This window comes from Acidithiobacillus ferridurans (assembly GCF_003966655.1).
Taxonomy (GTDB): domain Bacteria; phylum Pseudomonadota; class Gammaproteobacteria; order Acidithiobacillales; family Acidithiobacillaceae; genus Acidithiobacillus; species Acidithiobacillus ferridurans.
Genome location: NZ_AP018795.1, coordinates 1295245 through 1407815 on the forward strand (window position 1 = coordinate 1295245; position 112571 = coordinate 1407815).

At 57.7% G+C, this 112571-nt stretch carries 119 protein-coding genes and 3 pseudogenes (2 of these 122 only partly in view); 61 read left to right on the top strand and 61 right to left on the bottom strand.

From position 1 onward, the window contains the following. From AFERRID_RS06700 to AFERRID_RS06725, 6 genes are all read right to left on the bottom strand, one after another. Positions 1-885 carry the 5' portion of a flippase gene (locus AFERRID_RS06700; protein ID WP_126604649.1) on the bottom strand. The gene continues 618 nt to the left of window position 1, outside the view, so 885 of the gene's 1503 nt are visible here — the first part of the coding sequence; it begins with the start codon at positions 883-885; its stop codon lies beyond the left edge, outside the window. 111 nt (positions 886-996) lie between these two features. Next, the gene (locus AFERRID_RS06705; RefSeq protein WP_126604650.1) at positions 997-1254 is read right to left on the bottom strand and encodes a hypothetical protein; all 258 of its coding nucleotides are present in this window, start codon (positions 1252-1254) and stop codon (positions 997-999) included. Then, positions 1251-1568 carry a nucleotidyltransferase family protein gene (locus tag AFERRID_RS06710; protein WP_232027871.1) on the bottom strand — a complete coding sequence of 106 codons (318 nt, stop codon included), beginning with the start codon at positions 1566-1568 and terminating at the stop codon, positions 1251-1253. The genes AFERRID_RS06705 and AFERRID_RS06710 overlap by 4 nt, the downstream gene beginning before the upstream one ends. After that, a complete protein-coding gene (locus AFERRID_RS06715; protein WP_126604651.1) occupies positions 1556-2116 on the bottom strand; it encodes a Uma2 family endonuclease in 561 nt (186 codons plus the stop codon). Before AFERRID_RS06715 ends, AFERRID_RS06710 begins: the two co-directional genes overlap by 13 nt. After that, positions 2113-2472, bottom strand: coding sequence for a MarR family EPS-associated transcriptional regulator (locus tag AFERRID_RS06720; protein ID WP_126604652.1), 360 nt, complete (start codon positions 2470-2472; stop codon positions 2113-2115). The genes AFERRID_RS06715 and AFERRID_RS06720 overlap by 4 nt, the downstream gene beginning before the upstream one ends. Before the next feature lie 87 nt (positions 2473-2559). Further along, positions 2560-3384 (bottom strand): Wzz/FepE/Etk N-terminal domain-containing protein, encoded by an 825-nt coding sequence (locus tag AFERRID_RS06725; protein WP_126604653.1) that lies wholly within the window; start codon positions 3382-3384, stop codon positions 2560-2562. A 171-nt stretch (positions 3385-3555) separates the two neighbouring features. Here AFERRID_RS06725 and AFERRID_RS06730 point away from each other — a divergent pair, with 171 nt between their 5' ends. Continuing rightward, on the top strand, positions 3556-5022 hold the full coding sequence (locus AFERRID_RS06730) for a sugar transferase (protein ID WP_126604654.1): 1467 nt from the start codon (positions 3556-3558) through the stop codon (positions 5020-5022). A 70-nt stretch (positions 5023-5092) separates the two neighbouring features. Here the strand turns inward: AFERRID_RS06730 and AFERRID_RS06735 are convergent, their stop codons facing one another. After that, the gene (locus tag AFERRID_RS06735; protein ID WP_126604655.1) at positions 5093-5347 is read right to left on the bottom strand and encodes a Txe/YoeB family addiction module toxin; all 255 of its coding nucleotides are present in this window, start codon (positions 5345-5347) and stop codon (positions 5093-5095) included. Further along, a complete protein-coding gene (locus AFERRID_RS06740; RefSeq protein WP_126604656.1) occupies positions 5344-5595 on the bottom strand; it encodes a type II toxin-antitoxin system Phd/YefM family antitoxin in 252 nt (83 codons plus the stop codon). Before AFERRID_RS06740 ends, AFERRID_RS06735 begins: the two co-directional genes overlap by 4 nt. A 238-nt stretch (positions 5596-5833) precedes the next feature. On the opposite strand from AFERRID_RS06740, the gene AFERRID_RS06745 reads away from it, so the two are divergent. From AFERRID_RS06745 to queC, 7 genes are all read left to right on the top strand, one after another. Continuing rightward, positions 5834-6088 (top strand): FitA-like ribbon-helix-helix domain-containing protein, encoded by a 255-nt coding sequence (locus tag AFERRID_RS06745; RefSeq protein WP_113526150.1) that lies wholly within the window; start codon positions 5834-5836, stop codon positions 6086-6088. Next, the gene (locus AFERRID_RS06750; RefSeq protein ID WP_126604657.1) at positions 6085-6507 is read left to right on the top strand and encodes a type II toxin-antitoxin system VapC family toxin; all 423 of its coding nucleotides are present in this window, start codon (positions 6085-6087) and stop codon (positions 6505-6507) included. The genes AFERRID_RS06745 and AFERRID_RS06750 overlap by 4 nt, the downstream gene beginning before the upstream one ends. Positions 6508-6690: 183 nt before the next feature. Then, on the top strand, positions 6691-6900 hold the full coding sequence (locus AFERRID_RS15555) for a hypothetical protein (RefSeq protein ID WP_232027873.1): 210 nt from the start codon (positions 6691-6693) through the stop codon (positions 6898-6900). A 20-nt stretch (positions 6901-6920) separates the two neighbouring features. Then, a complete protein-coding gene (gene pal / locus AFERRID_RS15560) occupies positions 6921-7268 on the top strand; it encodes a peptidoglycan-associated lipoprotein Pal (RefSeq protein WP_232027875.1) in 348 nt (115 codons plus the stop codon). Positions 7269-7288: 20 nt separating this feature from the next. Next, positions 7289-8107 (top strand): tol-pal system protein YbgF, encoded by an 819-nt coding sequence (ybgF, locus tag AFERRID_RS06760; RefSeq protein ID WP_113526373.1) that lies wholly within the window; start codon positions 7289-7291, stop codon positions 8105-8107. Continuing rightward, a complete protein-coding gene (gene queE, locus AFERRID_RS06765; RefSeq protein ID WP_126604658.1) occupies positions 8107-8751 on the top strand; it encodes a 7-carboxy-7-deazaguanine synthase QueE in 645 nt (214 codons plus the stop codon). Before ybgF ends, queE begins: the two co-directional genes overlap by 1 nt. A 2-nt stretch (positions 8752-8753) precedes the next feature. Continuing rightward, complete coding sequence (gene queC, locus AFERRID_RS06770; RefSeq protein WP_113526146.1) at positions 8754-9443, top strand: 7-cyano-7-deazaguanine synthase QueC; 690 nt, start codon at positions 8754-8756, stop codon at positions 9441-9443. Positions 9444-9484: 41 nt separating this feature from the next. On the opposite strand, the pseudogene tolB reads toward queC, so the two are convergent. From tolB to AFERRID_RS06835, 13 genes and pseudogenes are all read right to left on the bottom strand, one after another. Continuing rightward, a pseudogene (gene tolB / locus AFERRID_RS06775) lies at positions 9485-10770 on the bottom strand (Tol-Pal system beta propeller repeat protein TolB). Continuing rightward, positions 10745-11713: a cell envelope integrity protein TolA gene (tolA, locus tag AFERRID_RS06780; RefSeq protein ID WP_126604659.1), complete on the bottom strand. Its 969-nt coding sequence runs from the start codon at positions 11711-11713 to the stop codon at positions 10745-10747. Before tolA ends, tolB begins: the two are co-directional and overlap by 26 nt. Beyond that, positions 11710-12120, bottom strand: coding sequence for a protein TolR (tolR, locus tag AFERRID_RS06785; RefSeq protein ID WP_113526143.1), 411 nt, complete (start codon positions 12118-12120; stop codon positions 11710-11712). Before tolR ends, tolA begins: the two co-directional genes overlap by 4 nt. Next, a complete protein-coding gene (gene tolQ / locus AFERRID_RS06790; RefSeq protein ID WP_113526142.1) occupies positions 12117-12818 on the bottom strand; it encodes a protein TolQ in 702 nt (233 codons plus the stop codon). Before tolQ ends, tolR begins: the two co-directional genes overlap by 4 nt. A gap of 6 nt (positions 12819-12824) precedes the next feature. Further along, a complete protein-coding gene (gene ybgC, locus AFERRID_RS06795; RefSeq protein WP_113526141.1) occupies positions 12825-13247 on the bottom strand; it encodes a tol-pal system-associated acyl-CoA thioesterase in 423 nt (140 codons plus the stop codon). Next, positions 13237-14262 carry a Holliday junction branch migration DNA helicase RuvB gene (gene ruvB / locus AFERRID_RS06800; RefSeq protein ID WP_172959347.1) on the bottom strand — a complete coding sequence of 342 codons (1026 nt, stop codon included), beginning with the start codon at positions 14260-14262 and terminating at the stop codon, positions 13237-13239. Before ruvB ends, ybgC begins: the two co-directional genes overlap by 11 nt. Before the next feature lie 39 nt (positions 14263-14301). Next, positions 14302-14883 (bottom strand): Holliday junction branch migration protein RuvA, encoded by a 582-nt coding sequence (gene ruvA, locus AFERRID_RS06805; RefSeq protein WP_126604660.1) that lies wholly within the window; start codon positions 14881-14883, stop codon positions 14302-14304. A 27-nt stretch (positions 14884-14910) separates the two neighbouring features. Beyond that, positions 14911-15411, bottom strand: a complete 501-nt coding sequence (gene ruvC / locus AFERRID_RS06810) for a crossover junction endodeoxyribonuclease RuvC (RefSeq protein WP_113526138.1) — start codon at positions 15409-15411, stop codon at positions 14911-14913. 82 nt (positions 15412-15493) lie between these two features. Then, the gene (locus tag AFERRID_RS06815; RefSeq protein WP_113526137.1) at positions 15494-16246 is read right to left on the bottom strand and encodes a YebC/PmpR family DNA-binding transcriptional regulator; all 753 of its coding nucleotides are present in this window, start codon (positions 16244-16246) and stop codon (positions 15494-15496) included. 79 nt (positions 16247-16325) lie between these two features. Continuing rightward, on the bottom strand, positions 16326-16937 hold the full coding sequence (locus AFERRID_RS06820; RefSeq protein ID WP_126604661.1) for a lysophospholipid acyltransferase family protein: 612 nt from the start codon (positions 16935-16937) through the stop codon (positions 16326-16328). A gap of 8 nt (positions 16938-16945) precedes the next feature. Beyond that, positions 16946-18043 (bottom strand): quinolinate synthase NadA, encoded by a 1098-nt coding sequence (gene nadA, locus AFERRID_RS06825; RefSeq protein ID WP_126604662.1) that lies wholly within the window; start codon positions 18041-18043, stop codon positions 16946-16948. 86 nt (positions 18044-18129) lie between these two features. After that, positions 18130-19920, bottom strand: a complete 1791-nt coding sequence (gene aspS, locus AFERRID_RS06830; RefSeq protein ID WP_126604663.1) for an aspartate--tRNA ligase — start codon at positions 19918-19920, stop codon at positions 18130-18132. Between the two features lie 83 nt (positions 19921-20003). After that, entirely contained in the window at positions 20004-20264 is a 261-nt protein-coding gene (locus AFERRID_RS06835) for an FmdB family zinc ribbon protein (RefSeq protein WP_113526133.1), read from the bottom strand. A gap of 111 nt (positions 20265-20375) precedes the next feature. Here AFERRID_RS06835 and AFERRID_RS06840 point away from each other — a divergent pair, with 111 nt between their 5' ends. The 8 genes from AFERRID_RS06840 to AFERRID_RS06875 all read left to right on the top strand — a co-directional run bounded on the left by AFERRID_RS06840 (position 20376) and on the right by AFERRID_RS06875 (position 27193). Continuing rightward, the gene (locus AFERRID_RS06840) at positions 20376-21032 is read left to right on the top strand and encodes a MarC family protein (protein ID WP_113526372.1); all 657 of its coding nucleotides are present in this window, start codon (positions 20376-20378) and stop codon (positions 21030-21032) included. A 193-nt stretch (positions 21033-21225) separates the two neighbouring features. Continuing rightward, on the top strand, positions 21226-22284 hold the full coding sequence (locus AFERRID_RS06845; RefSeq protein ID WP_126604664.1) for a YeeE/YedE thiosulfate transporter family protein: 1059 nt from the start codon (positions 21226-21228) through the stop codon (positions 22282-22284). 3 nt (positions 22285-22287) lie between these two features. Further along, positions 22288-23067 (top strand): hypothetical protein, encoded by a 780-nt coding sequence (locus AFERRID_RS06850; RefSeq protein ID WP_226833003.1) that lies wholly within the window; start codon positions 22288-22290, stop codon positions 23065-23067. A 46-nt stretch (positions 23068-23113) separates the two neighbouring features. Then, positions 23114-23584: a hypothetical protein gene (locus tag AFERRID_RS06855; protein WP_126604665.1), complete on the top strand. Its 471-nt coding sequence runs from the start codon at positions 23114-23116 to the stop codon at positions 23582-23584. A 34-nt stretch (positions 23585-23618) separates the two neighbouring features. Further along, on the top strand, positions 23619-24431 hold the full coding sequence (gene tetH, locus AFERRID_RS06860) for a thiosulfate dehydrogenase (RefSeq protein ID WP_126604666.1): 813 nt from the start codon (positions 23619-23621) through the stop codon (positions 24429-24431). A gap of 21 nt (positions 24432-24452) precedes the next feature. Beyond that, on the top strand, positions 24453-25466 hold the full coding sequence (locus AFERRID_RS06865) for a substrate-binding domain-containing protein (protein WP_126604667.1): 1014 nt from the start codon (positions 24453-24455) through the stop codon (positions 25464-25466). A 52-nt stretch (positions 25467-25518) separates the two neighbouring features. Then, positions 25519-26601 carry a TQO small subunit DoxD gene (locus tag AFERRID_RS06870; RefSeq protein WP_126604668.1) on the top strand — a complete coding sequence of 361 codons (1083 nt, stop codon included), beginning with the start codon at positions 25519-25521 and terminating at the stop codon, positions 26599-26601. A gap of 73 nt (positions 26602-26674) precedes the next feature. After that, a complete protein-coding gene (locus tag AFERRID_RS06875; protein WP_126604669.1) occupies positions 26675-27193 on the top strand; it encodes a TlpA disulfide reductase family protein in 519 nt (172 codons plus the stop codon). A 30-nt stretch (positions 27194-27223) separates the two neighbouring features. On the opposite strand, the gene AFERRID_RS06880 is transcribed toward AFERRID_RS06875, so the two are convergent. The 6 genes from AFERRID_RS06880 to AFERRID_RS06905 form a co-directional block, all read right to left on the bottom strand. Next, positions 27224-27622, bottom strand: a complete 399-nt coding sequence (locus AFERRID_RS06880) for a rhodanese-like domain-containing protein (RefSeq protein WP_113526126.1) — start codon at positions 27620-27622, stop codon at positions 27224-27226. A gap of 60 nt (positions 27623-27682) precedes the next feature. Further along, positions 27683-28330: a rhodanese-like domain-containing protein gene (locus AFERRID_RS06885; RefSeq protein WP_113526125.1), complete on the bottom strand. Its 648-nt coding sequence runs from the start codon at positions 28328-28330 to the stop codon at positions 27683-27685. Positions 28331-28429: 99 nt separating this feature from the next. Then, positions 28430-29512 carry a TQO small subunit DoxD gene (locus AFERRID_RS06890; protein ID WP_126604670.1) on the bottom strand — a complete coding sequence of 361 codons (1083 nt, stop codon included), beginning with the start codon at positions 29510-29512 and terminating at the stop codon, positions 28430-28432. 52 nt (positions 29513-29564) lie between these two features. Continuing rightward, positions 29565-30578: a substrate-binding domain-containing protein gene (locus AFERRID_RS06895; protein WP_126604671.1), complete on the bottom strand. Its 1014-nt coding sequence runs from the start codon at positions 30576-30578 to the stop codon at positions 29565-29567. 24 nt (positions 30579-30602) lie between these two features. Then, positions 30603-31415: a thiosulfate dehydrogenase gene (gene tetH, locus AFERRID_RS06900; RefSeq protein WP_113526122.1), complete on the bottom strand. Its 813-nt coding sequence runs from the start codon at positions 31413-31415 to the stop codon at positions 30603-30605. A gap of 39 nt (positions 31416-31454) precedes the next feature. Further along, the gene (locus AFERRID_RS06905) at positions 31455-32648 is read right to left on the bottom strand and encodes a TDT family transporter (RefSeq protein WP_113526121.1); all 1194 of its coding nucleotides are present in this window, start codon (positions 32646-32648) and stop codon (positions 31455-31457) included. A gap of 527 nt (positions 32649-33175) precedes the next feature. Between AFERRID_RS06905 and AFERRID_RS06910 the strand changes: the two genes are divergently transcribed. From AFERRID_RS06910 to mnmE, 10 genes are all read left to right on the top strand, one after another. Continuing rightward, positions 33176-34735 carry an MFS transporter gene (locus tag AFERRID_RS06910; RefSeq protein WP_232027883.1) on the top strand — a complete coding sequence of 520 codons (1560 nt, stop codon included), beginning with the start codon at positions 33176-33178 and terminating at the stop codon, positions 34733-34735. Continuing rightward, complete coding sequence (locus AFERRID_RS06915; RefSeq protein ID WP_226828924.1) at positions 34725-36170, top strand: efflux transporter outer membrane subunit; 1446 nt, start codon at positions 34725-34727, stop codon at positions 36168-36170. The genes AFERRID_RS06910 and AFERRID_RS06915 overlap by 11 nt, the downstream gene beginning before the upstream one ends. Next, positions 36145-37257, top strand: coding sequence for an HlyD family secretion protein (locus AFERRID_RS06920; protein WP_126604674.1), 1113 nt, complete (start codon positions 36145-36147; stop codon positions 37255-37257). Before AFERRID_RS06915 ends, AFERRID_RS06920 begins: the two co-directional genes overlap by 26 nt. 61 nt (positions 37258-37318) lie before the next feature. Further along, positions 37319-38221, top strand: coding sequence for a LysR family transcriptional regulator (locus AFERRID_RS06925; protein WP_113526117.1), 903 nt, complete (start codon positions 37319-37321; stop codon positions 38219-38221). A gap of 97 nt (positions 38222-38318) precedes the next feature. Then, positions 38319-39986, top strand: coding sequence for an energy-dependent translational throttle protein EttA (gene ettA, locus AFERRID_RS06930; RefSeq protein ID WP_113526116.1), 1668 nt, complete (start codon positions 38319-38321; stop codon positions 39984-39986). A gap of 70 nt (positions 39987-40056) precedes the next feature. Continuing rightward, entirely contained in the window at positions 40057-40191 is a 135-nt protein-coding gene (gene rpmH / locus AFERRID_RS06935) for a 50S ribosomal protein L34 (protein ID WP_009560916.1), read from the top strand. Further along, complete coding sequence (gene rnpA, locus AFERRID_RS06940; protein ID WP_232027885.1) at positions 40160-40546, top strand: ribonuclease P protein component; 387 nt, start codon at positions 40160-40162, stop codon at positions 40544-40546. The genes rpmH and rnpA overlap by 32 nt, the downstream gene beginning before the upstream one ends. Beyond that, on the top strand, positions 40543-40758 hold the full coding sequence (yidD, locus tag AFERRID_RS06945; protein ID WP_113526114.1) for a membrane protein insertion efficiency factor YidD: 216 nt from the start codon (positions 40543-40545) through the stop codon (positions 40756-40758). Before rnpA ends, yidD begins: the two co-directional genes overlap by 4 nt. Positions 40759-40774: 16 nt before the next feature. Beyond that, positions 40775-42361 (top strand): membrane protein insertase YidC, encoded by a 1587-nt coding sequence (gene yidC / locus AFERRID_RS06950; RefSeq protein ID WP_126604675.1) that lies wholly within the window; start codon positions 40775-40777, stop codon positions 42359-42361. A gap of 37 nt (positions 42362-42398) precedes the next feature. Then, positions 42399-43754 carry a tRNA uridine-5-carboxymethylaminomethyl(34) synthesis GTPase MnmE gene (mnmE, locus tag AFERRID_RS06955; RefSeq protein ID WP_126604676.1) on the top strand — a complete coding sequence of 452 codons (1356 nt, stop codon included), beginning with the start codon at positions 42399-42401 and terminating at the stop codon, positions 43752-43754. Between the two features lie 48 nt (positions 43755-43802). Here the strand turns inward: mnmE and AFERRID_RS06960 are convergent, their stop codons facing one another. From AFERRID_RS06960 to AFERRID_RS06975, 4 genes are all read right to left on the bottom strand, one after another. Next, entirely contained in the window at positions 43803-45161 is a 1359-nt protein-coding gene (locus AFERRID_RS06960; protein ID WP_113526111.1) for a porin family protein, read from the bottom strand. 117 nt (positions 45162-45278) lie between these two features. Next, positions 45279-46868 (bottom strand): outer membrane protein assembly factor BamB family protein, encoded by a 1590-nt coding sequence (locus AFERRID_RS06965; protein WP_226832962.1) that lies wholly within the window; start codon positions 46866-46868, stop codon positions 45279-45281. Between the two features lie 412 nt (positions 46869-47280). Continuing rightward, positions 47281-48648, bottom strand: a complete 1368-nt coding sequence (locus AFERRID_RS06970; RefSeq protein WP_126604677.1) for a sigma-54-dependent transcriptional regulator — start codon at positions 48646-48648, stop codon at positions 47281-47283. A 41-nt stretch (positions 48649-48689) separates the two neighbouring features. Further along, on the bottom strand, positions 48690-50126 hold the full coding sequence (locus AFERRID_RS06975; RefSeq protein WP_226858230.1) for a sensor histidine kinase: 1437 nt from the start codon (positions 50124-50126) through the stop codon (positions 48690-48692). 523 nt (positions 50127-50649) lie between these two features. Between AFERRID_RS06975 and AFERRID_RS06980 the strand changes: the two genes are divergently transcribed. From AFERRID_RS06980 to AFERRID_RS07015, 8 genes are all read left to right on the top strand, one after another. Then, a complete protein-coding gene (locus tag AFERRID_RS06980; protein WP_126604678.1) occupies positions 50650-51432 on the top strand; it encodes a c-type cytochrome in 783 nt (260 codons plus the stop codon). Beyond that, positions 51425-52213 (top strand): YciK family oxidoreductase, encoded by a 789-nt coding sequence (locus tag AFERRID_RS06985; protein ID WP_126604679.1) that lies wholly within the window; start codon positions 51425-51427, stop codon positions 52211-52213. Before AFERRID_RS06980 ends, AFERRID_RS06985 begins: the two co-directional genes overlap by 8 nt. A 101-nt stretch (positions 52214-52314) precedes the next feature. Further along, positions 52315-52935, top strand: coding sequence for a ubiquinol-cytochrome c reductase iron-sulfur subunit (gene petA / locus AFERRID_RS06990; RefSeq protein WP_113526107.1), 621 nt, complete (start codon positions 52315-52317; stop codon positions 52933-52935). A gap of 27 nt (positions 52936-52962) precedes the next feature. Continuing rightward, a complete protein-coding gene (locus tag AFERRID_RS06995; protein WP_126604680.1) occupies positions 52963-54171 on the top strand; it encodes a cytochrome b in 1209 nt (402 codons plus the stop codon). Next, entirely contained in the window at positions 54168-54896 is a 729-nt protein-coding gene (locus AFERRID_RS07000; protein WP_126604681.1) for a cytochrome c1, read from the top strand. Before AFERRID_RS06995 ends, AFERRID_RS07000 begins: the two co-directional genes overlap by 4 nt. Before the next feature lie 562 nt (positions 54897-55458). Then, entirely contained in the window at positions 55459-57303 is a 1845-nt protein-coding gene (locus AFERRID_RS07005; protein WP_126604682.1) for a cytochrome c biogenesis protein ResB, read from the top strand. Further along, positions 57296-58483: a c-type cytochrome biogenesis protein CcsB gene (ccsB, locus tag AFERRID_RS07010; RefSeq protein ID WP_126605685.1), complete on the top strand. Its 1188-nt coding sequence runs from the start codon at positions 57296-57298 to the stop codon at positions 58481-58483. Before AFERRID_RS07005 ends, ccsB begins: the two co-directional genes overlap by 8 nt. 146 nt (positions 58484-58629) lie before the next feature. Continuing rightward, the gene (locus AFERRID_RS07015; protein ID WP_226828974.1) at positions 58630-59028 is read left to right on the top strand and encodes a hypothetical protein; all 399 of its coding nucleotides are present in this window, start codon (positions 58630-58632) and stop codon (positions 59026-59028) included. 461 nt (positions 59029-59489) lie between these two features. Here AFERRID_RS07015 and AFERRID_RS07020 read toward each other — a convergent pair whose 3' ends face one another. Further along, positions 59490-60005 (bottom strand): phosphate-starvation-inducible PsiE family protein, encoded by a 516-nt coding sequence (locus AFERRID_RS07020; RefSeq protein ID WP_225981881.1) that lies wholly within the window; start codon positions 60003-60005, stop codon positions 59490-59492. A gap of 543 nt (positions 60006-60548) precedes the next feature. On the opposite strand from AFERRID_RS07020, the gene AFERRID_RS07025 reads away from it, so the two are divergent. From AFERRID_RS07025 to AFERRID_RS07090, 14 genes are all read left to right on the top strand, one after another. After that, on the top strand, positions 60549-60935 hold the full coding sequence (locus AFERRID_RS07025) for a DsrE/DsrF/DrsH-like family protein (protein WP_126604683.1): 387 nt from the start codon (positions 60549-60551) through the stop codon (positions 60933-60935). A gap of 13 nt (positions 60936-60948) precedes the next feature. Next, positions 60949-61179 carry a sulfurtransferase TusA family protein gene (locus AFERRID_RS07030; RefSeq protein ID WP_113526101.1) on the top strand — a complete coding sequence of 77 codons (231 nt, stop codon included), beginning with the start codon at positions 60949-60951 and terminating at the stop codon, positions 61177-61179. A 42-nt stretch (positions 61180-61221) separates the two neighbouring features. After that, positions 61222-62361, top strand: coding sequence for an NAD(P)/FAD-dependent oxidoreductase (locus AFERRID_RS07035; RefSeq protein WP_126604684.1), 1140 nt, complete (start codon positions 61222-61224; stop codon positions 62359-62361). Between the two features lie 12 nt (positions 62362-62373). Then, positions 62374-63000: a hypothetical protein gene (locus tag AFERRID_RS07040; RefSeq protein ID WP_126604685.1), complete on the top strand. Its 627-nt coding sequence runs from the start codon at positions 62374-62376 to the stop codon at positions 62998-63000. A 140-nt stretch (positions 63001-63140) separates the two neighbouring features. Further along, a complete protein-coding gene (locus AFERRID_RS07045) occupies positions 63141-63404 on the top strand; it encodes a hypothetical protein (RefSeq protein ID WP_226822282.1) in 264 nt (87 codons plus the stop codon). 294 nt (positions 63405-63698) lie between these two features. Further along, complete coding sequence (locus AFERRID_RS07050; RefSeq protein ID WP_126604687.1) at positions 63699-64013, top strand: DUF2818 family protein; 315 nt, start codon at positions 63699-63701, stop codon at positions 64011-64013. A 351-nt stretch (positions 64014-64364) separates the two neighbouring features. Next, on the top strand, positions 64365-66131 hold the full coding sequence (locus tag AFERRID_RS07055) for a diflavin oxidoreductase (RefSeq protein ID WP_126604688.1): 1767 nt from the start codon (positions 64365-64367) through the stop codon (positions 66129-66131). Beyond that, a complete protein-coding gene (gene cysI, locus AFERRID_RS07060; RefSeq protein ID WP_113526438.1) occupies positions 66121-67812 on the top strand; it encodes an assimilatory sulfite reductase (NADPH) hemoprotein subunit in 1692 nt (563 codons plus the stop codon). Before AFERRID_RS07055 ends, cysI begins: the two co-directional genes overlap by 11 nt. A gap of 7 nt (positions 67813-67819) precedes the next feature. Further along, on the top strand, positions 67820-68557 hold the full coding sequence (locus AFERRID_RS07065) for a phosphoadenylyl-sulfate reductase (protein ID WP_126604689.1): 738 nt from the start codon (positions 67820-67822) through the stop codon (positions 68555-68557). Next, positions 68554-69492 carry a sulfate adenylyltransferase subunit CysD gene (cysD, locus tag AFERRID_RS07070; protein ID WP_197722486.1) on the top strand — a complete coding sequence of 313 codons (939 nt, stop codon included), beginning with the start codon at positions 68554-68556 and terminating at the stop codon, positions 69490-69492. The genes AFERRID_RS07065 and cysD overlap by 4 nt, the downstream gene beginning before the upstream one ends. Continuing rightward, entirely contained in the window at positions 69492-70844 is a 1353-nt protein-coding gene (locus AFERRID_RS07075) for a sulfate adenylyltransferase subunit 1 (RefSeq protein ID WP_126604690.1), read from the top strand. Before cysD ends, AFERRID_RS07075 begins: the two co-directional genes overlap by 1 nt. Before the next feature lie 105 nt (positions 70845-70949). Continuing rightward, positions 70950-71771, top strand: a complete 822-nt coding sequence (gene cobA, locus AFERRID_RS07080) for a uroporphyrinogen-III C-methyltransferase (protein ID WP_113526434.1) — start codon at positions 70950-70952, stop codon at positions 71769-71771. 2 nt (positions 71772-71773) lie between these two features. Then, entirely contained in the window at positions 71774-72034 is a 261-nt protein-coding gene (locus AFERRID_RS07085; protein ID WP_226833162.1) for a sirohydrochlorin chelatase, read from the top strand. A 115-nt stretch (positions 72035-72149) separates the two neighbouring features. Then, positions 72150-72656 carry an OsmC family protein gene (locus AFERRID_RS07090; RefSeq protein WP_113526432.1) on the top strand — a complete coding sequence of 169 codons (507 nt, stop codon included), beginning with the start codon at positions 72150-72152 and terminating at the stop codon, positions 72654-72656. An 18-nt stretch (positions 72657-72674) separates the two neighbouring features. On the opposite strand, the gene AFERRID_RS07095 is transcribed toward AFERRID_RS07090, so the two are convergent. Together AFERRID_RS07095 and tatA are read right to left on the bottom strand one after the other, a co-directional pair. Next, a complete protein-coding gene (locus AFERRID_RS07095) occupies positions 72675-74102 on the bottom strand; it encodes a chloride channel protein (RefSeq protein WP_126604691.1) in 1428 nt (475 codons plus the stop codon). Between the two features lie 362 nt (positions 74103-74464). Next, positions 74465-74716, bottom strand: coding sequence for a twin-arginine translocase TatA/TatE family subunit (gene tatA, locus AFERRID_RS07100; protein ID WP_113526430.1), 252 nt, complete (start codon positions 74714-74716; stop codon positions 74465-74467). Between the two features lie 434 nt (positions 74717-75150). On the opposite strand from tatA, the gene AFERRID_RS07105 reads away from it, so the two are divergent. Continuing rightward, positions 75151-75378 (top strand): hypothetical protein, encoded by a 228-nt coding sequence (locus AFERRID_RS07105; protein ID WP_113526429.1) that lies wholly within the window; start codon positions 75151-75153, stop codon positions 75376-75378. 90 nt (positions 75379-75468) lie between these two features. Here the strand turns inward: AFERRID_RS07105 and AFERRID_RS07110 are convergent, their stop codons facing one another. Beyond that, positions 75469-76278 (bottom strand): hypothetical protein, encoded by an 810-nt coding sequence (locus AFERRID_RS07110; RefSeq protein ID WP_126604692.1) that lies wholly within the window; start codon positions 76276-76278, stop codon positions 75469-75471. 873 nt (positions 76279-77151) lie between these two features. Between AFERRID_RS07110 and AFERRID_RS07115 the strand changes: the two genes are divergently transcribed. Then, positions 77152-77556, top strand: coding sequence for a PepSY domain-containing protein (locus AFERRID_RS07115; RefSeq protein ID WP_126604693.1), 405 nt, complete (start codon positions 77152-77154; stop codon positions 77554-77556). 614 nt (positions 77557-78170) lie between these two features. Here AFERRID_RS07115 and AFERRID_RS16200 read toward each other — a convergent pair. Further along, positions 78171-78295 (bottom strand): annotated as a pseudogene (locus AFERRID_RS16200) (transposase); the annotation flags it as partial. Between the two features lie 114 nt (positions 78296-78409). Beyond that, positions 78410-78742, bottom strand: a complete 333-nt coding sequence (traD, locus tag AFERRID_RS07120) for a conjugal transfer protein TraD (protein WP_126604694.1) — start codon at positions 78740-78742, stop codon at positions 78410-78412. A 594-nt stretch (positions 78743-79336) separates the two neighbouring features. Between traD and AFERRID_RS07125 the strand changes: the two genes are divergently transcribed. Both AFERRID_RS07125 and AFERRID_RS07130 read left to right on the top strand, forming a co-directional pair. Beyond that, complete coding sequence (locus tag AFERRID_RS07125) at positions 79337-80611, top strand: ATP-binding protein (protein WP_232027894.1); 1275 nt, start codon at positions 79337-79339, stop codon at positions 80609-80611. A gap of 14 nt (positions 80612-80625) precedes the next feature. Beyond that, a complete protein-coding gene (locus AFERRID_RS07130) occupies positions 80626-81186 on the top strand; it encodes a response regulator transcription factor (protein ID WP_225981878.1) in 561 nt (186 codons plus the stop codon). Positions 81187-81244: 58 nt separating this feature from the next. Here AFERRID_RS07130 and AFERRID_RS07135 read toward each other — a convergent pair whose 3' ends face one another. From AFERRID_RS07135 to def, 21 genes are all read right to left on the bottom strand, one after another. Next, positions 81245-81886, bottom strand: coding sequence for a prolyl hydroxylase family protein (locus AFERRID_RS07135; protein ID WP_126604696.1), 642 nt, complete (start codon positions 81884-81886; stop codon positions 81245-81247). 215 nt (positions 81887-82101) lie between these two features. After that, entirely contained in the window at positions 82102-82629 is a 528-nt protein-coding gene (locus tag AFERRID_RS07140; RefSeq protein WP_126604697.1) for a hypothetical protein, read from the bottom strand. Positions 82630-82688: 59 nt separating this feature from the next. Further along, on the bottom strand, positions 82689-83186 hold the full coding sequence (locus tag AFERRID_RS07145) for an Rrf2 family transcriptional regulator (protein ID WP_226829343.1): 498 nt from the start codon (positions 83184-83186) through the stop codon (positions 82689-82691). A 14-nt stretch (positions 83187-83200) separates the two neighbouring features. Continuing rightward, a complete protein-coding gene (locus AFERRID_RS07150; protein ID WP_126605688.1) occupies positions 83201-84394 on the bottom strand; it encodes an MFS transporter in 1194 nt (397 codons plus the stop codon). Positions 84395-84413: 19 nt separating this feature from the next. Beyond that, positions 84414-85358, bottom strand: a complete 945-nt coding sequence (locus tag AFERRID_RS07155; protein WP_113526421.1) for a heme o synthase — start codon at positions 85356-85358, stop codon at positions 84414-84416. Positions 85359-85372: 14 nt separating this feature from the next. Continuing rightward, positions 85373-86326, bottom strand: coding sequence for a cytochrome C oxidase assembly protein (locus AFERRID_RS07160; RefSeq protein ID WP_172959348.1), 954 nt, complete (start codon positions 86324-86326; stop codon positions 85373-85375). A gap of 293 nt (positions 86327-86619) precedes the next feature. Further along, positions 86620-87183, bottom strand: coding sequence for a rusticyanin (locus tag AFERRID_RS07165; RefSeq protein ID WP_126604698.1), 564 nt, complete (start codon positions 87181-87183; stop codon positions 86620-86622). A gap of 129 nt (positions 87184-87312) precedes the next feature. Beyond that, positions 87313-87453 carry a hypothetical protein gene (locus tag AFERRID_RS15160; protein ID WP_172959349.1) on the bottom strand — a complete coding sequence of 47 codons (141 nt, stop codon included), beginning with the start codon at positions 87451-87453 and terminating at the stop codon, positions 87313-87315. A 334-nt stretch (positions 87454-87787) separates the two neighbouring features. Then, positions 87788-88342, bottom strand: coding sequence for a cytochrome C oxidase subunit III (locus AFERRID_RS07175; RefSeq protein WP_113526418.1), 555 nt, complete (start codon positions 88340-88342; stop codon positions 87788-87790). A gap of 18 nt (positions 88343-88360) precedes the next feature. Further along, complete coding sequence (locus AFERRID_RS07180) at positions 88361-90244, bottom strand: cytochrome c oxidase subunit I (RefSeq protein ID WP_113526417.1); 1884 nt, start codon at positions 90242-90244, stop codon at positions 88361-88363. Between the two features lie 56 nt (positions 90245-90300). Further along, a complete protein-coding gene (locus AFERRID_RS07185) occupies positions 90301-91065 on the bottom strand; it encodes a cytochrome c oxidase subunit II (RefSeq protein WP_113526416.1) in 765 nt (254 codons plus the stop codon). 14 nt (positions 91066-91079) lie between these two features. Continuing rightward, on the bottom strand, positions 91080-91631 hold the full coding sequence (locus AFERRID_RS07190; protein WP_113526415.1) for a cupredoxin domain-containing protein: 552 nt from the start codon (positions 91629-91631) through the stop codon (positions 91080-91082). Between the two features lie 110 nt (positions 91632-91741). Next, a complete protein-coding gene (locus tag AFERRID_RS07195; RefSeq protein ID WP_126604699.1) occupies positions 91742-92434 on the bottom strand; it encodes a c-type cytochrome in 693 nt (230 codons plus the stop codon). An 11-nt stretch (positions 92435-92445) separates the two neighbouring features. Continuing rightward, on the bottom strand, positions 92446-93912 hold the full coding sequence (locus AFERRID_RS07200) for a cytochrome C (RefSeq protein ID WP_113526413.1): 1467 nt from the start codon (positions 93910-93912) through the stop codon (positions 92446-92448). Positions 93913-94875: 963 nt separating this feature from the next. After that, on the bottom strand, positions 94876-95304 hold the full coding sequence (locus tag AFERRID_RS07205; protein WP_126604700.1) for a hypothetical protein: 429 nt from the start codon (positions 95302-95304) through the stop codon (positions 94876-94878). A 267-nt stretch (positions 95305-95571) separates the two neighbouring features. Continuing rightward, positions 95572-96978, bottom strand: coding sequence for a sigma-54-dependent transcriptional regulator (locus AFERRID_RS07210; RefSeq protein WP_126604701.1), 1407 nt, complete (start codon positions 96976-96978; stop codon positions 95572-95574). A gap of 21 nt (positions 96979-96999) precedes the next feature. Beyond that, positions 97000-99210, bottom strand: a complete 2211-nt coding sequence (locus AFERRID_RS07215; RefSeq protein WP_126604702.1) for a sensor histidine kinase — start codon at positions 99208-99210, stop codon at positions 97000-97002. Next, on the bottom strand, positions 99183-99782 hold the full coding sequence (locus AFERRID_RS07220) for a DUF4390 domain-containing protein (protein WP_126604703.1): 600 nt from the start codon (positions 99780-99782) through the stop codon (positions 99183-99185). The genes AFERRID_RS07215 and AFERRID_RS07220 overlap by 28 nt, the downstream gene beginning before the upstream one ends. Further along, a complete protein-coding gene (rsmB, locus tag AFERRID_RS07225; protein WP_126604704.1) occupies positions 99773-101077 on the bottom strand; it encodes a 16S rRNA (cytosine(967)-C(5))-methyltransferase RsmB in 1305 nt (434 codons plus the stop codon). The genes AFERRID_RS07220 and rsmB overlap by 10 nt, the downstream gene beginning before the upstream one ends. After that, a complete protein-coding gene (gene fmt, locus AFERRID_RS07230; RefSeq protein WP_126604705.1) occupies positions 101074-102015 on the bottom strand; it encodes a methionyl-tRNA formyltransferase in 942 nt (313 codons plus the stop codon). The genes rsmB and fmt overlap by 4 nt, the downstream gene beginning before the upstream one ends. Next, the gene (def, locus tag AFERRID_RS07235) at positions 102012-102512 is read right to left on the bottom strand and encodes a peptide deformylase (protein ID WP_126604706.1); all 501 of its coding nucleotides are present in this window, start codon (positions 102510-102512) and stop codon (positions 102012-102014) included. Before def ends, fmt begins: the two co-directional genes overlap by 4 nt. A gap of 82 nt (positions 102513-102594) precedes the next feature. Between def and AFERRID_RS07240 the strand changes: the two genes are divergently transcribed. From AFERRID_RS07240 to minE, 9 genes and pseudogenes are all read left to right on the top strand, one after another. After that, entirely contained in the window at positions 102595-103644 is a 1050-nt protein-coding gene (locus AFERRID_RS07240; protein ID WP_126604707.1) for a LysM peptidoglycan-binding domain-containing protein, read from the top strand. Beyond that, positions 103641-104738: a DNA-processing protein DprA gene (gene dprA, locus AFERRID_RS07245; RefSeq protein ID WP_126604708.1), complete on the top strand. Its 1098-nt coding sequence runs from the start codon at positions 103641-103643 to the stop codon at positions 104736-104738. Before AFERRID_RS07240 ends, dprA begins: the two co-directional genes overlap by 4 nt. Before the next feature lie 9 nt (positions 104739-104747). Further along, positions 104748-105185 carry a DUF494 domain-containing protein gene (locus AFERRID_RS07250; protein ID WP_113527365.1) on the top strand — a complete coding sequence of 146 codons (438 nt, stop codon included), beginning with the start codon at positions 104748-104750 and terminating at the stop codon, positions 105183-105185. Positions 105186-105188: 3 nt separating this feature from the next. Further along, a pseudogene (gene topA, locus AFERRID_RS15570) lies at positions 105189-106807 on the top strand (type I DNA topoisomerase); the annotation flags it as partial. A 3-nt stretch (positions 106808-106810) separates the two neighbouring features. Then, a complete protein-coding gene (locus tag AFERRID_RS15575) occupies positions 106811-107743 on the top strand; it encodes a DNA topoisomerase family protein (RefSeq protein WP_232027946.1) in 933 nt (310 codons plus the stop codon). Further along, entirely contained in the window at positions 107740-108066 is a 327-nt protein-coding gene (gene fdxA / locus AFERRID_RS07260; protein ID WP_113527363.1) for a ferredoxin FdxA, read from the top strand. Before AFERRID_RS15575 ends, fdxA begins: the two co-directional genes overlap by 4 nt. Positions 108067-108096: 30 nt before the next feature. Beyond that, a complete protein-coding gene (gene minC, locus AFERRID_RS07265) occupies positions 108097-108828 on the top strand; it encodes a septum site-determining protein MinC (RefSeq protein ID WP_113527362.1) in 732 nt (243 codons plus the stop codon). Between the two features lie 18 nt (positions 108829-108846). Next, complete coding sequence (minD, locus tag AFERRID_RS07270; protein WP_126604709.1) at positions 108847-109656, top strand: septum site-determining protein MinD; 810 nt, start codon at positions 108847-108849, stop codon at positions 109654-109656. A 1-nt stretch (position 109657) separates the two neighbouring features. Further along, a complete protein-coding gene (minE, locus tag AFERRID_RS07275; protein ID WP_113527360.1) occupies positions 109658-109909 on the top strand; it encodes a cell division topological specificity factor MinE in 252 nt (83 codons plus the stop codon). Positions 109910-110042: 133 nt separating this feature from the next. On the opposite strand, the gene AFERRID_RS07280 is transcribed toward minE, so the two are convergent. The 3 genes in view from AFERRID_RS07280 to mshL are tightly spaced (each overlapping or abutting the next) and all read right to left on the bottom strand, a layout consistent with a single transcriptional unit that may run on beyond the window. Further along, entirely contained in the window at positions 110043-111020 is a 978-nt protein-coding gene (locus AFERRID_RS07280) for a tetratricopeptide repeat protein (RefSeq protein WP_172959350.1), read from the bottom strand. Next, entirely contained in the window at positions 111017-111841 is an 825-nt protein-coding gene (locus AFERRID_RS07285; protein WP_126604711.1) for an ExeA family protein, read from the bottom strand. The genes AFERRID_RS07280 and AFERRID_RS07285 overlap by 4 nt, the downstream gene beginning before the upstream one ends. Further along, positions 111841-112571 carry the 3' portion of a pilus (MSHA type) biogenesis protein MshL gene (gene mshL, locus AFERRID_RS07290; RefSeq protein WP_319025267.1) on the bottom strand. 544 nt of this gene lie beyond the right edge of the window, so only the last 731 of its 1275 coding nucleotides appear in the window; its start codon lies beyond the right edge, outside the window; the stop codon is at positions 111841-111843. The genes AFERRID_RS07285 and mshL overlap by 1 nt, the downstream gene beginning before the upstream one ends.

Consider the following 112571-nt stretch of genomic DNA (forward strand, 5'->3'; position numbering starts at 1 on the left):
TTCAGCAACTGCTACCATCGCAAATTTTGGAAACAAAGCGTTCTGCAGGCTATTCGGCAAAATGGAGAGACGCATAACCAAATTGTAAGGCACGGTATAAGTAGCGACTGCCACCATGCCTATCTGTGCACCGATAAAAAATCTATCAAATACCGTTAGTAATGGACTAATCAAACCAGTGACCGTGATCCATCCGCCATACCGAAGCAAGGACTTCACTTGATCGATTGCCAAAAATGGACGTGAAGACAAAGGTACAAGGCGATATACCATTGCAAAAAGCAAAAAAGCGCTTAAAAGCCGCCCAATGATGGCGGCTGCTATCAAATAAGGTAGCGTAATCCATCCCGCATAGGCTACGACTAACGGGAAAAGCTGATAGAGCACCGTACCAAAAATTTGTGCTCCATTAAGTGCGAGAAAGGCTTGTCGCCCTTCCAGGGCGCCTGCGAGCAGCGAGATAATAATGGCTAGGGGCAACGCGAGCGCCAACCACGGCATGGCGTTTTCCGCTTCAATTCGCAGAGAACCGGAAATGTGGAAAACATGAGCAAACAGCCAATCCCCAAGCAGATAGAGAATAGCTCCACCAATAAGGCCGGTAACGGCACTGATCGCTAGTCCGGTCCAAAAAATGCCCTGGCGCTTTTCGGCCGTAGCGTCGTGGAGGGCGGCGATCCGGTTCGCGACCGCCCGCCCGAATCCAAGATCGAATACCCCAAAGTAGCCAAGCAGCAGCCAGACTATGGCAAGGACGCCGTAGCGGGCTTCACCAATGAGGTGAAGATAGATCGGTACCGTGATTAACAGCAGGGCGGCAGGTACGGCAGCGCCCGCCAGATTGATAAGGGTGGAGCGGGCGATACGGGGGTGAGGGGCTGTCATGTCAGGGACTTTGCCGGCCCATGTCCATATGGGCTTCTGTTTTCCGGACCGAAGACCTCCGCCGCACTCTGGCGGATTTGGGCGATTTGTTCGAGGCTGGGGCGCATAGGTTCAGCCCGGTAGCACTTGCACATGGGCGGCAAATCCATCCAGAAGGGTCAATACCCGTTCAGCGGCAGCCATGGCCAGACGCCACTGCGCGTGGCGTTCCGCTGGCGTTTCCGGGTAGTCATGGGCAAATGCGTTGCGGATACGACGAAGTTCCGACCACTCCGCCGCAGAGGGTAGCCAGCCCAGATGTTCCAAGCGATTGAGACGATCCACGACAGACATGGCGGCGATATCCTCTTGTTCTGGCGTCTGTTTCATAGGGCAAGCCCGGTTTCGTGGGCGACGCGCACAATCGGGCGAGCATCGCCAGGCTGTTCGATGACAAGGTCGATCTTTCGCTCGCCAAGGCGGGATTCGAGTAGGCCGAGCATGCGTATTTTGCGCCGCAATGCAGCGTCGGCCGACAGCGCGCGCGTCTGAACGAGCAGATCGATGTCGCCGCCCCGCTTGCGGTCATCCACCCGCGAACCGAAGAGCCAGACGCGGGCTTCCGGGCCAAAGCTTTCCGCCGCACTCTGGCGGATCTGGGCGATTTGCTCGGAGCTGAGGCGCATGGGGTTCAATCCACCCACAGCCCGGAGAGATCCAGGGTGATGGCGGCGAAGGGGTCGATGGCGGCCTGGTCCGTACCGCCCCAGGTACCGAGGAGCAGCCAGCGGCCATCCTGGTTGGCATAGGCTTCCAGGGTGCGAGCGTCGGGATCGATGAGCCAGCAGTGGGCGACATCGGCGGCGGCGTAGCGGGGCAGTTTGAGGACACGGTCAGTGCGGGCGGTAGCCGGGGAGAGCACTTCGCAGACCCAGTCGGGGGCCATCTCGAACCACGCGGTTTTGGGCAGTGCGGGCATCCGCTCCCGGCGCCAGCCGGCGAGGTCCGGGACGAGGATGTCCTCGCTCAGGTGCAGTTCGGGTTCGTCGAGTATCCACCAACCGCCGGGGCCACCGCCTTCCCCCTGATCGAAAGGTGTCCCCACTTTGTTACCGAGCACCGAACTGGCCCGTGCATGAGCTGGTGCGGGCCGGGGATGGGTGTGCAGTTCGCCGGCAATGATCTCGCCCACGACGTTGTCGGGCAGGCCGAAGAGGTCTTCGTAGCGCGCGAGGCGCTCGGCGGTGGTCATGCCGCCCCCCTCCCGGCATCGAGGCCGGATGCGCTGAGGCCGTCCACTTCCCGGCGCAGGGCGGCGATCTCCGCCTGGAGGGCGTCGTATTCGGCCATTTTCCGGTGCAGGAAGCGGACGGTGACCCGGGCCTTTTCCTGGACCCCTTCCTGCGTCAGCAGGTAGGCGTAGACGCCCTTGTTCGGGTTGCTACGAAAATTTCCCATCTTGACCAAGCCCTTGTCTACAAGAGCCTTGAGACAATAATTGGTCTTGCCCAGACTGATACCCATGGCCGCAGCCAGCTCGCGCTGGGTGCTTTCGGGGTGCTCGGTGAGGAGCTTGAGTAAATGGTAGCGTGTGGCGTCGTCGAGCATGGTCTTGTTCAGGCGGTGAACTTGCGGGTAGGTTAGGGGTTAGGGATGGGGGTGTCAAGGCGTACGGCCTGGGCAGTTGCGGGGCCGTTATGCCGGCTCTTTGCGGAAGGCGTTTTGCAGGAGCGCCAGAAACACGCCCAACATCAGACCGCCCAGTCCCGCCAGCACCAGAATCAGCCCGCGTTTGGGCGCGACGGGGATGGGGTCATAACGGGGGGACAGGGTCTGTATTGTGGGACTGGTGTTATTGGGCGCCAGTGCGTTTTCCATCTTGGCGATGGCTGCCTGTATGTTGGTAAGCGCGTCGCTGCGCCGAGACTGCTCCAGCAACAGCAAAGCCGATGTCGAATCGACCTGCCCTTTGCCACTTTTGGTATCCAGGGAGGTGCGCATGCCCTGATACAGCGCCTGCAACTGTGTCAACTGCGCCTGGCGGGTCCCCACGATTTGCTGATAGCGTTGTTGATCCTCCGCCAGCAATCGCTGGATGACCCCCTGCAGATACTGCTGCGCCTCTTGTGGCGAGCGCCCCTGGGCCTCCAGGGTCAGAATGGAGCCGTCGGCCTTGTCCGGCGTCACGGCGTACAGCTTGGGCATCTGCTTTTTTGCCTGCACGGTATTGACCGGGGTGTATTGGTTCATCAGTCGGTTGGCCAACTGCAGGCCGTTGTCCACTGGCTGCCCGGCGACCTTGCCGATCTGCACCACGGCCTTGCTCTCATAGATCGTGCGCGCCAGACTCACATAGACGGCCGCCAGCCCCAAACAGACCACCATGCTGAGAAATACCAGCCATTTGCGTTTAGCGATGATCTCCCACAAGTCTTGCAGGCTGATCTCGTCCTCGGAAATGGGGGTCGCGGCATTTGCGCGCTGGGGCTGTCCGGCTCCGGTGTTGTCTTCTAACGGCATGCGGTGTCCTCTGACAAATCAATGCAGGTGCTGAGTATAGCAGCTACAGATCCCGCCTTGTACCGGCTTGGCCCTCTGCGGCTTGACGCGCAGGCGCTTTCCCACGTCTAATTGCGGCGTCATGATGCGGGGCGACGGGGTAGCGTATGAGCGGTTCTGATCGGTGATGTCATGAAATCGGCGGCAACGGGCCGTGTCCGTTTTCGTAGGCCGCAATGGGTGCCTTATGCGCTGGTGCTGGGCGATGTGCTGGCGCTTTTAACCGCCTTTTATCTTGGCCGCCTTTCCCATGCCTTCTATTACCACCTGAGTCCCGGTTGGGTGCTGCTCTACTGGTGGGGGAGCCTTGCGCAAGTCAATATGCTCCTGTTCCTGTTGCTGATGGCCTTGGGCATTACCACCTTCGCCGTCAAGGGGCATTATGCCCGACGCAAGGCTTTTTGGGACGAGGCCGGCGAAGTGCTGGGCGTGTTCACGCTCTTGCTGGCGCTAAATGCCACCATTGCCTTTTCGGGCAAATGGCCCCTGTCACGACTATGGCTTTTTTCCACCTGGGTGCTGGCGCTGGCGCTGCTGCCCCTGACCCGATGGCTGGCACACCATATCTTGCAGCGCCTGGGTGCGTGGGTGCGGCCGGTGGTGGTCATCGGCTGCGGGCGGAACGCCGCCGAGGCCATCCGCGCCCTGGACAGCGAGCCCATGCTGGGCTATGCCGTGCAACGGGTCCTGACGCCGGGGGGGTGCGATCCGACCTCCGGCGAACTCCCCACCCAGGCACCCATGGAGGCGCTGGGAGACGATCCGTTGGCTACCCTAGTCCGTCTGGGCAAACCCCATGTCGTGCTGGCCCTGGACATGGAACAGTGGGACGCGCAGGAAAAACTGGTGCGCTCCCTGGGGCTCAGCTACCCCAACCTTACGGTGGTGCCGCCCTTGCGCGGTCTGCCGCTGTTTGGCATGGAGGCCATGCACTTTTTTGGCCACGAGGTGCTGATGCTGCGGGTGCGGGACAACCTGGCCCGGCCCGGTCCGCGCATCGTCAAGCGCCTTTTTGACCTGCTGGCCGCTTCGTTGCTCGTCGTGCTCTTGTCGCCGCTGCTTTTTTATATCGCCTGGCGCATCCGCAGGGAGGACGGCGGGCCGGTGTTTTTTATCCAGGAGCGTGTGGGCAGAGGGGGCGGCACCTTTGCTTGCCTGAAATTCCGCAGCATGGTGTTGGATGCGGAGGACCGCCTGAAACAATACCTGCAGAATCACCCCGACCTGGCCGCCGAGTACGAAAGAAATTTCAAGCTGCGCAACGATCCCCGGGTGACCCGGATCGGGAAGTTTCTGCGGCGTGGCAGCCTGGATGAGCTGCCCCAGTTGTTCAACGTGTTGCGTGGCGACATGAGTCTGGTGGGCCCACGCCCTTTACTGGCGCGGGAGCTGGACCGTTACGGCGACAATATCTGCCTGTATCATATGGTTTATCCGGGCATCACCGGGTTGTGGCAGGTCAGCGGACGTTCCGAGACCACCTTTGACGAACGCGCCTACCTCGACGCCTGGTATATCAAGAACTGGACGCTCTGGTACGACATCGTCATCCTGCTCCTGACGGTGAAGGTGGTTTTCCGGCGGGAGGGGGCTTACTGATTGTAGGGCACTTCGAATAACAAAAACTTCACGACTTGAGAATAGAATATTCCTTAAGAGGCTGCGCCACTCAGTAGTGGAAACGCAATTGGGCTATTTGGAGTTGGTCCTCCTCAACCCGGTACACCATGCGGTGCTCATCCGTGATCCGGCGTGACCAAAATCCTGAGAGGGCGTGTTTCAGCGGCTCGGGCTTGCCCATGCCGCCAAATGGTTCTCGCTGGATTTCGCGAATCAGCTTGTTGATCCGCTCCACCATCTTCCTGTCCTGCTTCTGCCAATACAGATAGTCTTCCCATGCTTCGTCTGCGAAAACCAGTTTCACTTAGCCAGTTTCCGCTCAACGCCCTTGCCAGCGTTCAGTTGGGCGGCCGCTGCAAGTAGGCGCTTCGCGTTCGCGGGCGTGCGCAGAAGATAGGCGGTCTCTTCCAGCGCCTTGTAGTCTTCGAGTGAGAGCATCACCACGGACTGCTGTCCGTTGCGGGTGATAATCAGCGCTTCGTGGTCGTTGCAAACTCTGTCCATCGCGCTCGCCAAGTTTGCGCGAACCGTTGTGTAGGTAATCGCATCCATCCTGGAGCTCCTTGCATGTACGCTTTAATGTACATGTTCGCTGGCCGCTTGTCCAGTACTGGCAGTCATTGCAGTGGGCTTCTGCAGGCCGGTCATGGTGTACCAGTCGTTTCCAGGATCATCTTTGCTGACCATGACCGTTGCTGTAAACAAAGATGTTGGTTTGACGGACGATTGCGAAGTGATAGCATTCTTATTATGATGCTATCATTGATAGCATAAAGCGCGGGAGGCCAATATGGCGACAGTTACCGTCAGAAATCTGCCGGACGAGGTGCATCGCGCGCTGCGTGTACGCGCAGCAACGCACGGCCGCAGCACCGAGGCCGAAATCCGCGACATCCTCGAATCGACCGTTCGCCCGCCAAAGCGGCTTCGCCTGGGCACGGCCCTGGCCGAGCTGGGCCGCCGCGCCGGGCTGACCGATGACGACATCGCAACCTTCGAGCAGGTGCGCGACAAGACCCCGGCCGAGCCCGTGAGGTTTGAATGATCGTCTTGGATACCAACGTCGTTTCCGAGGCGATGAAAGCGGAACCGAATTCCGCCGTGCGGGTATGGCTGGATGATCAGGCGGCCGAAACCCTCTACCTGTCCAGCATCACGCTTGCCGAACTGCTGTTCGGCATCGGTGCCCTGCCTTCCGGCCGACGCAAAGATGCGCTGACCCAAACGCTGGATGGCCTATTGGAGCTGTTCGGGGATCGCGTGCTGGCCTTCGACACCGACGCAGCCCGGCACTACGTCGAGCTGGCCGTTAACGCCCGTGCCGCCAGCAAGGGTTTCCCCACACCAGACGGCCACATCGCCGCCATTGCGAACGCGCGCGGCTTCACGGTGGCCACGCGCGACGTTGCGCCGTTCCTGGCGGCCGGCCTCAACGTCATCAACCCGTGGGAGGCCATGCGGTGACGGCACAGGAGCGTTACCGTGCGCACGTTTGTGCACATTCTTGATAGGACATTTAGCGTTTATGGTCAAAGTGGTCTGCGGCGGGAGGGGGCTTATTGAGAGCGCCGCGCCACGTCGCCGCATTGCTATTGTCTCTGGCTACGGGCTACAATTCCTCCAAATTTTTCGCCGGGGGTTAAAGATATGCGTTCTGATTTTCTGAAGGTGGTGGTTGCCGCGGCTGGAGCGTTGGTGCTGGCGGGCTGTGCGCACAATGTGGGGAGTGGGGCGCCCACGACGGCTGGCGCGGTGGCTCCCGCCAACTCGGCGGCCACGGCCGGTCTTGCCGGTGAGGGAATCAATGGCCAGAACCTCAATGCCAACGGACCGATCGGGGTGGCAGCAGCGGCCTGAGTGCCGCTGAACTGGCCGCTTTGCCCCAGAACTTGCGGGTACATTTCGCATTCAACAGCGGTGCCATGGATGCACAGGCGCAACAGATCGCCACCCAGAACGCGCAGTTCATGGTGGCCCATCCCCATGTCCAAGTGCGCCTGGAGGGGAATACCGATGATCGCGGTACCCAGGAGTACAACCTGGCCCTCGGTGAACAGCGCGCCGAGACGGTGAAGCAGTTCCTGCAGTCCCAGGGCGTCAGCGCCGCACGGATCAGTACCGTGAGTTTCGGCAAGGACAATCCCTTGTGTACCACCAACGACTCCGCTTGCTGGGCCAGAAACCGCCGCGTGGACTTCGTTTATAGCGGTGGCTATAACGGCTGAACACCAAGGAGCGTATGCTGATGAAACGCTGGCATCTTTTCCCCGTCCTTTCCTTGCTATGCCTGAGCCCCTTCGCACAGGCCGAGTCAACCGGCGAGAAAGTGCTGCAGTTGCAACAGCAGATGGCGGTCATGCAGGGCGAACTGAGCAGTCTGGTGGCGGTTCAACAGGCCAACAAGGGTAGCCAGAGCGCGCTGGCCGACCTGCTCGGGCGCACCCAGCATCTGGAACAGGAAGTGCGCGACCTGCGCGGCGAACTCGATACCAAAACCCACGCCCTGCAAACCCAACAGCAGTCTACGGCCGCTCAGGTACAGGCTCTGACCGCCCAGCTTACGGGGGGCACGGCGGCAACCGCCAGCACCAGCAGCGTGCTGGGCGGCAATGTCGCCATCATCAGTCCGGCCGCGGCCGTCGCCTCCGCAGCGAGCAATACCTCCGCGCCTGCGGTTCAGGGTCTGGGACAAGCGGATTATCAACGGGCGTTCGATCTGCTGCGGCAGGGCAAGTACGGATCGGCCGTCACCGGATTACAGGGTTTCATTCAGAAATACCCGCAGAGCAGTCTGGTGCCCGACGCCTACTACTGGCTTGGGCAGGCGCAGTACGTGCTGGGCCAGAACGATGCTGCCCTGAAGAGCCTCCATACCGTGGAGGCGCAGTTCTCCCAGAGCAGTAAGGCGCCGGAGGCCATGCTGCGGATGGCGGAAATCTATCAGGCCGTCGGCCAGTCCGGCAAAGCCCGCACCGTTCTCAGCAAAATCATCAGCCAGTATCCGAGCACACCGTCGGCACAGAAGGCCGAGGCGCAGTTACAGGCGTTGCCCGCCGGAAAGTGATGGAGGGACGGCTCCGCGTCACAGAAATCTTCCACAGCCTGCAAGGGGAAACCCGCAGCGTCGGACGTCCGGCGACCTTTGTGCGTCTCACGGGCTGCCCTTTGCGTTGCCGTTACTGCGATACCGCCTATGCGTTTCATGGCGGAGAATGGCGGCGGATCCCCGAAATTCTGGAACAGGTGCGGGCAGGCGGAAACCGGCTGGTGGTGGTGACGGGTGGCGAACCATTGGCACAGGCCGATGTGTTGCCGCTGCTGACGCAGCTTTGCGATGCGGGCCATGAAGTCTTTCTGGAAACCAGCGGCGCCCTTTCGCTGGCGGGGGTGGATACCCGGGTGGTGAAGGTGCTCGACCTCAAAAGCCCGGATTCCGGAGAATGCGAACGCAATCTCTGGGAAAACCTGCCCTTACTCAACCCGCAGGACCAGATTAAATTTGTGCTGTGCAGCCGTGCCGATTACGACTGGGCCAAAGAGGTGCTCGCGCGGGAAGCATTGGCCGAACGCTGCGAAATACTCTTTTCTCCCAGCCATGGCACGCTCGCCCTGCGCGATCTCGCCGAATGGATACTCGCCGATCATTTGCCGGTGCGTCTGCAGATTCAGTTGCACAAACTGATCTGGGGCGACCTGCCCGGACACTGACCATGCCGATGCCCGCCACACCCGCCATTGTACTGCTTTCCGGCGGACTGGATTCCGCCACCGTGCTGGCGCTCATGCGCCGGGATGGCTTTGCCGTCCACGCCCTCTCTTTTGATTACGGGCAGCGGCATAAGGAAGAATTACGCTATGCGGCGCTGCTGGCACAGTCCATGGGGGCGGCCAGCCACCGGGTGCTGCGTATCGATCTGGCGGCTTTTGGCGGCTCGGCGCTGACCGACCCGCAACTCAGCGTCCCCGAGAGCGGCCTGGCGCCGGGCATCCCCATCACCTATGTGCCCGCGCGCAATACCGTCTTTTTGTCGCTGGCCCTGGCGTTGGCGGAGGTGCTGGGCGCCAGGGACATCTTCCTGGGGGTGAACAGCCAGGATTACAGCGGTTATCCCGACTGCCGGCCAGAATTTGTGCACGCTTTTGAGGCCCTGGCGCAGGTGGCCACCCGCCTCGGCGATGAAGCCCGCGGGCCGCGTATCCATGCGCCGCTGCAGTTTCTCAACAAGAGTGAGATCATTCGTCTCGGCAGCCGTTTGGGTGTGGATTACGGAATGACCCGCTCCTGCTATCAGTTGGATGCCGAAGGCCGGTCCTGTGGCCGCTGTGACAGTTGCCGCCTGCGCCGGGAAGGGTTCCGTCAGGCCGGTATCGCAGACCCCACACCTTATCAGAGTTCCTGAGCGCGGCTCCAGCCGGAACCGCGCTCCATCACCGGCTCCGTTTAATGGGACCAGGCCGGTTGGCTGTCCCCTCCCGCGTTGCTGTGCAGTATGGCCATGGTTTTGCCGTCCAGGCTGACCTCGGCCAGCACCTTGCGCCCGCCGCGCTGGGTGCCGTAGAGGATCATCTGGCCATTGCCGGCGAAGCTCGGATGGTCGCAATTACCCTGGGCATCCAGCACGCGTACGCCGCTGCCATCCGGCTTCATCACCGCGAGGGCATAGACGCCGTCGGTGCGGTGAATGAAGGCAATCGCGTTGCCCGCGGGCGAATAGACCGGGCTGGCATTGTAGCTGCCGTCGTAGCTCAGACGATGCGCCGCGCCGCCGCTCGCACTCATCGCGTAGATTTGCGGGCCACCGGCGCGATCGGAGACGAATATGATCTGACTGCCGTCCGGCGACCAGGTGGGAGAGGTGTTGATGGCGTCATCATGGGTCAATTGCCGGCGCTGCCCGGTCTGCAGGTTCGCCACGTAAAGCTCGGTGTGACCACCGGAGGAGCGGGCGTAGGCCAGTTCCGTCCCGTTGGGCGAGAAGGCTGGAGCGCTGACGATCTCGCCACCGGGGGCGATGGTCTGGCGCTGTCCGGTAGCCAGATCCTGGACATAGATCACGGCGCGGGCGTTGGCGTAGGTGACATAGGCCAGACGCCGGTTATCCGGCGACCAGACGGGGGAGAATACCGGCATGAGGCCGCGCACGATGGGATGCGGATTCCAGCCGTCGGATTCCGCCACCAGCAGTTCGTAGGTTTGACCCGTTTGCCGGACATAGGCGATCCGACTGGCGAAAGGGCCGGGTTTGCCGGTGAACGCCTGGTAGATGACATCCGCGACGTGATGCGCGGTCATGTGCAACTCGGCGGCCGAACAGGTGAAACGGTGGGCGGTGAGTTCTTGCCCGGTGCTGACATTGTAGACGTAGACGTTGACCACGTAGCCGCCGTTCTGCGGCTCTACGGAACCCACGGCCAGGCCGGTGGCCCCTACCGCTGTCCAGTCTGCGGCCTTCACGCCGCCGGGAGCGCGGGGTCGGCGGGATAGCCCGCAGGATCGATGACCCGGAACAACCCACTGTGGCGCAGGTCATTACGGACCACCTCGGCAACGGATGGCTGTCCGGCGATGCCGGGACCAAAGGAAGGAATGGCGATAGGCAGTGCCGAGGCCACATTCTTGGTGATTTCCACCGTGAGCGCCGCCTGGGCGGGAAGAACGAAGGCCCATGCCAGCAGAAAAATGGCCAGGGTCCAGATGCGTTTAGCCATGATTGAGATCCTCCGCATTCATTTTAAGGTTTATTGGCTGGTTAAAGGTACTGTAAGCCAGCCCAATGGGTGGTACGAATGGCGCTGCCGCTTCCACTGCTGCGATTACAGACCGGTCAAAGCCAGGATTACCGCTGGAACGCACTACGACCGGGGTACCTAAGAGTTGCCCCTGAGGTCCGAGATGGATTTGTAATACGCAGGACAAGGCGGGAGAAAAATTAGTGCTCCACTTCTCTGATACCTGCGTTTTGATCGTGTTGATCAACATCCCGAGCATACGCTGATTCTCCGCCGCCTGCTGGGCGCGGGCCGCTGCCATGTTGGCCTCGGCCCGCAGCTTGGCCCCGGCCTCCATCTGCTGCTGCAGTGCCTTGGCCCGCGCGGCTTCCGCAGCCTTGGCCTGCTGCCGGGCGAGTTGCCGCTTCAGCTCCGCCGCGCGCTGTGCAGCGGCCGCTTTTTGCGCCGCCTGTTTCTCGGCGGCGGCCTTTTCGGCGGCGGCTTTCTGCGTAGCGGCTTTCTGCGTAGCGGCTTTTTGTGCAGCCGCCTTTTCCGCGGCGGCTTTTTCGGCCGCCCGCTGCGCGGCCAGTTTCTCAGCCTGCTTTTCGGCTGCATGTTTTTCTGCGGTGATCTGCGCGGCCTTCTGCTCTGCGGCCTTTTGTTGTGCCGCTTTTTCCGCGGCAATCTGCGCGGCGCTGGGCTGCGGCGGAGCGGCCGGCTTGGGTTTCGGCACCGGCGCCGGTTTTGGTACCGGGGCGGGAGCCGGCTGCGGTACCGGCGCGGGTTTGGGCACGGGCTGAGGTGCCGGCGCCGCCGGCATGCCGCTGCTCAGTTGCGCCTGCATGGGGGTACCCCCGGCCTCGGGCACATTGATGTGATAGCTCCAGAACAGAGCCAGCAGTATCGCGCCGTTGAGCACAATAGCGAGCACCAGCGGCCAGGCTGACTTGCGTTTTTTCAATGTCCCTCCGGACGGGTCAGCAGACCGACGTGGGAAATGCCCGCCTCCTGCAAACGCGCCATGACCGCCATGACCTTGCCGTAATCCACATGGGCGTCACCGCCCACCAGCACCTGCACCTGATCGTGGCTGGCGGCGGCGATATGCCCCACCGCGGTCGCGAGGTCGTCCAGGGCGACCGCGCTGTGGTGCCCCTTGTACTGCACCAGGATGGCGCCCTGCCGCGTCACCGAAATCAGCACCGGCGGGATTTTGTCTGATACCGGCTTGGTCACGCCCTTGGGCAGATTGACGTTGACGCCCTGGGTCAGCAATGGCGCCGAGAGCATGAAAATCACCAGCAGCACGAGAGACACGTCGATGTAGGGGACGACGTTCATCTCCGCCATGAGACGCCGTCGCTTCATGGTTTCGTCTCGGGCACCTGCCGGTGCAGGATGTTGGTGAACTCGTCCATGAAGACTTCGTACTGCGCGTCAAGCTTGTCCAGTTGGTGGATATAGCGGTTATAGGCTGCGGTCGCCGGGATGGCGGCGAACAAACCCGCCGCGGTGGCGATGAGGGCTTCGGCGACGGGAGGCGCCACCGTCGCCAGGGTGGCTTGTCCCGCCATGCCGATGTTCATGAAGGCGGTCATGATGCCCCAGACGGTGCCGAAAAGACCAATAAAAGGGCTTACGGAGGATACGGAGGCAAGAAAGGCAAGATTGTTTTCCAGGCGCCCGACCTCGCGCATCTGCGCCACCCGCATGGCGCGCCGCGCTGCATCGAGGGCATCGCTGGGACGAATCTTGTTGCGCTGACGCTGGAATTCTTCATAACCGGCGCAGAAGATGCTGCCGGCCCCGGTTTCCAGATTGGCGTTACCGGAAACGTGCTGGTAAATCTGACTCATCTCACCACCGCTCCAGAAGCGCTTCTCGAATCGCTCCAGGGCACGCTGGGCGGCGGCAAAGATGGCCCATTTCTGGAAGATGATGGTCCACGAGATGACGGACGCGATCATCAGTATGGCGAGGATGCCCTGGACGACCCAACTGGCGTTCATGACCAGATGGCCCAGGGAGAGGGACTGCGCGGTGTTGACGATGCTATGCGGATCCATAAATTCTCACGGCTGAACAAAAAGCGGGATGGCCTGCAACAAGGCTGCAGGGATGACGTGGGGACGAAAACCGGCGGCATCCAGGCAGACCACTTCCACCTCTCCGCTACAGAGCGTTCTGTCCCCCACCGAAACGATTTGCTGAAAGCCCATGCGCACGGGGCTCTTGCTCACGATCCGGGTTTCCACGAGGAGCAGGTCGTTGAAGCGGGCCGGTGCACGGAAATCCAGCCGGGCGCGGCGCACCACGAAAATGATCCCGGCATCCTGCTCCAACACATCCAGTTCATAACCCCGTTCGCGCAGCATCTCGGTACGTGCGCGCTCCATGAAACGTAAATAGTTGGCATGATACACCACCCCGCCATGATCCGTATCTTCATAATAAACGCGAATGTGGAAGGTACTGACGGGGTCGTTAGCCAGCATCGAAAATCCCCTTGGGCTCCTTGGGGGCCGTCAGGCCCAGGGCCAGATAGCTGAGTTCAGTGGCGCAGCGCCCGCGCGGCGTGCGGATCAGATAACCGCGCTGGATCAGGAAGGGCTCCAGCACATCTTCGATGGTGCCGCGCTCCTCGCCGATGGCGGCCGCCAGACTCTCCACCCCCACCGGTCCGCCGGCGAAACGGGAGATGACGGCCTGGAGCAACTTGCGGTCCTGGCCATCGAAGCCATGCTGGTCCACCTCCATGAGGGTCAGGGCCGCCTGTGCCGTCGCCATGTCAATTTCGCCGTTACCCCGTACCTGAGCGTAGTCCCGTACCCGACGCAGCAGGCGGTTGGCGATGCGCGGCGTGCCGCGCGCGCGCCGGGCGATTTCCTGCGCGCCTTCCAGGGCCTGGGGGGTGCCGAGAATCCGGGCGGAGCGAGTGACGATCTGGGTCAGCTCGGCGTCGCTGTAGAATTCCAGGTGAAAACTGATGCCGAAGCGGTCGCGCAGCGGCGAGGTCAACAGGCCGGCGCGGGTGGTAGCGCCGATCAGGGTGAAGGGTGGCAGGCTGATTTTGATGGAGCGTGCCGCCGGCCCTTCGCCGATGAGGATGTCCAGCTCGTAGTCCTCCAGCGCGGGGTAGAGGATTTCTTCCACCACCGGGCTGAGACGGTGAATCTCGTCGACGAAAAGTACGTCGTGGGGTTGCAGGTTGGTGAGGATGGCGGCCAGGTCGCCGGGCTTGTCGAGCACCGGGCCGGAGGTGACTTTGAGGCCCGCGCCCATCTCCTGGGCGATGATATGCGCCAGGGTGGTTTTGCCGAGTCCGGGCGGCCCGAAGAGCAGCACATGATCCAGCGCCTCACTGCGCCCCCTGGCGGCATCGATATACAGGCCCAGAGACTCCCGCAGCTTGGCCTGCCCGAGGTACTCCGCCAGCCGGCGCGGCCGCAGGGCATGGTCTACTGCATCATTGTGGTCTTCCTGGGGGTTGAGAGGGCCTCTATCCATCATCCTGCTCTGACCGTCCGTGCAGCGGCGGGTTCCAAAAAATCAGTGACGTGACAAATTCTGCAGCGACTGACGGATGAGGTCTTCCAGACTCAGTCCGTCCGCCAGACCGGCTATCGCCTGGCTCGCCTGCGCAGGCTTATAACCTAAAGTCAGCAGCGCTGCAATGGCTTCCTGACGGGGATCACCGGCACCGCTCCGCCCCACCGGCCCCGGCGCGATGCCGCCCATCTTGTCGCGCAGTTCCACCACCAGCCGTTCGGCGGTCTTCGGGCCGATACCGGGGATGGCGGTGAGCTGCGCCGTGTTGCCTTCGGCCACGGCATGGCTGAGCCGCTCGGCGGGCAAACCGGACAAACAGGCCAGCGCCACCTTGCCGCCGATGCCGTTCACCCGGATCAGTAGCCGAAATATGTCGCGTTCCGCCACGGTCATGAAACCATAGAGCAGATGCGCGTCTTCGCGGATCGTGAGGTGGGTGTGGACGGTCAGCGCCGCGCCTTCGGCGGGCATCTGGTAAAAACCGGACAGGGGCATCTCCAGTTCATAGCCGACTCCCTGCACATCGAGCCAGAGCCAGGGTGGACGCCGCTGCAGGATGGTGCCGGTAAGGGAGGTGATCATGACGGAGGGCCTCGGGTCGTAACGGGTTCAGCGGCTGACCGCAGGCTGCCAGCGCTGCCGGGTGCGGTCATGGTGGGCATGACAAATGGCACAGGCCAGCGCATCCGCCGCGTCCGCCTGCGGGTTTTCGCTGAGTTTGAGGAGCCAGCGGACCATGCTCTGCACCTGCTCCTTGGCTGCGTGGCCACCGCCGACGGCGGCTTTTTTGATCTGCAGCGCCGTGTATTCCTCTACGGGCAACCCGGCTTCCAGCAAGGCGACCAGAGCGGCGCCGCGCGCCTGCCCCAGCTTGAGGGCGGAATCCGCGTTGCGCGCCATGAACACCTGTTCGATGGCCGCTTCCTCGGGGTGATACGTGCCGATGATCTGTTTCAGTTCACGATAGATGGCGCCGATGCGCTCCAGAAACGGTTGTCCGGACACATTCAGGCAGCCGTGGGCCACATGCCGGAGCTCGCCGGCCGCGTCGGACTCGATAATGCCGTAGCCGGTGCGCAAAGAACCCGGGTCGATACCGATGATCCGCACCGCAGCCTGGGGCCGGAAGGCGGGCGTTGCGCCTCCGTTCAGCACCACGGCCGCCGCGCTCGCCGGGAATTCCGCCGCAGGTTCAGGATGTCGCTTCCAGGCGGGCCATTTCTTCGTCACTGATGTCGTAGTTGGCATAGACGTTCTGCACGTCGTCGTTTTCTTCGAGAAAATCGATGAGCCGCAGCAGTTTCTCCGCCTCCTCACCGCTGACCTCGATCGTATTCTCCGGGACCATCGTCATTTCACTTTCTTCCGGCTTGAGCCCCGCCGCTTCCAGGGCCAGAACCACGCTGTGAAGATCCGATGGGGCCGTGTAAACGGCGATCCGCTCGCCTTCGTTGACCACATCTTCCGCACCCGCTTCCAGGGCCGCTTCGAGAATCCGGTCCTCATCGGCATCCGCCGGAAAAACAATCAGACCAAGCTTTTTGAACTGATAGGCCACCGAGCCCGCGGTACCCATATTGCCGCCGCGCTTGGAAAATATGTGGCGCACTTCGGCGACGGTACGCACCTTGTTGTCGGTCATGGTCTCGATCAGGATCGCGACACCGCCGGGACCATAGCCCTCATAGGTGACTTCTTCATAGTCCACGCCTTCCAGTTCGCCGGTGCCGCGCTTGATCGCCCGCTCGATGGTGTCTTTGGTCATGTTGGCCCCGTAGGCCTTGTCCAGGGCAAGACGCAAGCGGGAGTTGCTGGCCGGATCACCGCCGCCCGCCCGCGCCGCCACCGTGATTTCGCGGATGAGGCGGGTGAAAATCTTGCCGCGCTTGGCGTCCTTCAGCGCCTTCTTGAACTTGATGGTGGACCACTTACTATGCCCTGACATGACCTACTCCCTGTTCTATCACTGGACTATCCTGCAAAATGAAAATATCGCCCATGGTACCGCAAAGGCGGGGATGCCGTCATGCGAGGGTGGCGATGGCGCTCATGGTGGCGCCGAGCACCTCGGCGGCTTGGGCATCCGGATGAAAATGCAGAGGTACCCCATAACGCAGCAAAGGCCGCTGGCGGTGTACCCAGGTACTGAAGTCCGAGCGGCCTTGTCGCGCGCCACTGATATGGGCGGGCACCACCGGCGCGGCGCTTTCCCGCACCAGCCAGGCAATGCCTTTCTGGGTTTCCTCGCGGTTGATCCCGCCCTCGGGAAATACGCCCAGCACCCGTCCTTCTTCCAGCATCCGTCGCGCCTGCAGGAGGGCACGGACATCTCGACGGTCGCGGCGTACGGGGATGCTGTAGGTCTGCTCCAGCAGGCGGCGCATCCAGGCGTTGTCGTAATATTCCTGTGCGACCAGAAAGGAAATGATCCGCTGATTACTGGCCACCAGGAATAAAGGATCGAGCACGGAAACATGATTGCAGGCGAGGATGGCGGGCCCGGTCTCGGGAACGCTGCTGCGCTCCCAGCGGCCCCCCTGATAAAAGCGGGTGTAGCCGTAAAGCAGGGCATGTAGGCCACGCTGGGTAAAGGACCACTCCGTCGCCAGATCGGCCACCACAGACGGTTGCCCCATGAGGTTCGTCAGGAAACCGCCAGCATGCGTTCCAGCGCCAGCCGGGCTTGCGCAGCGGTCTCCGGGTCCACCTCGATGCGGTTGACCACCTGGCCCGCGAGGAGGCTCTCCAGCGAGCGAGCCAGTTGTTCCGGGTCGATGCGGAACATGGTGGAGCACATGCAGACCATGGGCGACATGAACTCCACGGTCTTGTCTTCGGCGCGCACCTCGCTGGCCAGGCGGGTGACCAGATTGATCTCCGTGCCCACCAGCCACGCACTGCCGGGTGGTGCGGCCTTGACCGTGCGCAGGATGAAATCCGTCGAACCGACGGCATCGGACATCTGGCAGACTTCAAAAGACGCCTCCGGATGGGCGATCACCTGCCCCTGGGGATGCTCGCGGCGCCAGCGTTCGATGTGGGCCGGCTGAAACATCTGGTGGACCGAGCAATGCCCCTTCCAGAGCAGGATTCTGGCACGGCGGATTTCTTCCGGCGTGAGGCCGCCCAGCGGCAGGCTGGGGTCCCAAACCGGCATGTCGCGCAGGGGAATACCCAGTTGGTAACCGGTCCAGCGTCCCAGATGCTGATCGGGGAAAAACAGGGCCTTGGGACGTTGCCCGAAGGCCCAGTCGAGCACCTTGCGGGCATTGGAGGAGGTGCAGACCGTGCCGCCGTGGACGCCACAGAAGGCCTTGAGCGCGGCCGAAGAGTTCACGTAGGTGACAGGAGTGACCTCCCGCTCCACATCGATCACCGTCGCTAGTTCCTCCCAGGCACGCTGCACCTGGGGCATATCGGCCATATCGGCCATGGAGCAGCCAGCGTTGAGGTCCGGCAGAATGCTCGCTTGTTCCGGGCGGCTGAGAATATCGGCCACTTCGGCCATGAAATGAACGCCGCAGAAGACGATAAACTCGGCCTCCTGCTCGGCGGCAGCACGGGAGAGCTGCAGGGAGTCGCCATGAAAGTCGGCGTGGCGATAGACTTCTTCGCGCTGATAGTGGTGGCCGAGAATGACCGCACGCTTGCCCAGCGCCGCCTTGGCCCGCCGGATTCGCGCATCCAGCTCCGCCGCGTCACTGCTCCGCAGCCCCTGAATCCTCACCGTTTCCACACCCATAACCGACCCTCTCAGGCGCCATTGCGCGTGCAAAAATACCCGTTCACGTTACGAAGCCGTCCGCCAGCCGTCAAGCGCCCGCCCTTTCAGGGATTGGGAATGCCAACCCCGACACCGGGACGCAGGCGGATGCCGAGTTCCTGAAGCTGCTTGTCGGCCACCGTACCGGGGGCTTCGGTGAGCAGGCAACCGGCCTTTTGCGTCTTGGGAAAGGCGATCACGTCACGGATGGTCTCGGCACCGCACAGGAGCATCACCAGTCGATCCAGCCCGAAAGCCAGACCGCCATGGGGCGGCGCCCCGTAACGCAGGGCGTCGAGCAGGAAGCCGAATTTGTCCCGCGCCTCTTCCGCCCCGATGCCGAGGGCGGCGAAGACCTTTTCCTGTACCGCCTCCTGATGGATGCGGATACTGCCGCCGCCGATCTCGTTGCCATTGAGTACCAGATCGTAGGCCCGCGCCAGGGCATTGCCGGGATCCTGACCAAGGGTTTCCAGGTGTTCCGTCTGCGGCGCGGTAAAGGGATGATGGGTGGAAGTCCAGCGATTCTCCTTGTCGTCATAGTCGAACATGGGGAAGTCGGTGATCCAGACCGGGCACCATTCGCCCTCCAGCAAACCCAGATCAGCGGCCACACGGTTACGCAGGTTGCCGAGGGCTTCGTTGACGATTTTGGCGGTATCCGCGCCGAAAAAGAGGATGTCGCCCGCCGCCGCGCCGCTGCGCCGGAGGATTTCGCTCAGGACGGCTTCCGGCAGGAACTTGACGATGGGGGATTGCAGGCCTTCGTTACCCCGATCCAGGGCATTCACCTTGATCCAGGCCAGGCCCCTGGCCCCGTAGATGGCGGTGAACTGGGTGTAGGCATCGATCTGCGCCCGGCTGAGCTGGGCGCCACCGGGCACCCGCAGGCAGGCCACCCGCCCATGCGGACGTTCGGCGGCTTCGCGAAACACTTTGAAGTCCACCGCGCGCATGAGATCGGTGAGCTCTGTCAGTTCCAGCGGATTGCGCAGATCGGGGCGATCGACGCCAAAGCGATGCATGGCGTCCCGGTAGGTCATCCGTGGGAAGGGATCGGGCAACTGCACGCCCAACACCTCGGCAAACAGCCCGCGGATCATGGGCTCGGCAGTCCCCATGACGGCCTCTTCATCGACAAACGATGCCTCGATATCGATCTGGGTGAATTCCGGCTGACGATCGGCCCGCAAGTCTTCGTCGCGGAAGCACTTGGTGATCTGGTAATAGCGGTCCAGTCCCGCCACCATCAGAAGCTGCTTGAAGAGCTGCGGGCTCTGGGGCAGCGCGAAAAAGTGTCCCGGCTGGGTGCGCGACGGCACCAGGTAGTCACGGGCGCCTTCCGGGGTGGAGCGGGTAAGGACGGGGGTTTCCACGTCGATAAAGCCGGCATTGTCCAGATAGCCGCGCACGAAGCGGGTGACCTGATGGCGCAGGCGCAGACGATGGAGCATTTCCGGCCGACGCAGGTCGAGATAGCGGTACTTGAGCCGGAGGTTCTCGGCGATGTCTTCCTCATCCAGGGGGAAGGGGACCGGCTCGGATCGGTTGAGAATACGGATGCGCGCTGCGGCCAGCTCGACCTTGCCACTGGGCATGTGGGGATTCTCGGTACCCGCGGGCCGGGCACGGAGAACGCCCTCGACCTGCAGCACAAACTCGTTGCGGCACTCGTTGGCGGCGGCGAAGGCGTCGACCTGGTCCGGATCGGCGACGATCTGCACTAGACCTTCGCGGTCCCGCAGGTCTATGAAAATGACGCCGCCGTGGTCACGCCGCCGTTGCGCCCAACCGCAGAGGATGACCGTCTGGCCGATCAGGCCTTCGTGAATACCGTTACAATAGTGTGTCCGCATGCTGCGTCCCGTATGAGTCAACAAGAAAAGGGCCACCCGACCGGGAGGCCCGCGCACAATCTAGCCTTGCCGCGCGCGCCGCGTCAATGACAGGCGCAACCCCCGGCGGGGCAGGTAGGCACAGCGGCGGCTTCCGGCTTGCTCTCGCCGGCTTTATTGCCGCCACCCTTGAAATCGGTCTGGTACCAGCCGGAGCCCTTCAGGGCGAAGCCGCCGGCGCTCAGTTGCCGCTCCAGCCCCGGCTTTCCGCAATGGGGGCAATCGGTCAGGCGGGGATCACTCATGCGCTGCTCGACACTCAAGTGGTGCCCGCAATCCTTGCATACATACTCGTAAGTTGGCATTGTATCGACTCCGTATCGGGTTGTTGCTTTAAAAGATGCCTATTAAATACGACCTCACGCCGCAATTTTCAAGGGCCTTGTGCCAGTACATGCGGCACGGGAGCGATGCAGATGCCCGTGGCCGCTGAACTGCACAGTGCATTGCAAACGCTCATCGCCCTGCTCGCGATCCTCAATCCCGTCGGCGCCATCCCGATTTTCATTGCCCTGACCAGCGACGAAGACCCACAACAACAACTCGCCACGGCGAAGCTGGCATCGCGCGCCGTCGCCGTGGTGCTGCTCACGTCGGCGTTCCTGGGAGAATATATCCTGCAATTCTTCGGGATCAGCATCGCCGCCTTTCAGGTGGCGGGCGGTATGGTGCTCATGCTGCTGGCCTTCAATATGCTACAGGCCAAGTCCAGCCGCTATCGCCACACCCCGGAGGAAGCCGCCGAGGGCATGCAGAAAGAGGCCGTCGCCGTAGTCCCTCTCGCCATCCCCCTGCTCGCGGGTCCCGGCACCATGGTCACCGTGATCATCGCCCATCACAAAAATGCGTCGTGGCTGGCCAGCGGCCTGTTGATCATCGACATCCTGGTAATCGCCGGAGTGGCCTATGCGGCACTACGCCTGGCGGAGCCCCTGTCGCGCCGGCTGGGGGTGACGGGCATCAACATCTCTACCCGTATCTTCGGGCTGGTGCTCGCCGCCATTGCCGTGACCTTCATCGCCAACGGTCTGGCCGCCTTGTTTCCCGGTCTGGTACACGTCCGCATGTCCTGAGCGGCGACCGGGACGTCTGTTGATCTCCGGAATGCCTGCGCGTCGCCGCACATCATCCAGCGCCCTATAGTCGCTAATCAGCCCATAGATTAATTATATTTGCCAGGGCTGAACAATAGGCTATTTTGATTGATATAAAGAATAGTGGCAAGGCGGGGTTTCCCCCTATGCCTATTACAAGATGGAGGAGCGTATGGAGACCATCGTTTGGGGTTTCATGTTCGGGGCGATTCTACAATATGCGCGCCTGAACCGATTTAATACCATAGCGGGCATGGCGGTACTGCAAAATCTCGCCGTCGCCAAAACCATGGCCTTCACTATCGGCCTGGGGATGCTTTTGCTGCAGTCCGAGATTCTCCTGGGATGGGCGGACTACCACGTCAAACCCCTGATCCTCGTCGGCGTGGTCGTGGGCGGACTGCTCTTCGGCGTGGGCATGGCCGTACTCGGCTACTGTCCCGGCACCGTCGCCATATCCCTGGGCCAGGGCAATCTCGATGCCTTGGTCGGCATCATCGGCGGTTTGTGCGGCGCCCTGGTTTTTGCGGTGGTCTACCCCTCCATAAATCCCCTTCTCGGCCCGAACCTGGGCGCCCTGTCTGTCCGCAGCCTGTTGCCCGATGACACCCTGTTCTGGAGCGTCACCAGTGCCGTGGCGATCTTGTTCATGGGAATCGCCTTGTATTTACAGAAATTGCAGCATCATGACTGGCGCTGGCTGCACGCCGCCGTGGGTCTGGCGTTGCTCAACTGCGTACTCACCCTGCCCTTTGTCGCCGGTCACCCCATGGGCGCATCCACGGCCTTTCCTTATGCGGCCATGACCCTTACCGACCTGGGCGCGGAATCCTATCAGGCCGCCATAGCGGCGCCAGGCGCATGGGAATTATGGTTTCTCACCGGGGCGTTTCTGGCCGGGCTGGTGTTTGCCCTGCTCCACCGCAGCTTTCGCATCTCCAGCGTGCCCGAGTTGTGGGTGCGGTACCACGGTCCCAAGCCGGCCAAACGTTTTTTCTGGGCGTTCGTCGGCGGCTTCCTGCTCCTCTTCGGGGCGCGCATGGCGGGCGGATGCACCTCTGGCCATGTGATTTCCGGGGGAATGCAACTGGCGGTCAGCAGCCTGGTGTTCGCCGTGGTCGTATTCGCGGCATTCCTGACAACCGGTCATTATTTTTATCGGATACGCCAGGCGGTGCCTATCCCGCCCTCACCCCGGATCGTCGGGGTCAACGAGATAGAAGCCCGTTGAACGATGATACGGCGAACCATCTTCTTCCTGCGCGGCAAGAAACGGGTTTCCGAAGAACGGAAACGCCGGCGGACGGGGGCTGATGATTTGCCCCTTCGGTTATTCGCACTCTGCGGCGTCGCGATGTTTACCTCCATAGGACCGGCCGGCGCTGACGCGGCCATGAAGACGGACAGCACGCAGCGACCGGGCGGACCCACACCCAGCGTCGCGGGGAGTGCAAGAACCTCTGCGGCAGTACCGCCCGTCGTCGGCGCCGCCCAGGTGTCGCCGCTATCCGGCGGGTTATGCATTTTTCCGGGATGCCCTGGAAATCCGCTGGCGGATTGGACCCGCGCGCCACAGAGGCAACGATTCCTCGCCAGAAAATCAGCGCACCGGAAACCCGCTCACCGGCGGGACAAACGCGCCCTCCGCATCCGTCTGAGACCGGGGCACAAAGCCATCGCCCTCCTGCGTCACCATCCGGGCAGGTCCCATCCCATAGCCGGTGTGAGCCGCAACCCCTATATGTCCAGGCGGCCTCTGCGCCTGGCCTTTCCGCGTTACGGCACCGGGACCCTTGCCGTCCAGAGCGCCCTGGAACTCGCGCCCATTTCCAGGTACCGGTACTCCTGGCGGAACGGATCGTATCTGACACTGGGTGTGCATGGCCATTACGGCATCGGGCAGGGCTGGGATATCTTGTCCGGCATAGACTATGTCAGCCACACCAAAGCCCTTTCGCCACAGGAGGTAGATGACTCTCGCGCCTATATCGGGGTAATGCACAGATTCCAGTGACCTTTCCCAATCCGCTGTTTTACCTATTTCCGGAGACTCTAATTACATGTGGAAAAAACGGTTCCTTCTCTCTGCTCTTGCCGGTCTGGCCATGGGTACGGCCAACGCCGCACCAGCCATCATCGGCACATCTTTTGCCATGCCTGCGGACATTGCCGCCGTCAAAATCAGCCAGCAACTGACGGCGCGTCACTTCAAGGTAGTGGACAATCTGAACGTGCTCCCCCGCATTCACAAGGGCAACCCGCAGCTTGCCGCCCGGATTCCTCCGGACATCCAGGCCGAGCGGCTGTTGGTCGTATGCCAGTCCAGCTCCATTGTCGGCTACCTGCGCACCGACCCCGCCGCCACGAGTCTCTGTCCGATCACCCTGTCGCTGGTCCAGATAAACGGCAAAACCACCGCTTACTATCTCCAGCGTAGTGCATTACTGACGGATAACGCCGCGGCGCGAGCGGTTGGCCAGAAAGCCGACGAATCCGTTCTGGACGCCCTTCATGCAGCGCAAAAACAGTAGACCGTATAGTTTGGCACACCCAAAGGAGAGAACCATGAGTAACGAGCAAAATTTGCTGAGCCGTCGCGACGTCATGAAACGTGCAGTGTGGGGTGCCGGAGCCCTGGCTGTGGGTGCCGTGGGTACCCAGACGAGCGCCGTAGCGGCCGGCCTGAGCGGGAATCCCGGCAATTTGTTGCCGACTGGTGCCAGGAGTCTGAAGGAACTCGGCGAACGCTTGGCCAAAACACCGCGGCGGCGCGACTTCAAAACGGTTCCCATGATCCTCACCAAACCGGACGAATGGGATGATGCGGCGCTGCGGGAGATCATCCATTACGCCGGTGGCCCGAAACAGGTCTGGGATAATACCGATGTTTCCAGCCCGTGGCTGAACTTGATGCGCAACAGCATGAATGTGCAGGTCTGGGCGTTTAGGCATCCGGATTTCCTTTGTGTCTCGGCCACCCATGGCAGCGCCCACTGGGCGCTGTACGATGATTTCATCTGGAACAAATATCTGGCACAGATGACCGGCGGAAAATGGAAAGGCAACGAATGGGTCAAAGAACCGCCGGCGGCGGCGGCCGACCCCGCCAACTTTGAGAATCCCGAAGGAGTGTTCGCTCCGGGGGACAACAGTGTCACGGTATTGCAGCGTCGCGGCGCCGTTTTCCTGGGCTGTCACAATGGCATCTGGGAAATCACCGAGGGCGTGCTCAAGAAGGGCATCAATCCCGACGGCCTCAGCCATGAACAGATGGCGGCCGAGTTTACCAACCATCTCATTCCCGGTGTCATCCTGACGCCGGGGGTGGTAGGCACCTTGCCGGAACTGCAGTTGGCCGGCTTTCAATACGCAAAATAGTAGATCAAGAGGAGCGATAGGATGACGAGAAGCAGCACACTACGGCTGGCTCCACTGCTGGCAGCCGCCTCCCTGATGGTTTTTGGTACCTGCGCCGTGGCGGCGGACAACGGCTGGGGTACCCCTGGCGAGTTCCATGGCACGAAGAGCCAGGTATTCCCTCCCTGGCAAAATGGCGCCAACAACCCGGCGACCTCTAAAGGCCTGGATTTTACCATCCCGGAAGTCGACAACCTGCCGGATTTTCACGGTAGCATCGACAACCCGAAACTGAGCATCTTCGTGGGGGGCAACTACTTTTTTGCCATGGCACCGCTGGTGGCCGCGTTTGAGAAGGAGCACCCGGAGATCAAAGGCAGAATCTATTACGAGACCATTCCGCCGGGCTTGCTGATCCGGCAGATGGAGCACGGCAATACCATCACGGTGGGGAACATGACCTGGACGGTCAAGCCCGACGTATACGCCGCCGGGTTGCAGAAAGTGGACTATTACGTTCAGCACGGTCTGCTGAAGGGGCCGGCGGTGCCTTATGTCACCAACGACCTCACCATCATGGTTCCCAAAGGCAACCCGGCCCACATCAGCGGACTCCAGGATCTGGGCAAACCCGGAATGCGGCTGGTCATGCCCAATCCCGCATGGGAGGGCATCGCCCGGCAAATCAAGATGAGCCTCACGAAGGCGGGCGGACCGGCACTGGCCACCGCGGTGTATGACACCAAGGTAAAGAACGGCGAAACCATTCTGACGGAAATTCACCACCGCCAGAGTCCCATGTTCCTGATGCAGGGAAGGGCCGTCGCCGGGGTAACCTGGAAATCCGAAGCCATTTTCCAGGAAAAGATCGGCAATCCCATCGGCAACGTCGCGATTCCGGCCCAATTCAATACCAAGGCCATCTATGCGGCTGCTGCGGTCAAGGATGCGCCTCACCCCAAATGGGCAGAGGCGTGGGTAAACTTCCTCAAGTCGCCAACGGCCCTGCACATCTTCGAAGAGTATGGCTTTCAGCCATATACCCAGGGGAAGTGATCCACGCGCGCATTAGGGGGGCGTAGCCCCCCGGATCATCAGGAGAAAGAGCATGGGTAGTGCAACAAGCGTAAACGGCAGTACATTTTTAGTGGATAGAGGATGGCGCCTGGCAGCGATCGGGTTGCTCGCCGTGCGTTTTGTGCAAGGCTGGATTTACTGGGGCGGCGGCACCAGACGGTTTATCTACGGCCCGCAAAAGCTGGACGCGTGGGGTGGCGGGCACTGGATGGCCTATAAGTTTCAGACGGCCATGCCGGGTGCCTTGCTGGGCACGGAGCATCTCGTCTCCTTCCTGCTGCAGCATTTCGTTCTGCTCTATGTCGGGGTCATCGTCTTCAGCCTGGTGGAACTATTTGCGGGCTTCATGCTCATCACGGGTCTACTGACGCGCATCGCCGCCCTGACCACCATCGGCTTGTCCTTCGTGCTGATGCTCCTGTTCGGTTGGCAAGGGGCTACCTGCATCGACGAATGGACCATGGCCGCATCGAATTTTGCCATGGGCGTGACGCTCCTGCTGGTGGGCGGAGGCGCTTATTCCCTGGACAATTGGCTCCTCGCGAAAAAGCCCGGCCTGGCCGAAAAAGGGTGGTTTCGCTGGATGGGCGGCAGTTTGCCGTTGCCCCTGAGCGATCAGGCCTATAAGAAATTCGCGCTGATGCTGTTCTGGATCGCCGTCGCTTTCATCGTCGGCACCTACAGCTACTATCGCGGTTCGGTGGTCACTCCCTTCCATGGCGGTCCCGTGAGCCCCTCCAAACATCATTGGTCCCTCTCTGACGGCCGCCTGCAAGGGGACGGCACGGTGACCTTCCATGCCTATGTGGACGCCGGCACCCCCGAAGCACCATCCAACGTGCTGCATGCGACGCTTGTCGACACCCGGAATGGCAGTGTGGTCGAGGAATGGGATAGCGCCAAGCTTGCCGCCTTACCCAGAACGGCCTTGAAAAACGACTATGATTATCAAAAAATTCATATCGGTAAATACGGGATCACCGGCCCGGTGGGTTCCAAGGCTACCATTACCCTGCCCCCGGCGGCGAGCGATTTGAAGCTGCCGGTGGGTACCTATACGCTCCAGCTGAGTTCGGTAAATGGCAGCGTCTGGACCGTACCCCTGCAACGCTGACATCTCCCGGCTATCCGGACAGCCCCCGTGCCGTATAAAATGGGGGCTATTTTTACGGGGATAACATACCATCATGTCAAAAACGGTTTGGCCTATGGCCAAAGTGGCCATCATCGTGATGATCGGCGCATTCCTGCTGTGGATCAGCCTTATCCAGCCCATGCTTCATAAGTCCGATGTGGCAACCACATCCATTCCGCTGGTGAATGGCAAAACCCTGGATGTAACGGCGCTGCGCGGCAAGGTCGTGGTATTGAATTTCTGGTCTCCCGACTGCCCGCCCTGTATCCAGGAACTGCCCGATCTGGAACGACTTTACCAGACCTACCGCGCGCAGGGTCTGGTGGTGGTAGGCATCGCCACGCCGGGATCGTCCAGGTCCAGAAGCCTCGCCGCCGCCGCTATGGCCCACGTGACTTATCCTTTATCTATGGATCAAAGTGGCACCCTTACCCGCGCAGTGGGCGGAATCATGGTTACACCCACACAGGTCATCATCGACAGGGAAGGGCGGGTGATCGACAAATACCAGGGCGTCGTGTCCGGGCAGGAGCCGATGGACGAGATTCTGCGGGCATTACAGCAGAAGTGAGGGAAAGGACAAAATACGGGTGTTGCCAGCCTACGCCGAGAGGGCAGCCGGTGATGTCGGCAGGCCGCTGCAGACCCACTCATCTATACCGCCGACGACGTTATAAACCTCGTAACCTTCGTCTCCCAGCATGTCCAGGGCACATTCCGCCGCATCACAGGAACGGTTTCCGCTACCGCAGATGAAGTATAGCTTGAAATCGCCTATGCCCTTGCAGTTGCTCACGGCGTTTTTCAGTTCGCGGTGAAAATGCTGATTATCCACCAATGCATCATCACGAAGCAGCTTCCACGGGATGAGGTGCGCCCCCGCGATTTGCCCGTATATCGCATATTCCTCCTGGCATCGCACATCAATGACGACGGAATCGCGATCGCTCAGCGCCGCAAGCGCCTGCTGACAGGTTGCTTCTTTGATTACATGGGACATAAGACCTGACTCACACCGGCGGGGGCACACACGGCCCCCGGAAGCCTGCTTCCAAACCCGTCAATGCGCCTGCGGGTTGTCATACTGGAATTGCCGCCAGCACGTCTGCCAGGGATGACACGCCTGCGCCATGGTGCCCGGCTCTTTACCGATGACAATGGGATATCCTGCCTTTTTCCAGCCGTTGACCCCGCCACGCAAGGCGTAGGCGTCGTAACCGAGCATGCGCAATACTCCGGCCGTCTGGTTGGATAGCTGGCCGGTCGGGCACATGAGGATAACGGTCTTGTTTTTGGGAATGGTGTTGCTCTTGATGGCCGCAGGAAGATTCAGATACGGGATATTCCGAGCACCTGGCACATGGCCCTGTGCATAGCCGTAAATACGTTGCCAGCCGCGTCCGGTGCAGACATGCTTGTTGGAATGCACTCCGCAGAAAAAATCGTGATAGGTTGGCGTCCGGATATCGATCAATGCATATTTGCTGGGATCCTTGCTGATCGCCAATAACAAGCTGCGGTCCGTATACTGATAGGTGCCGTAGGGAAAGGGTTTCTGATCTGCAAAGAATTTCTCCATGCGTGCATTCAATACTTGTTGTGCGGCTTGGTTACCACTGTCGTCGGCGGAGGCCACAGATACCGACAGCCCGAATAACATGCCGACGAAGGCAAATGGAATTGCGGCGTTTGCTAGGCGCTTGAACATTTTTAATTCTCCTGTTGAATTTCTGGAAAATGGCATGGATGAACCTACGCCCATGCCACAATTTGAGGCTGGCAACTGCCTGACCTGACTAGATAGTGCTTATGGATGCTGCACTGGCGCTTTCCATACATGGCCGTTTACGGAGGTCAGCTCGAGAACGTAAGCGCCCTGACCGATGGTTACACCGCTCGGCATCGTTGATGGCAGGCGTACGGTGGCCTGCGCACCGACCGGTCCGGTAATGCCGAACTTCCCGGTGTGAATCTGCTGGTAGGCAAAATCGTTGGAAAAGGCGCTTTTGGGCAACGTGGAGAGGGTCGAACTGGCCCATTTCTCCAGCGGCTTCCCGGTGCTGGTATCGATCAGCGCTGCCTCGAGCACATTGGACGGCTCTGCGGCCACTCCGGAATCCACATAGGCGTGGAATGTCACACCGCCGTCCTTCTGCAGTGTGGCTCCGTCCAGCTTCCAGTGATGCTTCGCCGGACTCACTGGGCCACCGTGAAAAGGCGTGAACACCGAACCGCGGTAATAACTATAAGTCGCGACGATAAAGGCCACGGCAATCCAGAACAATGTGAACGCGAGCTTCTTGAAGGCGCCATCGCTCAAAGGCAAAGGCAGGGCACCCCCCAGCCAGCGGAACAGACCATTTTGGGCCAGCGTCGGTTTCCGCGACAGGAGCCAGTTGTCCACGGAATACGCGCCGCTTCCCGCAAGAAACAGCGTGATGCCCATGGCAAAGTTGGACGCAGCCATGGTCCATTCATCGATGCAGGTGGCGCCCTGCCAACCGAACAACAGCATCAGCACGAAGGACAAGCCGAGGGTGGCCACCGCTGCGAGGCGGGTATACAAGCCGACAATCAGCATAAAACCTGCGATCATTTCAACGGCGCTGAAAATGATCACCCCAGCATAGAGCAGGGTGAAATGATGCAATAAAAAAGCGACCAGATGATCCGTACCTAGTATGGCTCCGGGCATTGCCGTCTGGAATTTATAGGCCATCCAGTGGCCATGTACGTCCAGCTTTTGCGGGCCGTAGATAAAACGCCGGGTCCCGCCGCCCCAGTAGATCCATCCCTGGACGAAGCGTACGGCAAGAAGTGCGATGGCGGCGAAACGCCAACTGCGATCCGGCGTGTCCTGCGGGGTGGTATTTGACATGGTCGTTGCCATGAAGTTTCTCCTGTTCTGCCTGAAAAAGGGAGAGAATTCCCTCCCTTTTTACTTATTTGCCCGTGTACGGCTTGAAACCGTAGTGCTCAAAGATCTGCAAGGCGGTGGGTGTCTTCAAAAAATTCACCCAGTCCTTAGCCCACTTGGGATGTGCCGCGCCCTTGACTACCGCGGAAGCGTAGATCGCCGTGGTATTGTCCTTCGCGGGGATCGCGACGTTGGCAATGGGGTGCCCCGCCTGTTCCTGGAAAATCGCTTCCGATTTCCACGTCACCCCGGCATCAGCGAGACCCTGCATCAGGAAGAGCGGCGTCTGACGATGATGGATATGGGTGAGGATCGTTTCCCCATTCTTGACTTTGGTGTCGTACACCATTTTCTCCAGCGCGGGGCCGCCAGCCTTCGTCAGAGACATTTTGATCTGTCTGGCGACGCCTTCCCAGGCGGGATTGGGCATGGATAAACGCACACCGGGCTTGCCCAGATCCTGGAGTCCGGTAATGTGGGCGGGGTTGCCTTTCGGGATCATGATGGTCAGATCATTGGTGACATAAGGCACCGCAGGACCCTGCAGCAAACCTTCCTTGATGAAGGCGTTCACTTTCTTCAGCCCCGCTGCATAGACATCGGGCTTGACGGTCCACGTCATGTTGCCGATGGTGATGGTGCCACCCTGCTTCATCTGCTTGATCAGGATGCCGGGCGGCAACGTCTCGTAGTAGATCTTCCCCCGGAGAGCCGGGTGTTCCTTTTCAAAGGCTTTTACCAGCGGAGCCATGGCGAAGTAGTAATTGCCGCCCACAAAAATGGTGAGTTGCGGGTTGTCTATGGAGCCGTGGAAATCCGCCAGATCATCGATTTCGGGAACCGTGAAATTGAAGCCCTTATCCATCGTGGGGTTGTTTTCACCATGTTGCCAGGGCGGAAACACCTGCTCCTGATAACGGGGGGCCTCGGCTTTTCCGTTCCATCCCATATCCGCAGCCTGGGCGACGACTGCTCCGCAGGACAGCAGGGATGCGACCGCGGCTACGGTAGCGATTTGCAGCGTTTTACTTTTTTTCATCTCATTACCCTCATTTGTGCATGGTTATTTGGCGTACTGATATCCCGCCAACTGCAACTCCGGTAAGGTACCGACGATACCCGGGGTGAGCACTACGCCGGGAATCAAGTGGTTGGTGAACTCCGCAGCCATTTCCGGATGGCTCAGATGATCCGGGTTGATGCCCTTGGAATGTAAACCCATGGTGAGCTCCCACACCTCGTTGTGGCAGGCCAGGAATACGGCACCACGACGCTGCAGCACGATGATGCTGTTGTCGTGGGGGGAGAAAACGCCTTCGGGGTCCTCAAAATCGGCCGGATTGGTCGCCGATGCCGGGGGCTGTTTCAACCAGGCGTTCGCCTTCCATTTGCCTTTGGTGAGGGTGGCGAGATACTTGTTCCAGATGTAATTGTCGTATAGGGCAAAATGCGCGGAACCATGGGTGGCCGACACGGCGAGGAAATCCGGATGCTTGAACGACCAGATCTGCACATTCATGCTGTTGCGCATCAGGTTCAGCCACGGGCTGGTCAGCGCGGTATTGTCCCATACCTGCTTGGGACCGCCAGCGTAGTGCAGTATCTCATCCAATGCTTCGCTGTCCCATTGGTCCGGGCTAGTCAACATCATGGGAACGGTTTTGAAATCGCGCCGCCGTGGCGCTTTGGCCAGCCGGTCACTCAATTCCTGCAGCGTGCCGGCACCGGTGGGCAACAGGTTGGCGGGGTTTCCGCTCATGCCGGCGGCCATGGCTGAGGCATTGGCCCCCAGGGCACCCACGGCGACGGCGCCCGCGCCCAGCACCGTACGCTTCATTGCTTCTCTGCGGCTCAACAGATTTGATTCGTTGCTCATGTCTATTCTCCTTCCAAGTTGATCCAACAAGAACACCACTCAACTCCTAAGATCCTTGATCACATCCTCTTTTGTAATCAGTCGCTGCACGTCTTCTTTGCTGTCGATCAACATGGCGGTTTCTTCCGAAAGGGAGGGGTCGCGGAACAGGCGCCCGACCCACATGCCGCCAAAGGTCCGCCAGGTCACCACCACCCAGAAAAAGGCCAGGAGAATGGTAAAGGCGGCACCGATATGATCGAACACTACGAACCCCGTTTCCCTCGCCAGGGCATAGGTGGACGCCGTAAAGACGCCCAGAGGGAAGGTGAAACCCCACCAGCCCATGTTGAAGGGTAGGCCCTCATTCAGATAACGCAAGGTGAAAAATATGGCAATCGCCATCCACCACAACCCGAAACCCCACAATACGAGGCCCGTGATGATCCCAATGGGCTCACCCAACGCCCCCACCGCCGCCATGGAGCTGTGAGCAAAGGCATACTGATCAGAGGGGCCCAGCACCAGCATTGCCAGAGAACCGGTACCCAGAGGGCCGAGAGGCAGCCAGGCGGATACGGCCATGTCGATGTGCGGCATTTTGTGTAGGGTCAGACGGAGGAAAAGGATCGTCAGTATGGCAAAGGCCAGGGGCACGGAAATGGCCCAAAGCACGTAACTGGTATAAATCACCCAGCCGGCCGCGCCAGTGCTCAGATGCCCGGCCAGCATACCGCCGCTTGCCGCCGCCACCTCCGGCGGAACCACCGGCAACAGCCATGCCGCGGTCATACGGTCCATGGCATGGTGCTGGGTCGTAAACATATAATAAGGGACTGCCAGCACGGAAAAAAGCGAGAGGACCACGTCTACCCACCAGAGATAGTGGGCAACAAGGATGGTTTCGGGCGATAGCGGCCATAGCAGGAAGATGCCGTTGACGATCGTGGCAAATCCCATGGGAATGGCCCCGATGAACATGGACTGCACGGGATGTTCAAAGAGCCGCTGAAAGGCGGCCGGGTAGAAAATGGCGCGCCCCAGAAACAATACCGTGAAAAGGCAGAAAAAAACGACGTTGATCGACCAGAGCCCTCGCGCTGCCACGAGCTGGCCGGGGAAATGGTATGGGAAATCGGCGAGCATCAGGGCCAGGATACCTGTGCCCATGTTCGCGGCAAACCAATTTGGTGTAAAGTGGCGCACCACCTCGCGCAAATCACCATTAGGAACTGCTGATAAAAACCTAGCCATGCATTGATTACCCGTCTGTTGTAGCGGTCTCGAAACATAAAACACTTCGCAGTCAATTGAAAATTACGATTTTTGCCAATTCTATAAGTAATTTTTATATTTAATGACATAGTTGGTCTTTGATCTATGACGCATTATCGATATGACCAGCGCGAAAACTTCAAATCTCGCGTTACCTACTGTAATTACATCACTTATTCACACCAGGAAAACAACAGGGCCATAATTAAACTTGTTCATTTATCACCCTTATAGATGCATAATGTATATCTATTGACTGGGCTGCCGTCATTTGGCTCCGTGTTATCCTCCACTGTCCTCATCGATAGAAATGCCGCAACAGCCGCCTCGCGCCTTCCTGGTGATACGCAAAAGACATCACTCCCGCCCGGAAAACGCATTTTGCCCCAGACACGGCAGTCCTCTAAGATGCACATCGTGTCTTCGCCGCTCCGGGTATCTGCTTGGCCGTTCGCCCTGTTTCTCCTGACGCCGCCGCTGACCCTACATTTACCAGGGTAGATAGCGTGCTGCTGTTGCTGGGCCTGAGCAGTGGCCTGCTGTTGGCCTCGTGGAGCCTCGCCTGGTCCATCCCGATGCTGCCGTACATCGCTGGCGCCTACAGCACCAGCCTCGACCACGCGATCTGGTCGCTGACTTTTTACCTGCTGGCCTGGGCGCTCGCGGTGGTACCCGCGACCTGGCTCTACCAGCGTTTCGGTGAACTGCGGATGTTTCAGATCTCCCTCATCCTGCTGATGGTGGCCACCCTGCCCGATGTCTTCAGCGACCATTTCGGCTTGTTCCTGGGCGGCAGGTTTGTGCAGGGCATAGCGGCGGGTTTTCTGACGCCCCTGACCCGACGACTGCTGATCCGCTATGCGCCGTTGCGCTGGCAAAAGACGGCGGCCGATCTCAGCATCGTCAATCTGGTGCTGCCCCTGCTTGCCGGACCATCGCTGGCGGGCTGGATCGCCTATACCTGGGACTGGCGGGCGGCGGCGGTGCTGACCTTTCCCGTGGGTTTACTGGCGCTGGGCATGGTCTCCGCCCTGTTACGCGACGATCCCAGGGAACACCTGCGCCAACCTTTCGACTGGATCGGGCTGGTGCTGCTCGCCGCATGGAGCGCCACCTTCCAGATCGTGCTCAACCGGGGCGAAGACTGGAACTGGTGGGATGCCCCCGCCATCCGCTGGCTGACCGCGCTGGGCGCCGTGCTCCTCGTGGCCTTTTTCCTCTGGGAAAGGGATCAACCGCACCCCTGCCTGGATCTCCGCCTCCTGCGGCGACGGAATTACGTGCTGGCGCTGCCGGCACTGGTTTTCGGGTGGGGACTGCTGCTGGGCGGGAACAGTCTTTTTGTCTCGGCCCTTATCAGTCATGCCAACTATTCGGCTTTCTGGGCGGGCGTGGTGCTGCTGCCCATGGCCCTCGGCGGCGTGCCACTGATCGCGGTGATGGGACCCATCTCGCACCGGGTGAATCCGCGCTGGCTGGCAACCATCTGCTTTGGATTCGTCGCCATTTATGGATTCACCACTCGGCTCAACCTGCACAGCAACCTGCGCAGCCTGCTCCTCAGCCATTGGATCGAAGGCATCGCCATCGGGTTTTATCTGGTGCCCCTGAGCTTGATCATGTTTTCACGGCTGCCCCAGCGTCGCCTGCCCGCTGCGGCCACCTTGCAGAACTTTGTGCGGATTCTCGGCGGCGCTTATCTGTCCAGCGCTTTCTCGGCGCTGTGGATACGTCATGGCGATACCTTTAGGGCACACCTGGTCTGGCAGTCCCCCACCGCGCCCTTGCAAAGCATGCTGGAGCACTGGCCCGTAAGGGGCCCGGCCGCGCAGGCCCTGTCCATCCAGCACCTGACCACCCAGAGTGCCGCACTATCCATGCAATCCATGCTCTGGCTCTGGGGCTGGATGGCGTTGGTGGTGCTTGCCCTGGTATGGCTCACCAAAGGGCCATATCGCCGCCGGGCCGGGCAGATCCGACGGGTTACCATCGAGCAGCAGATCATGGAAAGCGCCGGTTTTGACGCGGAACCGGGTCGGCAGGAGGATGTGGAACATGCACCGTAAGCGCTGGATCGCCGCATGCGCGGCCCTCGGCGTCGTGGCCCTCGGCGGCTGCGCGCCGACCATCCGTGCCCCGGACCCCGCGGATGTCAAAGCACCCGCCTGGGCGAAGAGCGTGCAGCGGCTGGACGGCGCCCAGGCATTGCCCACCGGCGCGTGGCCGCAACAGGACTGGTGGACGGGGCTGGCCAGCGCCGGGCTCGATCAACTCATGACCCGGGCCCTGAGCCCGGCCAATCCGCGTCTGGCAGAGGCCGTCGATACGGTCCAGTGGGCGGCATCGGTCAGCACCTGGCGGGCGGCGGCCCTCGGTCCGCAGCTTTCCGGACAGGCGGCCGTCACGCCTTTGCAGTTCAGCGGCAACAGCCCGCTGGGGGCGCTTGGTCTGGGCAACAAACTCTATGACAGCGGCGATGTCGGACTCGGTTTTACGCAAGCGCTCGATTTCTGGGGCAAATATGCGGACCGTCTCAAGGCGGCGCTGGGTGAACAACGCGCCGCCGAAGCGCGGCTGGCGGACACTCGCCGCCTGCTCACCGCCGCCGTCGTCAATGCCTATCTGCGCTGGGCGGAAGCCGAACAGCAACTCGCCAGCACCCGGCGTTTGCAGCACCTCTACCAACAGCGGCTGGCGTTGTTGCGAACCCGGCGGCATCTCGGTCTCGGGACCGACCTGTCCATTGCCGATCTGTCTTTGCAGCTCCAGCAAAATACCGCCCGCCTGGCCCGCTGGCAGCAACGGGCGGCTGCCGCACGCTTCGCCGTGGCAGAGCTTGCGGCGATTGCACCGGATGCCCTCCCGCTACGGCCGGTGGCGCCCGCGTCCGCAGTAATCCCCACCCTGCCCCCACACCTGAGTCTGGACCTCCTTGCCCACCGTCCCGACGTACAGGCGGCACGCGCGCTGGCGCTGGCCAGCGTCCAGCAGACCAAAGCCGCCCGCGCCGCTTTTTATCCAGATATTTCCTTCGCGGCCTTGCTGGACATGAACAGCGCCCACCTCGCCACGCTCCTGAACCCGGCGAGCTTTGCCTACAGCTTTGGACCGGCCTTGCGGTTACCGATTTTCACCAGCGGCGCCCTGACTGGCCGCTTCCATGGTGCCGAGGCGCAGCAGGCCAAGGCGGTGGCCGTTTACCAGGAAAGCATCCTGCAATCGGTCCAGCAGGTGCTGACGGCGCTGTCGGGATACCAGCACAGCCGACAGGTGTGGCAAGCCGAGGCGGCCGGTACCGGCGCCACCCGGGAGCAGGAAAAACTCACCGCCACTGCCCAGGGGTTGGGCCTCAGCGACCGCGCGGCGGTGCTGCAGCGGCAGATCACCCTCATCCATCAGCAAATGACCCAGCGCCTTGCCCATTATGCGGCACTACAGGCCTGGACCCAGTTGGAAACCGCATTGGGAGGCGGCTATGATCAGTCCAGACAGCACCCCTGACAACGCCGGCAAGGCCGGGGCAGACCAGAGGCGGCGCAACCTCTGGATACTCGCAGGGGTCGTCCTGCTCGGTCTGCTGGTCTACGGCCTCTGGTGGTTGCTGATCGGACAAGAGCGGCTGGAGGTAGACGATGCCTACGTCGAGGGCAACCTTTACGCGGTGGATGCGCGCACGACCGGAACCGTCGCCGCGATCCCCGCCTACGACACCATGCGCGTGGAAGCAGGCTCCACCCTGGTGATGCTCCGCGGCGAACATGCTGGTCGCAAGCTGCAACAGGCGGAAGCGCAACTGGCGCAGGCCCGGCAAAATGCGCTGGCGCTGGTCCACGAAATTCAGGCCAGTCGCAGCAAGGAAGCGGCCTTGCGGGCCAACCTGAACAGTGCGCAGCAGAAGGCCTGGCGCCTACGGGCGTCGGCCAGCGCCGGTGCGAGCGAGGATATAGCCGCCATCACGGCGGCCGACGCGGTGCGGCGCCTGCAAGCCGAAATCAGCGCCGAATCGGCGCATAGCGCAGCCCTCACCGCGCAGCTCGGGTCCGCCGGCCCGGCGGGAAACCCCGCCGTGCGTGCGGCGACGCAGGCCCTGGCCCTGGCCCACCTGAACTGGACACGACGCATCATCCGCGCCCCGGTCACCGGCATCGTCGCGCAGCAGGCGGTGCAGCCCGGACAGTGGGTGAGCGCGGGCCAGCGCCTGTTTACCGTGGTGCCATTGCAGCAGATGTGGGTCACCGCCAACATCAAGGAAACCCGCCTGGCGGGCGTGCGCCCCGGTGCGGCGGTGACACTGCATTCTGATCTTTATGGTAACGCCGTCACCTATCACGGCTGGGTGGTGGGACTGGGAGGGGGCTCCGGCGCCGTCTTCGCGGTGTTGCCGCCGGAGAACGCCAGCGGCAACTGGATCAAGTTCACCCAGCGGGTACCGGTGCGCATCGCCGTCGATCCTGGGGACCTGGCCCGGCACCCGCTGCGTCCCGGTCTGACCATGACGGCACGGATCGCACTGCATGGCCCGTGGATACGGCGGCCGGTACCGGACTGGTTCCTGCGTTCCGCAGCTGCTTCACGCCCGGCTCCCTGACTGGCCGCGCGCGCCGGCGCTGGGCTACACTCCCAGTCCCGAATTCAGGAGTGATACCGGAGTGGACCTGCGTCATCTGCGCCATTTTGTCGTGCTCGCCGAGGCCCTGAACTTTCATCGGGCGGCGATTCGCCTGCATCTCGCCCAGCCCTCCCTGAGCCGCAGCATCCGCGCTCTGGAAGACGAGATCGGTCTGCCGCTTTTTTTGCGTAACCAGCGGGAAGTCTCCCTCACGGCCGCCGGTCGGGTGCTCCTGCCCGAAGCCCGACAATTGCTGGCGCAGGCGCGGCGCACGGAGGCCCTGCTCGGCGATCTGCAAAACGGTCAGGCCGGCACTTTGCGGATCGGCTTTCTTGCTTCCACCGCCATCGCCCTCCTGCCTGGGCTGCTGCGCGGTTTTCGTCAGCACTTTCCGCAGGTGCACCTGGAGTTGCGGGAGATGAGCAGCGATGCGCAGTTGCAGGCGCTGCGCGATGATCAGATCGATATCGGCTTCATCCGCGATATCGGCATCCTGCCGGATATCCGCCAGCATCTGCTGCAACGGGAGGCGCTGATGCTGGTGCTCCCGGAAGATCATCCCTTTGCCGCAGAGGGCGCCATAGCGCTCCATCGTCTGCACCAGGAGTCGTTGATTCTCCTGCGCCGCGAGGTGGCGCCAGCGTCCTATGACCGCATCCTTGCCCACTGCCACATCCATGCCCTGAAGCCACATATCCTGATGGAACTCGCCGATTCCAATGCCGTGTTCAGTGCGGTCCTGGCGGGCCTCGGACTGGGTTTCCTGTTCTCGGCCTTTGCCGAAATTCAACGTCCGGGCATCGTCTTCCGACCGCTGGCGGATGCCTTGGGGGACAGTGAGGTAAGTCTCGCCTGGCGCGGACGACAGGAGGACGGAAATCCGGCAGCGCTGGCGTTTGTAACCATGGCGCAGCAGCAATATGCGTTGCAGGCCGAACCCTGAGGCCAGCCGCATAGTCCACATCGAACCCTGATTTGCGCTACACTAGGCCAACTCCGCCCTCCGGCGGTCTGAACCCACTTTTTGGATGGAACACGGCATGGCGCAATACGTTTTTTCGATGAATCACCTCAGCAAGACCGTGCCGCCCAAGCGCGCCCTGCTCAAGGACATCTCTCTGTCCTTCTTCCCCGGCGCCAAAATCGGCGTGCTCGGCATGAATGGTGCCGGCAAGTCCACCCTGATCAAGATCATGGCGGGTATCGACAAGGAGTTCGAAGGCGAGGCGCTGCCCATGCCCGGTCTCAAGATTGGTTATCTGTCGCAGGAACCGCAGGTCGATCCGAACAAGACGGTGCGCCAGGTGGTAGAGGAGGGTCTCAGCGACATCCTCGGCGCGCAACAGGAACTGGAGGCGGTTTATGCCGCCTACGCCGAGCCCGATGCGGACTTTGACGCCCTCGCCGCCGAGCAGGCGCGCCTGGAGGCCATTGTCGCCGCCAGTGATGGGCATCAGGCCGCGCAACAGATGGAGGTCGCCGCCGACGCCCTGCGTCTCGCGCCCTGGGACGCCTTGGTCGGCCCTTTGTCCGGCGGTGAAAAGCGCCGCGTCGCCCTCTGTCGCCTGCTCATCAGCCGCCCGGACATGCTCCTCCTGGACGAGCCCACCAACCACCTGGACGCCGAATCGGTAGACTGGCTGGAGCAGTATCTACAGCGTTTCCCCGGCACCGTGGTCGCCGTCACCCATGATCGTTATTTTCTCGACAATGCCGCCGAGTGGATTCTGGAGCTGGATCGTGGTCACGGCTTCCCTTACAAGGGCAACTATTCCGCCTGGCTGGAGCAGAAAGAAAAACGCCTGGAGCAAGAGGCCAGAACCGAGGCTTCGCGCCTCAAGGCGATGCAGCACGAGCTGGAATGGGTGCGACAAAACGCCAAAGGCCGCCAGAGCAAAAGTAAGGCCCGCATGGCCCGCTTTGAAGAACTGAGCTCCTACGAATACCAGACCCGCAATGAAACCCAGGAGATTTTCATTCCGGTGGCGGAACGCCTCGGCAACGAAGTGATTGAATTCCGTGACGTGACCAAGGGCTTTGGCGACAAATTGCTTTTTGAGCATCTCAGCTTTCAGGTGCCGCCGGGTGCCATCGTCGGTGTCATCGGCCCCAACGGTGCCGGTAAATCGACTTTTTTCCGCATGATCGTGGGCCAGGAAAGCCCGGATAGCGGGGCAGTCGTCCTGGGCTCCACGGTCAAACTCGCCTATGTGGATCAGTCCCGCGATGCGCTTGCCGCCAAAAACAACGTCTGGGAAGAAATCTCCGGTGGGTTGGACATCCTCACCGTCGGCAAGTTTGAAATCCAATCCCGTGCTTATTGCGGCCGCTTCAACTTCAAGGGTGCCGACCAACAAAAGCTGGTGGGACAATTGTCGGGCGGTGAGCGCGGCCGCCTGCATCTGGCCAAGACCCTCATCGCCGGCGGCAACGTCCTCCTCCTCGATGAACCTTCCAACGACCTCGACGTGGAAACCCTGCGCGCGCTGGAAGATGCCCTGCTGGAGTTCGCCGGCAGTATTATGGTCATCTCCCATGACCGCTGGTTCCTCGACCGCATCGCCACTCACATCATCGCTTTCGAAGGCGATGCCCATGTCGAGTTTTTTGCGGGCAACTACCACGAGTATGAGGCCGACAAAAAGCGTCGCCTGGGTGAAGAGGGTGCCCGGCCCCACCGCCTGCGTTACAAGCCAATCGTGCGCTGAGGCGCCTTGACTTTCACGCAGCATCTCCTTATCTTCTCAGCCCTTAAGAATTACCCGCAGGAAGTGTCTCATGAAGCGTACTTTTCAGCCCAGCGTCGTTCACCGTAAGCGGACCCACGGGTTCCGTGCCCGCATGGCCACCAAATCCGGCCGCCTCGTGCTCAAGCGCCGTCGTGCCAAGGGCCGTCAGCGTCTTTGTCCGTAAGCCGATGAACCCGGCGCTGGCGCATCCTCATCGTTTTACCCGCGAGGATCGTCTCCGCCAGAAGGTGGCTATCCAGCGTACCCTCAAGCAGGGGCGCAAGAAGGTTTTTCCGGAATTGGTGATTTACGCCCTGGGTAACGAGCTGCCACATCCAAGACTGGGCCTGGCGGTGAGTCGCAAGGTGGGCAATGCCGTGGTCCGCAACCGCATCAAGCGGCGCCTGCGCGAAGCCTTCCGGCAGCAGCCGGCGCGCACACGGGGGCGCGACGTGCTGGTCGTGGCGCGGGCGGGTGCGCGGCAACTCGGCATGCGCGCCATGGCTGCCTACCTTCAGCAAATCCTGGAGAGGACATGAGTCCGCGGCGCGCGGCAGTGGTCGTGGTGCGCGGCTACCAGTACGTCATCAGCCCCATGCTCGGACACAACTGCCGCTTTTTTCCGACCTGCTCCGAATATACCTGTCAGGCCATCGAACGCTACGGCATCGCCAAAGGTTCCTGGCTAGGCATAAAACGCATCAGCCGCTGCCATCCCTGGCACCCCGGTGGTGTTGATCCCGTTCCTTAAAACGCCCTGGGGCCCCATGGATAATCAGAAGACCATCCTCGCCGTTGCACTTGCCGTAGTCGTCTTCCTGCTGTTTCAGGCCTGGCAGGAGCAGAATACGCCGAAACCTGCGGCCGGGCCCGCTGTCAGCCGGAGTGTAACGGCGCCCGGCGCCTCGGCCACCTCGCCGACGCCAGTGGATGTGGTTCCTGCTAGCGCCAGCGGTCTCCCACCGGCGACCGGGGCCGCGGTATCTTTCCAGACGCAAGTGCTCACCGGTCGGATCAGTCTGAACGGCGGAGACATTCAGAACCTGGGCCTGCGCCACTATCCACGGGCGGTGGACAATCCCGCCCCTTATCCTCTCCTCGACGGGGCAGCGGCCAGGCTCACCATACAACAAAGCGGCTTCGTCAGCAGCGCCGGGCAAACCCTGACCGCCCGGTTTGCCGCTCCCGCCGGTCAGACGACCGCAGGCCAGCCCATCGTCCTCACTGGCAAGGCCGGCCCCCTGACCGTACAAAAAACCTGGACATTCCAGCCCGACAGCTATGTGGCAGAAGAACACATCACCATCACCAATAGCGGGTCCGCGCCCTGGAACGGCAGCTATTTCGATCAGATCCTGCGTAACGACCGCACCGAAACGCACATGTTCATGTCGATTTTCACCGGCGCAGTGCTCATGCACCAGGGCAACTTCAGCGAGGTGAGTTTCAGCGACATCCACGATCATCCGGTACTGAAATCCGGCCCCGGATGGGCGGGGATGATGGACCATTACTTTCTCACCGCCATCCTGCCCTCTGCTCATGCGCAAGTTCAGGTTTATGCGCGTCCTTCGGGTACCAATTATGTGGCCGGAGTGAGCACCCCGCTACCTACCCTGGCGCCGGGACAGAGCACCACCGTCACCCAACAGCTCTTCCTCGGGCCGAAGCGGCAACAAACGCTGGCCGCCATGGGGCGCGGCCTGGAACAGACCGTGGACTACGGCTGGTTCGCCATCATCGCCGAGCCCATGCATGTAGTCCTGACCTGGTTCCACGGGCTGGTCGGCAACTGGGGACTGGCAATCATCCTGCTCGTCATAGTGGTCAAGTCCATCTTCTTCTACCCCTCGGCCATCAGCTACCGTTCCATGGCCAACATGCGGAAGCTCCAGCCCAAGCTGGAGAAACTGAAGCAGGAAGTCGGCGACGATCGCCAGAAGCTGGGCGTAGCCATGATGGAGTTGTATCGCAGCGAGAAGGTCAACCCCATGGCAGGTTGTCTGCCGATCATACTGCAGATGCCTTTCTTTATCGCCCTGTACTGGGTACTGGTGGAGAGCGTCTCCCTGCGGCAGGCACCCTTCATCCTCTGGATTCATGATCTGGCCATACCCGACCCTTATTTCATCCTGCCCCTGCTCATGGGCGTGTCCATGTTCTTCCAGCAGCGCCTCAATCCCGCGCCGGTAGACCCCATGCAGAAGCGCATCATGTCCGCGCTGCCGGTGGTCTTCGCCGTGTTCTTCTCCTTCTTCCCCGCAGGCCTGGTGCTCTACTGGCTGACCAACAACGTGGTTTCCATCGGCCAGCAGTATCTGATCACCCGCCACATCATGGCGGCCAAGGACTAGGGTGTGGGTGAGGATTTGTCCGTGCTGAGTTAAGGGCATGGATTATCAGCAGGGAGACACGATTGTCGCGATTGCCACTCCGCCGGGAGAAGGCGGTGTCGGCATTTTGCGCTGCTCCGGACCACAGGCGCTGTCCATCGCGATGGAGCTCTGCGGCGGACCGACAGTCAAACCGCTGACGCCCCGCCATGCTCATTTTCGCCGCTTTTACGCCCGCGACGGCAGCCTGATCGATCACGGCATTGCCCTCTATTTTCCAGCCCCTAACAGCTACACCGGCGAAACCGTCGTGGAATTGCAGGGCCATGGCAGCCCGCTGGCCCTCGCCAGCCTGCTCACCGAGGCTATCGCTCTTGGCGCACGGGCGGCGCGTGCCGGGGAGTTCAGTGAACGGGCCTTTCTCAACGGTCGGCTTGATCTTGCCCAGGCCGAAGCGGTGGCCGACCTCATCCACGCCCGCAGCGATGCTCAGGCACGAGCCGCGGCAGCGAGCCTGGAGGGCGCCTTTTCACAAGCCGTCGATGATATTCACGGCCAGCTTCTGCGCCTCCTCGCCCTCGCTGAAGCCGGACTGGATTTCAGTGAAGAAGACCTTGGCGATGCCCATGACCAGGCGATCGGCGACAGTCTGGTACGGCTGGATGCTCAGGTCGCCCATCTGCTCAAGCAGGCGCAGCAAGGCGCCCGACTCGCCCGCGGCGGTCGCGTGGTGCTCGCCGGGCGTCCCAACGTCGGCAAGTCCAGCCTGATGAACGCCCTCGCCCAGCGCGAGTCGGCGATTGTCACCGCCATCCCCGGCACCACCCGCGACCTGCTTCGGGAAGAGATCGTCCTCGGCGGACTACCGGTGGAACTCGTCGACACCGCGGGACTGCGCGAGGCGGCGGATGCCGTGGAGGCGGAGGGCGTCGCCCGCGCCCGCAACATATTACACAGTGCACAACTAATCCTGCTGGTGGTCGATGCGAGCACGGGATGGCAAACAGAGGACGAAGTTATCCTGCGTGCCCTGCCGGACGGACCGCGCCGCATCATCTGGAACAAAATGGATCTGGTTTCCGCAGTACCTGCCACCCCGACGGGTGAGGAAGCGATAACACTCTCCGCCCAAACCGGCGCAGGTCTCGATGCGTTACACCGCAGCCTGATCGAAGCACTGGGTGTGCAGGGCGATAGTTGCCCCTTCAGCGCCCGCCGCCGCCATGTCGAAGCCCTGGAAAGCTGTTTGCGCCGGCTCGGCACCGCACGTGACATGCACCGCCTGGGAGATGCCCCGGAACTGGTCGCCCAGTCCCTGCGTGAAGCCGCGGCAGCGCTGGCCGGCATCACCGGCCACATGGATGTGGAAGACATTCTCGGCGAGATTTTTTCGCGCTTTTGCATCGGTAAATAACGTCGAGTTCGCGTAGAGGTGAAATGCGCTGGCAAGGCGCCCGGCTACTCAGAATGCAATAAACGCGGTAACCGCAAACTCGTTGTCAGCGGCATTCGCAACACTTTGGGGTAATGCTCTTTGTGCTGGCGGAATACCGGACAAATCAGGTATGTTTACGCTTCTCACGAAATAATCAACCATTACCCTGGTGGACTTGGTAATATGGTATTGGCCACCGATCGCCCAGGTTTTGAATATTCTCTCCTGCGTTGCAACATTGGGTAATCGATCATAGAAGTCATAGCGCAGATCGAACTCTAAACGGTTGGTTACAAAAAATCCGCCGGAAACATAATATCCTTTAGCCGTATTCTGGCTTCCAGGGTAAACCTGGGCGTCCGTAAGCGTCGGCGCCGCACCTGCGTATGTATTAAATACCGCGGGCGCATCGATCATTCCGGAACCACGGATATATTCAAACTTGAGCCATCTTCCCCAACGTTGCATATATCCCTGCGTATACGTCAGGCCAAGTCCATCGCGTGTCATGGAGTAGGATTGTCCATTAAAAATGGGGTTCGCATGCTGATACCAGAGGAATCCCGTCACGTCACTGCGAAATGGTCCATGAATTGGCCCAAACCCTCTTAAAATATAGGACGCCTGTAGGCGCGCTGCGACGAGCGCTCCGCTGGAGGTATTTGTCGCCACCAGAGGTCCAAAGTTGCCGACCATCACGCCATAGGCGTACTCCATATTCCCCGCACGAAACCAGTCCATTACTTCCGCACCGGGATATCGGAACGCGTTGTTTCCCATTATATTTTTACCGGGAACAGAATAACTTTCGTATGGCCCTGACCGATAATCGGTATTTGTTGAATAAAATGGCTGCAACATTAGTTGTTGTACGACCGTACTATAATTAAATCCAAATGCAAAGTTTGGGTATCCCTGCATATCTTCTTCCGGACCGGGTGCGCGAATGATACCCACTTCAAAGCGTGCGCCGGGAACGTAACTAAATGTAGCATGAGCGTCCATGAGCTGTGGTGTGTAGTTACCGGCAACGTGAGTGAACTGATTGTTTCCAAACTCGCCGGCCAACATGTATGAAATATGCTTATTGATGTTTCCTCGCAGCATGATGTGCGCAAAGAGAATATTAAACGACTTGCTGGATGTGTCTTGCGGTGCTACCAGGTTAAACCTCGGAATCTGACCATTTTCTGCCATGGTTCCATTCATGTATTTGTAAAGCGGAATAAAGAACCCACAAAAGTTTAACAGTGGGGCGTGTGCTGGAGAAATACCTTCCAGCTTGAACCAATTTGCAGCAGCGGCAACGTCTATTGAACCCGCAGCCAGACCGACAACCGCAAGAGCATATATTGCATATTTTTTATGTTTCTTCCTCTTCCCCATATCTATCTCCTTCAGCCATCGCCCCGGGGCATGCTGGTTTCATTGTCCAGAAACATAACGAGGCAGATGGCCGGCTGGTTACGTGTTCTCGGGCGGGCCGAAAGCACGCCATAAATACTAACTGCTATGACTTATCGTTTTTAGCGGAATCGCCATGATCCAGTCCCAGGAGTTGGTCAGGTAGACGGTACCTCCCACTATTACCGGGCTTTCGATCCCGAACTGGCCACCGATATGATGTTGGTGAAGTTCCTTTCCGGTGACAGGATTCACAACAAATAGGTATTGCCCAGTAGTGATGTACAGCAATCCGTTGTAATAGGTTGGAGCCGAACGCCCAGCGCCTGCCGCAACTTTAGTGGGGACATGCCATGTCCAGAGTAGCTTGCCCGTTTTAAGTTCATACGCCTGATAGGTGGATGCAACGGGATTGCCTACATATACGATATTGTTGTGGATCATGGGAACGCCCCCTTTAAACGCGGGTATTTTTCCTCCGCTTCCCATGTTTCTGGTCCATAGAACCGCGCCGGTCTTGGCATCAAATGCGCGAATGACGTTGCTGAACATGGCCTTTTTATTGGCTTGCGGTTTCGTTGTCGCATCGAGTACGACAACACCATCGGCCGCCGCCGGAGATACGTCGCCAATACCCGTATTACTGGCGCCCGGTATCGTCCCTTTCCATACGATATGCCCGTTGGATTCATTCAGACAATAAAGATATGGCTTGATCGCCATAGCAAAATAAATATTATGCCGATACGCGGTCACGCTGGACATGTTGTCCATGCCCCCCACATGAGTTTTCCATACCTGCTTTCCGGTAGTGGCATTAATCCCAAACGCATTTCCTGCGCCATCAGCAATAAACAGGGTGTTGTTGTCATAGGCTGGTGTCGCCATGGTTTCGCCAGGTGTCGCGAAGTACCAAAGTAGCTTGCCGTTGTTGCGGTTAAGGGCATAAATGCCGTTGAAACTCACATTTAGGCCTCGCGCTGAAGCCGATGGATTGTGGGCATAGCGCAGGACATTGGCGAAGTTGAAGGCTACGCTGCCGGCGGATAGGTATACCGTATTTCCAATAACCAATGGGTTGCCCATCAAATTATTACCGACAGGACTCGCGCGCCAGATGAGTTTCCCGGTTTTTGCGTTAACCGCATATGCAAACATATCATCGCTTTCCGCATAGACCACGCCATCAACCACCGATGGCCCCAGTGCGTTTCCATAGAACTGGGTTTGTGTTACGGATGCTTCCGCCGCGCCATAGGTCTTACTCCCGAACGGCGGGTTTGCCAGAGGCCATGCGCGGGCCTCCGGGAACAACCAGGATACGCCGTTCTTTATCCATTCCGGCGCATCGTCAGGGACCGGAAATGCAGCATTGTGGGCGGGATTCGCGTATGCGTGTGTCCATTCGGATGGGCCGACACCGGCATCCACGCCAGATGGTGCGTTTTCCGGGTGAGATACCGTTCGATAAGGCCCGGTTGAATCCATTGGAACAGCAACAGAGGCGGGCGCCAATGGCACCCAGCCAAAGAGGGCCAGCAACAATGACGATAAAAGAATTTTGTTATGTGGACCATGGTTACGTACAATACTTGGCATATCAGGTCTCCAATCCATTTGGTGAGATACAACGTACTCGGTCATCCGCTTCGCTTTTTCAACATGTGTTTCCACTTTAGTCATTTCCATAAACGATATTCACAGATTCAGAATGCTCGCTTCTATGACACAATCAGCGTTATATTTCTGGATACAGTCCGCTTATGATATTCAATGAATAAATGAAAATTGGAATCACGCGGCAGCATGAGATGTGCCATGCACTTGGCAACCTACAGAGTATTTGTCCCGATAAATAGTCCATTGCCATCCCAAGCATGCGGCCGCGGCCTACATACTGCATGTATTGTGCCAATCGCATAACGATCGCAGGATGCTGTATTATCTTGTTATTCTTGCAGCGTGAGTTATCCGGAAGGCGTGGGGAAGGGCCAAACGGCACAGGTCGACCGTGAAGTTGGCCAGAAAGGGCCAACGAGCGCGTATTTCGGCCCCATTTGACCTGGCCAAGTAACGGACCAGGCTAGCGCCTCTCTCGAAATTATAGCTTCTCGCCGCCCGGCACATCTTCACGGTCGGCGACCAGCCCAAGATTTTTCATGCGGGTCCGCAGTTGCTTACGGCTGATGCCAAGCAACCGCGCGGCCTGACTCTTGTTGGACTGCGCTTTGTTCAGGGCCGACACGACTGCCTCGCGCTCTACGGCGTGGAGATCATAAGTCCCCCCAAAGGAGCCTATTCTCTCTGTTTCCGTGGTGCGCATCTCGTTCGGGAGACCGGCGGCCAGTATGGTGCCCCCCCGATTCAGCACCACCAAACGCTCGACGATATTCTCGAGCTGGCGAATGTTGCCGGGCCACGAATAGGCCTCCATGGCAGCTAACGCTGCAGCCGCGATGTCTACTTCAGGCCGCCCCAGCTCTGTGCACACACGCCGCAAAAAATGATGGACGAGGGGCGCGATATCCTCCCGCCGTTCCCGCAGCGGCGGGATGTGCAACGGGATGACATTCAACCGATAATACAGGTCTTCCCGAAAACTGCCTGCCTCCACCGCCTTGGCGAGGTCCACATGGGTTGCAGCGATGATACGGGCCGCGAGGCGCAGGGGTTGATTCCCGCCGAGGCGAGTATATTCCCGCTCCTGCAAGGTGCGTAACAACTTGACCTGCATCGCCAGGGGCATGTCACCCACTTCGTCCAGAAAGAGGGTTCCGGAGCCCGCCATTTCCAATTTCCCTGCCTGAGACCGCACCGCACCGGTGAAGGCGCCTTTCTCGTGACCGAAAATTTCGCTTTCCACCAGATCCAGGGGAACGGCACCACAGTTGAATGCAAGAAAAGGCGCATGGGCACGGGGGGACGCCACATGCAACCCCCTGGCAACCAGCTCTTTGCCGGTTCCTGACTCTCCGGTAATCAGCACATTGGAAGGGGCGGGCGCGACGAGATGGATCATCTCCAGAATCTCGCGTGTGCCTGGACTCTCCCCGATAATGCCGTGGCGCGGCAAGTCCTGGCTGCGTGGCGGGTTGGTGTGACCCCGGCAACTCAATGCCTGGCGAATGATGGCGACGAGTTCCCCTTCATCCACCGGCTTGGTCAGGTAATGCTCCGCCCCCGCCTTGATCGCCTGCACAGCCTGTTCGATTTCACCGTAGGCCGTGGCAATCAGCACAGGTACTCTGGGCCAGCGCTCCTTGATGCGTGCCAGCAATTCGGTACCGCTCATCCCTGGCAGGCGCTGGTCTGTGAGGACCAGGACAGGGAGTTCCCTGGCCATGACGGCCAGGGCGTCCTCCGCGCTTTCTGTTTGTGTAGTCGAGAAGCCCTCAGCCTCCAGGATGGCCGCGAGTACGCTACGCAGATTTTTTTCGTCCTCGACGATGAGAATTTTCTGGGATCGCATGCCAATAATCTTTTCGATACCCTTAAAGGATGATGGGTGGATCATCGGCCGGGACCCTGCGGAGGTAAACAAAGTGCGAACTCGGCTCCGACTTCCCGATGGCGCAATTCCACTTGCCCGTCGTGGACCATCATGATTTTCGTGACCACCGCCAGACCAAGGCCGCCGCCCTTCGCCTTCCCTGTCACGTAAGGCTTGAAAATGTCATTGGCCCGCTCCGGCGGCACCCCTGGGCCATTGTCCACGACCCCGGCCACAAACTGCCCGTTTTCTTCGCGCCGACCGTATAACGTAATGCAGCCACCGTGGTTCGGCAGGGCTTCGACGGCGTTGAGCAACAAGTTGCTGATAGCCTGTTCAAACAACTGCGGATCGGCGACGACCTGCAGAGACGGCGGGCAATTTATAGTAAGAGTAATTTGTTTGGCCTCCAGATCCGTCGCGTGCCTTTTGCTGCTGCGTAAGAGCAAGTCCAGCGCGGGCACTTCTGTGAGATCTATATGATAAGGACGCCCGAAATCGAGAAATCCCTGGGTCATATCATACAGTCGCTGAACCTCCTCTTCTATGATATTGATAAATTCTTGCCGGTTCACCGGCTGCTCGTAGCGGACCAGGTATCGCGCCGCACCGCGTAAGGAGGAAAGCGCGTTGCGGATCTCGTGCGCCACCTGGGCTGACATCTCTCCAATCGTCGCCATGCATTGCATCGCCTGTTGTCTCCGGTGTAACTGTTCGAGTTCCAACAGATATTGCTGCAACCGCTGTTCCAGCCTCTTGAAACCTTCCTCCAGGCGGGTTATCTCGTCGCCATCCGCCGGAATGGGAGAATATTGCGGGAAACCGTCCACATGGAGCCGCGACTCCACATCCGCCATCTGCTGCGAGAGACGCCGAATGGGGCGAGTAAACGTGTTGCTAATGAGAGAGGCACCGATGAGACCCATGAAAGCCGTGATCATGCCAAGAAAGGAAAGACGCCTGATCGCAAGGTCCATTCGGGTATCCACTACGCTTTGGATCACGTCATTATTGGCCCGCAGGCTGACATAGCCGAGGATATGCGATCCGGCACGGATAGGAGCCGTAAACTCCTCGTGCCCCGGGTTTGTCGGCACCAGGCCTTGCCGACCGATCGCCGTTGACTGTGTGCTTGCGACTGTCAGACCCTGCGGATCGGTTATGATTGCGCGGCGGATCAGCGGGTTATTCTCGACCTGTTCAACCAGTTTAAGCAGCGTGCTGCTGTTTCCGGATAACAGAGGATCAGCGGCATCGCGGGCAAGTCCTCGGCTGAGATGGATGACCCTACTATGAATCTGTTTTTCCATATTTTGTTCGACCGCGGTGTAGAGAAACAGCACGATCATTCCATAGATGCCGGCAATGAGCATAAGCACAAAGATGATACTTTTGGAACGCACGCTCAGATGGCGCCATAAATGAATGGCAAAGGAGTGACTAAGGTGTGCTGTCAATAGTGAATCCTCATGTTTCAGTCATGTCAGTAGCACCCCAAATCCAGCGCATACGATGCGTATTCCATGCCATTCGGCCGGGGCGGGCGGAGTGTAATGACCGTGGTAAAAGGACGTTACGCCGACTGGGGCGACGGGGTCAACCGCCGCTTCTTCCGCATGAATTCTCCGTCGTTAGTTAGCCTGTAGGCGTTGTAGATCAGACGATCCAGAACATGGAATCGGTGGCCGGATCGCCGTGGAGTCAGTGGCCGGATGCGGCCGGAATACGCAATTTTGAATAAATAGCTTCAATCAACGCCCGCCCGGGCGCGTGGCCGTGTGGGATGGTGACCCTGATCGCCATCCCTGCAGGGCCTTTTTTGCCCCGCCTTCAACGCAGGCTTTGATGCGCAGTTTGGGCAGTATCTTCAATAATCAAGGAAGGGGTTGACCATAATCCGTTTTTATAGTCATATATGGACATTATGGGGTTATAGATTAATTAGATGATAAGTATATGCTAACGCGGGGGTGGAGATAGATGGTCCAACTTAGCTACACAAAAACAGCCGGCAAGATGGTGGCCTTGGTATCTGTCGTGTTTACCGGTATGGGCGCGATGCTTTTCGACACAATTGCTTATGGAGCGGCAAGTGCACCGAATAGCGAGGTTGTGGCTGCCACCGCTTCTTCGACCACGGCCGTTACGGTTCCAACGCAGTCCGTGGCGAATGCACAGAATACGACGGGTACCAACGCGACCGGCATTCCGCAACCGGTAAGCACTACCTGTATGGCATGTCACGGAATGACTGGAATATCTCCCAGTGGATCAATGTTTCCAGACTTGGCTGGTCAATGGTCTCCTTATTTGGTCAAACAACTCAACAACTTTAGAAGTCATACCCGTGCGGATCCCATGGCAAAGGCTATTATGTGGGGCATGGCCGCGTCGCTAACGCCGGCACAGGTGCAACAGGTAGCAAATTACTTCTCTACTCAGACTCCACCGAAAGCAAAAATGGCAAACGCTAAACTAGCGGCAGAAGGAAAGAAGATATATGAAGGTGGAATATCTAACCTTCATGTGCCTGCATGTATGGCATGCCACGGTCCAACCGGTCTAGGTGACCCGCCTTACTTTCCTCGCTTGGCAGGTCAACGGCGAGCCTACGTAGAATTGCAACTGCATTATTTCAAAAAAGGCCTCAGAACCAATGATCCGCATGCCATCATGCGATACGTCGCCTCGCGGCTAACGGCGCCGCAGATTACGGAGTTGGCAACCTATGTACGCAGTTTGCCTGGAGGTGCTAATGAATAATTATGTACCAGTTGATGGCTTGCTGAACGGGCGTGTAATCATTGTTACAGGAGCCGGGGAAGGGATTGGTCGCTGTGCTGCCGTAGAATTTGCCCGTTTGGGTGCTGAAGTAGTGTTATTGGGCCGAACGCAGCGGAAGCTAGAGGGTGTATACGACGAAATTGTTGATTCAGGTTATAAGGAGCCGGTTATACATCCAATGGATTTGCTGACTGCCAAGGGACGCGATTACCAGGATTTTGCGCAGCGCCTGAAGGAAAATTTAGGTCGCCTGGATGGGGTCCTGCACAATGCTGCGGAACTCGATATATTGACACCGATCCAGTATTACGACGAGGATTTGTGGGAAAGCGCGATGAAGGTGAATATGACCGCGCCATACTTATTGACACAAGCCTGTTTGCCACTGCTGCTTGCATCCGAGGATGCATCCATTGTTTTTATTACTGATGACTGCGCCCTTGAGGCAAAAGGTTATTGGGGAGCGTATGCTGTAAGTAAAGCGGCAGTACAACATTTTGGACTTACGCTTGCAATTGAATTGCAAAACACCAACGTTCGCGTGAACGTGATAAATCCTGGGCCGTGCCGTACGGGAATGCGGGTGAGGACACATCCGGGAGCATCAATAATGTCCGTTCCGCCACCGATAGCGATAATGCCCCTTTATGAATATTTGTTAGGGCCTGATAGCAACAATACACGTGGGCAAATAATGAATGCCAGAGATTGGCTGGATACGGAACACGATGATCGCCAGGTTGTTGCGGTTCTTGAGTAATAACCTGACAGACGTTGGATGGTGCCGCAAACAGCCCTACGGAATAAAACAAACTCTGGTAGTTACGCGGTTTGTATCAAAGCACGAGCGAGGTTATAGAAATGACAATAGTTACAGATTCGGAACATGGCCACAAAAATATTACACGCCGGCGATTTTTGGCGGCGGCTACATCGGCAGTTGGCGCGGTGGTAGCCGGGATGGTAGCTGTGCCCCTCGTTGATTCATTGGAGCCGACGGCTGCGGCCGAAGCGGCATCGTCAACCACCGTAGATCTGACGCCCATTGAACCAGGTATGCAGGTGACGGTGCCGTGGCAGAAAAAACCAGTAATAATAATAAATCGGACCCCGGAAATGTTGGCTACATTAAAAGAAACGATGGCAAAAGGAATTTTAAAAGATCCGCTATGCAAAGTGCCGCAGCAGCCCCCCTACTGTACAAATATGTATCGTTCCAGAGTTCCTGAGTGGTATGTCGGGATACGTATCTGTAATCATCTATGCTGTATTCCACATTATAGACCGAAAAAAGGAAGTGTTGCGCCATGGTGGCTTGGCGGATTTCACTGCCCGTGCCATGGTTCAATGTACGATCTGTCTGCACGGGTAATACAGGGTTCCCCAGCTCCGCATAATATGGCGGTGCCGGAGTATGAGCTCTCTACAGAGAAGATGAGTGCAACGATAACCCATATGTATCCCAAAGCTCACTTGTGTTGACAGATTGATAATTGAGGAGTGGATCCGATGAGTAGATTTTCGGCATGGGTTAACAAGAGGCTCCCGGTAGATGAAACCATAAGGGAGCATATGACAGAATATTTTGCGCCAAGAAACTTCAATATTCTATACTATGCAGGATCATTGCTGTTGTTGATGATCGTGCTTCAGTTGATTAGCGGGTTTTTTCTGATGGCGCATTATGTTCCTACATCTCAAGATGCCTTTGCTTCAGTACAAGGCATCATGTACGACACAAAATGGGGCTGGTTGATACGCTATATGCATGTTGATGGCGTATCTTTAATCTTTATATTGCTCTATACCCATATGTTTCGCGGGCTACTGTATGGATCCCATCGCGCCCCTAGGGAGCTTGTTTGGGTTATCGGGTATGTTATTTATTTGTTAATGATGGCAGAAGCCTTTGTCGGATATGTATTGCCATTTGGAAATTTATCTTATTGGGCGGGCGAGGTTATTACCTCTATTATGCACGCACTGCCGGTGGTGGGGCCATCGCTTACTACCCTAACGCGTGGCGGTCCCGGGATCGGGTCTGCGACACTGCAACGTTTTCTAGCGCTGCACGTGGTTCTGTTCTTCCTTATTATTCTCGCCGCCATCGCGCTCCATATCGTAGCATTGCATCGGGTAGGTTCGAACAACCCCGACGGTATTGACATCAAAAAACATAAGGGCCCGGATGGACACCCGTTGGATGGTGTACCATTTCACCCATATTATACCGTGAAAGATCTGTTTGGTGTTGGGGTTTGGCTGACCATATTCGTTACTATTATATTTTATGCGCCAACCATGCATGGGGTATTCATGGAACGTACAACGTTCCTTGCCGCAAACCCGATGGTCAGCTTACCAGATGTAACCCCACCTTGGTACCTATCGCCTTATTACGCAATGCTCCGTGCGGTACCTAACAAATATTATGGCATCGCAATAATGATTACATCCGTCTTGCTGCCGTTGCTGCTGCCTTGGCTCGATCGTAACCCCGTTCGGTCCAGCAGATACCGTCCAGTGTACAGGATGATGCTTATTATTGCGGGGGTGTCCTTCATTATTTTGGCATGGATTGGTCAGGAACCGCCATTGCCTAAATATTTTTTGATCGAGCGGGTGGCGACAGCTTTATACCTCGGGTTTTACCTCTTGCTGCCGTTCGTTAGCATGATAGAACCTACACGGCCCGTACCGGAGAGGGTTACAGGATGAGCACGTACAGATATCTATGGTTGTTGTTGGTGGCCATGTTGATTCCCGGGATGGCATGGGGGGCGGAAAATACGGTGCACTGGATGACGCCGCATTACACGTTCAACCGGACCACTGTAATCTCTGGAGCGCGTTATTTCGCAGATCACTGTATGGCGTGCCATTCAGTTAGTTCATTGCGTTACGAGTACCTCCGTGCAGATCTTGGCATGACGAAAAAAGAGGTGGAGAAGGATATCATGCTTCCGAACGGCGCGGCCTGGAAGGGAGAAATAGTCTCCCCAATGCCCCCTGACATGGCAGCCAAATGGTTAGGAAAGCCTCCTCCAAATTTGAGTCATATGGACCGGTATCTCGGCTCAAAATTTATTTATACGTACCTGTTGTCATTCTATTGGGATCCTGCGCGGCCATCAGGTTGGAACAATTATGTGTTCCCAATGGTTGCCATGCCAAATGTATTGGCTCCATGGGGCGGTACGGTTGGGCCAAAGGGGCAAGTAATTTTTCCCGGAAAACTTTCTCCTGCCGAATATCACAAAAATGTCGCAGATGTTGTGGCGTTCCTTCGATACGCCTCGGATCCCTCGTATTTTACACGAATGGCGATCGGCCCATATATCATTGGTATCATGGTACTATTTACCATCCTTGCCTATTTTCTCAAGACGGCATATTGGATTGATCTGAAGAAAAAACGTAGTAATGCCCATACAACCGGTTAACGGTTCCAAGCCAGTTGTGTGCCGGGCATGAAAACGGCCCGCCTGACCAGCACGTTTACGGGTCTGGCGGGTTTTTCGATGTGCGTGTACCGGTTTGGTGTGCCCCGGTGTGGGGTCGTTATGCTCCGTCGCCAACAACGATACGCTGTAACAGAGACATCATTTATTAATATGTGGTAACATATTGATATGTTAATGAGCCCTGATGCCGATGTTGAGGGTGCAACGTTCTCACCAAAGTGGAACTATCCAGCACCTAGCAGTGTCCCATTTTATGGGTCCACGGGGTGGGGGTGGGCGGCCCGGGGAGATCGCGATGTAGGGCTTGATTGCCCCGTGCGCATATGGTATCAAGCTAATTATATGGTTTATGCTTAGGATAGCGCGATAGTGCATGGTTTGCCCCATGGATATGGGGTCTTCACTTTATTTGCCATTGCGGGTGAGTAAGATGCAATGAGTCAGTTCCGGGCATAAATATGCATTGCTATCTTATTATAGAACTGTTTACAGGTGTATTAATAGCCTGCCACTAATCATGTAGTTATCAGAGGGATCAGATTTGGCTAAGCAGATTTCTGGAGATGCAAGTTATTCGAGAGTGCGCTTAGCAATAAACTTTTTGGGATCCATGCGATTAGCGGTTAGTCTGCTGGTGTTGCTCGCCATCGCCTCTGTTATTGGTACAGTTCTCAACCAACAACAGCCATATGAAGATTACGTTTTAAAGTTTGGCTCATTCTGGTTCGCTGTCTTTCGTGACGTCGGTTTGTACAATGTTTACCGCACTAATTGGTACCTGGCGATAGTCGGTTTTCTCGTGCTGTCTACTAGCACATGTTTGATTCGTAATACACCGCGCATGCTGAGGGAAATGCGCGAGCCGGATTTGGTGGTTGGATCGGGGTACGATCCGCGAGGGATGGTGAATAATACGGAACTGTTCTCGCCATTAACCGTTCAGTCCGCGAGTAATATGGTAGTAGCTGTCATGCGGGGGCGTGGATATCGGCCGAAGCTGCACGAAAGCAAAGACGGGGTGGTAGTTACTGCTCGAAAAGGGCGTTATAATCGACTTGGGTATATACTAACACATGCGGCGATCATAGTATTTTGTGCGGCCGCGCTTTATAACGCCGATATTCCGGTGAAGCTGGATATGCTGACGGGCGCAGTACGACCGGAGAATAACTTTCATATTCCGCTGTCGGAAGTCAACAAAAAGGCTTGGCTCTCGGATAATAATCCTGCATACCGTGGCACGGTTACCGTTCCGGAAGGCCAGTCAACGCAAGTCGTCTATGAGTTGGTAGGGAATGGTTATCTGGTCCAACCACTTCCGTTCCGGATCATGTTGAAGCGGTTTCATGTCGCTTACTACTCTACGGGCATGCCTAAGGATTTTATATCCAATATCGTCCTTTACAATAAGGAAGGTAAGGTACTGAAAGAGGCTAATGTCCGAGTTAATCACCCACTTACCTATCATGGCGTTCAGGTATTTCAGGCGAGCTTTGTCGACGGGGGATCCCTTCTGAAAATGAAACGCTATATGTTTAATGATCCGGGGGCAGATGCGGTTGATGAGCAAGCGCGCGTCGGGCAGTCAATAAATTTATCCGGTACGAGCTATAAGTTAAAATTAAAAGGATTCTCCTTGGATAATGTTGTCCCTGCAGACGCCATAGAATCTCGGCCGGGCGCAGCACATAAACACATCAACCTCGGGCCGAGTTTTACATATATTGCGCAAAGTAAATCTGCGTCTAGTGCCGAGTTTAAGACCTATATGCAGCCGATCACGAGAGATGGACAATCCTATTTTGTGCAAGGCGTTAGGACAGCGTTCGGTACTCCATACCAATATCTTTTTATCCCAACGGGACCAAATGGTTCCATTGGGTTATTTATGAAATACTTGTCCGCACTACAAAAGCAGGCAAGCGTGAGTAACGGTGAAAGCACCAAGCGCTACATTCTACATACATTTAAGGTGGTGGTTAACAAATATGCGCCATCTATGACGACGGAGGCCGAGGGATTATATTTCCAGTCCGCGATTAGCGCAATATTGCAGCTTAAAGCATACCCAGTACCCTTCGTGGTTACTCTTACCGGATTTGATCACCGCTGGGCGGCTGGGCTAGAGGTTACGAAGTGGCCTGCCACTGTGGTTATTTATTGGGGTTGTGCTGTACTGGTTCTTGGCATATTTATACTATTCTATCTGCCGCAGCGCCGGATGTCGGTTGCGTTGCGCACGTTGACGGATGGCACAGAGGTGATAATCGGTGGCGCGAGCAGCCGAAATCCGTATGAGTTTACCAAGGAGTTTGAAGGATTTGTTACCCGTCTCAAGAGTGCCCTGCAGAGTCAGGATGACAGGAAGGAGAATAATGATGGCTAGCTCACAAGCAGATGAGTCGCTCGCGCTTACGAAAATGGAAGCCGAGGGACATTGGGTTAATCGCATCAGCAAGCTGGACCTGCTGTGGTTCGCGGGGCTCACGGTTGCTGCTGGTGTTTTGGTGGACGTTTTTAATAGCCAGTTTTGGTTTTGGCAATATGTGGTTCTTGCTACCTGGTATGTCACGTTGGTTGCCGTCGGTATTCACTGGCGCGCCTTCCAGGTGGCATTCCTGACGGTGGTCAGCGCCGCTCTTCTGGGTGTTTGGTTGTATAGCATCGGCCAAACACCTGCTAACGATGTCATTTTATGTTACGTATTACAGGGCTATGCCGGTGTTATGTGGATGATCGGTTTTCTTTTGGCCGCCACCAGTGCTTATATTATCTACCTGGTTACCCTCTCGGAAAAAGTGGGGCGCTTGGCAACGGGGCTGACATGGGCCGGTGTTCTTATGGGCTTCATCGGCCTTGGTGTCCGTTGGCGCGAAACCTATATCGGGCATCCTGATTGGGGACATGTTCCGGTGACCAATCTTTGGGAGGTGATGGTGGTATTTTGCGCAGCCACTGCCCTCTTTTACCTTTATTATGAGTCCCGCTTCAAATCCAGAGCACTGGGGGCTTTTGTCATGCCCCTGGTTGCAGCGGCCGCAGGGTTCCTTATCTGGCTGACCTTTGTCCAGCATATGGACCGTATAGCACCGATAATTCCTGCGCTACAAAGCTTCTGGATGAAATTGCACGTACCGATGATGTTTGTGGCATATGCCAACTTTACTATCGCCAGTCTGGTTGGTCTCGCCTATATTCTCGGCGACCGCTCGCGTAGAAACGGTGGCGGCGGAGTTCTCGCGCGGGCTCTTCCCAGCGGGGAGGTTATGGATAACATGATGTCCAAGGCAATTGCCTTGGGATTTCTGTTGTTTACGATCGCCACTATCCTCGGTGCCGTATGGGCCGCCAAAGCGTGGGGCGGGTTCTGGTCGTGGGATCCCAAGGAGACGTGGGCACTTATAGTTTGGTTGAATTATGCCGGATACCTTCATGCCCGTACAAGTAAAGGATGGCGAGGCAAGCAGATGGCATGGTGGTCCTTCATGAGTCTGTGGGTTGTGACATTCTGCTTTCTGGGCGTTAACCTCTTTCTATCCGGATTGCATTCTTATGGAAAGCTCTGATTGCCTTTAGCGTTAAGGATTTTTCGTGCGGGGCGAGAAAAGTTGTTGGGCGCCGGCAGATAATGAAGGACGGAAAGCATGGAAATGGAATTGGACCGCCATGGTGGCACTCTCTTTATTCCTCGGTGTAGACAAAACATGGATAGATGTCGGTCATTATCTGTATTGCAGGCATGTGTATGAGGTATCTGTTGATTGTTGTTACAACCCTGGATATGGAAAAGAGCGAAGCCATAGTGGCTGTTTTTAACCGGGCCAAAGCAGCTACGGCTGAGTACGACGTAGAAGTTATTTTGACCGGAGAATCTGGGGTTATTGCAACAATACAAGCGGTAAAAAGTGGCTTCGATGAAGAATATATGCGTCTACTATATGACTCTATGCGATCTGCAAAATCAGCCGGCGTCAAAATTAGTATTTGCGAACGATCCATGGAGTGGTGCAGTTTAAATAATGATGAGCTTATCCCGGAGATAGATGACGTAGTCAGCAGTCAATATATTACTGAGCGAGCCGCACCGAATACCTATGTTGCTTATCTCTGAGTTTGGGATTGTGAAACAGTATATCTGGTTGATCTAATTGTTATCAGGTGGTCGGGTATACTTTAATGGTCTTGTGCCCGCAAAAAGAGGGTGACCCAATGCAACTGATGTCTGAGGTGGTTTTTCGTGCGGCGCTGGTGTGAGCATCTTTCCTGGCGCATGCCGATGAAACACACATGATGCAGCCCATCAGCAATACTCGAATGAGCGTGGAATATTTTGGCGATGCTAAAGACATAATTCATAGTCCTTTTATAAAAAATGATGTTTATCAATGGGCCGTCAGGCTACCCCCTTCATGGTAACGCAGCTCGCATCCTCCATGCCAGCCCGGGCATTGAAGTGTTTATCATAACGTTATGTGCTGTAGCGCTCGTCACTTGTGTTTATTGGGCATCCAATAAGCGTTCCAAACTTTATCTACCGTCTTTTCTGCGGACCACAACCAGGCGTTACAAAAGCTATGTTTCGTTGCGACGGGGAGGAAATTGGACAGCGGCGACACGTGCGGCCACCAGGACGGCTAACAGTGCTGCGATGGCCAGAAGCTCCGTTGAATCCATGCGATGGGCGTAAAGGCCGATAAATATCTCCCGCAAAACAAAAACGATGCCTACTTCGGCCAGTACCCGCAGCCGAATGCGATGAAACTCTAAATAATCTGTGAAGGTGCGGAAAAGTTCAATTAGGACGAAGGTTGAGAGAACATCAATGACGAGCCCCTGCCCGAGGTCCTCAACGAGACCATGGATATGTGTGAGGCCTTGGACAGCAGCGGCCTCGTGCAGAGTGCTCACTGCAACTGCAAAATCATAAGCCAATCCAACCAATGCGCCCAGCAGGGTGAGCAGCATAACAAAGATCAGCGCTATGACAATGAGGTCCAGAAGCTTGCCGTAAAAACTCAGGGTTCTACCCCGAGCCCCGGTTCCTATCGCTGGTGGCACGATCCGATTCCTTTCCTGCTGTTCTGGCATGGGTTAGTCCGTAGTCGTGGTAGGTTGGTCCAAGCGCTGCCAAAAACCATGTTGTGTCGATACCGTTTCAAGTATGCACCTATTGTTATCAGCCAGCAAGATTGGTGTCATTACCGTGCCTGAAGACCAACTATTGCCATTGCGCTGACATTCAGCCGCGCCACGTTTCTGTAAGAACAGCCCATCGTACGACGTAAATATATTTAATGAACAGGAGAAGCAAAAGGTTATGACAACCTGGATGGCTGGTGTTCCATAGGTGATATTCGTTAGTTAATTATTATGCCTCAGTTTTGGTTTATATATGATATATTGCATTATATTTAGTCGCATAAATTATTATATAGGTTGTCTCGTGGCGGTGTCGTGCGGCCCGGAGATATTGGCAACACACTACAACATGATTATCTTTCTATAAAATAATATTGCGATTATCGATTGGTATAACTATCAAACAATACGCTATAATCATCTTATCTGAGTAATCCACATTGGCAATCTCTTGCCGAGGACCCGCCATATATTTGGCAAAGTGAGGTTTTCATGTCGGGATTATATATCATTTGTTTAAGTGGGGTGAGAGAGCGGTTGCAGTTTGCGGCGATGGCGGCGTCGGTGGCGGCGGTTTCGGGGTCGGAGGTGCATGTTTTTCTATCCATGAATGCCTTTCCCTATTTTGTGAAAGGACACGGCAAGGAGGCTCCGGTGGAAGGCGAGATGGGGCATTCGATGGCCGGGCGCAATGTGCCGCCGTTCTACCAGATTTTTGAGCAGGCCGTGGAACTGGGCGATGCCAAAATCTGGGCCTGCTCCATGGCCATGGACGTGATGGGGATCCAGGCGGAGGCGATGGAAGACATCGTCGCCGGACCTTTGGGTCTGACCAAGTTCCTCAGCGACGCCGAAGGCGCGCAGATCCTGACCTTTTAAAAAGGAGTGGTAGATGAGTGAAAGAGTCGTAGATGCCCGCGGCAGTTTTTGCCCCGGGCCGCTGATGGAACTGATTTCCAGCATGAAGATGATGAGTGTCGGCGACACCCTGGAATTGTTGTCCACCGATGCCGGTTCCGCTGCGGATGTACCGGAGTGGATCCAAAAGGTCGGTCACGAAATGCTGGATACCCGACAGGATGATGCGGGTACCTGGCACATCCGGGTGCGCAAGGCCAAGTAGCACGACGTCCAACCAGTACACAGACCTACAAGGAGTGACATCATGAGAATTCTCGTCGTCGGTGGGGGTATGGGGGGCACCATTTTCGCCAATCATCTGGCCCGCCGTATCCACCATGAAATGAAAACCGGCAAGGCCCGCATTACCATGCTCTCGGCCAGCCACGAACACGTCTATCAGCCCGGTTGGCTTTATGTGGCCATGGGTCGGACGACCCCGGATGAACTGGTCCGCGAACAGCAGAGCCTGCTGGAACCCGGTATCGAGTTTCATGTCGATCCCGTGGAGGAATTTCATCTCGCCGACAATCACGTCAAATGCAAGAGCGGCAAGGTTCATGAGTATGATGTTATCGTCATTTCCACCGGCTCCCGTCCCATGCCAGAAAACATCCCCGGCCTCAAGGAGAACTCCATCAACTGTTACACCGCGGAGAATGCGGTGGAGTTCTTCCGGCAACTCTCGGACTTCAAGGGGGGGCGCATCGTCGTCACCGTCGGTCTGCCGCACAAGTGTCCGATGATTCCGCTGGAAATCACCTTCGCCATGCACGATTTCATTCAGGATCGTGGCCTGCTGGACAAGACCGAGTTCTACTACACGTATCCCATCGGTCGGGTGCATAGCCTGGAGAATGTGGCGAAGTGGGCGGCACCGGAATTCGACCGGATGGGCATCCAGTACGAGACTCTGTTCAATATGAAGGAAGTCGATGGCAAAAATGCCCAGGTCCTCAGTGAGGAGGGGGGTGCCGTCAAGTATGACCTGCTGGTGGCGGTGCCGCCGCACAAGGGTCAGGAAGTCATCGAGCAGAATGGCCTCGGGCAGAATGGCTGGATTCCTACCAACCGCACGTCTTTGCACATGGAGGGGGAATACGGCAAGAATGTCATCGTCCTGGGGGACACCACCAACCTGCCGATCAGCAAGGCCGGCTCCACCACGCATTTCGAGGCTGAGGTCGCCGCCGAGAATGTCGCGGCGGTGATCAAGATCGGGCGATCGGTGCGCAGTTACGATGGCAAGGTCTTCTGCTTCATAGAGGCGGGCAAGGATCGCGCCACGTATGCCATGTTTGATTACCAGCATCCTCCGCAGCCCAAGGCCCCGACCGGTGCGGTCCATGCCTTCAAGATGGCCTACAACCAGCTCTATTGGGCCAGTGCCCGCGGCTTACTCTAAGGGAGGTGATCTATGACGGCTGTTATGGCGGAAACCTCCCACGAGGAGAAGTTGACCGAGGCCCGGGAAGCCCTGGCGCATCTGGTGGAGAACGGGGATCTGGAGCGTATCGTGCATCTGGCGCGGTTGGCCGGTGCCGCGCAGGATTCCATGAGCGATGAATTGGTCGGGCGGATGGCGGGTCTGGCCAGCGATGGTCTCGACTTGCTGGATCGGGTTCATCGCAGTCAGGTCGTCCATGCCCTGCCCGCCATCTCCGCGCTGGTGGAGAATGGGGATCTGGAGCGTATCGTGCATCTGGCGCGGCTGGTCGGTGCCGCGCAGGATTCCATGAGCGATGAAATCGTGACGCGGTTGGCGGGCATGGCCAGCAATGCCATGTGTCTGCTCGACCGGGCCACCCGCACCGGCGTCATGGAGCGGATGGTGACGGTGGCGGAAAAGATGGATCAGGAGCATATCCTGACCGATTTCCTCCGCTGTCTGGCCGGGGCTACGGAAGAAGCGGCCCATGCCCCTCTTCCCAAAGGCGGCCTCACCGGACTCTGGGAACTGATAAAACAACCGGAAACCCAACAAACCATCCAGTTCCTCATGCTCCTCGGCAAACACTTCCGATCCTGCCGACTCAAACACTGAGGCGCGGATGTTTTCCGCGCTGGCAGCGCTGGACGCCATGCCCGATGGTGGCCGGATTTTCCTTCCGGCGTTGGGCAGAGGCGATGGGGGGTCTCGTTTTCAGGGGTTACAAGCTGAGGTGCGATATGTGCAGGCATCACTTGATCATTGCGACATGGATGGTCGCAATGCTGTGGTTATCCGGATGTGCTGTAAGTCAGCGAGAAAAGCCGCTGACGATTGGAACAACGTATACTGCTGCAGTATCCATGGCCATGCTTAAATTCAAGGTGTTGTCCTACAAAGGTGATGGTTGGTATGACGTTCAGCTGATCGGTAGCAACATGGAGCCTTTTACCACCACTGAACCCGCGCTGATAAACTCCCATGCCCTTTCTATTCTGCAACCCAGCAAGCAAGGGTAATTAACCCTCCATAACCCTTGCAGGATGCTTGCGGGGTGCCCTTTCCGGAAGCCCCCCTTGTTGGGGGCGCAGTGCGGCCGTACCCTGAAGACCGACCGGGGTGACGATGGCAGGATATTTTGTTGACCGCATATGGTCGAAGTGGTGTATCTTCAACGATCCTGGCGCGGGGCGATCGGATATGATCATCGTGCCGACTTGGTCATTCGCGTCCCGGATCGGCCATACCGCCATCTGGTATGACTTCGAGGCTGCCGATGCCATTTGTTTCCATGCTATACGGAGAGTGATCTGATGACCGTGCAGGACTGGGTGTTGATGTACATTGCATTGGCTTTTGTGGCCGCCAATCTGCCGTGGTTGAGCAATCGCCTGTTCTTCTTTCGCAAGGTGGCTGGCGATAAGGGATTACGGCAGTATCTGTTCGAATGGCTGGTAATGTATCTTGTTGTCGGGGTTATTGGCATGGGGATAGAGGACGGTCTGAATGGTCATCTCCATGCGCAGGGTTGGGAGTTTTATGTAGTTACTTTATGCATGTTTGCTGTTTTTGCCATTCCGGGGTTTATCTGGCGCTTCAATCTTCTGCCAATATTGCGCAGATCCTGAGTCGTTTCCTGCTGGTGCCTGAAGCACTGTTTTTGCAGAAAATCCCCACGTAGAGAAAATTCCGTTGTTCGAGGTTCGCCCATTGCGTCCGTTTGTGCATTCCGGATAGTGAGGTATGGAGGGCTGTCGGCAGTGCCTGGACTGTTGGGGTCCGGGTGCATTGCCGCATCTGCAGCGCAGGCGCAACGATGCCTTTGCCCGTTCGTCGGATGTCGATCATCCAAACCAATAAGCATAACGATATAATATATCGGTCTTTCAGCTTTTGTACGCCGTCGATTAGGCTTTGTCCCTGATGTTCACCGAGCCGGTGCGATGAATCATGGCGACAAACAATATCATGGTGCTGCAATGGAATTGATCCGACAATCAGACTTTCTGCTGGACCCGCGAAAGCAGGAGGACCTGCGACGTTTTGCGGAGGGCATGACTCGCGAACAATTGCTGTGGTCCAGCGGCTATTTGACGGGTTTTGGGGAAAGTGCGCCTGCCTCAAAAATACAAGGGGGTACCGGAGAAAAGATCACTATATTGTTTGGCACGGAGACCGGTAACGCCAAGCGGTTGGCGGAACTTTTGGCGGCCAGAGCCCAGGCGATGGGTGTGCAAACCAGCATTCAGGACATGTTGACGTATGGTCGTGCGCAATTGCGCCGGGATCGCGTCATCGTGCTTATTGTCAGTACACACGGGGATGGTGAGCCACCTGACAGTGCCCGCGCGCTTTTGGCTTCACTGACCGATGGGCCGGCTCCGGATCTGCATGGCAGCCGCTTTGCCATATTGGCATTGGGCGATGCCAGCTATCCAAAGTTTTGCCAGGCCGGAAAGGCGTTCGATATGGCCCTCGCTTCCGCCGGTGCCGAGCGCCTCCTCCCCCGGGTCGATTGTGACGTCGATTACGAAGAGGATGCCACGTCTTGGATGGAGCAGGTTCTGGGGACCATCACCACCGGCAAGCCCTCTCCGGCAGTACCGCTTCCGGCCCCCATTCTGAAACAGGGATACTCGAGCCATGCCACTTTCCCCGCCGTCCTGCTGAGCAAGGTGAATCTCTCCGGCCGCGGGTCGGACAGGGAAGTCTGGCATCTCGAACTGGACATCGACGAATCTGGCCTTCACTACACACCAGGCGATATCGTTTCTGTTATTCCAAGCAATCCGCCCCAACTCGTAGAAGAGCTGCTCGATCGACTCGAGCTGGACCACAAGGCCTCCGTACGGACCAGACGGGGTGAAGTGCCGTTGGCGGAGGCTCTCGCCGCGCACTATGAAATCACCAGAATCACATGGCCCTTTCTGGAGCGTTACGCGCGCCTGAGTGACGCGAAGGCCTTGCAAAGTGCGATTGCCGGGCGGGATGTCAACAGTCTCGACACCTGGATAGACGGCCGGGAGGTCGTCGACATCGTCGGGCAATACCCCGTCAAGGGACTTAGTGCGCAATCCTTCGCCGACTGCCTACGGCCCTTGCCGCCGCGGCGGTATTCCATCGCCTCCAGCCTCCTCGCCGCCCCGGGCGAAGTCCACCTGACGGTCGCCGCCGTCCGCTACAGCAGCCACGGGCGGGAGCGTCTGGGGGTTGCCTCGACATTTTTGGCGGATCGTGTCGCCATCGGCCGGCCTGTACCTCTATTTATCGAATCCAATGCCGAATTCCGACTACCCGAAGATTCCGGACAGGCGATGATCATGATTGGAGCAGGGACCGGGGTGGCCCCCTTTCGTTCCTTCCTGCAGGAACGGGAGGCATTGGGCGCTGCCGGAAATAACTGGCTTTTCTTTGGGGACCGTCACTTCAGCACCGATTTTCTATACCAGCGGGAGTGGCTGCGCTGGCTCAGGGATGGGCGCCTCACCCGGCTCGACGTCGCTTTCTCCCGTGACCAGGAACGCAAGATATATGTCCAGGACCGTTTGCGGGAGCGTGCCGGTGACGTGTTCGCATGGCTGGAAGAAGGTGCCGCCGTGTATGTCTGCGGGGCCGAAGCGATGGGCAGGGCGGTACATCAATCTCTGGTGGATATCGTTCAGTCGGCCGGGCGCACGCAGGTTCAGGCCGAGGAATATATTCTGGAATTGAAACAGACGGGGAGATATCACCGAGATGTCTATTAATGACAAAGCACTTTCCGATGTGGAACGGATCAAGGCGGAGAGCCAGGGACTGCGCGGTACGTTGCGGGAGAGTCTGCGCAATCCTGTCACCGGTGCACTGGCGGAAGACGACGTTCAGGTCATCAAGTTCCACGGCATTTACCAGCAGGACTATCGCGACCTGCGGGCGGAACGCCACCAGCAGAAACTGGAGCCCTTGTATCAATTCATGGCCCGGCTGCGCCTGCCGGGCGGCGTGTTAAGCGGAGCACAATGGCTGGCGTTGGGCGACATCGCCCGCACCTACGGCAACGCCAGCCTGCGTATCACCAGCAGACAGAGCATACAATTTCACGGACTGCTCAAGCCGCATCTCAGGCCGGTGCTGCAAGCCCTCGACCGGGAACTGCTCGATACGGTCAGCGCCTGCGGCGACGTTAATCGCAACGTCATCGCCAGTTCCGCCCCTCAGATCTCCGCCTTCCATGCAGAGGCATACGGTTGGGCGCAGAAAATTGCCGAGCACCTGCTGCCGCAGAGCCAGGCCTATCATGAAATCTGGTTGGACGGCCAACAGATAACTGCACCGGAGGAGGATCCCCTGTATGGGCCTACCTATCTGCCGCGCAAGTTCAAGATTGCCATCGCTGTGCCGCCGCACAACGACGTCGACGTGTTCACGCAGGATCTTGGGTTCATCGCCATACACGAGGAGGGGCGACTGGCGGGATTCAATGTTTGCGTTGGGGGAGGCCTTGGTCGTAGCCACAACAAACCCGACACCTACTCGAGGCTGGCGGATGTCTGCGGATTTTGCGCCCCCGAGCAGGTGTTGGCTATAGCCGAAGCCGTGCTCATTACCCAGCGTGACCACGGTGACCGAAGCAATCGAAGCCACGCCCGCCTCAAATACACGGTAGACCGTATGGGGTTGGACCGCTTCATGGAAGAGGTGCAGCAACACACCGGATTTCCGTTGGCCCCGCCGCGCCCGTTCCACTTCGAGACTTCGGGAGACCGGTTCGGCTGGCTCGAAAATGATGACGGAACAGCCTGTCTTACCCTCTTCATACCCGGTGGCCGGGTTACCGATGGTGATATTCCGCTCCTCAGCGGGCTGGATGCACTCGCACGCCTGCACCATGGCGAAATCCGGCTGACCTGCAATCAGAATCTGCTGATCGCCGGCATTTCCCCCGCGGAACGCCCGGCTGTCGAAACCTTGCTTGCTGAATTCGGGCTTGACAGATTGCTGAATCTCGCCCCCGTCCGCACCCACGCCATGGCATGCGTGGCACTGCCCACCTGCCCCCTGGCGATGGCCGAGGCCGAGCGCTATTTGCCGGTTTTTCTGAATCGCATCGAGGCGTTGCTTGCCGAGACCGGTCTGGAAGGAGAAGCGTTGACGGTGCGGATGACCGGATGCCCCAACGGGTGCGCCCGGCCTTATCTCGCGGAGATCGGCCTGGTCGGCAAAGCGCCCGGCCTTTACGATCTTTATCTGGGCGGCGATCGGACCGGCATGCGCCTGAATGCACTTTACCGGGAGGCATTGGATGAAGCAGCTCTGCTGGATACCCTGCGCCCCCTGTTGAAGCGCTTTGCCGGCCAGCGCTGGGCCGGCGAGACATTCGGGGACTTTGTCCGGCGACAGGATTTATTGCCGCCAGATCCAGGCCTTCCGCATACAGGGAGACGGTGAGGAATCCATGAGTCTAGGAACCAGGATACAGGATGTGCTCCTCCTTTTCGGGGAATTGCGCAACGCGCCATACGCACCGGCGGCTTTTGCCACCAGCTTTGGGGCGGAAGATATGGTGCTCACGGACCTAATTGCGAAGCATGCGCCATGGATAGAGATATTCACCCTCGATACCGGCCGTTTACCGGAGGAAACCTACCGACTGATGCAGGAAACCAGGGAGCATTACGACCTCCCCATCCAGGTGTATTTCCCGGAACACGGGATAGTGGAGCGCTATGTCCGGGAACACGGGCCCAACGCCTTTTATGAAAGCCAGGAATTGCGCAAGGCCTGTTGCCATATGCGTAAGGTCGAACCCCTGCAGCGGGCATTGCGGGGTAAAAGGGCCTGGGTGACCGGAATGCGCCGGGAGCAGGCGCTTTCGCGGCAAGACCTCGCCGTTCGGGAATGGGATGCGGCCCACGAGCTGGCCAAGTTTAATCCCATGGCCGATTGGCATGGCGAAGAAGTCTGGGACTATATCCGTCGTTTTGAGGTGCCCCACAGTCGTCTTCATGATCAGGGTTACCCCAGCATCGGCTGTGCCCCCTGCACGCGCGCCATCTCCCCCGGCCAGGATATCCGCGCGGGTCGTTGGTGGTGGGAGAATCCGGCCACCAGAGAGTGTGGCCTGCATGTCGTTGGCGGCAAACTGGTCCGCGCCAAGCCAGCAACACCACAAAAAACTTCAGGACAAATATGATGCCTACTACAGCCGAAAAACTTGTTCTCGATGCCGCTAGCAATCACCATCTGGACTGGCTGGAATCAGAAGCGGTTCACATTATGCGCGAGGTTGCGGCCGAATGCGGTAAAGCGGCGCTGCTGTTTTCCGGCGGCAAGGATTCGGTGGTGCTGCTGCGCATCGCCGAGAAGGCCTTCCGCCCCGGAAAGTTCCCGTTTCCGCTGGTACATATCGATACTGGCCACAACTTCGCTGAAGTCATCGAATTCCGCGACCGACGCATTGCTGAACTGGGCGAGCAACTGATCGTGCGCTCAGTCGAGGAGTCGATCCGGCGTGGCACCGTGCGTCTGCGTAATCCCGCAAGCGATTCGCGTAATGCGGCGCAGGCCGTCACGCTATTGGAGACCATTGCTGAATTTCAGTTTGCTGCCTGCATCGGCGGCGCCCGTCGCGATGAAGAGAAGGCTCGCGCCAAGGAGCGGATTTTTTCATTCCGCGATGAGTTCGGGCAGTGGAATCCGAAGGCGCAGCGCCCGGAACTCTGGGATTTATATAATACCCGCATTCATCCTGGCGAAAATATGCGCGTGTTCCCGATCTCCAATTGGACCGAGCTGGACGTTTGGCAATACATCGCCCGCGAAAAACTGGCACTGCCGCCGATTTATTTTGCCCATGAGCGCCAGGTCATTCCGCGCAACGGCTTTCTGGTGCCACTGACCACGCTGACACCGGCCAAAGAAGGCGAGGTGATCGAGACCCAAGTCGTGCGTTTCCGTACGGTCGGCGATATCTCATGCACCTGCCCCGTGGCGTCGGATGCCGCTACCGTCGAGGCCATCATTGCCGAGACCGCCATGACCAAAATCACCGAACGCGGTGCAACCCGGATGGATGACCGGACATCGGAAGCATCGATGGAACAACGCAAGAAGGCAGGATATTTCTGATGAGCGCGACCATTCCCAAACCGTTTTTTCCGGAGCTGACGAGAGAGCGCGGCTTGCTGCGCTTCATTACTGCCGGTTCGGTGGATGATGGCAAGAGCACGCTGATCGGCCGTCTGCTGTTCGACAGCAAGGGTATTTTTGCCGACCAACTGGACGCGATATCGCATGCCAGGCACCGGCGCACCATCGGCGACACGATCGACTTGTCGCTGCTGACGGATGGCCTGGAAGCCGAGCGCGAGCAGGGCATCACCATCGACGTCGCTTACCGCTACTTCGCCACGCCCCGGCGCAAGTTCATCATCGCCGACACCCCTGGTCACGAACAGTACACGCGCAACATGGTGACCGGAGCATCCACCGCTGACGCTGTCGTCATCCTGATCGATGTCTCGAAAGTGAAGATGGGCGACGATGGCAGCGTGGAATTGCTGGTGCAGACCAAGCGCCATTCGACCATCGCCCACCTATTGCAGATCGAACATGTCGTGGTCGCGGTCAATAAGATGGATCTGGTGCATTACGACCAGGCGGTGTATGACCGCATCGTGCAGGCATACCGGGAATTCGCGCAACGGCTGGGCCTGAAGGATATCCGCACGATTCCGTTGTCCGCCCTGGTGGGCGACAATGTGGTCACTGCGGGCGATAGGATGCCCTGGTATCAGGGGCCAACGCTGATCGAGCTGCTCGAATCCCTGAGCGTCTATGACGCATGCCATGACGAACCGCTGCGTTTTCCGGTACAACTGGTGGCGCGCCACAACGGCCACAAAGCCAACGACTTCCGCGGTTACATGGGCCGTATCGAAGCTGGAAAAGTCCGCAGGGGCGATCGGCTAGTGGTGCAACCAGGAGGATCGGCGGCGACCGTGAAAGACATTCTGATACTCGATCAGTCGCTGGAATCGGCCGTCGTCGGCCAATCGGTAACGCTGTTGCTGCAGGAACACCTGGATATTTCGCGTGGCGACATGCTCGCGTCCGCCGATCGTCCGGCCAACCTGCTCAAAACCGTCACCGCCGATGTCTGCTGGTTGTCGGAGGATCCGCTTGATCTGCATCGCAAGTACTGGCTGAAACACACAACCCGGCAAGTCACCGCGCGCGTCGTAGAAATCCATGCGTTGCTCGATATCAACACGCAACAGAAGCGTCCGGCCGATGCCTTGCAGCTGAACGATATCGCCAGCATCACGCTGAATGTGCAGCAGCCGCTTGCCGCTGATGCATATGACGCCATTCGCGCAACCGGAGCGTTTATTTTGATCGACGAAGTGACACATCAAACTGTTGCGGCTGGGATGATCCGTCTCGACGATTCCGGGGTGGGGCATGTATCCGAACGTTAAAAATACGGTTTCCCGGGGTATGGGACCTGGGCTGGCGCGACCTTCCGCGCAAGATGCCGGATCAACCGGCCAACGGCGGCGGCTGATCGCCGGAGGGCCCCAGCTGTGAGCAGAGGAAGCTTTGGTAACAGCGGGAAAGTCTGGATTGTCGGGGCGGGTCCGGGTGACCCCAACCTGCTGACCCTGAAGGCGGCCGCCCTTGTGGGTACGGCCGATATCATCTTTCACGACGCCCTGGTCAATCCACGCATTCTGGACATGGCCCGGCCGGACACCAAATTGGTGGATGTAGGCAAACGGGGCGGCAAGCCTTCTGCTTCTCAAGTGAGCATTCAGACGCGGATGATCCGCGCCGCGCGGCAAGGTATGCGTGTAGTGCGCCTCAAGGGGGGTGACCCGTTTATTTTTGGACGCGGTGGTGAGGAGTGCATGGCACTGTGGACGGCCGACATCGACTACGAAATAGTGCCCGGCATCACCAGCGGCCTTGCGGCGGCAGCCTGTGCCGCCGTACCGCTGACGTACCGCAGCATCAGCCAATCCGTCCTGTTCGTAACGGGGCACGAAGCCGCGGATGCCCCACCGGTGGACTGGCATCATATCGCAAAGGCAGCAGACACCCTGGTCATCCATATGGGAATAGCCCGCATAACAGGGATTCAGAACGCCTTGATCGCCGGTGGACGGCACCCGGATACGCCAGTGCTGGCCATGCAATGGGCAACTTTGCCGCAGCAGCGCCATGTGTACGCCAAATTAAGCGATCTGACCGATGCCATTCACGAAGCAGATCTGGGCAGCCCGGCAATCCTCATTGTGGGTGAGGCGGTACGCCTTTCGCAACAGTTATCACACGGAATGAACCCCGCTTCCGATGACTCCTTTGGCCAAAAACAGTGGTATTTATCCGCGGTTGGCAGTGCATGACCATGGAAGCCCATTTGCTGCTTGCGCATGGGTCCCGTGACCCGGAATGGCGCCTTCCGTTTGAGATCCTGGCGGCCGACTTGAAGGCAATCCATCCGGAGCACCCTATCCGCCTATGTTACTTGGAACTGTGGCACCCCATGCTAACGGACGCCATTCACGAGGAATATGGCCGCGGTATCAGAAATTTCAGAATATCCCCTCTGTTCTGGAGCCGGGGCGCCATCTCCGGGAAGACCTTCCGCGTCTGGTTGATGCGGTGATGATTCCCGGTATGCACATCCGTATGGACGGGCCATTGGGCCTCAATGAAGAGGTGTTGCGGGCGGCGTTGACTGCTCTGACCTGATGTTTTATTACGAGAACCAGGAGCATCCAATGAGCAGAAAAGAAACTGTAGTTCATATTTTCAAGGACGGTGAGCGCAATATTACGGCATGCCGGCTAGACGATTCTGAGAATATATCCTTAAACTTTTGCTTGCCAGATATACAACTCACCCCATTGCATTTGCTCAACATGGCGCTTGGCCAATGTCTTGTGGAACTCACGTTACGGTTTCTGGAACGACGGGACTTAAGGGCAACCTGCCTGATGAGCATCTGCACAACTGTAAAAACCACTGGCGCGGTGCGGATTGATGGGATCAATATTACATTGACATTACCATTGCAATTATCACCTGATGATAAAGTGATCCTGATCAGAATGCTACACCAATGTCCGATACATGCAGCCATCACCGGAAGCGTTTCCATCACCTTACAGATATGTGATGACCGCGAAGCCATTTCATACTATGAGCAGAATCTATCATCCCAAATGTCTGCCAACATATCGCATGTCCATACGGTTAGCGACAACGCTATTGATATACGGATATAGCGCTATAAATTCGTCACATTATGAGTTGGCGTGGTCTGATGCTGACCGGTGGTCGTGCTGTGCGTTGAATAATGAATGCTCACCGCCAAACATCATTGCTATTCCTACCGTAAGCATGGCGGGCAGAAGTACACCATAGCTCCCCGTCATTTCGGTGATCATGACGATAGTAGACAAGGGCGCGTTGGCCGCTACGGAAAAGACCGCCATCATGCCGACCACCACAAACATGGCAATGGGTATATTGACGTCAGGGGAAACCACCTTCGCAAAATGCCAGAACAAGGCGCCTGAGAGCCCACCGATAACCACCGTTGGGCTAAAGGCCCCGCCGGATGCCCCCGAGCCGGCATTCAGAGACATGGCCAGAATGACACAGATTATACCTAGCGTTAATTCGGATACCCCAGGGGAGATTTTGTGGTCCATGATCAGCTGCAACCAGCCATAGCCGTTGCCTATGGCATAAGAAGACAACAAACCAATGCAGCCGGCCAGGACACCGCCGATCAGGGCACTGACATAGATCGGCTGTTTCAGTTTCTTGAACAAATCAGAAATATAATAAAACACCCACAACAGAAAGCGGGCAATCAGACCGGAAAAAATACCAAAAATGGAAAACCACAGAATATATCTCAACTCAAAGCTGTGTACTGGCAAAACACCTATGCGGAACAGCGGCGAAAATCCTACCTTGGTGGCTACCACCAGGTAAGCTGCGGCTGATGCGGCAAACGCGGGGATGATCGTTTCGATATCGAAATCGTGCTTGAAAAATATCTCACTACTAGCAATTGCCCCCGCGAGAGGCGCCTTAAACATCGCTCCCAGCCCGGCGCCGACCCCTATGGCCAAAGCTTCGCGCACTTCGTGGGGTTTTTGCCGGAGCAGCTTGGCAATGAATACGCCGACGCTGCCGCCCACCATGCTTACCGCGCCCTCGCGGCCAGAAGGCCCGCCAGAACCAAGAACCATAGCTGACGTAAAAAGCGTGGTAAACGCCTCCTTTAAAGTGAGGGATTCCGGATTTTCGTGGTAAGCGCGAATCGCTTTGTTAGCACCAAGGCTCCCCGGCTTTTTAATCATAAAATAAGACAGTATGCCGGAAATGAACCCGGCCATTCCTTCGACCAGAGGAATCATGAAAGGATAGCCTGGAGCGGAGGTATAGGGCGCCTGGGCTCCACCACCACCAAAACCGGACGAACGCGGCGGGATGAAATGCGCAACGATACCCAAAGACCATCGTGTAAAAAAGTCCATTATGTCAATAAAAACTAAAGATAGTATCCCAACAATAAGTCCGATAATGACCGGGGTAATAAAATATCGCGCCTTGTTTTTGCCTTTTGCCGGCGGTTCCAGTATATCTTTCCAACTATGTTGGGTTATCCGTTCATCAGCGGACTCAGTATGGTTCACGACTACTTTTTCATTTTCCATGGCTTATTCCGTGGGTAATCTATAACCTGACCGGGCGCCCGGTCAGGTTTCAGCAGGCGGCCTGTTATCAGCCCGGGTACTCGCCCAGCCACCTTTACCGAGGCGGTAGTGTTAGCGCATGAAGTGTCACCGCTTGTTTACTAAAAAGCAACAGAATCCATCCTCAACTGCCGGAGGAAGCACGCCATGCGTACCCTTGGCAGATGCATCGCTGAAAAAACGCTCTCCGAGAATGTTTTGCGAGCGCTTGGGCGAGGCTTGCGCCACTGTGCCCAATTCGTATAGACGCCCCCCTGCGCATGCGTGACTCCGTATCTTGCGCTGATCACCCACATGGTGAATTATACCGTTTAGCTACTATGTCATGATTTGCTATGAAGACTTTTTGCGATGGTTTCTCCTGTCTCTGCATCTGCGCCGTGCTCGATTGCCTTAGGCATGGGTCCGGCGGTTTTTGGCGATCCCTGCTGCTGTTCTTCATCCTTCATCGCCTGCCGGAAACTTTTTATGGCGGAGCCTAGATCTCCTCCTATATTCTTTATTTTCGATGTCCCGAAAAGTGCCATGACAATCAACAACAAAATAATCAAATGTGGAAGGCTGAATATATCCATGGTCATATCCTCACTGTTTGATTCGTGCCCTTACTCTGATTTGTCCAGCCCGGTAACGCCTCCACTAATATCACCAACATTAATTTTTATTAACATGTCATACCTGGCTGACCGTATGCACTAAATTTACCAACCATCGATCATGATATACTAATCCTGACCGGTTGAACAAGGTGGTTGACGTAGATCGGCGGGCGCCGGATGCGGCACCGTGACAGCGGCGATCACAGGCATGCAGGTGCCGAGGTGGCTTCAACGGAGAAAAGGTGACATCCTCCTGTCCAGAAGGCTACGATCAGCTTATGATACCTTTCGGGTCATTACGCTCAGACTAGGCATGTGGAGTGTTTTTATCGCGAGCGCCGTTGTGGAACTTTCCCACTGAATATGGGGAGATGCTGGATATCTAACGTCCCTTATGGAGGGATCTGCGCATGCGCTGCGGCCTGATCCAATACCTCTGGTCCATAGCGCGCAGAATATGGAATTGGTCGTTCACTCCTGGCGCCAAAGAGTTGCGTGACTTGACGGCTTACGGGGTCGCCGGTGCGGTGCTCTGTGGCAGTGCTGCCTATCTGGTATTATCTCATGATACTCTGGACATACTCGCGGCGGCAGCGAATGGTCTTCTTTGGGGCATTATCATTGGGTTGAAACTATGACTAAACACTTTCCAGGGCCGCAGCTCCGACCCGACATAAACTCACGAACCAAGACGACGATGAGTCTTTTGTAAGAAGACATAACACCGGTTAGCGGCCCTGCCGTCCTTTCAGAAACCACCCAGGCCTGCGAAAAAACTGGACCAGCCGGGCAAAGAAAACGCGTGCGGCCACAACAAAGGGCGGGATGCGGGTCACCCTGGCGAGAAAATGACCGAAAATGACCATCCCCACCGCGGGCACGAGAAAGAACACAATGATCCCCCATACGAGCCACGTCGGAACGGTTTGATTGTTGGCCTGCGCAACCTGTTCCACCGGTGACGGGGGTTCCCATTCTTGATTTTCATTGATGGGCGCTGCATCCATCCGGGCAGGCAATGAACCGTGCATACCGGTGCGTCTTTCCGCGCGCATCGCATTAACAATGGCGACATTCTCAAAATCCATGTACGTGGTGGTTATCGGCCACCCTCGCCAGACCTTGATTTCCATGCTGCCGCCCTCTTTCCAGCGTGCCACGACTGGCCCATGGTTGATCTCGCCAATTATACTGCTGGGCGGTCCGTATTTATATGTAACCATGGCGATAATATCTTGGACCTGCCTGGTGTCCCCGAAGCTGGGAAATTTATACTCCGCAAGCGCAAACCGGTTGTGTCTGTCATACTTCACAGAAAACTTGCTTGCGCCTTGCAGCTGTGGCATCTGCCCGTTTATTCGGTAGGTATCGAACCATTGCTGGGGACCATTCGGAATAGGGGGAAGGCCCGCTTTCTCTAAAGCGGGCGTCAGCGTCGCGCGCGTCGCGTCCTGCAGTGGAACGCCAAAAAGCAAAAGAGGCGCAGCCATCGCGCTTCCGAGCCAAGCCCATAGCGATATGGCTACAATAAAACGCATCCTGATCACCTGCTCACCCTCCCATACTATGGATATACCCGACTGTACATGTTCCGCATGATGTCCATTACTGCTTCACTGCGTTCAACAAGCGGGATGACGATAATCGCCCAGATTCCATACTGGCGCAGAGTCGGGGCAGATGCACTAATCAGTGGCGCCAATGCAGTAAGAAACCAGCGCACCATCTTCCACCCTCTCTGCTGGCAATGTCACAGCTATTCCCTGATAGCACCATTATGAACAGCATTTGTTCTCCCGCCAAGATGTGGGGCCGACTTCGACCGCTGTACGACCTCCCCAGGACCGCCACGGATGTCACGGGCACCGCCATGAGCTTCGTCGTTTTGCGCTCGGGCGCGGTCCATGATTTTGTGTGATCTGGTAATGGCGAAAGGCCTGATGGCCGCAATCCATAAGGGTTTACTGTATAATTATATCGTCAACAAGAATGCACAGCCGTATTGTATCGCCACGACGTATCAGCGATTATTTTCGGTGCCGGGGCAGACCCCTCCACCGAGGATTTTAGCAACAACCATACACGCGGTTATACTACACCCATGGTTTGCCATCCTGAGCCCTTCTCTTTGCCGATCATTTTCTGGTGACCGCATCCAACGTTGAAAGGCAGGGCTTGGTAGTGGCCTTTGCATATACGCATTACCTACCACGGCAGCATGACTAATTGCCCAACATTCGTCGGAATGTAGTGCATCTCTGGGTAAAATCGCCTCAGAAAACGCCGCGATCCGCTCTTTACGTTGAAAATTTTCCTACTATACTAAAAGTTCGGTGGGTTGATCTTATATTTACGCTCCAAGGAATAAAGGATGATGTTATAATCACACTGCAGGTAAACAAGGAGGCATCATGAAACTCACGTCACGCTATTTCGCTACCACCTTACTCGCCGGCACCATCGGTTTGATAAGCAGCACCGCCGCTTGGGCCTATGAGGGTCAGCAGTATGCTCAGGGGGCACGCATCAGCCCAGACAAGGCGGAGACCATCGCCATGAACGCCAGTAGGCCCTGCGGATTTCGACTAAGCAAGGGCTTTTTTCATCCTCTGCAGGCAAAGACCATCGCCAAACAGACCTGCCCCCCGAATACTGCCAAGGTCACCGGTATGAAGTTGGAAAAAGCCCCCGGCGGCAGTGGCCTGCGTTATGTTGTGGATGTTAGTCGCGAAGACCTGATGTACACTATCTCCATTGATGCAAAAACAGAGAAACTCTTGGAGATAGTGATTCTGCCGGGCGGTTCCAAGCCCTGAATGGCCACTAGACAAAGTCGCCTAATCCGTCCCGCAAATCTGCATATAGTGGCGCGGAGTGACGAAGGCATCCCGCCAGCGCCGTGCAACGTGCATGTGCGGCGCTGGCGACCTTAGCTTGGGCTGCGATTCATGGGTTTCCACAGCCACTCGCAAAACCCACAGCAACAGGCGCGCTGGCCGGGCGAGAACACCAACAAGCCTACCGTCCCCAGCGTTTTACCAGCGGTAAGCGTCCTGTATGAACGTCCTCGATTTTGCAAGATGTCATAATTTTGGAGAAGAGGTCGGCTGCACACATGAATCTGGCCTGTTTGTGGATATATTGTTCTGGCCCCCCGAGTTCGACAGTTAATCTTGCAACTCATTGATATTGCCAACATCGATTGCAAAACACTCCACTACAACAGCGTCAGTTGCTGAGAAGCGGCTGTTTTTTTACCCGGAGGGCATACAGCACCTCGCTTTGACATCCTGCCGTCATCCTGATCATCCAGTTTGCCGGCCCACTGGTCGCCCTAGGTAATCAGCGCTTCGATATCCCTCCTCGCTGAATGCAGAGCTGGGTCGGCCAAGTCAGAAAATTTGGGAAGGTGGGTTGATTAGACGGTTACTCCCAAGTGACGTATCAGGACCATGGCTCCCTGATACGCCCGAGAAGGTTTCCCCCCGGAACTGGACTGCCGGGGGCCACTCCCACCCAAGCCGTCATTTCCCTGCCATTGCGAAACAGTTTGGCATGCGCCGCCCTCAATGGGCGAAAAAGCCCATGCCTTGCGGTGTGGGAACCCCGCGCCCTTCCCGCTCTGGAGAGCGGCAGCCGTAGGCGGTGGGCTGGGAGGACATCCACTATTCATTTTTTTAGTCGCGTAGCCCCGTGTTGCGCCAACTCACTAGCGCCGGTCAGTTTCCAGCCCGCTGTCGTAGCGCTCTCGGCGGAGTCATTAAAAATCCCGGCAAGCGCCATAAATGCGCCTAGGAGTGTTTCTTTATCCATTTCCAGGATCCCCGCTATATCCGCCAGACCGCCAACCATAAGTCGTTTGTGATTGCGCCCCTTGCACTTGATAACTTTGATTTTCCGTTCGTGTGCTCTGCGAATACGGATGAGGGTTTCTCTAGCCATTTTCGCAGATTCAAGAGCCGCGATGTGTCGCATTTGCGCATTTTCAGCTTGGGATATCATATGAATTCCCCCGTGAGTTGCCAGACGCCAGCTGTCTTAACCATGATAGCAGGAGTCTAGCATAAATGCCCACAGCTTCCATTTGGAGCCTGGGTGCCTTATCCCGTCACGCAACCCCAAGTTCACACTCCGGACGGCAAGGGCCATCCGATGCATGGATTTGATTAGGGATGTCGGATAACCGAGGGGGTAATCACGACAGACTGGCAAAACAACACCGCGTCGCAACGCTTGCTCGCTGATCGCAATGTTTGTGGCAGGGAATATTATATTATTCGCATGTATTGTTATTCCGTATGTTTAACTGGCGCTGGTTTTATTGCGCTCCTCTGTAACCTGGACAGATTTGTAACTGGGTGATAACACCTGATATGATGATCCCTCGTATAGCTGGGTTAGTTCGTTCCCCTGTGGAGCACCCTGGCCTTGCTGGAGATAGCGCGCTATGCTACATGAGTCAGGCCTTATTGCGCCGTCAAATGGGCTATAAGTCTTTTATATCCTGGTGGGCAGGGATATTTCGCGACATTGTTTACCTACTTTTGGTATATTTTATAACGATTCATAATCAGTCACTTATGGTGTATTTTTAATATGCATTCCACTAACCACGCCATGTCTCATGGTGCCTTAAACCTCCAACGCGTTTTGCTGCTGCGCGGGATAGCTGTCATCGGCCAAGGCATGACCATAGCCGTGGTTACGATCATTCTCGGATGGCACATACCCATATGGCATTTGGCGGCAGTAGTCGCTGTTGAAATACTCCTAATAATCGCCACCACCGTCCGTCTTACTTCCCCTAGGCCTATCAGCAATCATGAGTTCTTTACGCAACTCCTGGCCGATGTTGCCATTCTGGTAGCCCTCCTATATTTTTCCGGGGGCCCTACCAATCCATTTATTGCCTTACTGTTGTTACCATTAGTTATCGCCGTTGCCACTCTTCCAAAAATATATGGGTGGTCAATGGCGGCGATAACCGTAATGTGCTATTCAGGATTGATGGCTTTTTACGTACCGCTACCGCTACATGCGCTTGCCACTTACGAAATGAAATTGCTCATATGGGGAATGTGGTTTGAATTTATTATAATCGCCGGAGCTATCAGCTATTTCGTCAAGCGCATGAGCGACAGCCTGCAGGAACGGGATCAGGCTATCGCCCATGCGCGCGAAGAAAAATTGATGATGGATCGCGTTGTTGACCTAGGCGCTTTGGCAGCCGGTGTTGCCCATGAACTGGGAACACCTCTTGCGACGATGACGATTATAGCCAAGGACCTGCAGCAGGACTATAAAGAAACCCAAAATCTTTCGGAAAGTCTGGGTATTTTGTATGAACAGTTGCAACGATGTAAACGCATCCTCAGCACAATGTCCGCTTCCGCCGGCCAGTTGCAGGCATCGAGCGGGTGTCAGCTACGCATCGAAGAATACCTCCATAATATCATTACTGAATGGGGCGATGCTCGTCCTGGTATTCATGTCGAGTTTCGTTCAGATGGCGCCGGATCGACTGCAAAAATTGTTGCGGAGCATACCTTGACTCAGGCGCTGACCAACATTTTCAATAACGCCGCCGACGAATCGCCTGATTATGTAGAAATAGATGTACACTGTAGCGATCACGATGTCGTCATCGATGTCTGTGATCTTGGTCGCGGAGTCACCCCGGAGATAGCCAGGGATGCGGGGCAACCTTTTTTCTCGAAAAAAGAAGATGGGCTTGGTCTTGGGTTTTTTTTAGCGACTACCATCATAAACCGTCTGGGTGGGAGCGTCTCCTTGTTCAGTCGGAGAGAGGGAGGATCCTGTACCCGTGTGGTATTTCCTCTGACCTCATTGCTCATAAGTACCAATAACTAATGACCATAAGATCTATGGACAATAGTGCGGATATCACCGCCACACCGGTTTCTAACATTATGGTTGTGGATGATGACGTAACGTTTTGCCGGGTACTGTCAAATGCGTTTTCCAGGCGTGGTTTTGAAGTATGCACTGTGCATGATAGCGCCGATATAATCGCGGTCGCGGAACTTTACATGCCGGACGCCGTAGTTCTGGATCTGCGAATGCCGGGGGTTTCCGGTTTGGAAATGATAAGTCCCCTACGGAACATCAACCCGGACATCAGAATCCTCGTGCTCACCGGTTACGCCAGCATAGCAACGGCGATCGAGGCCATAAAGCTCGGGGCGGTATATTATCTGACAAAACCAGCAGATGCAGATGAGATTATCGCCAGGCTATATGAGAAGGATGGCAACCCTGCGGCTCCGGTCAAAAACGAGTTGTTATCAGCGCGCAGAGTTGAATGGGAGCATATCAGCAAGGTACTGATGGAGTGTAATGGCAACATATCGGCTGCCGCTCGCCGCCTGGGAATGCACCGAAGATCTTTACAACGCAAGATGAACAAGCACCCCGTACGCCACTGACTATTGAATGTGCCTATAATTATTGGGCACGTCAGTGAGGACGGTTAACCGCCGGATGTCACAGTTTTCTACGGACGACCTGATCCGCCCGATCGGCAGACGGCATTATATATGGGTTCTCTCGTATCCAGATGCTCGCTATCCATTTTTCTCCATCGGTAACCGGCAAACCTGCATGTAGGGACTCCCGCAACTGTCGGTTCTGCGCGTCTGTATTCCTGAATAGGATACCGAACCCCGCGTTGGGCACGATATTCGCCATGAGGTGCGGGAATTGTGTCCAGCCACCATATTCCACATCATTCAGGTACAGCAGTACCGTTAACACCCTGTTGCCACCATTCTTCAATTGGGGAGATCCGTCCGAAAAGGCATCGTAGTGTATGTCATACTTTCCGCCACGGGTATAATGCAGAATCTGCAGCGGTTCCTGATGTTCCTGCGCGACCCCGGAAAACAGTTCGATACGCCGCCGTATCTCCGGAATGATTGGATGCGCATCAGCCGATGGCGCCACTACCGTACTGCAGCGCCCAGAGGTCTCATATGCAGCCTCGGAAGCACCATTCACCACCATCGAAGGTTTCGCGTCAGACATGCTGCCAATCGCTATCAATTCGGCACATTCGTCAAGGCTCAAAAGCCCCTTGAAGTGCACCAGTCCTATGGTGTCGTTCACAGAAAGTATTTTTACTTCCATGCCATATCTCCAACAGATGCGGGGCAACATTGGCAGCAGCAGCCATAGTTTGGATTATTTCCATAACAGTGACGCCCATTTCCACGCATCCCGGTGTCGCCAGGACGGCGGGCGTCAAGACGAATGTAAACCAGAACTAACGCATACCCCGTGCCTACACGTCATGCCCACGGACCAGCGATATCCTCCGGCAACCGAGATAAGGCATCGTATTTTCAGTGCATGGGACCCATCTGCATGTGGATCATCGCCTCATACTTGCCATCTGTTTTTATCACTCCCTTGGGAACACTGACTCTATAGTATTCGTTACCTATAGAGGCGCGAATGCTATCGTATCCTGATCTTATTTGCGGCCACTCCTTGGCTAGGTTCATAGGTGTTGGTGACCATGTAAATGCGATGTACCCATCTATTATATCTCTTGCCGCGTTCATGATGGATTGCGACTTTTTGGCGTCCGTGGAATCGGTCGGCCTTTTGCATTGCGACAGATTCTTTTTTGCGTAAAGTGCATACAGCCAACTGGTCTCATCAAAAGATGCCCCCGGATTTTTATTTTTAAAAAAACTTACATCCGTGGCCATATGTCCAGATGCAAACACTGCATCGTGATAAACTGCCAGGGTCGGGGGCAATACACAATCATAAAATGCTTCCATCGGGGTTGCCGGTGCACCCCGTGCCGCCACCGGTGCGGCCAGTGCTAGTCCTATCGTTATCAATCGTAAAATCTTTGTCATAATGAACTCCTATCAGTGGATGCTTTCTCCACCATGATTTCATGGGTACCTGCGTTGCTCTAGGTAACAGAAAAGCGGGCCGCCAAAGAACGGAATCCGGCGCACCCATCTGGACCTAGCACTGCACGGCAGCTGTCACCGCCATCAACCCAAAACATTGCCCGTGATATCGCGCCAACAGTTTGCCCCCTGAGAAAGCCTATTTCACGGTTTTTTATAGCCTCCCATTGTGGATGCAGAGGACAAGGCGTAGTATTCGTATCGCAGTCATGGCCTAGTATGCAACGTATCTCCAGCGGGCGCCCTTCGGTAATCTCAATAACGTCAATAATATTTAAGGACTCGGCACCAGGGCGCAACATATAGCCACCGCCCTTTCCTTTTACGGAGTACAGGATTCCGCGCTTGGCCAACCAGCGCAGTACTTTGGTAACGCATGGCGCGGAGCCTCCTATATAGTCAGAAATATCCCGGCTCAGCACCGGCCTTCCCGATGGCTGGGCGGCCAGATAAATCAGACTCCGCAGGGCATATTCGCTAGTCTTGCTCAACATCATCTGGCGCACTCATTTTATAATTTTTGCGAATAATCCGGTTCCAGCAATAGTGCCACGCGTTTTCCGTTCCAGCTTTGCAAGGCGAGGAGCAATCCGACGGCGGCAAGGAGATAAAAAACACCCTGCTCGCCGGCCATGCCCAGCCCCCAGCCACCAACCACACCGCCTGCGAATATCCCCAGAAACTGCATCAGCGAGTACACACCACTGGCCGCCCCCCGCTGTGCCTGGGTAGTGCTGCGGCTCATCATCGAGGGCAGAATCGCCGAGGCCACGTTGTAACCCGTGAAGAAAATCACCGCTCCCACCGCCACCGGCCAGAAGTGACCCGCGAGCAAACCCATGCACAGCGCCCCCGCAGCGATGGCAAGACCACTGAAGACCAGCATCTGTCCGTGCTGTTTGTGCCTTTCGGCGTGGATCACCGGGTAGAGCATGCCCGCCACCGAGAGCAGCATCACCGGCAGATACACTTCCCAGACGGCACTGCCCGGAATGTGCATGGCCTTGACCAGTTCCGGGGAGAGCACCACGAAACTGGCCCCCAGCACCATCTGCAGGATGAAGATGCCGACACTGGCGGTCAGAACCGGGGGGTATCGGAATATCCTCAGGGCGTCACGCCAGGTCCCCATGCGTTGCTGTAGATTGTGGGGGATGGGGGGAATCCCTTTCCACAGCGGTAACAGTGCGAGGACACCGAGTGCGGCGGCCACCAGAAATACCCCGGTCAGCCCGGAGAGACCGTAAAAGACGGGTCCCAGCGCCATCCCCAGCACATAGGCGATGGCAATGCTGCCGCCGATGGCGGCCATGGCCTTGGTGCGGTGCTGTTCCCCAGTGAGATCCCCGGCGGTGGCCAGCAGCACCGAGGAGACGGCGCCCGCACCCTGCAGCAGACGGGCGAGAATGATGCCCCAGATGTTATGGCTGACCGCCCCTAGCAGGGAGCCCAGGACGAAGATCAGCAGACCAAAGACCAGTACCCGCTTGCGCCCGAAACGGTCGGAGGCCACCCCGAAGGGAAACTGCAGGGCGGCCTGGGCCAGTCCGTAAATACCAATGGCCAGGCCCAATAGCACCGGGGTGCTGCCACGAAGCTGGTCGTTGTCCAGGGCCAGTACCGGCATGAGCATGAACAGACCGAGCATGCGCGCGACATAGATGAAGCTCAGTCCCGCTACCGCCCGCTTTTCAAACGGGCTCATGGGCGGGCCTTTGGCGGCCTCAGAAGAAGCCATAGCCCATCACCAGTTTGCCCAGGATCAGGGCGGTAAAGAGTAAAAACAGGTAGGAGATGGAGTAGGCGAACATCCGCCGCGCGTAGCGGTTCATCTCCGGGCCTTCGGGCAGGCCTTTGAGACGCAGGGCCATGCCCACGAACCATGCGCCGGAGAGCCCGGCGATGGCACCATATAACCAGTCGCCGGTGAGTAGCGCTGGCACCATGCTGACGATCCAGGTGAGCAGGGCGTAGTTCCGCACTTCCCGGCGCGTGCGATCGACGCCATGGGTCACCGGCAGCATGGGAATGCAGGCCTTGGCGTAGTCTTCCCGACAACAGATGGCCAGCGGCCAGAAGTGCGCCGGGGTCCAGACGAATACCAGCAGGACCAGCACCAGCGGCAGCGCGGCGAGACTGCCGGTGATGGCGGTCCAGCCGATCAGTGGCGGCAGGGCTCCGGCAAGACCGCCCCAGACGATGTTCCAGGGCGTGCTGGGTTTGAGGTAGAGGGTGTAGACGACACCGTAGCCGACGGTGCCTACCAGGGTCAGTACCAGGGTCAGCGGGTTGGTGCCCCAGGCCAGTACGGCAATGGCGGCGCACATCAGTGTCATGGCATAGGCAATGGCACCACCACGGCTGATGCGCCCTTCGGCCAGCGGCCGGTGGAGGGTGCGTCGCATGTGCTGGTCAAGGCCGGGTTCGACAATCTGGTTGAGTACCCCTCCGGCACCTCCGGCCAGCGCAATACCCGCCAAACCCGCCAGCCCCGACTCCCAGTGCAACCCGGCGTCGGGGGCGAGGATCTCGCCCACTGCGGCGGTAAATACCAGCAGCGATACCACCCGCGCCTTGGCCAACACCCAGAGATCGCGAACAAAAGACGGCCGAACCCGGGGACCAGAAAGACCGCCAATGCCGCCGCTATGTACTCCTTCTTTTAACATGACGTAGGACCTCGTTAACGCCACTGCAGGACAATGGCGAGAGACATGAGCAGGACCATGGACTGGTGAAAGACCACCATGACGCCAGGATCCCGGGGTTTGAGATTCACCGCATGAAACAATAAAAACCCAACCGCAACCTGGGTTACCGCCAGATAAAAAGCGACAGGATAGGCAGGCATCATCCAGCCAAGCGTGGCGACCAGCAGCAAGGCCGCACTGACATGGGCAGCGATGGTCCACTGTGAGGCCTTCTGAGGTTTGACGAAGGGGTCGATGGGAGTGCCGAAGCCGCGCTGACCGGTGGTCATACCCCCGAGAAATACGGCGAGGAGCAGGGCATGCAGAGCGCCTACGGCACGGAGGTAGCTCCAGAAGTCGAGCCCCGGATAGACCAGACCGGTCAGGTAAACGAGGAAGACCCCATAGGCGAGCAGGCCGTGAGTGCCGTGAACGAACGCCGGGGCCCTGCCGGCGAGGACATACAGAGTGCCCATACCGAACAGGGCGGTAACTACGATCAGGGACAACCCGCTGATCGTAGTGATACTTGGCGACAGTATCACCAGCGCAAGGGCCACCAGGCCGACCAGGGTCGCTACCAGGCGATGTGCCGCCTCAGGATCACCGCGCACCATCAGTACCGCGATGTTGCGCGTGTAAGGCCAGCGGGTCCCCAAGGACAGACCGTAGCCGAAACCCTCGACGATACTGCCGAGCAAGATCAGGGCGACGGCAAAACCCACCTCGCTGGCTTTGAGGCCGTTGACGACATCCGCTATAAAACCCTGGTGGCTGTTCATGCCGCGCCACAACCCGGCCAGCACCGCCGCCAGCAGCATCCCGGTAATCAGCCTGCCAATCACCCGCACTACCGGCGTCATCTCCCCTTCCACGGCGTGGGGAATGCCGTTCGTACCCTGGTATGTAACCCCGTCCGATACCTCATGATGAATATTGTGCTGCATATTTACCACCTTAAATGAAGAAACGTCAGGATATCTGAGTTTGGGACTTTATCTGAATGAATTAATATATGTACCGAGGCACGCGTGTTTTCGTGGTCCATAGCTTAATAAACTAGATCAATCATCATATGTTGCATGCAAACATACTCATAACATCATACAAAGCATAACGCAATACATGAAATTCGTATTTTATAATAAATACCAATGGCCAGGGCAAGATAACCATTTGCCCTGGCCACCAGGACCTACACTAGCAAAGCACAGCTGCCCAGACAACAACCATCCAGGACTTACTTGACAATGATTTTACCAAACATACCGGTGGCGGCATGCCCCGGTATCTGACATACGTAGTAGTAAGTACCCGCCGTCGGATGCCAGGTGAAATCCGTATATCCGAACTTGCCGTCTTTTGGGACCGGGCTAAATCCAGTTCCTGCGACAATGGGGTCAATCACCGGCATAACCGCATAAGGCGGTCCTTTTTTAGTGATGTCAAAACTATGACCAAATCCCTTGTTGGTGTTAATGAAGGTCACGTCTACGGTTGCCCCTGCGGGAATCTCCAAGGTCGGGTTCTTTTTGTCATGAACTTCAAAGCTCGGGAACGGAAATCCCGGGAGCACGGCCGCCGCGACCACATGTACAGTCTTGCCGCTGTAGGTAACTGTATCGCCACTGACTTTCCCGGTATCTTTCTCCAGCATGGCCTTAACTTGGGGAAGCGTCGCCTCTTTCCATGTGGAATCCAGCGTGCCGGCCATCGCGGTACCCATGCCGACCGTTGCCGCCAGAGCCGCAGCCGCACCAACAGTCACATACCAGTTCTTTTTCATCGTGTTCTGTGTATACATAAGTTATCCCTTCTCCTTAACGTTTAACCTGAGTAGAACCAGCCGCCCTACAAAACCATCACCGGGCCCTCTGGCATTTTAATATGCTACTACATGGTATTCATCGCCCTATCCAGCCGGGGAATTGTCTCAAAACAGCACTCTAAGGGTAACATAATAGCCACCCAGAGCAATAATAGCCCACAATAATCCTATGATCAACACGATGTTTCCATCCCATGCGCCATCATCGCGATCATCGTGAGAAATTAAACAGCCTTCCTTGTTCATGATTTACCTCCTTTGAAGCATGGATAACGACGTCGCAACAGTAAAACGCAAAACAACTCCGGATGGCCGCCCGGTACTCGCACGACCATCCGTGGAACATCATGCGTTTCCAGATGCGCCGTCTTCTCCCTTTTTTAGAATACGCAGCCGATCTTCCTTGCTTGCCTCCTTTAATACCCACCAAAAGTATGCACTCAGAAACACCACAGGAAACCCAATGTACCCCGTCAGCCAGAAAAACGTCGGATCATCAGCTCCAGACGGGATAACGAACGATAAATGTGACATATCCATTATCTAACCCTCACTCCATTAGAGAATCTTCTAAACTGCATTACGCAATATAGAAAACAATAAAAAATGCAACCCATAGAACAATCACACCGCCCCAGAAGGTTAACACGTTATACGACACCCATCGCTCGCGTTTCGCGCGCTCTGGAGTGCGAGTGATTTTCATGATACTCGCCAGCAGCGCCAGGATGGCCGCCACGAAATGTACCAGAAACCACAAGCTGGTGATGTCATAAATCCCGCCATAACCACTACCGATGGTTAAGGTAGTCCAGTTGTAGACGATTCCACCCGCCATCACCAACGAGACCACCATCAGGGTTGCCAGACTGCTCACGATACCGGCATCATCGCCCTGATCCAGTTTTTTGCGGGCCGTCATCACCGGCACCAGGCTGACGAGCATCAGAACAGTCAGCGCAACACCCACGCCCATGCTCAATGTAGCGGGCACCGCAGTGCCCCCCCACAGAAAACGCGCGAGGTCCCACATCGCAAAAATGATGGCTGCAAAAAGCATCAGGAAAAAGAACGCACCCCTTTTTGCACGCTCCGAGGCCGGATCCATTAGCTTGGCATAACTGTTGTCTGTCATGGTTCAACTCCTTCTAATTTACTTGCTGGGCGTAGACACCCAAATAAAGGGGTCTTTTGCTTCCGCCGCGTAGTTATCGTTCGGGCCCACAACCTCTGGCTCCGTTCCTGCTGGATATGGCACATACGGTGTTGGCGATTTTATTTGCCATTCCAGGCCGTTGCTGCCCCAAGGGTTAGCTTCGGCCTTTGGCCCATAGCGCCAACTGTATAAAAGATTGGCCAGCGGAATGAGAAACCCTGCGCCCAAGAAAAAGGATGAAATAGACATAAACAGGTTGATGTCATGCAGGTAAGGAAGATATATCGCAATTCTCCTGTTCATTCCATCGAGTCCAGCTATAAACATGGGAAAGAACGTACAATTGAAGAATACGAAAAACCACCATGCGTGAAACTTTCCCCAAAATTCATTGATCTTCCGTCCAGTAACCTTGGGAAACCACCAGTATAGCGCGGCAATCCAGGTAAAGATCACTCCACCAAGCATCGTATAATGGAAATGCGCAATAACCCAGTAGGTGTTGTGCAGCTGAAGGTCGGCGGGAACGTCGGCATTGAATATGCCCGTCAGCCCACCGATCAGGAAGTTCATCATCGCCATCAATACGAGCAATACCGCAGCATTAATTCTTAAACGACCACCCCATATCGTTCCGATGGCGGACAAATAAATGAACCCTGTCGGAATGGATACAGTTTCCGTTATGGTCATGAATATGGGCATACGCGCGTCACTCACCGCAGTGAAGTAGTGATGGACACCCAACATTGCACCCAACATGGAAACGCCAACCAGTCCGGCGATGGCCCAACCCCTAGCAAACAACGGCCGCTTGGCCGCGGCAGGAAGAATCTCCAGCCATATGGCAAAAGCGGGCAGAATGAAAACGTAGACCTCTGGATGGAACAAAAACCAGAACTGATCGAGATACGCTAACGGGTGGCCGGTGGGACCGGTATAAAAATGCGATCCGGCGATCATGTCGGATAAGTCCATGAGCGCGCCGGTATAGGTTGCTGGCGACTCTACGACGAGAATGGTGGCTGCCGCAAATAAACCCCACACAAAAATCGGAACGCGACCCAAGCTCATGCCCTTGGCGCGCATGTACACCATGGTTCCGGCGATATTGATGGCTCCAAGTAGCGACGCAACAAGAATGGTGGCGGCACCGAGGACATACCACACAATACCGCTACCACTGTTTTGCGCCAACGGCGGATATCCCCACCATCCCGTCTGAAACCCACCAATCGTAGGACTCATAAAAACAGCGAAGGTCGCCGGTGGCAAAAGCCACCAACTCAGGCCAAGAAGTTTTGGGAATACTACATTTCTCGTGCCAAGCATCAACGGGATAAGATAGTAGCCAACACCGCCGACGATGGCAGAGGCCACCACACCCAACAACATCATCAATCCATGAATACCGAACGTTTGGTTGTACTGGATTTCTGACAGCCACCAACTGGTGGAGTCTGGCGTCAACAGTTCAATGCGGATCGCCATGGCGGCCATGCCGGCAAAGAAGAACGTTAGTATATTTAAGATTACGTAGCGTACGGCTGTGGATTTTGAATCGGGACCAAAGCGAAAATAACGTTCGATACCCGTGTAAGTTGGAGCTTCTTTTCCTCCAAATGCGCGTCGTATCCATCCCTCCCATACACCGCTGCCCATCAGCCAGCAGACCAAGCCGGCCACATAACCCACTGTCGCGGGTAAAGGGTTTACGATTACCGTGTGGAGCAATAAAGCAGTGATCCATGCCGCAGCAAAATAGCCGGTTAGTCCCCAAAGCGTCGCACGGAACAGCGGAAACAGCATGCTAGCCGCAAATGGGGTCTTGTCCACTCCCGTATTGTTCAACGCATTTTCCTGAATTTCGTTAGTTGCCATTACTTACTCCTTAGTACATTTAACGTTGGGTGCTGGCAAGCCTTCCGTTGGCTTTACTAGAAGCTATTGTTTGCCACCCAAGCCTTGAAGTCCGCTGGCGTTACCACTTTCACCGGAGCGCGCATCAACGGATGTCCGTTGCCACAAATCAAGGAACACTGTACACGCAGCATGGGGTTTGTAGCGGTTGTCCCCAACATGGTGGGTGTAATAAACAAGTGCCGCACTTCATTGGGGATCACATCTTTTTTCTCACCCCAGGCAGGCACCCAAAAATCGTGCATGACATCCTTTGTCCGCAGAACGAAGTCTATGGTGCGGCCCTCGGGAACCACCAGTTGTGACACATCCGTTACGCCCTGCTTAGGATAAGAGAACGTCCACTTCCACTGTTGCGCGGTAACATCGATCACCAATGGGTTCTTCGTATCTAACTGGATACCCCAAAGTTGTTCCAGACCCACCATACCCGGATAAATGGTATTTGCCAGGTTGATGCCTATGGCCAAAACCAGCCAGGTCACCACGAAAGGCGCCCAGGTCCGTTTTTGATAAGCCGGCGCCGCGGTGTCTGACATGGACGATGCGCGGAAACGAAATGCGCTATATACAATCGCACCGCCGACCAGCACATAGATGACTACGGCCTGCCACAACAGGTATGTGGTGGCATCTGCGGTAATATGCGCCTGAATACTCCCCAAAATTGGCCAGTTACCGATACCCCAGGCCATCAGCGTTTCGAAAATCGCCAGGCCAATAATCCAGACCACCACCAAGCCGCGGAAAGCTTTCCATAAGTTTTCTTTTGCTGCGTTCATATGCCCTCCCTAAATTAGCTTCCCTGAGCAGGTAGTATGTCAAGAATACCATGCATCCCATTCATGAAGTGTTGACCCGTCTGCAGAAAACACCCATATTCCCATTTTCCGGGCTTATTGGGCACCACAAAACTGAAGGTGTACTTTTGTCCACCGTTGAGGCTGACGGAAAACGCCGGTACTGGCCCTGTCTGTCCCCCGCTGGTAATCGGCACACCATCAAAGAAGTTATCTTTCCATCCCACGGCGATAGCCTGTGATTTTGGAAAGCCATTGTCCCGGGATACCAGCGTTCTGCCGATGGAGAACTGATGCGCAATCGGGGGCGCTGATTGCGATCGGTTATCAATCGTCAACTCCACTTTTTCCCCGACATGCCAGGTCATGCGATCCGGTTTATAATAATAGTTGAACTCATCGATCGTATAATGATGTACCCCATTAATGACCTGCCCGGAAGGATTGGGCAGGGCTACCGCTTTTTCCCACTCCAGGGCACCTATAATTACCCCCGCGCATATCACGGCGGATACAAGCACCGTAGTCATACCTTTTTTTGCTGCCATACCTCTACCTCCTTTGAGAAGCACATAAACCTGACGGTGCAAATGCCTGGCAGACCCATTTTTATAAACTTCAGCCTGCCAGGAAAACTTCTATTGACCAATTACAACGCTTACAGCGATGAAAGATAAGCCGCCACATCCTTCATCTGCGCCACGGTGATATTCTTCGCAATCTGGTTCATCAGGGTATTTACCCGTGTGCCGTTGTGGAAGTAGGTCAACTGCTGAATGATGTAGCCGTAACGCTGGCCCGCCAGCCGGGGGAACGGGCCCGCCCCTTGGCCATCCGATCCGTGGCATTCCATACAGGCAGGGATTTGTTCGTTGGTAACCCCTTGGTTGAATATGGCCTTTCCTTCTTTCGCACCGGCATGCTTGATGCCGCTGCTTTGCATCGGCGGCTTCTGGGCGTTGAAGTAATCTGCCAGCGCCGTGATTTTCGCACTGTCCAGCGCTTGCGCCACGGGCCACATGTAGATCTCGCCATTCTGATCCGCACGCGAGTGATCCTTATACGCTTTCAACTGCGCTTCCATATAACTCTTATGCTGTCCGGCCAGGCGGGGGACGATCGGATAGAGCGTGTCACGGCCCGTCATCCCGTGGCATACCATGCAATCACTGGAGACGCGGTATGGTGCCGGCGCGTCGGCGCTGCCGACTGCAGCACTCGCCTGCCCGGCCACCAGCAAGAGTGCGCTGAACAGAAGGAAGGTTCTCGACTGATACATCTTGCTATGTTGATAGGTCATCGTGTCGTTCTCTTTATTGCGCAACCGGTCTTGGCTTAAGTATGTCGTCATGGCATCGGCTCCTAGTATGATATCCAGGCCAGCAGTTCAAGGGTGTTATACGCAGACGCCCCATATCCAAGGTTGTTGGACGACGCCGAACCAACGCCATTGAACTTGTTGTATACGACATATCGCAAGGAGAAGCGGGTATTCCACCACGGCAGATAGGAAGCCTCTATCCATTCATTGCTGGTATCTGGAGAACCACTATTAGTGTATGTGGTAGTGTAGAGACCGGGGTTAGCGGACCCCCACACATTCCGGTATCCGCCCTGAATGCCGTAGTGGTCATGATACCAGTAGGTGGCGTTAACATTGAAGAAATTTAAGTTACCGGAGGAGTTCGAAGATATGATATTCCCCGCTCCAAATTGCTGCTGCTCGTTTACCCATGCGGCACGGATCGTCACGTTATTGTTGTCGTTGGTATCAAGCCATTGGAGCTGAGTATCTAAATCATAATCATCGAAGGTATCAATGGGGCCGCCTGCTTTGCTGATATTATTGAGAGGATTATTTAGGGTGTTATCGTACACGCTGGACCACATGCCAAAGGTGCCGACCTCCCAGTTCCAGTCACCCCAATCGTGCTGATAGGCAAGACGAACATAAGGAGCGCCCCCTGAAAGCCTGCCCTGGGGGCCAGCTGCAGTAAAACCGCCAACCGGGTTGACTTGGGTTCCTTGACCGTTGGTATAGACATCGGCGTCTGCGTACAGCCAGTTTGCCCGGTTTGGCCCAAAAATATCCGCCCCATAGACACCAACACCCGCTAATGGGTAACCCGCGCCCGCTGAACTTTCAATGAATGGCTGAGGTACGTGGCCCCAAGACGAATAATCCGAGGAGAAAAATGGTGCCTGCCAATCAGGTGTGGTATTCCACAAGTCCATAGCAGTCGGGGTATTGTTGACGTCTACGCCCGTAACCAAAAGATTGTTGGTGCCCAACTTCCATGGATGGGCCCAGACAATGCTGGAGTCGTCAAAACTAAATCCTCCGCCGCCGGTACCACTGCCGCCGCCCGAGTAGGTGATATGCAGAAACGAGCCGATATGCGGAGTGATTTCACCGGCATAGAACAAGCTCACCTGTTGTGGAAACTGAACATTATTGTTGGGAGAAGCATTCGCATTAGAGTTACCAGAACCAAACACCGCCTGCCCGCCACCAACATTGGTCGCCGAGGCCTGCAGGAAGATAGAAAATTGTGACACGCGGGATATGAGCAGACCGACGCTGTTCCCGAACTTGGCTTGGAGCTTCTGCTGCCGTTGCAGGTTTGTGGTCGTGAACCCGAGCAATTTGAACATTCTGCCCATGGGCGTCAACTGCGGGTAGGATGTGTGACAGGCGGCGCACGACCAACCGGTCTGGCGCGCAAAGGATGGCAGTGCCCAGGCACTGGAAGATAACGCCATTCCACCAACTGCTGCTAATGCTACGATCAACCTTTTCTTTTTAAAACCAACGGACGATGACACCATAACCCCCTCCATAGCGGTATGCGCTTTCAGGCATATTAGATAAACAAAATACGCTCATGCGCCCGGTCTTCCTGCCAGGCTGGTAACACCAAACCACAACAACGCGATGCCAATTAGCCTCGACCTTTAACCAATGTTGTTGCGTTGTTAACAATACCCACACGTTCTATTTAATACAAACCGCGATGCTTTGCAACATCTTTTTATGCGCTCATTAAAATGCATGGCTACCTCATCCATGCATCTCGCGATCGCCTCGATGGTCATAACTATAATGCTTTTATAATCAATATTTTGCGCATAGTTGCCAGAATATCGATCCAGTAAAATGCAATAAAGTAAATAACGAACATAAGAAAAGAATTATGTGCTAACGTTATTTTATCATGTTAACCATGCCGTTTAATTATAGGCCGTGATCACTAGAGGTCCAAAAATCGACATGCCAAGATCTCACCAAGCCAGGCACCCTCAGCACGAAGGTGATGGAAGGGGTATCTAAAGACGGGGGCATCCACTCTGAAGTGCTGCGCCCCAATCAAGAAGTAGGGGGTATGCTAGCGTCGGGCCGTAGTCTGAAACTGACTGCGCCGATAGATACGGTTGGTTGCAAACCTTGGTGCGTATCTTTGAATGCCCATGTGGTTTGAGTTCGTGGAATCGGATCTGACTTGCTGAGTACAGTCAAAGATATTGATGGTTTTGGATGCGCTGACGGTCACGTAGCGTGGGGGGCAAGGGGTAAACCCCCTCAAAGAGCTTGAACAAACGCACCCGTTGGGCGAGTGTCACTTTCCAACCAAGAAAGGACCCCGCCAGTGGGCTATAACCTTCTGCATGCTCCAAAAATACTTCAGTTTCCACTGAAGTCAAGCCGCTCCCGCTTTATCCGGTCGCGGAACTTTCGTTCTATGCTTCATGTAGAGGTCAGCAGTCAGATGTTATATAACCTATTATTTGTCATTACTTAATTACGTCAATTTTCTTGCCTTGGGATAGAGAAGTTAAATAGCTGACGAGCGCTACCATTTTCTTGCTGTCATAAGGCAGCGCTTTACCCAGAAGCGCGTTTTTGATACATGAGTTAACTTGCATGTCAAGGGTAATCACCCGACCAGCCCGCTTGTTATAATGGGGAAAGGTAGCCGCGGCGCCGATGAGGCTGGGTATGGATTTACCGTTTGGTAACATTCCTTCGCTACGTCCACCTCCACGATGACAGGTCATACAGGAATTACCGCGACTCCCCAGGGATGTTGAGGCAAAAAGCGTTGAGCCATACTTGATAGCGTTTTGCATTGCGCTTGTCGATGTTTCCGCCGAGGCGGTTACACACCAGAGCAAGGCGGATGTCGACAACAGGCTTACGATAAAACGTATTTTATACCCCATGAGTAAAACCTCCTTTTCAATTGGCAACCAACCGGTCTGGCTTTTGTCAGATAGTTACCGTCCCCATAATTTGACGGGGGCTCATTACCTACATTGGCGCGAAGCCTGACGCCAGCAGGGTGGAAGGCTCTTAGCAGTAAAAGTCCATGCTTCGGTATCCGGAGAACAAGCGCGCCGTCAACTTTTGAGAGTATAGACAACATTCGTCGTTGACGTGAGACCGGCAATATGGCGCCACCGAAGGGCGGCGTGTACCGCGCTTACTGATCACTCCTCCCCCTCATCCCCATCCTCGCCCGCCCGCCGCTCGCCCTTCAGGGCGATACTCAGGTTCTTCAGCTTGCGATAGAGATGCGTGCGCTCCAGCCCCACCACTTCCGCCGTCCGCGCGATATTCCACTCGTTACGCGCCAGATGATACTCCAGGAAGGCGCGCTCGAAGCGCTCCCGCGCGCGCTTCAGCGTACCGCCGAAATCTTCCCCGTCGAAATTGCTGTTGGCGAGGACGAGCCGATTATCCAGTCCCAGAGCACCCTCCACCTCTTCCGCGCTGATCTCCGGGCCTTCCGCCAGAATCAGCAGGCGTTCCACCAGGTTCTGCAATTCCCGGATATTGCCCGGCCACGGATAATGCCGCAGCACCTCCAGGGTTTCCGGAGCGAAACGGCGCGCCGCCAGACCATCGCGGGCGCCATAAAAGCGTACGAACTCTTCTATGAGCACCGGGATATCCACACTCCGCGCCGATAGCGGCGGCACCTTCAAGGGCAGGGCGCTGAGACGGTAGTAGAGATCGCTGCGAAATTGCCCGCTCTGCACCGCGTGCGCCAGATCCTGCGCGCTTCCGGCGATAACACGCACATCCACGGGCACGGGCGTCGTCCCACCCACCCGGATGATGCGCCGCTCCTGCAGGGCCGAGAACAGGCGCGCCTGGGTTTCCAGATCCATATCGGCAATTTCGTCGATGAAGAGCGTGCCGCCGTGGGCGACTTCCAGACGCCCGCGGGTCAGCTTGCCATGCTCCTCGCTGCCGAATAGTTCGACCGCCACATTGGGACGGGCGATGGCGGCGGCACGTAGATCCACGAAAGGCCCCTGTGCCCGTCGACTTTGTCGGTGCAGATAACGCGCGGCCACTTCCTTGCCGCTGCCCGGCTCGCCCAGCAGCAACGCCCAGGAATCCACCGCCGCCACCCGCTGCAACTGCTCGCGGAACTGGCGGATGGCCGGACTGTCGCCGCTCGGTCGCTCCACCCAACCCGCCTGCGCACGCAGATCCCGGTTCTCGCGCTGCAAGCGGCTGGATTCCAGGGCATGACTGACGGTAAGCAGGGTCTTGTCCAGCGACAGCGGCTTTTCAATGAAGTCATAGGCACCGAGCTTGGTCGCCTGCACCGCCGTTTCGATGGTGGCGTGCCCGGACATCATCACCACCGGCTGCTCCAGACCCGCTTCGGCCCAGCGCCGCAAGAGGCTGACGCCGTCCTCACCCGGCATCCAGATATCGAGGAGGACGAGGTCCGCCATCTGATCACGCAGTAGCACTTCGGCGGCTTCCGCACTACCGGCGGTATGCACGCTGTAGCCTTCGTCCTCCAGAATTTCTGCCAGGGTCGCGCAGATATCGGGTTCGTCATCCACCACCAGAATATTCAATCGTGCATCTTCCATGCCGCCTCCTGAACACCTGTCTCAACCTAACGGAAAATCAATAACGATGCGCGCACCGCCCCGCAAACCCTGATTATCGGCAATAATCTGCCCGCCGTGCTCCTCAACGATACGCCGGACGATAGCGAGACCCAGCCCCGAACCCTTCACCTTGCTGGTAACATAGGGCTCGAAAACCCGCGCCAGCAACTCGGCCGGGAAGCCTAGTCCGTCATCTGACACACTCAACTCTAGCATCTTTGTGGGGCTGGCGTCCGACAAGCGGGTGCGAATCAGGATATGCTTACCATCAGAAGATTCTACGCCACCCTGTAAGGCGTCAAGGGCATTGCGCAGAAGATTATTGAGGATTTGACGCAGGCGATGCACATCGGCCCGCAGGGGGGGTAGGCCCGCACCCAGCTCCGCCCGAATCTCCACCCCGCTCTCTTGCCCACGATACAGGTCGAGCACGTCCAGAATCAGCATGTTGAGATCGAGCGGGCGCAACTCCAGTTGCGGCTGCCGGGCATACTCCGAGAAGGCATCCACCATCACCTTGAGGGCATCCACCTGGTGGATGATGGTGCGGGTGGCACGATCCATGGTCTCCCCCTCATCGCCAAGGCGTTCCAGATATTTGCGCCGCAGCCGCTCGGCGGAGAGCTGAATGGGGGTGAGCGGGTTCTTGATCTCGTGGGCCAGACGCCGCGCCACTTCACTCCAGGCGGCGCTGCGCTGGGCGGCGACCAGCGTACTGATGTCGTCAAAAACCAGGACGAAACCCCGACTACCAGCGTCATCCGCAAAATGCGCGCCATGCACGATAATGGTCTGTGGCCCGTCGGAGCGCTCAATCTGCAACTCTTTCTGCATCCCGTTACGGGGGTGTTCCACCCAATCCGCCACCAGCTTCCATAGGGGCTCCAGCGCGGTACCGTCATGCAAGTCATCCAGAGCACTGCCTCTGAACAGATCCGCCTGAAGGATATGGGTCGCCGCCGCGTTGACTTCGGCCAAATGATTTTCGCCGTCAAAGGTCAGGATGCCGCTGGAAATCTGTCCGAGCACGGTCTCCAGATACAACCGCCGCTGCTCCGCCTGCTCCTGCGCCGCCGCCGCCTGCTGCTTGGCCCGCGCCAGTTGTCGGGTCATATTGTTGAACGAATGTATCAGGACACCCAGCTCGTCGTGACTTGCCACGGTCTGCAAGGGAATAAACTCGCCACGTGCCACCGCCTGGGTTCCCGCCGCCAGGCGCGCAATGGGCGCGGTCAGTCGTCGCGCCAGCAGCAGACCCATCCACACCGCCGACAGCACAGCCAGCAGCAAGGCCACCGCCAGGCTGAGCTGGAAGGCCGTTTTCATCGGTTCGCGCATCAGCATCAACTGGTGATACCGGGTATACGCCACCTGCACCGCCTCTGCGGCCCGGGTCAGTTGCTCGGGGATGGGTTGTTCCACATAAAGCATGCGGTTGCTTTCCCCCAGGTGTGGGCTCAGCACCGGGATCAGCACCTTTACCAGCAGGCCGCCCTTGGGTTCCGGCTCGATGGTGGCGGTCGGATGGCCCTCTTCCATGGCGAGAATTTCCCGGCGTGGCAAGCGTGGGGCCAGATTGAGGTTATCACTGCTGGTGGCGATGATCCGGTTGTCGCTGGAGAAGAGGGTTACGCTGCTGAGGCGATACTGATCGCGCAGGGCGATCACGGTGATTACGGCGCTGCTGTCCGACTCCCCCACCAGCGCCTGGGCAATGCTTTCCGCCGCCAGCAACGTGGAATTGCGGTAGCGATCAACCCCCGCCTTGGCCACATTCAGGGCCTGATCCAGCGCACTCTGCACAGCGCTGCTGAACCACGAGTCCACGCCCCGATTCAGATACTGCCAGGAAAAACCGAAAACGACGGCTGCCGGCAAAAAACTGAGCAGAGTGATGATGACCACCAGACGGGTGGCCAGTTGACTGCCCACCTCCCCGCGCCGCAGTCGCAATAGCAGCGCCACCACCGAGATCAGCACCAGGGAGAGCAGAAAGAGGACGATCCCCGCCGAAATCACCAGCATGGGCACAAAATAATGGCTCAGCGGCCCCCCGGCGCTGGTGAAAAAGTTGATCCCCAAAAAGGCCACAATGGCGAGCAGGAGCAGAACGGCGTCCCAGCGCAGTCCCACCCGCAGTTGCTCCCCGGTGGTTCCGGCGCTCAGGGCACGCAACCAGTTTTTCAACGGGGAAGGGGTACGACGGTCCATGGGGACTCCAGTTTCCAGTGGTCCAGCAAAGATCGCAAACGCAACGGCAGAGGTAAGGCCTGACTATCGACATACACTCGCATCGCCACCTGACCGCGCGCCGCACCGTGGGCCAGCGGGAGCACGAAGCTCCGCACCCGCGTCAGCGCCGTGGCGACCTCATTCCAGTGCGCATACAAGGTAAGCACGCCCTGCTGATCCTCGATGGCATATTGGTTTGTCAGAGGATAATAACGGATGTGCCAGCGCTGTTCCCGGCGTGCATGAACGCCGATACCCGGGATGAAGGAGAAGGGCTCGGGCTCCCGCCACTCCGCCTGCACAACCCAAGTCAGCGTCTGCCCCTGGTCGAGCACCTGCTGCAGGAGCGCTTCCTTGCCCAACTGCACGCTGGCGTCGATTTCAACAGCATTCGCATGGGGGATTACCTGCACACGTTCCACGTGAAACGCCGGACCAGCCGCTGCCAGCCCGGTTGCGCAAAAAATACCGCCTAGCCCGAGCAGTATGACGACCAACAGCCGCTGCCCGATTCTGCCGGTCGGTAAGCGCAACGTGCTGCTCAGGCGCACGCGTCCTTCTCCAGCAAGGCATAGTAAAAACCATCCATATCTCCCTGGCCGGGCAGGCGTTGTCCGGTCAGCGGATGCGCCGAGCGGCGCGCATCGGAATGCCGCTGAACAAAGGCGACGATCTGTTCTTCGTTCTCCTCGGGCAATACCGAGCAGGTGGCATAGAGCAACCGACCACCGGGGCGCAGACAAGGCCATAACCCTTCCAGCAGACGCGCCTGTTGCGCCACGGCTTCGGCCACATCTTCCGGTTGGCGGCGCAGACGAATATCGGGATGGCGGCGAATGACCCCGGTGCCGGTACAGGGTGCATCCAGGAGAATGGCGTCATAGGCCTCACCATTCCACCAGGTGGCGGTTTCCGCCGCATCGGCCGCCTGCAAATGCACCTCGCCGCCTTGTCTTTTCAGCGTTTCACGCACCCGGTTCAGGCGTTCCGCGGAGCGGTCCAGGGCATCCAGGCGCGTTGCCCCCAATGCCCACAGGTGAGCCGTCTTGCCGCCGGGCGCCGCACAGGCATCCAGAATTCGCTCCCCCTCCCGGGGCGCGAGAATGTGGGCCGCCATTTGTGCCGCGCCGTCCTGTACCGCCACCCAGCCGTCATCCCAGCCCGGCAGGGTCGCTACCGGCACACTGGCGGGCAGGCACAAGGCCGCCGCACTCCACGTCACGCCCTCGGCCTCACGGCACTGTTCTGCCAGCAACCGCCGATAGGCACCGGGGTCCACCCGCTGCGTATTCACTCGCAGCCAGAGGGGCGGCGCGCAGTTATTGGCTGCGGCAATGGCCGGCCAGTCCTGCGGATAGGCCGCGCGCAAGCGCGCCGCCAACCAGGCCGGATGCCCGAGATCGCGATCGACCAGCGCTGTATCCAAAACCTCACGCTCTCGCAGATAACGGCGCAGGACGGCATTCATCAGGCCGCGCGCCCACGGTTTTTTGACAGTCTCTGTCATCTCCACCCAGTCATTGACCACCGCAAAGGCGGGTCGTTGACCGTGGCGCAACTCAAAAAGGGCCAGACTGAGCAGAAAGCCCAGATCGGCATCCTCCTCGCGCCACGCCTTGCGCAGCAATTTTGCGGAAAGGGTCTGTACGGACAGAAATTCGCGCAGCGTGCCCAGCACCAACCATTGCAAGGTCGCCCGATCCGCACCGATCAACGAAACCGGCAGCAGCGCGGCATCCACCGTCTGCCCGCTATCCACGCCGCGCAATACGGCAATGGCGGCCTTGCGCACGGCCCCACCCGATGTACTTTTTGCCCTTTCAATCCCTGTTCGCACTTCCTTCATCCCAGGACTTCACCGACCTGCGGGCGATAACCGCGGGCGAAATCACTGCCACTGAGCACTCCCTTGCCTGCAGGCTGAACCGCCAGCAACTGCAATCGATCCTCACCACAGGTCACCACCACCCCGTCCTTTTCCACGGCGCTGATGCTGCCGGGCGCCTGACCACCTCCCGCGCCCAGCACCCGCGTCTGCCAGACCCGCAGGCCCTTGTCGCGAAAAAGCGTGTGGGCGACCGGACTGGGATTGAACGCCCGCACCAGGCGCTCCAGCGTCGTTGCGGGAAGCCGCCAGTCGAGCAGCGCCTCCTCCTTCTTCAGCTTGCGGGCATAGGTCACCAGCGCGGGGTTCTGAGGTACGGGTTTGAGCCGCTCCGCCCAGAGATCGTCCAGGACGTGACGCAAAGCCTTGCCACCCAACCGTGCCAAACGATCGTGCAGGCTGGCGGCCGTATCGTCAGCTGCGATGGGCACGCGCTCCTCCCATAGCACCGGGCCGGAGTCGAGCCCGGCCTCCATCTGCATGATGGCGACACCGCTTTCTTTATCGCCCGCCGCGATCGCCCGGGCGATAGGCGCCGCGCCGCGCCAGGCCGGCAGAAGGCTGGCATGCACGTTGATGGCACCGCGCGCCGGCAGGGCCAGTATCGCTTGGGGAAGAATCTGACCGTAGGCCACGACAATCAGCAGATCCGGCGCCAGGCTCCTGAGCAATTCCAGGGCCTCACCGGTTTTACAGGATTCCGGCTGAAAAACAGGAATGCCCGCAGCCAGGGCCTCCTGCTTGACCGGGCTGGCTTGCAACGCCCGCCCTCGGCCCGCCGGGCGATCCGGCTGTGTAAACACCCCGACGATGGCTTCCGGTCCTTGCCGCAGTCCGGCGAGGGTGATGCGTGCGAACTCCGGTGTCCCGGCAAAAACAATGCGATGTTTTTCAGTCACCGAGCCGCACCCTTTTTTTCCGCCTTACGGCGAATCAGATGTTGCTTGAGGCGGGACAGATGATCGACGAACAGGGTGCCATCGAGATGGTCGATCTCATGCTGCAGGCAAACCGCCAGCAGACCGTCAGCCTCCAATTCAACGGTTTTGCCCTGTACCGTGGTGGCGCGTACCGTCACCTTTTCGGCGCGGCGCACCGTTTCCAGCACCCCCGGCACCGACAGACAACCTTCCTTCATCTCTTCCTCACCCGTGCGCGCAATGATTTCCGGATTCAGCAACGTCAACAGATCGTTGCGATTTTCCGAAACATCCACGACAATCAGCCGGTGGCCAGCGGCCACCTGTGGCGCGGCCAGACCGATGCCCGGGGCATCATACATGGTCTCCGCCATATCGTCGGCAAGCTGCTGAATCTGTTTGTCCACCCTGGCTATGGGCCGAGCCACGTCCTTGAGGCGGGCGTCAGGAAACTCCAGTATCTTCAAAAGGGGCATTTCGTCACCAATGATTGCAATCCGGCAAAAATCGTATCTTGAACTAATACTATGCCCTGCGGAAGTCCGGCGGAGATCATTCATGCAGAAGAACATCTGGCGCAACACCCTATTTTGTCTCGGCCTCGGCGCCATGGCCCCGGTAATGGCGCAGGCTGCGCCGTCCGGCACACTGTTGCACAGTGCGCACAGCTACACCGTCAAACGCGGAGATACCCTCTGGGGCATTGCCGCACATTTTCTCAAAAACCCTTGGGAATGGCCGCGGCTATGGCACCGGAATACCTACATCAAAAACCCCAACCTGATTTATCCGGGCGACCGCATTGTGATCACCCGCGGGGCGGGCGGCCAGCCGGAACTCCGTGTGATCGCACTGCATCCCCGGATGACCACAGAGCCCCTGCCCACGGTCGCACGCGGCGAGGTCATGCCTTTTCTCGGCAGCCCCGGTGTCATCGCCAGCAAGAAGGCTTACGACCAACTGCCTTATCTTGCCGCCAGCACCAGTGAGCATATCGTCTATGCGGTCGGCGACAAACTCTATGCCTCCGGTCTGGCACATGCGCCCGTTGGCGCCCATTACCAGATTGTCGCCCTCGGGCCGGAGCTCTATCGTCCCGGCCGCAAAAATGCCGTCGGTTATGCGCTCCGCGATCTGGGCAGCGCCGTCGTGCGTCGCAACGGCGCCCACGCCGCTATGGAAATCACCAACGCCCTGAAGGAAATTTCTCTGGGCGACCGCCTGATACCCACCACGAAGAGCGTTGTACCCCACTACTTCCCCAGCGCCCCCTCCCACCCGGTGAAGGCGCAGATCATCGCCAAGATGAGTGACTATCCCGAACTCATGACGGGTCAGGTGGTTATCGTGGATCAGGGCCGGGAAGACGGTCTGCGCGACGGCAATGTACTGCAGATTGAAAGGGCCGCGGAAACGACGAAAAATGCCGTGACCGGCAACGCCTTCGCCCTGCCACCCCAGAAGGTGGGCAGTGTGATGCTGTTCCGGGTCTTTCCCACCGTCTCCTACGCGGTGATTACCACGTCGACGCGTGGCATCCGGGTAGGTGACCATCTGGCCAGTCCGAGTCCCGTAACGGCCAGCGACAGCTTCGCAGGGAACGGATGACCGACCGGGCCTGGCTCGCCCTCGGTCGGATCCCCGGCCTCGGCCCGATCCGCCAACGTGCCCTTCTGGAGCGCTTTGGTGCGGTAGATCGCTGTTTTCAAACCGGTGCCAGTGCCCTGCAGGGCCTTGGTTTGCAGGCGGCGCAAATCGCCGCTCTGCAGAAGGCACCCGAGGACGTTCTCACGCCCGCGGACCGGCGCTGGCTGGAAAGTCCCGATACCGACCTCTGTCGCTGGACGGACAGCGACTACCCGCCTTTGCTACGCCATATCTCCGACCCGCCCCTGCTGCTCTACTTACGCGGACAGCGCGCCTGCCTGAACCAGGCCATGCTGGCGATCGTCGGCAGCCGCAGCCCCACCGCGAGCGGCGTCGCGACGGCCGAAGCCTTTGCTAGAAATCTGGGCGGGGCGGGCCTGATCATCAGCAGCGGTCTGGCCCTCGGCATCGATGCCGCCGCCCATCGCGGCGCGCTGGACAGCGGCACCGTCGCCGTGCTCGGTACCGGCGCCGATCTCATCTACCCGCGCAACCACCTGCAGCTTGCCCGCCAGATTGCCGGGCAGGGCCTCATCCTCAGCGAACAGCCCCCCGATACCGGCCCGCGCAGTGGCCTCTTCCCCCGCCGCAACCGCATCATCAGCGGCCTCAGCCTGGGTGTACTGGTGGTCGAAGCCGCTGAGGGCAGCGGCTCACTGATTACCGCCCGGCTGGCGATGGAGCAGGGCCGCGAAGTTTTTGCCATCCCCGGCTCCATCCATTCGCCGCTGTCGCGCGGCCCGCACCGCCTCATCCGCGACGGCTCCAAACTGGTCGAGAGTGCCGAGGACGTGCTCAGCGAACTCGGTCCCCTGTACGCCGTGTTGCGGGACGGTCAGGCGATCGCACCCGCCGCAGACTGGCAGCCCGAAGATCCGGTCCAGGCCAGAGTCTGGGCTGCCATGGAGTTTGACCCCCTCGCCCCGGAACAAATCGCCAACCGCTGCGGATTGACGCTGACCGAGCTTTCGGCCATCCTCTTGGACATGGAATTACAAGGTTACCTCGCGGCCTGTCCTGGCGGCCGTTTCTGTCGCCTCCCACCTGCTTCCTAGGGCCAAGGTATGGAAGACGTCATAGACATCATCAGTTATTTGCTCGACCATCTCGACGACGATGACGACGACATGGTTGAAGACCATTTGCGCGCCGTAGGTTTTGCCGATGGCGATATTCAGCGTGCCCTCGACTGGATGGAAGGCTTTGCGGTAGAGGAACAAGAGGCGACCAGCGCCCGCTCACTGCGCGCCTACCATCCCTACGAACTGCAAAATCTTTCGGTGGCCGCCCGCGGGCAGTTACACGACTGGGAGCGGCTTGGCGTCATCAACGGCGCCATGCGTGAACGCATCATCGATCGCTTGCTCGCCCTGGAACTGGACGACACCGATCTCGAAACCCTCGACTGGGTGACCTTCATGGTGATGGCCAACGACCCCGGTCCCGAGGCCTTCTGGGTCGATGCCCTGCTGGGCGACAACGGCGCACGGATTCTCCACTAACCTATGGCACACCAGCTCGTTATCGTAGAATCACCGGCAAAAGCCAAGACCATCCAGAAATATCTGGGGGATGATTTTCAGGTGCTTGCGTCCTACGGCCACGTCCGTGATCTGCAGCCCAAAGAGGGCGCTGTGGACACGGAGCGTGATTTCGCCATGCGCTATACCGCCATCGAGCGCAACGAGCGCCATGTGGATGCCATTGCCAAGGCCCTGCGCGGAGCCGATAAACTTTGGCTCGCCACCGATCCGGATCGCGAAGGCGAGGCCATCTCCTGGCACCTGGTGGAGCTCTTGCGCGAACGCCACCTGCTCGGTGACAAGCCGACGCAACGCGTGGTCTTTCATGAAATTACCAAAAAAGCCGTGCAGGAGGCCATTGCCCATCCCCGCGAAATCGCCATGGATCTGGTCAACGCCCAGCAGGCGCGCCGTGCCCTCGATTATCTGGTAGGCTTCAACCTGTCACCGCTGCTCTGGCGCAAGGTGCGTCCGGGGCTCTCCGCGGGACGGGTACAAAGCGCCGCCCTGCGCCTGATCTGTGAGCGCGAAAACGAGATCGAGGCCTTCGTCAGCCGCGAATACTGGACCATCGCCAGCCGCCTGCAACACGCGGGCAGCACGTTCACCGCCCGCCTGACCCATTGGCAGAATAAAAAGCTCGAACAGTTCGACATCGCCGACGGTGACCAGGCCCAGGCCATTCGTAGCGGCATGGAAGACGACCTCGGTCACCAGGCACTGCGGGTCCGGGAAGTGGAGCGCAAAAGCCGGCAACGCCAGCCGGCCGCGCCCTTCACCACCTCCACCCTGCAGCAGGAAGCGTCGCGCAAGCTTGGCTTCAACGCCAGCCGGACCATGCGCGTTGCCCAACAGCTTTATGAGGGCATCAATATCGGCAACGAGACCGTGGGCCTCATCAGCTATATGCGTACCGATGCCGTCAATCTTGCCGAAGAGGCCATTGCCTCGATCCGTACTTTTATCGATGGCTACTACGGCAGCGAATTCGTCCCCGAGACGCCGCGCCGCTACAAGACCAAAACCAAGAACGCCCAGGAAGCGCACGAAGCCATCCGTCCTACGGACATCGCGCGCACCCCGGAATCCCTCCAGGGGGTGCTGGAACGCGATCTCTGGCGCCTGTACGAGCTGGTCTGGAAGCGCAGCATCGCCTGCCAGATGGCGCCCGCGCGCCTCGACCTCGTCGCCGTGGATATGGATGCCGGGACACACTGGACCCTGCGCGCCAACGGCTCCATGGTGACCTTCCCCGGCTTCATGGCCGTCTATCAGGAAGGTAAGGACGACGGCGACGAGGATGAGAACAACCGCATCCTGCCGCCCCTCGATGTCGGCGATGAACCCCAGGTACTCGGCGTCGATCCCGAACAGCACTTTACCGAGCCCCCCCTCGTTACAGCGATGCCACCCTGGTCAAAACCCTGGAAGCCCACGGCATCGGCCGGCCATCCACCTACGCCAGCATCATTCAGACTCTGCAGAACCGCGAATACGTCGCCGTCGAGCAGCGCCGATTCCATCCCACCGACCTCGGCCGGGTAGTCGGCCGGTTCCTGACCAACCACTTTGAACGATATGTGGACTACGGCTTCACCGCCAGCATGGAAGATGAACTGGACGCCGTCTCCCGCGGCGAAAAGCAATGGCAACCCGTCCTCAGCGCGTTCTGGAGCCCCTTCCGCGCGCTGCTCGACGAAAAAGCCAACGTCAGCCGCGCCGAAGCGACCAGCGAGGCGCTGGAGGAAGCCTGCCCGCAATGTGGCAAGCCCTTATTCCTGCGCCTCGGACGCCATGGGCGTTTCGTGGCCTGTTCCGGTTATCCCGAATGCAACTATACCCGTCCGGTAGACGGGCCGCGCGAACCAGCCGAACCCGTAGGCCGCGATTGCCCCGATTGTGGCAAGCCGTTGGTGTACAAAACCGGGCGTTATGGCCGTTTCATCTCCTGCAGCGGCTATCCGGAGTGTAAACATATCGAACCACTGACCCAGCCCAAGTCATCGGGCGTCACCTGCCCTCAGTGCGGTGAGGGCGAACTGGTCGAAAAACGCAGCCGCTACGGCAAGGTTTTTTATTCCTGCAATACCTACCCCAAATGCACTTACGCCGTCTGGGGACCACCGGTGGCGCGGCCTTGTCCGCGTTGCGGCTGGCCCATCATGATCGAGAAAAGCGGCAAGCGCCTCGGTGAACAACTCGCCTGCCCGCAGAGCGAATGTGCTTTCCACTTCCCGGTGAACGCCAGCGACGCGGAAATCGCCGCCATGCTGCCCGACTACACCCCGCCGCCGCCCCGCGAAAAGCGCGCACCCCCGGCCAAGAGGGCCGCGCGCGCCCGCAAAACGACAGCGAAAACGGCCAAAAAACCGGCCACGGAAGCCACGGCGGCTGCCGCCAAAAAACCGGCGAAAGCCAAAACGACGACCGCCGCGGCAAAAAAGCCCGCAGCTTCCAAACGCAAGGCCCCGTCAGCCGGCGAAGGCAAGACGCCCCCATCCCGTAAACGCGCCGCGAAAAGTGTTAGCGATTCATGACCTACGTCGTTACCGAAAACTGTATCCAGTGTAAATATACCGATTGCGCGGAGGTCTGCCCGGTGGAGTGCTTCCACGAAGGGCCGAATTTCCTCGTCATTGATCCCGTGGAGTGTATAGACTGTGCTGCCTGCGTGCCCGAGTGCCCGGCCGACGCGATCTTCGCAGACGACGAGGTGCCGGCCGATCAGCGGGACTTTACCGCCATCAATGCGGAGCTTGCCCGAGACTGGCCCGTCATTCTCCGTAAAAAAGCCGCTTTGCCGGATGCGGAAACCTGGAATGGCAAGGGCGGCAAGCGCCCTTTGCTGCGACGCTCATGAAGCGGTGCGCGGCGATGTTTCACGTGAAACATGGCTAACCCCCGCTCCCCCGGCACAGAATCCAGCGCACCCTTACGCGTGGCCGGGGGCGTTTTCACCCTCTCCATCCTCCATCTGGAAAGCAATGATCCACAGCAGCTCGCCCAACGCATCGCCGAAGAGTATCGGCGCCACCCAGCGGCCGCCGATTTCCATCGCCATGCGCCGGTGGTCCTGGATCTGAGTGCCATCCCCGAAGAAGCGCCTTTGGCTTTGCCTGAAATCCTGGAGGTATTGCGCGCCGCCAACTGGTTCCCGGTCGGTTTGCGTAATGCCGCGCCCGGCCACCAGGCGCTGGCGCGAGCACTGCACCTTCCTGTTTTACGGGGCCAGGAGCGTAACGCCGCCCCGCAGCCGGAGACACTCCCACCAGCGCAGCCCGTCCCCGCAAGTCCGGGTAGCCTGATTATTGATCACCCGATACGCAGTGGCCAACGCAGCTATGCCCGTGGTGGCGATCTCGTCTGTCTTGCTGCCGTCAACGCCGGCGCCGAAATCATGGCCGACGGCAACATCCATGTATACGGCCCTTTACGTGGCCGCGCCCTTGCCGGGGTCAACGGGCAGGAGACGGCGCGAATTTTTTGCATGAGCCTGGAGGCGGAACTGGTTTCCGTCGCGGGTCTCTACCGGACGCTGGAACCTGGTTATCCCCTCTGGGGCAAAGCGGCACAGATTTACAGCCGCGACGAGCAATTGCATATTACGGCTTTATACATATAAGTCTTGGAGAAAAGCACCGTGGCCAAAATCATTGTCATCACTTCTGGAAAGGGTGGGGTCGGCAAAACCACTACTAGTGCCGCCTTTGCCAGCGGCCTCGCCCTACGTGGCTATCGTACCGTCGTCATCGACTTCGACGTGGGTCTGCGCAACCTCGACCTGATCATGGGCTGCGAGCGACGGGTCGTGTACGACCTCATCAATGTCATCCAGGGTGAGGCCAAATTGCAGCAGGCGCTCATCAAGGATAAGCGCTGTGAAAACCTCTACGTGCTGCCCACTTCCCAAACCCGCGACAAAGACGCCCTGACCACCGAAGGGGTAACGGCGGTCATGGATGAACTGCGCAAAGAATTCGATTATATCGTTTGCGATTCACCGGCGGGGATCGAGTCGGGTGCGCTCATGGCGCTCTACCATGCCGACGAAGCCATTGTGGTCACCAATCCGGAAGTCTCCTCCGTCCGCGATTCCGATCGTATTCTCGGCATTCTTGCGGCCCGCTCGCGGCGGGCGGAACTGGGGGAGGAACCGGTGAAAGAGCATCTCCTCCTCACCCGTTACTCCCCCAAGCGCGTCGAGGATGGGGAAATGCTTTCCCTGGGCGACGTGAAGGAGCTGCTACGCACCCCCCTGCTGGGCGTGATTCCCGAATCCGAAGTGATCCTCCAGGCCTCCAATCAGGGCATACCCGCCATTCACATGGAAAACAGCGACGTGGCGGAAGCCTATAAGGACGTCGTCGCCCGCTTCCTTGGCGAAGAGCGTCCTCTGCGCTTTATTCAGCCGGTCAAGGTGGGTTTCTTCAAACGACTCTTTGGAGGCTGACATGTCCTTTCTCGATTACTTCCTCGGCTCCCGCAAGAAAACTGCCCATGTCGCGAAGGATCGCCTGAAACTGATCCTCGCCCACGAGCGGGATGCCGACGGCCCCGACTTTCTGCCGGCATTGCAGGAAGAACTCCTGGCGGTGATCGCCAAATATATCCCGGTGGACAAGGAAAATATCAAGGTGAGCATGGAGCGGCGGGGGGATTTTGAAGTGCTGGAATTGAACGTTCTTTTCCCGGATCAGCACTGAGCACTGAAGAAGCCCGAGAAAGCGGCGGACGCGGGCACTAAAACAACCGTTCCATGACAAAACCGTGTAGACACATGGAGCACAAACCAAAAACCCGTTGTGACCGCGTGGGTGGCGCTTAACATTAGACGGATCAATGCAAAGTATCTAACAGCGTGCGCAGATAGCCAGCCAGGGGGCTGGTGGGTTGGGTGCTTGCCAGCGCCTCTTCCAGATAGGGGCGCGCGGCGTTGTTCCCTGCCAGTGCCAGAGTGATGCCCATGCCGGTTTTCCAGCGCAGGCTGTCTGGCGCGAGGGTCAGCGCGCGGGCATAGGCGTTCTCGGCAAGGGGTAAGTCGCCCTGTTGCTGGGCCAGGGTTCCCAGCATGCCAAAATAATCCGCATTATCGGTGGGCGCCGGCTGTAGGTCGCGTAATAAAGACAGAGCTTGCGCCGGTTGTTGTTGGGCCGCCAGCAAACGGGCTTCCAGCAGGGTTAAAGACACATTATTAGGTGATCTACGGAGGCTCTGGCGCAACAATTCCAGGGCTTCCGCCGTTTCTCCGCGTTGCCAGAGACGTTCCGCCAATCGCAATTTTTCGTCTTCCCAGACGATACTGTCAGAAATGGCGTCAGACCGGGCAACTTGGTGCTGGGGCCGGGTAAGCGGAACTCGATTACCGGAAAGCACCTTGGCAGCCCGGGTATACCGCTTCGGAATGGCAAATTCCGGCGTGCGATCTAACGCTGGAGACAATGCCTCGCGCTGGATGGGGTGGTGATACTCCGTGCGGGATGGGGCATGCAATAGAGCGCCCGCCGGCAGAGCGCTGCTCCGGGTTGGCGCCATTGTCTGGTCGCGGGGAGCGGCGGCCGTCGGCACCACCGCCACAGGCGCGGGCATGGTCCTGACCGGAGCTTTCCGCACCACGGTTTCCGAGGAGGCGGGTAAATAAAACCACCAGAAAACCGCGCTGACCGCCAGAAAACCGCCCCCCAACAAGAGGAGCACTCCCAGGCGTGGCCGGATTCCGGAGCGGCGAGGCAGGAGGGCCACCGGCATCTCGGGTCCGGCGCTTTTTCGGGTTTGCCGACGGTCGAGATCGCTTAGCACATCGTGAATCAAGCTCATATAGGCCACCATGCGCGTCGCGCCTGTGGCGTATCTGCGATGGCCCGCAGCATCTCTCGCCGCCCTACACGATGGCGACCGGACCCGTAGGTCGCCAGCAATGCTTTATGGGCCAGCAGGTTAAGCAGGCGCGGAGTGCCACCACTGCTGCGCTGGAGCAGGCGCAAGGCGTTACTCTGAAACAACGGTCCGCCGGTATAGCCCGCGTGGCGCAGCCGATGCTCCAGATAGGCCCTGGTTTCTTCACTGCTGAGGGGAAGGAGCTGATGATGAAAGCCAATCCGCTGACGCAACTGCCGCATTTGTGGCTGTTGCAGACGAATATCCAGCTCTGGCTGGCCAAACAAAATGATTTGTATCAATTTGCGTTTTTCGGTTTCGAGGTTGGAGAGCAAGCGAATACTTTCCAATGCAGCGTACGACAAGGTCTGCGCCTCGTCCACCAGCAGCACCACCCGATGCCCTTCGTCCGCCGCCTGCAATAAGCTGCGATGAATGGCCTCCAGCGGCTCCTGGGTGACGTCCAGTTCCTGACCACCGAGATCAGCGGCAATGGCACGAAGCAGTATCGTCGGTGGTTGTTGGGGATTGAGCACGTAAGCGGTACGGAAACGCGCATCCATGCGATGGAGAAGGGTGCGGCACAAGGTGGTTTTACCCGTTCCGACCTCGCCCGTGATTTTGACAAAACCTTCGCCGTTGTCCAGAGCAAAGTGCAGCAAGGAAAGAGCCGCTCGACGATTTTCATCGGCGAAAAAGAACTCCGTGTCCGGTGTCAGACTGAACGGATATTCGCGCAAGCCGAAGAATGCCAGATACATCAGCGATTTGAACCTTTTGATCGGTCAGGCAACACCGCCGTGTTGAAATTCAGATCGTTTTTCGACAGATCGGTACGGGCTTGGTGGATTTGTTGCTGCCAAACACCACGCTTATTCACCACGATCGGCTTGATGAGCACCACCAGTTCGCTCTTGATGGAAGTTTGTTGCGTGCTCTTGAAGAGATAGCCCAAATAAGGAATATCCTCCAACAGCGGAATGCCCGAATGTGTATCGTGTTCGTCGGTTTTCATCAGACCGCCGATGACGATGACCTGTCCGCTTGTGGCGCGTACCACGGTATCGACTTCACGCACCGAGGAACTGGCCAGAGGCAGATTGTAACTTTGACTTCCGACTGTAAACGCCTGAGCCTGAGTAGTCACACTGGTCACCGAAGGGTGCACATAAAGCGTCACCATACCGTCCCCGCTAATGGACGGAGTGACATCGAGGGCGACACCGGAAAACAGTGGAGAAAGCACAGGGGTTGCCTGATTGATGATGGTGCTGCCGATGGCCCCGGAGCTCGTTCCGGAATTGGTCTGAACATTGGTTACATAAATATTGTCCGTGCCCACCTTGATAACCGCCGTCTGGTTGTTGAGTGTGGCTACCCGCGGACTGGACAGCACCTTGACCTTGCCCTGGGTGCCGAGGGCCTCCAGGATGGTGTTGAAGCCTTTGCCGCCGCTAATGACGGCATTGAAAACACCACCGAAGGGTTGCA

Coding starts and splice junctions, on each gene's coding strand:
- AFERRID_RS06705 (WP_126604650.1), bottom strand. CDS start 1,254: ATGAAACAGACGCCAGAACAAGAGGATATCGCCGCCATGTCTGTCGTG.
- AFERRID_RS06715 (WP_126604651.1), bottom strand. CDS start 2,116: ATGACCACCGCCGAGCGCCTCGCGCGCTACGAAGACCTCTTCGGCCTG.
- AFERRID_RS06720 (WP_126604652.1), bottom strand. CDS start 2,472: ATGCTCGACGACGCCACACGCTACCATTTACTCAAGCTCCTCACCGAG.
- AFERRID_RS06725 (WP_126604653.1), bottom strand. CDS start 3,384: ATGCCGTTAGAAGACAACACCGGAGCCGGACAGCCCCAGCGCGCAAAT.
- AFERRID_RS06730 (WP_126604654.1), top strand. CDS start 3,556: ATGAAATCGGCGGCAACGGGCCGTGTCCGTTTTCGTAGGCCGCAATGG.
- AFERRID_RS06740 (WP_126604656.1), bottom strand. CDS start 5,595: ATGGATGCGATTACCTACACAACGGTTCGCGCAAACTTGGCGAGCGCG.
- AFERRID_RS06745 (WP_113526150.1), top strand. CDS start 5,834: ATGGCGACAGTTACCGTCAGAAATCTGCCGGACGAGGTGCATCGCGCG.
- AFERRID_RS06750 (WP_126604657.1), top strand. CDS start 6,085: ATGATCGTCTTGGATACCAACGTCGTTTCCGAGGCGATGAAAGCGGAA.
- AFERRID_RS15555 (WP_232027873.1), top strand. CDS start 6,691: ATGCGTTCTGATTTTCTGAAGGTGGTGGTTGCCGCGGCTGGAGCGTTG.
- ybgF (WP_113526373.1), top strand. CDS start 7,289: ATGAAACGCTGGCATCTTTTCCCCGTCCTTTCCTTGCTATGCCTGAGC.
- queE (WP_126604658.1), top strand. CDS start 8,107: ATGGAGGGACGGCTCCGCGTCACAGAAATCTTCCACAGCCTGCAAGGG.
- queC (WP_113526146.1), top strand. CDS start 8,754: ATGCCGATGCCCGCCACACCCGCCATTGTACTGCTTTCCGGCGGACTG.
- tolR (WP_113526143.1), bottom strand. CDS start 12,120: ATGAAGCGACGGCGTCTCATGGCGGAGATGAACGTCGTCCCCTACATC.
- tolQ (WP_113526142.1), bottom strand. CDS start 12,818: ATGGATCCGCATAGCATCGTCAACACCGCGCAGTCCCTCTCCCTGGGC.
- ybgC (WP_113526141.1), bottom strand. CDS start 13,247: ATGCTGGCTAACGACCCCGTCAGTACCTTCCACATTCGCGTTTATTAT.
- ruvB (WP_172959347.1), bottom strand. CDS start 14,262: ATGATGGATAGAGGCCCTCTCAACCCCCAGGAAGACCACAATGATGCA.
- ruvA (WP_126604660.1), bottom strand. CDS start 14,883: ATGATCACCTCCCTTACCGGCACCATCCTGCAGCGGCGTCCACCCTGG.
- AFERRID_RS06815 (WP_113526137.1), bottom strand. CDS start 16,246: ATGTCAGGGCATAGTAAGTGGTCCACCATCAAGTTCAAGAAGGCGCTG.
- AFERRID_RS06820 (WP_126604661.1), bottom strand. CDS start 16,937: ATGGGGCAACCGTCTGTGGTGGCCGATCTGGCGACGGAGTGGTCCTTT.
- nadA (WP_126604662.1), bottom strand. CDS start 18,043: ATGGGTGTGGAAACGGTGAGGATTCAGGGGCTGCGGAGCAGTGACGCG.
- aspS (WP_126604663.1), bottom strand. CDS start 19,920: ATGCGGACACACTATTGTAACGGTATTCACGAAGGCCTGATCGGCCAG.
- AFERRID_RS06835 (WP_113526133.1), bottom strand. CDS start 20,264: ATGCCAACTTACGAGTATGTATGCAAGGATTGCGGGCACCACTTGAGT.
- AFERRID_RS06840 (WP_113526372.1), top strand. CDS start 20,376: ATGCCCGTGGCCGCTGAACTGCACAGTGCATTGCAAACGCTCATCGCC.
- AFERRID_RS06845 (WP_126604664.1), top strand. CDS start 21,226: ATGGAGACCATCGTTTGGGGTTTCATGTTCGGGGCGATTCTACAATAT.
- AFERRID_RS06850 (WP_226833003.1), top strand. CDS start 22,288: ATGATACGGCGAACCATCTTCTTCCTGCGCGGCAAGAAACGGGTTTCC.
- AFERRID_RS06855 (WP_126604665.1), top strand. CDS start 23,114: ATGTGGAAAAAACGGTTCCTTCTCTCTGCTCTTGCCGGTCTGGCCATG.
- tetH (WP_126604666.1), top strand. CDS start 23,619: ATGAGTAACGAGCAAAATTTGCTGAGCCGTCGCGACGTCATGAAACGT.
- AFERRID_RS06865 (WP_126604667.1), top strand. CDS start 24,453: ATGACGAGAAGCAGCACACTACGGCTGGCTCCACTGCTGGCAGCCGCC.
- AFERRID_RS06870 (WP_126604668.1), top strand. CDS start 25,519: ATGGGTAGTGCAACAAGCGTAAACGGCAGTACATTTTTAGTGGATAGA.
- AFERRID_RS06875 (WP_126604669.1), top strand. CDS start 26,675: ATGTCAAAAACGGTTTGGCCTATGGCCAAAGTGGCCATCATCGTGATG.
- AFERRID_RS06880 (WP_113526126.1), bottom strand. CDS start 27,622: ATGTCCCATGTAATCAAAGAAGCAACCTGTCAGCAGGCGCTTGCGGCG.
- AFERRID_RS06885 (WP_113526125.1), bottom strand. CDS start 28,330: ATGTTCAAGCGCCTAGCAAACGCCGCAATTCCATTTGCCTTCGTCGGC.
- AFERRID_RS06890 (WP_126604670.1), bottom strand. CDS start 29,512: ATGGCAACGACCATGTCAAATACCACCCCGCAGGACACGCCGGATCGC.
- AFERRID_RS06895 (WP_126604671.1), bottom strand. CDS start 30,578: ATGAAAAAAAGTAAAACGCTGCAAATCGCTACCGTAGCCGCGGTCGCA.
- tetH (WP_113526122.1), bottom strand. CDS start 31,415: ATGAGCAACGAATCAAATCTGTTGAGCCGCAGAGAAGCAATGAAGCGT.
- AFERRID_RS06905 (WP_113526121.1), bottom strand. CDS start 32,648: ATGGCTAGGTTTTTATCAGCAGTTCCTAATGGTGATTTGCGCGAGGTG.
- AFERRID_RS06915 (WP_226828924.1), top strand. CDS start 34,725: ATGCACCGTAAGCGCTGGATCGCCGCATGCGCGGCCCTCGGCGTCGTG.
- AFERRID_RS06920 (WP_126604674.1), top strand. CDS start 36,145: ATGATCAGTCCAGACAGCACCCCTGACAACGCCGGCAAGGCCGGGGCA.
- ettA (WP_113526116.1), top strand. CDS start 38,319: ATGGCGCAATACGTTTTTTCGATGAATCACCTCAGCAAGACCGTGCCG.
- rpmH (WP_009560916.1), top strand. CDS start 40,057: ATGAAGCGTACTTTTCAGCCCAGCGTCGTTCACCGTAAGCGGACCCAC.
- yidD (WP_113526114.1), top strand. CDS start 40,543: ATGAGTCCGCGGCGCGCGGCAGTGGTCGTGGTGCGCGGCTACCAGTAC.
- yidC (WP_126604675.1), top strand. CDS start 40,775: ATGGATAATCAGAAGACCATCCTCGCCGTTGCACTTGCCGTAGTCGTC.
- mnmE (WP_126604676.1), top strand. CDS start 42,399: ATGGATTATCAGCAGGGAGACACGATTGTCGCGATTGCCACTCCGCCG.
- AFERRID_RS06960 (WP_113526111.1), bottom strand. CDS start 45,161: ATGGGGAAGAGGAAGAAACATAAAAAATATGCAATATATGCTCTTGCG.
- AFERRID_RS06965 (WP_226832962.1), bottom strand. CDS start 46,868: ATGGAAATGACTAAAGTGGAAACACATGTTGAAAAAGCGAAGCGGATG.
- AFERRID_RS06970 (WP_126604677.1), bottom strand. CDS start 48,648: ATGCGATCCCAGAAAATTCTCATCGTCGAGGACGAAAAAAATCTGCGT.
- AFERRID_RS06980 (WP_126604678.1), top strand. CDS start 50,650: ATGGTCCAACTTAGCTACACAAAAACAGCCGGCAAGATGGTGGCCTTG.
- AFERRID_RS06985 (WP_126604679.1), top strand. CDS start 51,425: ATGAATAATTATGTACCAGTTGATGGCTTGCTGAACGGGCGTGTAATC.
- petA (WP_113526107.1), top strand. CDS start 52,315: ATGACAATAGTTACAGATTCGGAACATGGCCACAAAAATATTACACGC.
- AFERRID_RS06995 (WP_126604680.1), top strand. CDS start 52,963: ATGAGTAGATTTTCGGCATGGGTTAACAAGAGGCTCCCGGTAGATGAA.
- AFERRID_RS07000 (WP_126604681.1), top strand. CDS start 54,168: ATGAGCACGTACAGATATCTATGGTTGTTGTTGGTGGCCATGTTGATT.
- ccsB (WP_126605685.1), top strand. CDS start 57,296: ATGGCTAGCTCACAAGCAGATGAGTCGCTCGCGCTTACGAAAATGGAA.
- AFERRID_RS07015 (WP_226828974.1), top strand. CDS start 58,630: ATGTCGGTCATTATCTGTATTGCAGGCATGTGTATGAGGTATCTGTTG.
- AFERRID_RS07020 (WP_225981881.1), bottom strand. CDS start 60,005: ATGCCAGAACAGCAGGAAAGGAATCGGATCGTGCCACCAGCGATAGGA.
- AFERRID_RS07025 (WP_126604683.1), top strand. CDS start 60,549: ATGTCGGGATTATATATCATTTGTTTAAGTGGGGTGAGAGAGCGGTTG.
- AFERRID_RS07030 (WP_113526101.1), top strand. CDS start 60,949: ATGAGTGAAAGAGTCGTAGATGCCCGCGGCAGTTTTTGCCCCGGGCCG.
- AFERRID_RS07035 (WP_126604684.1), top strand. CDS start 61,222: ATGAGAATTCTCGTCGTCGGTGGGGGTATGGGGGGCACCATTTTCGCC.
- AFERRID_RS07040 (WP_126604685.1), top strand. CDS start 62,374: ATGACGGCTGTTATGGCGGAAACCTCCCACGAGGAGAAGTTGACCGAG.
- AFERRID_RS07050 (WP_126604687.1), top strand. CDS start 63,699: ATGACCGTGCAGGACTGGGTGTTGATGTACATTGCATTGGCTTTTGTG.
- AFERRID_RS07055 (WP_126604688.1), top strand. CDS start 64,365: ATGGAATTGATCCGACAATCAGACTTTCTGCTGGACCCGCGAAAGCAG.
- cysI (WP_113526438.1), top strand. CDS start 66,121: ATGTCTATTAATGACAAAGCACTTTCCGATGTGGAACGGATCAAGGCG.
- AFERRID_RS07065 (WP_126604689.1), top strand. CDS start 67,820: ATGAGTCTAGGAACCAGGATACAGGATGTGCTCCTCCTTTTCGGGGAA.
- cysD (WP_197722486.1), top strand. CDS start 68,554: ATGATGCCTACTACAGCCGAAAAACTTGTTCTCGATGCCGCTAGCAAT.
- AFERRID_RS07075 (WP_126604690.1), top strand. CDS start 69,492: ATGAGCGCGACCATTCCCAAACCGTTTTTTCCGGAGCTGACGAGAGAG.
- AFERRID_RS07085 (WP_226833162.1), top strand. CDS start 71,774: ATGGAAGCCCATTTGCTGCTTGCGCATGGGTCCCGTGACCCGGAATGG.
- AFERRID_RS07090 (WP_113526432.1), top strand. CDS start 72,150: ATGAGCAGAAAAGAAACTGTAGTTCATATTTTCAAGGACGGTGAGCGC.
- AFERRID_RS07095 (WP_126604691.1), bottom strand. CDS start 74,102: ATGGAAAATGAAAAAGTAGTCGTGAACCATACTGAGTCCGCTGATGAA.
- tatA (WP_113526430.1), bottom strand. CDS start 74,716: ATGGATATATTCAGCCTTCCACATTTGATTATTTTGTTGTTGATTGTC.
- AFERRID_RS07105 (WP_113526429.1), top strand. CDS start 75,151: ATGCGCTGCGGCCTGATCCAATACCTCTGGTCCATAGCGCGCAGAATA.
- AFERRID_RS07110 (WP_126604692.1), bottom strand. CDS start 76,278: ATGCGTTTTATTGTAGCCATATCGCTATGGGCTTGGCTCGGAAGCGCG.
- AFERRID_RS07115 (WP_126604693.1), top strand. CDS start 77,152: ATGAAACTCACGTCACGCTATTTCGCTACCACCTTACTCGCCGGCACC.
- traD (WP_126604694.1), bottom strand. CDS start 78,742: ATGATATCCCAAGCTGAAAATGCGCAAATGCGACACATCGCGGCTCTT.
- AFERRID_RS07125 (WP_232027894.1), top strand. CDS start 79,337: ATGCATTCCACTAACCACGCCATGTCTCATGGTGCCTTAAACCTCCAA.
- AFERRID_RS07130 (WP_225981878.1), top strand. CDS start 80,626: ATGGACAATAGTGCGGATATCACCGCCACACCGGTTTCTAACATTATG.
- AFERRID_RS07135 (WP_126604696.1), bottom strand. CDS start 81,886: ATGGAAGTAAAAATACTTTCTGTGAACGACACCATAGGACTGGTGCAC.
- AFERRID_RS07140 (WP_126604697.1), bottom strand. CDS start 82,629: ATGACAAAGATTTTACGATTGATAACGATAGGACTAGCACTGGCCGCA.
- AFERRID_RS07145 (WP_226829343.1), bottom strand. CDS start 83,186: ATGATGTTGAGCAAGACTAGCGAATATGCCCTGCGGAGTCTGATTTAT.
- AFERRID_RS07150 (WP_126605688.1), bottom strand. CDS start 84,394: ATGAGCCCGTTTGAAAAGCGGGCGGTAGCGGGACTGAGCTTCATCTAT.
- AFERRID_RS07155 (WP_113526421.1), bottom strand. CDS start 85,358: ATGTTAAAAGAAGGAGTACATAGCGGCGGCATTGGCGGTCTTTCTGGT.
- AFERRID_RS07160 (WP_172959348.1), bottom strand. CDS start 86,326: ATGCAGCACAATATTCATCATGAGGTATCGGACGGGGTTACATACCAG.
- AFERRID_RS07165 (WP_126604698.1), bottom strand. CDS start 87,183: ATGTATACACAGAACACGATGAAAAAGAACTGGTATGTGACTGTTGGT.
- AFERRID_RS15160 (WP_172959349.1), bottom strand. CDS start 87,453: ATGAACAAGGAAGGCTGTTTAATTTCTCACGATGATCGCGATGATGGC.
- AFERRID_RS07175 (WP_113526418.1), bottom strand. CDS start 88,342: ATGACAGACAACAGTTATGCCAAGCTAATGGATCCGGCCTCGGAGCGT.
- AFERRID_RS07180 (WP_113526417.1), bottom strand. CDS start 90,244: ATGGCAACTAACGAAATTCAGGAAAATGCGTTGAACAATACGGGAGTG.
- AFERRID_RS07185 (WP_113526416.1), bottom strand. CDS start 91,065: ATGAACGCAGCAAAAGAAAACTTATGGAAAGCTTTCCGCGGCTTGGTG.
- AFERRID_RS07190 (WP_113526415.1), bottom strand. CDS start 91,631: ATGGCAGCAAAAAAAGGTATGACTACGGTGCTTGTATCCGCCGTGATA.
- AFERRID_RS07195 (WP_126604699.1), bottom strand. CDS start 92,434: ATGACGACATACTTAAGCCAAGACCGGTTGCGCAATAAAGAGAACGAC.
- AFERRID_RS07200 (WP_113526413.1), bottom strand. CDS start 93,912: ATGGTGTCATCGTCCGTTGGTTTTAAAAAGAAAAGGTTGATCGTAGCA.
- AFERRID_RS07205 (WP_126604700.1), bottom strand. CDS start 95,304: ATGGGGTATAAAATACGTTTTATCGTAAGCCTGTTGTCGACATCCGCC.
- AFERRID_RS07210 (WP_126604701.1), bottom strand. CDS start 96,978: ATGGAAGATGCACGATTGAATATTCTGGTGGTGGATGACGAACCCGAT.
- AFERRID_RS07215 (WP_126604702.1), bottom strand. CDS start 99,210: ATGGACCGTCGTACCCCTTCCCCGTTGAAAAACTGGTTGCGTGCCCTG.
- rsmB (WP_126604704.1), bottom strand. CDS start 101,077: ATGAAGGAAGTGCGAACAGGGATTGAAAGGGCAAAAAGTACATCGGGT.
- def (WP_126604706.1), bottom strand. CDS start 102,512: ATGCCCCTTTTGAAGATACTGGAGTTTCCTGACGCCCGCCTCAAGGAC.
- AFERRID_RS07240 (WP_126604707.1), top strand. CDS start 102,595: ATGCAGAAGAACATCTGGCGCAACACCCTATTTTGTCTCGGCCTCGGC.
- dprA (WP_126604708.1), top strand. CDS start 103,641: ATGACCGACCGGGCCTGGCTCGCCCTCGGTCGGATCCCCGGCCTCGGC.
- AFERRID_RS07250 (WP_113527365.1), top strand. CDS start 104,748: ATGGAAGACGTCATAGACATCATCAGTTATTTGCTCGACCATCTCGAC.
- AFERRID_RS15575 (WP_232027946.1), top strand. CDS start 106,811: ATGGAAGATGAACTGGACGCCGTCTCCCGCGGCGAAAAGCAATGGCAA.
- fdxA (WP_113527363.1), top strand. CDS start 107,740: ATGACCTACGTCGTTACCGAAAACTGTATCCAGTGTAAATATACCGAT.
- minC (WP_113527362.1), top strand. CDS start 108,097: ATGGCTAACCCCCGCTCCCCCGGCACAGAATCCAGCGCACCCTTACGC.
- minE (WP_113527360.1), top strand. CDS start 109,658: ATGTCCTTTCTCGATTACTTCCTCGGCTCCCGCAAGAAAACTGCCCAT.
- AFERRID_RS07280 (WP_172959350.1), bottom strand. CDS start 111,020: ATGAGCTTGATTCACGATGTGCTAAGCGATCTCGACCGTCGGCAAACC.
- AFERRID_RS07285 (WP_126604711.1), bottom strand. CDS start 111,841: ATGTATCTGGCATTCTTCGGCTTGCGCGAATATCCGTTCAGTCTGACA.